Source organism: Exiguobacterium sp. s149, from assembly GCF_018618395.1.
GTDB classification, from domain to species: Bacteria; Bacillota; Bacilli; order Exiguobacteriales; family Exiguobacteriaceae; genus Exiguobacterium; species Exiguobacterium chiriqhucha.
Genome location: NZ_JACSLZ010000003.1, coordinates 1 through 111,279, shown reverse-complemented (window position 1 = coordinate 111,279; position 111,279 = coordinate 1). Strand labels below are relative to the sequence as shown.

At 52.2% G+C, this 111,279-nt stretch carries 131 protein-coding genes, 8 tRNA genes, 2 rRNA genes, 2 pseudogenes and 2 riboswitches (1 of these 145 only partly in view); of the genes and pseudogenes, 41 read left to right on the top strand and 102 right to left on the bottom strand.

Features of this window, described 5'->3' with window-relative positions; translation table 11 throughout:
• The 4 genes from KNP81_RS05600 to KNP81_RS05585 all read left to right on the top strand — a co-directional run.
• Positions 1–223, top strand: partial view of a serine hydrolase domain-containing protein gene (locus KNP81_RS05600; RefSeq protein ID WP_214719088.1) — the final stretch only. Its footprint begins 794 nt before the window's first position; 223 of the gene's 1,017 nt are visible here — the last part of the coding sequence; its start codon lies beyond the left edge, outside the window; the stop codon is at positions 221–223.
• Positions 220–507, top strand: a complete 288-nt coding sequence (locus KNP81_RS05595; protein ID WP_353048077.1) for a GNAT family N-acetyltransferase — start codon at positions 220–222, stop codon at positions 505–507. The genes KNP81_RS05600 and KNP81_RS05595 overlap by 4 nt, the downstream gene beginning before the upstream one ends.
• Positions 508–617: 110 nt before the next feature.
• Positions 618–1,322 carry an SDR family NAD(P)-dependent oxidoreductase gene (locus KNP81_RS05590; protein ID WP_214711251.1) on the top strand — a complete coding sequence of 235 codons (705 nt, stop codon included), beginning with the start codon at positions 618–620 and terminating at the stop codon, positions 1,320–1,322.
• A gap of 88 nt (positions 1,323–1,410) precedes the next feature.
• On the top strand, positions 1,411–1,617 hold the full coding sequence (locus KNP81_RS05585; protein ID WP_034779520.1) for a hypothetical protein: 207 nt from the start codon (positions 1,411–1,413) through the stop codon (positions 1,615–1,617).
• 19 nt (positions 1,618–1,636) lie between these two features.
• Here the strand turns inward: KNP81_RS05585 and KNP81_RS05580 are convergent, their stop codons facing one another.
• Positions 1,637–2,068 (bottom strand): hypothetical protein, encoded by a 432-nt coding sequence (locus KNP81_RS05580; RefSeq protein WP_034779522.1) that lies wholly within the window; start codon positions 2,066–2,068, stop codon positions 1,637–1,639.
• Positions 2,069–2,214: 146 nt separating this feature from the next.
• On the opposite strand from KNP81_RS05580, the gene KNP81_RS05575 reads away from it, so the two are divergent.
• The gene (locus KNP81_RS05575; RefSeq protein ID WP_214719087.1) at positions 2,215–3,210 is read left to right on the top strand and encodes an MDR family oxidoreductase; all 996 of its coding nucleotides are present in this window, start codon (positions 2,215–2,217) and stop codon (positions 3,208–3,210) included.
• A 58-nt stretch (positions 3,211–3,268) separates the two neighbouring features.
• Here KNP81_RS05575 and KNP81_RS05570 read toward each other — a convergent pair whose 3' ends face one another.
• The 4 genes from KNP81_RS05570 to KNP81_RS05555 form a co-directional block, all read right to left on the bottom strand.
• The gene (locus KNP81_RS05570; RefSeq protein ID WP_034779525.1) at positions 3,269–3,613 is read right to left on the bottom strand and encodes a YflT domain-containing protein; all 345 of its coding nucleotides are present in this window, start codon (positions 3,611–3,613) and stop codon (positions 3,269–3,271) included.
• Positions 3,614–3,709: 96 nt separating this feature from the next.
• Positions 3,710–5,170 carry a UDP-N-acetylmuramoyl-L-alanyl-D-glutamate--2,6-diaminopimelate ligase gene (locus KNP81_RS05565; protein WP_214719085.1) on the bottom strand — a complete coding sequence of 487 codons (1,461 nt, stop codon included), beginning with the start codon at positions 5,168–5,170 and terminating at the stop codon, positions 3,710–3,712.
• 155 nt (positions 5,171–5,325) lie between these two features.
• A complete protein-coding gene (locus KNP81_RS05560; RefSeq protein ID WP_214719083.1) occupies positions 5,326–5,526 on the bottom strand; it encodes a helix-hairpin-helix domain-containing protein in 201 nt (66 codons plus the stop codon).
• Complete coding sequence (locus KNP81_RS05555) at positions 5,523–5,756, bottom strand: hypothetical protein (protein WP_029594535.1); 234 nt, start codon at positions 5,754–5,756, stop codon at positions 5,523–5,525. Before KNP81_RS05555 ends, KNP81_RS05560 begins: the two co-directional genes overlap by 4 nt.
• Before the next feature lie 130 nt (positions 5,757–5,886).
• On the opposite strand from KNP81_RS05555, the gene KNP81_RS05550 reads away from it, so the two are divergent.
• Positions 5,887–6,102 (top strand): hypothetical protein, encoded by a 216-nt coding sequence (locus tag KNP81_RS05550; RefSeq protein WP_235420224.1) that lies wholly within the window; start codon positions 5,887–5,889, stop codon positions 6,100–6,102.
• A 164-nt stretch (positions 6,103–6,266) separates the two neighbouring features.
• Positions 6,267–6,539, top strand: coding sequence for a hypothetical protein (locus KNP81_RS05545; RefSeq protein WP_214711247.1), 273 nt, complete (start codon positions 6,267–6,269; stop codon positions 6,537–6,539).
• Between the two features lie 6 nt (positions 6,540–6,545).
• Here the strand turns inward: KNP81_RS05545 and KNP81_RS05540 are convergent, their stop codons facing one another.
• Entirely contained in the window at positions 6,546–7,334 is a 789-nt protein-coding gene (locus tag KNP81_RS05540; protein ID WP_214711246.1) for an HAD family hydrolase, read from the bottom strand.
• Positions 7,335–7,396: 62 nt separating this feature from the next.
• Between KNP81_RS05540 and KNP81_RS05535 the strand changes: the two genes are divergently transcribed.
• The 5 genes from KNP81_RS05535 (at position 7,397) to KNP81_RS05515 (ending at position 10,237) form a co-directional block, all read left to right on the top strand.
• A complete protein-coding gene (locus KNP81_RS05535; protein ID WP_214711245.1) occupies positions 7,397–7,648 on the top strand; it encodes a hypothetical protein in 252 nt (83 codons plus the stop codon).
• A 115-nt stretch (positions 7,649–7,763) separates the two neighbouring features.
• Positions 7,764–8,324, top strand: coding sequence for an RNA polymerase sigma factor (locus KNP81_RS05530; RefSeq protein ID WP_214719082.1), 561 nt, complete (start codon positions 7,764–7,766; stop codon positions 8,322–8,324).
• Positions 8,321–9,040, top strand: coding sequence for an anti-sigma factor (locus KNP81_RS05525; protein WP_214719081.1), 720 nt, complete (start codon positions 8,321–8,323; stop codon positions 9,038–9,040). The genes KNP81_RS05530 and KNP81_RS05525 overlap by 4 nt, the downstream gene beginning before the upstream one ends.
• Positions 9,041–9,124: 84 nt before the next feature.
• On the top strand, positions 9,125–10,036 hold the full coding sequence (locus tag KNP81_RS05520; RefSeq protein ID WP_214719075.1) for a Gfo/Idh/MocA family protein: 912 nt from the start codon (positions 9,125–9,127) through the stop codon (positions 10,034–10,036).
• A gap of 15 nt (positions 10,037–10,051) precedes the next feature.
• Positions 10,052–10,237 carry a hypothetical protein gene (locus KNP81_RS05515; protein ID WP_214711241.1) on the top strand — a complete coding sequence of 62 codons (186 nt, stop codon included), beginning with the start codon at positions 10,052–10,054 and terminating at the stop codon, positions 10,235–10,237.
• 37 nt (positions 10,238–10,274) lie between these two features.
• Here KNP81_RS05515 and KNP81_RS05510 read toward each other — a convergent pair whose 3' ends face one another.
• The gene (locus KNP81_RS05510; RefSeq protein WP_214719073.1) at positions 10,275–11,192 is read right to left on the bottom strand and encodes a DMT family transporter; all 918 of its coding nucleotides are present in this window, start codon (positions 11,190–11,192) and stop codon (positions 10,275–10,277) included.
• 324 nt (positions 11,193–11,516) lie between these two features.
• On the opposite strand from KNP81_RS05510, the gene abc-f reads away from it, so the two are divergent.
• On the top strand, positions 11,517–13,367 hold the full coding sequence (gene abc-f, locus KNP81_RS05505; protein WP_214719071.1) for a ribosomal protection-like ABC-F family protein: 1,851 nt from the start codon (positions 11,517–11,519) through the stop codon (positions 13,365–13,367).
• 17 nt (positions 13,368–13,384) lie between these two features.
• Here the strand turns inward: abc-f and KNP81_RS05500 are convergent, their stop codons facing one another.
• Entirely contained in the window at positions 13,385–13,546 is a 162-nt protein-coding gene (locus KNP81_RS05500) for a hypothetical protein (RefSeq protein ID WP_214719069.1), read from the bottom strand.
• Between the two features lie 709 nt (positions 13,547–14,255).
• Positions 14,256–15,110, bottom strand: coding sequence for an HAD family hydrolase (locus tag KNP81_RS05495; RefSeq protein WP_214719067.1), 855 nt, complete (start codon positions 15,108–15,110; stop codon positions 14,256–14,258).
• A gap of 192 nt (positions 15,111–15,302) precedes the next feature.
• Between KNP81_RS05495 and kynU the strand changes: the two genes are divergently transcribed.
• The 6 genes from kynU to KNP81_RS05465 all read left to right on the top strand — a co-directional run bounded on the left by kynU (position 15,303) and on the right by KNP81_RS05465 (position 22,046).
• Positions 15,303–16,580 (top strand): kynureninase, encoded by a 1,278-nt coding sequence (gene kynU, locus KNP81_RS05490; protein WP_214719065.1) that lies wholly within the window; start codon positions 15,303–15,305, stop codon positions 16,578–16,580.
• 11 nt (positions 16,581–16,591) lie between these two features.
• The gene (gene kynA / locus KNP81_RS05485) at positions 16,592–17,431 is read left to right on the top strand and encodes a tryptophan 2,3-dioxygenase (RefSeq protein ID WP_214719063.1); all 840 of its coding nucleotides are present in this window, start codon (positions 16,592–16,594) and stop codon (positions 17,429–17,431) included.
• Positions 17,432–17,445: 14 nt separating this feature from the next.
• Positions 17,446–18,069, top strand: coding sequence for an arylformamidase (kynB, locus tag KNP81_RS05480; RefSeq protein WP_214719050.1), 624 nt, complete (start codon positions 17,446–17,448; stop codon positions 18,067–18,069).
• A gap of 125 nt (positions 18,070–18,194) precedes the next feature.
• Positions 18,195–19,181, top strand: coding sequence for a glycosyltransferase family 2 protein (locus KNP81_RS05475; protein WP_214719047.1), 987 nt, complete (start codon positions 18,195–18,197; stop codon positions 19,179–19,181).
• Positions 19,129–19,518: a GtrA family protein gene (locus tag KNP81_RS05470; RefSeq protein ID WP_214719046.1), complete on the top strand. Its 390-nt coding sequence runs from the start codon at positions 19,129–19,131 to the stop codon at positions 19,516–19,518. Before KNP81_RS05475 ends, KNP81_RS05470 begins: the two co-directional genes overlap by 53 nt.
• Positions 19,515–22,046, top strand: a complete 2,532-nt coding sequence (locus tag KNP81_RS05465) for a YfhO family protein (protein ID WP_214719044.1) — start codon at positions 19,515–19,517, stop codon at positions 22,044–22,046. The genes KNP81_RS05470 and KNP81_RS05465 overlap by 4 nt, the downstream gene beginning before the upstream one ends.
• Here KNP81_RS05465 and KNP81_RS05460 read toward each other — a convergent pair.
• The gene (locus KNP81_RS05460) at positions 22,039–22,923 is read right to left on the bottom strand and encodes a MurR/RpiR family transcriptional regulator (RefSeq protein ID WP_214719042.1); all 885 of its coding nucleotides are present in this window, start codon (positions 22,921–22,923) and stop codon (positions 22,039–22,041) included. The genes KNP81_RS05465 and KNP81_RS05460 overlap by 8 nt on opposite strands.
• A gap of 204 nt (positions 22,924–23,127) precedes the next feature.
• On the opposite strand from KNP81_RS05460, the gene KNP81_RS05455 reads away from it, so the two are divergent.
• Positions 23,128–24,525 carry a 6-phospho-beta-glucosidase gene (locus tag KNP81_RS05455; protein WP_214719040.1) on the top strand — a complete coding sequence of 466 codons (1,398 nt, stop codon included), beginning with the start codon at positions 23,128–23,130 and terminating at the stop codon, positions 24,523–24,525.
• 38 nt (positions 24,526–24,563) lie between these two features.
• Here the strand turns inward: KNP81_RS05455 and rbsB are convergent, their stop codons facing one another.
• The 7 genes from rbsB to KNP81_RS05420 all read right to left on the bottom strand — a co-directional run bounded on the left by rbsB (position 24,564) and on the right by KNP81_RS05420 (position 30,860).
• Positions 24,564–25,475 (bottom strand): ribose ABC transporter substrate-binding protein RbsB, encoded by a 912-nt coding sequence (gene rbsB, locus KNP81_RS05450; protein ID WP_214719038.1) that lies wholly within the window; start codon positions 25,473–25,475, stop codon positions 24,564–24,566.
• Between the two features lie 22 nt (positions 25,476–25,497).
• Positions 25,498–26,463, bottom strand: a complete 966-nt coding sequence (locus KNP81_RS05445) for an ABC transporter permease subunit (protein WP_021065942.1) — start codon at positions 26,461–26,463, stop codon at positions 25,498–25,500.
• Between the two features lies 1 nt (position 26,464).
• The gene (locus KNP81_RS05440; RefSeq protein WP_214719036.1) at positions 26,465–27,943 is read right to left on the bottom strand and encodes a sugar ABC transporter ATP-binding protein; all 1,479 of its coding nucleotides are present in this window, start codon (positions 27,941–27,943) and stop codon (positions 26,465–26,467) included.
• An 11-nt stretch (positions 27,944–27,954) separates the two neighbouring features.
• On the bottom strand, positions 27,955–28,344 hold the full coding sequence (rbsD, locus tag KNP81_RS05435) for a D-ribose pyranase (protein ID WP_214719034.1): 390 nt from the start codon (positions 28,342–28,344) through the stop codon (positions 27,955–27,957).
• Positions 28,344–29,228: a ribokinase gene (gene rbsK / locus KNP81_RS05430; RefSeq protein ID WP_214719032.1), complete on the bottom strand. Its 885-nt coding sequence runs from the start codon at positions 29,226–29,228 to the stop codon at positions 28,344–28,346. Before rbsK ends, rbsD begins: the two co-directional genes overlap by 1 nt.
• Positions 29,225–30,208, bottom strand: coding sequence for a LacI family DNA-binding transcriptional regulator (locus tag KNP81_RS05425; RefSeq protein ID WP_214719030.1), 984 nt, complete (start codon positions 30,206–30,208; stop codon positions 29,225–29,227). Before KNP81_RS05425 ends, rbsK begins: the two co-directional genes overlap by 4 nt.
• A 100-nt stretch (positions 30,209–30,308) precedes the next feature.
• Positions 30,309–30,860 carry a GNAT family N-acetyltransferase gene (locus KNP81_RS05420; protein WP_214719029.1) on the bottom strand — a complete coding sequence of 184 codons (552 nt, stop codon included), beginning with the start codon at positions 30,858–30,860 and terminating at the stop codon, positions 30,309–30,311.
• Between the two features lie 67 nt (positions 30,861–30,927).
• On the opposite strand from KNP81_RS05420, the gene KNP81_RS05415 reads away from it, so the two are divergent.
• Positions 30,928–31,374: a DUF4385 domain-containing protein gene (locus tag KNP81_RS05415; RefSeq protein ID WP_214719028.1), complete on the top strand. Its 447-nt coding sequence runs from the start codon at positions 30,928–30,930 to the stop codon at positions 31,372–31,374.
• Here the strand turns inward: KNP81_RS05415 and KNP81_RS05410 are convergent, their stop codons facing one another.
• From KNP81_RS05410 to KNP81_RS05400, 3 genes are all read right to left on the bottom strand, one after another.
• Entirely contained in the window at positions 31,375–31,812 is a 438-nt protein-coding gene (locus tag KNP81_RS05410) for a GNAT family N-acetyltransferase (protein ID WP_214719027.1), read from the bottom strand. It lies immediately after the preceding gene.
• 87 nt (positions 31,813–31,899) lie between these two features.
• Positions 31,900–32,349 carry an OsmC family protein gene (locus KNP81_RS05405; protein ID WP_214719026.1) on the bottom strand — a complete coding sequence of 150 codons (450 nt, stop codon included), beginning with the start codon at positions 32,347–32,349 and terminating at the stop codon, positions 31,900–31,902.
• 44 nt (positions 32,350–32,393) lie between these two features.
• Entirely contained in the window at positions 32,394–33,959 is a 1,566-nt protein-coding gene (locus KNP81_RS05400) for a GGDEF domain-containing protein (RefSeq protein WP_214719024.1), read from the bottom strand.
• A 61-nt stretch (positions 33,960–34,020) separates the two neighbouring features.
• Here KNP81_RS05400 and KNP81_RS05395 point away from each other — a divergent pair.
• Positions 34,021–34,470: pseudogene (locus KNP81_RS05395) on the top strand (RNA-guided endonuclease TnpB family protein); the annotation flags it as partial.
• A gap of 71 nt (positions 34,471–34,541) precedes the next feature.
• Here the strand turns inward: KNP81_RS05395 and KNP81_RS05390 are convergent.
• From KNP81_RS05390 to KNP81_RS05325, 14 genes are all read right to left on the bottom strand, one after another.
• Positions 34,542–35,177, bottom strand: coding sequence for an SDR family oxidoreductase (locus KNP81_RS05390; protein ID WP_214719016.1), 636 nt, complete (start codon positions 35,175–35,177; stop codon positions 34,542–34,544).
• Between the two features lie 23 nt (positions 35,178–35,200).
• On the bottom strand, positions 35,201–35,839 hold the full coding sequence (gene thiE, locus KNP81_RS05385; protein WP_214719014.1) for a thiamine phosphate synthase: 639 nt from the start codon (positions 35,837–35,839) through the stop codon (positions 35,201–35,203).
• Entirely contained in the window at positions 35,811–36,650 is an 840-nt protein-coding gene (thiD, locus tag KNP81_RS05380) for a bifunctional hydroxymethylpyrimidine kinase/phosphomethylpyrimidine kinase (RefSeq protein ID WP_251128984.1), read from the bottom strand. Before thiD ends, thiE begins: the two co-directional genes overlap by 29 nt.
• Positions 36,647–37,435, bottom strand: coding sequence for a hydroxyethylthiazole kinase (gene thiM / locus KNP81_RS05375; protein ID WP_214719006.1), 789 nt, complete (start codon positions 37,433–37,435; stop codon positions 36,647–36,649). The genes thiD and thiM overlap by 4 nt, the downstream gene beginning before the upstream one ends.
• Complete coding sequence (tenA, locus tag KNP81_RS05370) at positions 37,432–38,106, bottom strand: thiaminase II (protein ID WP_214719004.1); 675 nt, start codon at positions 38,104–38,106, stop codon at positions 37,432–37,434. The genes thiM and tenA overlap by 4 nt, the downstream gene beginning before the upstream one ends.
• Positions 38,107–38,187: 81 nt before the next feature.
• A riboswitch (TPP riboswitch) is annotated at positions 38,188–38,292 on the bottom strand.
• A 61-nt stretch (positions 38,293–38,353) separates the two neighbouring features.
• Complete coding sequence (gene pelG / locus KNP81_RS05365; RefSeq protein ID WP_214718997.1) at positions 38,354–39,802, bottom strand: exopolysaccharide Pel transporter PelG; 1,449 nt, start codon at positions 39,800–39,802, stop codon at positions 38,354–38,356.
• Complete coding sequence (gene pelF, locus KNP81_RS05360) at positions 39,783–41,201, bottom strand: GT4 family glycosyltransferase PelF (RefSeq protein WP_214718995.1); 1,419 nt, start codon at positions 41,199–41,201, stop codon at positions 39,783–39,785. The genes pelG and pelF overlap by 20 nt, the downstream gene beginning before the upstream one ends.
• The gene (locus KNP81_RS05355; protein ID WP_214718990.1) at positions 41,198–43,045 is read right to left on the bottom strand and encodes a DUF2194 domain-containing protein; all 1,848 of its coding nucleotides are present in this window, start codon (positions 43,043–43,045) and stop codon (positions 41,198–41,200) included. Before KNP81_RS05355 ends, pelF begins: the two co-directional genes overlap by 4 nt.
• Entirely contained in the window at positions 43,027–43,965 is a 939-nt protein-coding gene (locus tag KNP81_RS05350) for a tetratricopeptide repeat protein (protein ID WP_214718986.1), read from the bottom strand. Before KNP81_RS05350 ends, KNP81_RS05355 begins: the two co-directional genes overlap by 19 nt.
• A 4-nt stretch (positions 43,966–43,969) precedes the next feature.
• Positions 43,970–45,139 carry a GAF domain-containing protein gene (locus KNP81_RS05345; RefSeq protein WP_214718984.1) on the bottom strand — a complete coding sequence of 390 codons (1,170 nt, stop codon included), beginning with the start codon at positions 45,137–45,139 and terminating at the stop codon, positions 43,970–43,972.
• 160 nt (positions 45,140–45,299) lie between these two features.
• Positions 45,300–46,127: a glycoside hydrolase family 191 protein gene (locus KNP81_RS05340; protein ID WP_353047973.1), complete on the bottom strand. Its 828-nt coding sequence runs from the start codon at positions 46,125–46,127 to the stop codon at positions 45,300–45,302.
• 218 nt (positions 46,128–46,345) lie between these two features.
• Positions 46,346–46,498: a hypothetical protein gene (locus KNP81_RS05335; RefSeq protein ID WP_021065921.1), complete on the bottom strand. Its 153-nt coding sequence runs from the start codon at positions 46,496–46,498 to the stop codon at positions 46,346–46,348.
• A 48-nt stretch (positions 46,499–46,546) separates the two neighbouring features.
• Positions 46,547–47,386, bottom strand: coding sequence for an aminoglycoside 6-adenylyltransferase (locus KNP81_RS05330; protein ID WP_214718983.1), 840 nt, complete (start codon positions 47,384–47,386; stop codon positions 46,547–46,549).
• Complete coding sequence (locus KNP81_RS05325; RefSeq protein ID WP_214718982.1) at positions 47,383–47,985, bottom strand: pentapeptide repeat-containing protein; 603 nt, start codon at positions 47,983–47,985, stop codon at positions 47,383–47,385. Before KNP81_RS05325 ends, KNP81_RS05330 begins: the two co-directional genes overlap by 4 nt.
• A 53-nt stretch (positions 47,986–48,038) precedes the next feature.
• Here KNP81_RS05325 and KNP81_RS05320 point away from each other — a divergent pair, with 53 nt between their 5' ends.
• Positions 48,039–48,485, top strand: coding sequence for an NUDIX hydrolase (locus KNP81_RS05320; RefSeq protein WP_021065918.1), 447 nt, complete (start codon positions 48,039–48,041; stop codon positions 48,483–48,485).
• Here KNP81_RS05320 and KNP81_RS05315 read toward each other — a convergent pair.
• Complete coding sequence (locus KNP81_RS05315) at positions 48,459–49,166, bottom strand: YjjG family noncanonical pyrimidine nucleotidase (protein ID WP_214718978.1); 708 nt, start codon at positions 49,164–49,166, stop codon at positions 48,459–48,461. The genes KNP81_RS05320 and KNP81_RS05315 overlap by 27 nt on opposite strands.
• A gap of 72 nt (positions 49,167–49,238) precedes the next feature.
• On the opposite strand from KNP81_RS05315, the gene KNP81_RS05310 reads away from it, so the two are divergent.
• Positions 49,239–50,081 carry a GNAT family N-acetyltransferase gene (locus tag KNP81_RS05310; RefSeq protein WP_214718976.1) on the top strand — a complete coding sequence of 281 codons (843 nt, stop codon included), beginning with the start codon at positions 49,239–49,241 and terminating at the stop codon, positions 50,079–50,081.
• A gap of 12 nt (positions 50,082–50,093) precedes the next feature.
• Here the strand turns inward: KNP81_RS05310 and KNP81_RS05305 are convergent, their stop codons facing one another.
• From KNP81_RS05305 to KNP81_RS05295, 3 genes are all read right to left on the bottom strand, one after another.
• Entirely contained in the window at positions 50,094–51,041 is a 948-nt protein-coding gene (locus KNP81_RS05305; RefSeq protein WP_214718974.1) for an alpha/beta hydrolase, read from the bottom strand.
• A gap of 172 nt (positions 51,042–51,213) precedes the next feature.
• The gene (locus tag KNP81_RS05300) at positions 51,214–51,969 is read right to left on the bottom strand and encodes an HAAS domain-containing protein (protein ID WP_214718972.1); all 756 of its coding nucleotides are present in this window, start codon (positions 51,967–51,969) and stop codon (positions 51,214–51,216) included.
• On the bottom strand, positions 51,944–52,297 hold the full coding sequence (locus tag KNP81_RS05295; protein ID WP_029594492.1) for a PadR family transcriptional regulator: 354 nt from the start codon (positions 52,295–52,297) through the stop codon (positions 51,944–51,946). Before KNP81_RS05295 ends, KNP81_RS05300 begins: the two co-directional genes overlap by 26 nt.
• A gap of 171 nt (positions 52,298–52,468) precedes the next feature.
• On the opposite strand from KNP81_RS05295, the gene KNP81_RS05290 reads away from it, so the two are divergent.
• Complete coding sequence (locus KNP81_RS05290; protein WP_021065911.1) at positions 52,469–53,926, top strand: aldehyde dehydrogenase family protein; 1,458 nt, start codon at positions 52,469–52,471, stop codon at positions 53,924–53,926.
• A gap of 45 nt (positions 53,927–53,971) precedes the next feature.
• On the opposite strand, the gene KNP81_RS05285 is transcribed toward KNP81_RS05290, so the two are convergent.
• The 4 genes from KNP81_RS05285 to KNP81_RS05270 all read right to left on the bottom strand — a co-directional run bounded on the left by KNP81_RS05285 (position 53,972) and on the right by KNP81_RS05270 (position 56,027).
• Positions 53,972–54,310 carry a zinc ribbon domain-containing protein YjdM gene (locus tag KNP81_RS05285; protein ID WP_214718970.1) on the bottom strand — a complete coding sequence of 113 codons (339 nt, stop codon included), beginning with the start codon at positions 54,308–54,310 and terminating at the stop codon, positions 53,972–53,974.
• Between the two features lie 66 nt (positions 54,311–54,376).
• Complete coding sequence (locus KNP81_RS05280; protein ID WP_034779652.1) at positions 54,377–54,889, bottom strand: GNAT family N-acetyltransferase; 513 nt, start codon at positions 54,887–54,889, stop codon at positions 54,377–54,379.
• A 113-nt stretch (positions 54,890–55,002) separates the two neighbouring features.
• Positions 55,003–55,332 (bottom strand): four-helix bundle copper-binding protein, encoded by a 330-nt coding sequence (locus KNP81_RS05275; RefSeq protein WP_034779654.1) that lies wholly within the window; start codon positions 55,330–55,332, stop codon positions 55,003–55,005.
• An 83-nt stretch (positions 55,333–55,415) separates the two neighbouring features.
• A complete protein-coding gene (locus KNP81_RS05270; RefSeq protein WP_214718969.1) occupies positions 55,416–56,027 on the bottom strand; it encodes a protein kinase family protein in 612 nt (203 codons plus the stop codon).
• 153 nt (positions 56,028–56,180) lie between these two features.
• Here KNP81_RS05270 and KNP81_RS05265 point away from each other — a divergent pair, with 153 nt between their 5' ends.
• The 3 genes from KNP81_RS05265 to KNP81_RS05255 all read left to right on the top strand — a co-directional run bounded on the left by KNP81_RS05265 (position 56,181) and on the right by KNP81_RS05255 (position 59,618).
• Positions 56,181–57,077 (top strand): aldo/keto reductase, encoded by an 897-nt coding sequence (locus tag KNP81_RS05265; protein ID WP_214718967.1) that lies wholly within the window; start codon positions 56,181–56,183, stop codon positions 57,075–57,077.
• Positions 57,078–57,363: 286 nt separating this feature from the next.
• Entirely contained in the window at positions 57,364–58,638 is a 1,275-nt protein-coding gene (locus tag KNP81_RS05260; protein WP_286038450.1) for a hypothetical protein, read from the top strand.
• A 122-nt stretch (positions 58,639–58,760) separates the two neighbouring features.
• Positions 58,761–59,618, top strand: a complete 858-nt coding sequence (locus tag KNP81_RS05255; RefSeq protein ID WP_214718965.1) for a pirin family protein — start codon at positions 58,761–58,763, stop codon at positions 59,616–59,618.
• Between the two features lie 25 nt (positions 59,619–59,643).
• Here KNP81_RS05255 and KNP81_RS05250 read toward each other — a convergent pair whose 3' ends face one another.
• The 4 genes from KNP81_RS05250 to KNP81_RS05235 are packed head-to-tail and all read right to left on the bottom strand — an operon-like array spanning position 59,644 to position 61,369.
• Complete coding sequence (locus KNP81_RS05250; RefSeq protein ID WP_214718961.1) at positions 59,644–59,946, bottom strand: hypothetical protein; 303 nt, start codon at positions 59,944–59,946, stop codon at positions 59,644–59,646.
• Between the two features lie 60 nt (positions 59,947–60,006).
• On the bottom strand, positions 60,007–60,471 hold the full coding sequence (locus KNP81_RS05245) for a GNAT family N-acetyltransferase (RefSeq protein WP_214718959.1): 465 nt from the start codon (positions 60,469–60,471) through the stop codon (positions 60,007–60,009).
• Positions 60,471–60,788 carry a hypothetical protein gene (locus KNP81_RS05240; RefSeq protein ID WP_214718957.1) on the bottom strand — a complete coding sequence of 106 codons (318 nt, stop codon included), beginning with the start codon at positions 60,786–60,788 and terminating at the stop codon, positions 60,471–60,473. Before KNP81_RS05240 ends, KNP81_RS05245 begins: the two co-directional genes overlap by 1 nt.
• A 56-nt stretch (positions 60,789–60,844) precedes the next feature.
• The gene (locus tag KNP81_RS05235) at positions 60,845–61,369 is read right to left on the bottom strand and encodes a GrpB family protein (RefSeq protein WP_214718955.1); all 525 of its coding nucleotides are present in this window, start codon (positions 61,367–61,369) and stop codon (positions 60,845–60,847) included.
• 154 nt (positions 61,370–61,523) lie between these two features.
• Here KNP81_RS05235 and KNP81_RS05230 point away from each other — a divergent pair, with 154 nt between their 5' ends.
• Positions 61,524–62,066, top strand: a complete 543-nt coding sequence (locus KNP81_RS05230) for a TraR/DksA C4-type zinc finger protein (protein WP_214718953.1) — start codon at positions 61,524–61,526, stop codon at positions 62,064–62,066.
• Positions 62,067–62,204: 138 nt separating this feature from the next.
• Positions 62,205–62,684: a helix-turn-helix transcriptional regulator gene (locus KNP81_RS05225; protein WP_214718950.1), complete on the top strand. Its 480-nt coding sequence runs from the start codon at positions 62,205–62,207 to the stop codon at positions 62,682–62,684.
• A gap of 17 nt (positions 62,685–62,701) precedes the next feature.
• Here the strand turns inward: KNP81_RS05225 and KNP81_RS05220 are convergent, their stop codons facing one another.
• The 3 genes from KNP81_RS05220 to KNP81_RS05210 form a co-directional block, all read right to left on the bottom strand.
• Positions 62,702–63,694 (bottom strand): M23 family metallopeptidase, encoded by a 993-nt coding sequence (locus KNP81_RS05220; RefSeq protein ID WP_214718947.1) that lies wholly within the window; start codon positions 63,692–63,694, stop codon positions 62,702–62,704.
• 152 nt (positions 63,695–63,846) lie between these two features.
• A complete protein-coding gene (locus KNP81_RS05215; protein WP_214718945.1) occupies positions 63,847–64,056 on the bottom strand; it encodes a hypothetical protein in 210 nt (69 codons plus the stop codon).
• On the bottom strand, positions 64,056–64,874 hold the full coding sequence (locus KNP81_RS05210; protein ID WP_214718943.1) for a GNAT family N-acetyltransferase: 819 nt from the start codon (positions 64,872–64,874) through the stop codon (positions 64,056–64,058). The genes KNP81_RS05215 and KNP81_RS05210 overlap by 1 nt, the downstream gene beginning before the upstream one ends.
• A 71-nt stretch (positions 64,875–64,945) precedes the next feature.
• Between KNP81_RS05210 and KNP81_RS05205 the strand changes: the two genes are divergently transcribed.
• On the top strand, positions 64,946–65,410 hold the full coding sequence (locus KNP81_RS05205) for a GNAT family N-acetyltransferase (RefSeq protein ID WP_214718939.1): 465 nt from the start codon (positions 64,946–64,948) through the stop codon (positions 65,408–65,410).
• On the opposite strand, the gene KNP81_RS05200 is transcribed toward KNP81_RS05205, so the two are convergent.
• The 4 genes from KNP81_RS05200 to KNP81_RS05185 form a co-directional block, all read right to left on the bottom strand.
• Positions 65,391–65,978, bottom strand: a complete 588-nt coding sequence (locus KNP81_RS05200; protein ID WP_214718935.1) for a GNAT family N-acetyltransferase — start codon at positions 65,976–65,978, stop codon at positions 65,391–65,393. The genes KNP81_RS05205 and KNP81_RS05200 overlap by 20 nt on opposite strands.
• 91 nt (positions 65,979–66,069) lie before the next feature.
• The gene (locus tag KNP81_RS05195) at positions 66,070–66,663 is read right to left on the bottom strand and encodes an NUDIX hydrolase (RefSeq protein ID WP_214718933.1); all 594 of its coding nucleotides are present in this window, start codon (positions 66,661–66,663) and stop codon (positions 66,070–66,072) included.
• Complete coding sequence (locus KNP81_RS05190) at positions 66,660–66,836, bottom strand: hypothetical protein (protein ID WP_214719393.1); 177 nt, start codon at positions 66,834–66,836, stop codon at positions 66,660–66,662. Before KNP81_RS05190 ends, KNP81_RS05195 begins: the two co-directional genes overlap by 4 nt.
• 66 nt (positions 66,837–66,902) lie before the next feature.
• Positions 66,903–67,208: a hypothetical protein gene (locus KNP81_RS05185; protein WP_214718928.1), complete on the bottom strand. Its 306-nt coding sequence runs from the start codon at positions 67,206–67,208 to the stop codon at positions 66,903–66,905.
• Positions 67,209–67,355: 147 nt separating this feature from the next.
• On the opposite strand from KNP81_RS05185, the gene KNP81_RS05180 reads away from it, so the two are divergent.
• The gene (locus KNP81_RS05180) at positions 67,356–67,670 is read left to right on the top strand and encodes a hypothetical protein (RefSeq protein ID WP_214718927.1); all 315 of its coding nucleotides are present in this window, start codon (positions 67,356–67,358) and stop codon (positions 67,668–67,670) included.
• An 85-nt stretch (positions 67,671–67,755) separates the two neighbouring features.
• Entirely contained in the window at positions 67,756–68,541 is a 786-nt protein-coding gene (locus tag KNP81_RS05175; RefSeq protein ID WP_214718926.1) for an SDR family oxidoreductase, read from the top strand.
• Between the two features lie 32 nt (positions 68,542–68,573).
• Here KNP81_RS05175 and KNP81_RS05170 read toward each other — a convergent pair whose 3' ends face one another.
• From KNP81_RS05170 to KNP81_RS05120, 11 genes are all read right to left on the bottom strand, one after another.
• Entirely contained in the window at positions 68,574–69,368 is a 795-nt protein-coding gene (locus KNP81_RS05170) for a GNAT family N-acetyltransferase (RefSeq protein ID WP_214718925.1), read from the bottom strand.
• A gap of 67 nt (positions 69,369–69,435) precedes the next feature.
• Positions 69,436–69,936 (bottom strand): NUDIX hydrolase, encoded by a 501-nt coding sequence (locus KNP81_RS05165; protein ID WP_214718924.1) that lies wholly within the window; start codon positions 69,934–69,936, stop codon positions 69,436–69,438.
• Positions 69,933–71,000 (bottom strand): saccharopine dehydrogenase family protein, encoded by a 1,068-nt coding sequence (locus KNP81_RS05160; RefSeq protein ID WP_214718923.1) that lies wholly within the window; start codon positions 70,998–71,000, stop codon positions 69,933–69,935. The genes KNP81_RS05165 and KNP81_RS05160 overlap by 4 nt, the downstream gene beginning before the upstream one ends.
• 128 nt (positions 71,001–71,128) lie before the next feature.
• Positions 71,129–71,758, bottom strand: a complete 630-nt coding sequence (locus KNP81_RS05155; RefSeq protein WP_214718922.1) for an NADPH-dependent FMN reductase — start codon at positions 71,756–71,758, stop codon at positions 71,129–71,131.
• Positions 71,755–72,747, bottom strand: a complete 993-nt coding sequence (locus KNP81_RS05150) for a ring-cleaving dioxygenase (RefSeq protein ID WP_214718919.1) — start codon at positions 72,745–72,747, stop codon at positions 71,755–71,757. Before KNP81_RS05150 ends, KNP81_RS05155 begins: the two co-directional genes overlap by 4 nt.
• 36 nt (positions 72,748–72,783) lie before the next feature.
• Positions 72,784–73,218: a MarR family winged helix-turn-helix transcriptional regulator gene (locus tag KNP81_RS05145; RefSeq protein WP_251128983.1), complete on the bottom strand. Its 435-nt coding sequence runs from the start codon at positions 73,216–73,218 to the stop codon at positions 72,784–72,786.
• A gap of 130 nt (positions 73,219–73,348) precedes the next feature.
• Complete coding sequence (locus KNP81_RS05140) at positions 73,349–73,783, bottom strand: GNAT family N-acetyltransferase (RefSeq protein WP_214718915.1); 435 nt, start codon at positions 73,781–73,783, stop codon at positions 73,349–73,351.
• A 10-nt stretch (positions 73,784–73,793) separates the two neighbouring features.
• Positions 73,794–74,921, bottom strand: a complete 1,128-nt coding sequence (locus KNP81_RS05135) for a tetratricopeptide repeat protein (protein ID WP_214718913.1) — start codon at positions 74,919–74,921, stop codon at positions 73,794–73,796.
• Positions 74,922–74,970: 49 nt separating this feature from the next.
• A complete protein-coding gene (locus KNP81_RS05130; protein WP_214718912.1) occupies positions 74,971–75,510 on the bottom strand; it encodes a ribonuclease FAU-1 family protein in 540 nt (179 codons plus the stop codon).
• A 64-nt stretch (positions 75,511–75,574) separates the two neighbouring features.
• Positions 75,575–76,627 carry a DUF58 domain-containing protein gene (locus KNP81_RS05125; RefSeq protein ID WP_214718911.1) on the bottom strand — a complete coding sequence of 351 codons (1,053 nt, stop codon included), beginning with the start codon at positions 76,625–76,627 and terminating at the stop codon, positions 75,575–75,577.
• A gap of 3 nt (positions 76,628–76,630) precedes the next feature.
• A complete protein-coding gene (locus KNP81_RS05120) occupies positions 76,631–77,551 on the bottom strand; it encodes an AAA family ATPase (protein ID WP_214718910.1) in 921 nt (306 codons plus the stop codon).
• Positions 77,552–77,649: 98 nt separating this feature from the next.
• Here KNP81_RS05120 and KNP81_RS05115 point away from each other — a divergent pair, with 98 nt between their 5' ends.
• A complete protein-coding gene (locus tag KNP81_RS05115) occupies positions 77,650–78,345 on the top strand; it encodes a hypothetical protein (protein WP_214718909.1) in 696 nt (231 codons plus the stop codon).
• Positions 78,346–78,437: 92 nt separating this feature from the next.
• Positions 78,438–79,184 (top strand): hypothetical protein, encoded by a 747-nt coding sequence (locus tag KNP81_RS05110; protein WP_214718908.1) that lies wholly within the window; start codon positions 78,438–78,440, stop codon positions 79,182–79,184.
• Position 79,185: 1 nt separating this feature from the next.
• Here KNP81_RS05110 and KNP81_RS05105 read toward each other — a convergent pair whose 3' ends face one another.
• On the bottom strand, positions 79,186–80,154 hold the full coding sequence (locus KNP81_RS05105) for an aminoglycoside phosphotransferase family protein (RefSeq protein WP_214718906.1): 969 nt from the start codon (positions 80,152–80,154) through the stop codon (positions 79,186–79,188).
• A 42-nt stretch (positions 80,155–80,196) separates the two neighbouring features.
• Between KNP81_RS05105 and KNP81_RS05100 the strand changes: the two genes are divergently transcribed.
• The 3 genes from KNP81_RS05100 to KNP81_RS05090 all read left to right on the top strand — a co-directional run bounded on the left by KNP81_RS05100 (position 80,197) and on the right by KNP81_RS05090 (position 81,524).
• On the top strand, positions 80,197–80,517 hold the full coding sequence (locus KNP81_RS05100; protein ID WP_214718904.1) for a hypothetical protein: 321 nt from the start codon (positions 80,197–80,199) through the stop codon (positions 80,515–80,517).
• Between the two features lie 24 nt (positions 80,518–80,541).
• Positions 80,542–80,640, top strand: a riboswitch (TPP riboswitch).
• 65 nt (positions 80,641–80,705) lie between these two features.
• Positions 80,706–81,194 carry an energy coupling factor transporter S component ThiW gene (thiW, locus tag KNP81_RS05095; protein WP_214718902.1) on the top strand — a complete coding sequence of 163 codons (489 nt, stop codon included), beginning with the start codon at positions 80,706–80,708 and terminating at the stop codon, positions 81,192–81,194.
• A 63-nt stretch (positions 81,195–81,257) separates the two neighbouring features.
• The gene (locus KNP81_RS05090) at positions 81,258–81,524 is read left to right on the top strand and encodes a hypothetical protein (RefSeq protein WP_214718900.1); all 267 of its coding nucleotides are present in this window, start codon (positions 81,258–81,260) and stop codon (positions 81,522–81,524) included.
• Here the strand turns inward: KNP81_RS05090 and KNP81_RS05085 are convergent.
• Positions 81,519–81,998, bottom strand: a complete 480-nt coding sequence (locus KNP81_RS05085; RefSeq protein ID WP_214718898.1) for a GNAT family N-acetyltransferase — start codon at positions 81,996–81,998, stop codon at positions 81,519–81,521. The genes KNP81_RS05090 and KNP81_RS05085 overlap by 6 nt on opposite strands.
• Positions 81,980–82,480: a YcxB family protein gene (locus tag KNP81_RS05080; RefSeq protein WP_214718896.1), complete on the bottom strand. Its 501-nt coding sequence runs from the start codon at positions 82,478–82,480 to the stop codon at positions 81,980–81,982. Before KNP81_RS05080 ends, KNP81_RS05085 begins: the two co-directional genes overlap by 19 nt.
• A gap of 92 nt (positions 82,481–82,572) precedes the next feature.
• Here KNP81_RS05080 and KNP81_RS05075 point away from each other — a divergent pair, with 92 nt between their 5' ends.
• Positions 82,573–82,971: a VOC family protein gene (locus tag KNP81_RS05075; protein ID WP_214718894.1), complete on the top strand. Its 399-nt coding sequence runs from the start codon at positions 82,573–82,575 to the stop codon at positions 82,969–82,971.
• Positions 82,972–83,084: 113 nt separating this feature from the next.
• Positions 83,085–84,914, top strand: coding sequence for an LTA synthase family protein (locus KNP81_RS05070; RefSeq protein ID WP_214718892.1), 1,830 nt, complete (start codon positions 83,085–83,087; stop codon positions 84,912–84,914).
• A 19-nt stretch (positions 84,915–84,933) separates the two neighbouring features.
• On the opposite strand, the gene KNP81_RS05065 is transcribed toward KNP81_RS05070, so the two are convergent.
• From KNP81_RS05065 to KNP81_RS04985, 18 genes are all read right to left on the bottom strand, one after another.
• Positions 84,934–85,818 (bottom strand): VOC family protein, encoded by an 885-nt coding sequence (locus KNP81_RS05065; protein WP_214718885.1) that lies wholly within the window; start codon positions 85,816–85,818, stop codon positions 84,934–84,936.
• 14 nt (positions 85,819–85,832) lie between these two features.
• Positions 85,833–86,117 carry a putative quinol monooxygenase gene (locus KNP81_RS05060; protein WP_029594448.1) on the bottom strand — a complete coding sequence of 95 codons (285 nt, stop codon included), beginning with the start codon at positions 86,115–86,117 and terminating at the stop codon, positions 85,833–85,835.
• Positions 86,118–86,219: 102 nt separating this feature from the next.
• Positions 86,220–87,677, bottom strand: coding sequence for a methyl-accepting chemotaxis protein (locus tag KNP81_RS05055; RefSeq protein ID WP_034779733.1), 1,458 nt, complete (start codon positions 87,675–87,677; stop codon positions 86,220–86,222).
• 147 nt (positions 87,678–87,824) lie between these two features.
• Positions 87,825–90,485, bottom strand: a complete 2,661-nt coding sequence (locus tag KNP81_RS05050) for an MMPL family transporter (protein WP_214718883.1) — start codon at positions 90,483–90,485, stop codon at positions 87,825–87,827.
• A 3-nt stretch (positions 90,486–90,488) separates the two neighbouring features.
• On the bottom strand, positions 90,489–90,932 hold the full coding sequence (locus KNP81_RS05045) for a MarR family winged helix-turn-helix transcriptional regulator (protein WP_021065862.1): 444 nt from the start codon (positions 90,930–90,932) through the stop codon (positions 90,489–90,491).
• Between the two features lie 85 nt (positions 90,933–91,017).
• Positions 91,018–91,521: a GNAT family N-acetyltransferase gene (locus KNP81_RS05040; RefSeq protein WP_214718882.1), complete on the bottom strand. Its 504-nt coding sequence runs from the start codon at positions 91,519–91,521 to the stop codon at positions 91,018–91,020.
• Entirely contained in the window at positions 91,509–91,982 is a 474-nt protein-coding gene (locus KNP81_RS05035; protein ID WP_214718881.1) for a YfbM family protein, read from the bottom strand. The genes KNP81_RS05040 and KNP81_RS05035 overlap by 13 nt, the downstream gene beginning before the upstream one ends.
• Before the next feature lie 71 nt (positions 91,983–92,053).
• Positions 92,054–92,764 carry an FAD-dependent oxidoreductase gene (locus KNP81_RS05030; protein ID WP_353048076.1) on the bottom strand — a complete coding sequence of 237 codons (711 nt, stop codon included), beginning with the start codon at positions 92,762–92,764 and terminating at the stop codon, positions 92,054–92,056.
• Complete coding sequence (locus KNP81_RS15235) at positions 92,707–92,985, bottom strand: NAD(P)-binding protein (RefSeq protein WP_251130281.1); 279 nt, start codon at positions 92,983–92,985, stop codon at positions 92,707–92,709. Before KNP81_RS15235 ends, KNP81_RS05030 begins: the two co-directional genes overlap by 58 nt.
• 68 nt (positions 92,986–93,053) lie before the next feature.
• Positions 93,054–93,740, bottom strand: coding sequence for a DUF975 family protein (locus KNP81_RS05025; RefSeq protein ID WP_214718880.1), 687 nt, complete (start codon positions 93,738–93,740; stop codon positions 93,054–93,056).
• A 95-nt stretch (positions 93,741–93,835) separates the two neighbouring features.
• Positions 93,836–94,042 (bottom strand): helix-turn-helix domain-containing protein, encoded by a 207-nt coding sequence (locus KNP81_RS05020; protein ID WP_021065857.1) that lies wholly within the window; start codon positions 94,040–94,042, stop codon positions 93,836–93,838.
• 10 nt (positions 94,043–94,052) lie between these two features.
• Positions 94,053–94,532: a DUF2975 domain-containing protein gene (locus tag KNP81_RS05015; protein WP_214711172.1), complete on the bottom strand. Its 480-nt coding sequence runs from the start codon at positions 94,530–94,532 to the stop codon at positions 94,053–94,055.
• A gap of 113 nt (positions 94,533–94,645) precedes the next feature.
• Positions 94,646–95,206, bottom strand: a complete 561-nt coding sequence (locus KNP81_RS05010) for a YdhK family protein (RefSeq protein WP_214718878.1) — start codon at positions 95,204–95,206, stop codon at positions 94,646–94,648.
• A gap of 132 nt (positions 95,207–95,338) precedes the next feature.
• Positions 95,339–95,899: a hypothetical protein gene (locus tag KNP81_RS05005; RefSeq protein ID WP_214718876.1), complete on the bottom strand. Its 561-nt coding sequence runs from the start codon at positions 95,897–95,899 to the stop codon at positions 95,339–95,341.
• Between the two features lie 534 nt (positions 95,900–96,433).
• The gene (locus KNP81_RS05000) at positions 96,434–97,174 is read right to left on the bottom strand and encodes a TatD family hydrolase (protein ID WP_214718874.1); all 741 of its coding nucleotides are present in this window, start codon (positions 97,172–97,174) and stop codon (positions 96,434–96,436) included.
• Positions 97,167–98,597: a Qat anti-phage system QueC-like protein QatC gene (qatC, locus tag KNP81_RS04995; protein WP_214718872.1), complete on the bottom strand. Its 1,431-nt coding sequence runs from the start codon at positions 98,595–98,597 to the stop codon at positions 97,167–97,169. Before qatC ends, KNP81_RS05000 begins: the two co-directional genes overlap by 8 nt.
• Positions 98,590–99,309 carry a hypothetical protein gene (locus tag KNP81_RS04990; RefSeq protein ID WP_214718870.1) on the bottom strand — a complete coding sequence of 240 codons (720 nt, stop codon included), beginning with the start codon at positions 99,307–99,309 and terminating at the stop codon, positions 98,590–98,592. Before KNP81_RS04990 ends, qatC begins: the two co-directional genes overlap by 8 nt.
• 4 nt (positions 99,310–99,313) lie before the next feature.
• Positions 99,314–101,182 (bottom strand): KAP family P-loop NTPase fold protein, encoded by a 1,869-nt coding sequence (locus KNP81_RS04985; RefSeq protein ID WP_214718868.1) that lies wholly within the window; start codon positions 101,180–101,182, stop codon positions 99,314–99,316.
• Between the two features lie 273 nt (positions 101,183–101,455).
• Here KNP81_RS04985 and KNP81_RS15520 point away from each other — a divergent pair.
• Positions 101,456–101,824 (top strand): annotated as a pseudogene (locus KNP81_RS15520) (IS30 family transposase); the annotation flags it as partial.
• 199 nt (positions 101,825–102,023) lie between these two features.
• Here the strand turns inward: KNP81_RS15520 and glmS are convergent.
• The 17 genes from glmS to KNP81_RS04900 all read right to left on the bottom strand — a co-directional run.
• A complete protein-coding gene (glmS, locus tag KNP81_RS04980) occupies positions 102,024–103,820 on the bottom strand; it encodes a glutamine--fructose-6-phosphate transaminase (isomerizing) (protein ID WP_034779756.1) in 1,797 nt (598 codons plus the stop codon).
• A 358-nt stretch (positions 103,821–104,178) separates the two neighbouring features.
• On the bottom strand, positions 104,179–105,537 hold the full coding sequence (gene glmM / locus KNP81_RS04975) for a phosphoglucosamine mutase (protein ID WP_214718866.1): 1,359 nt from the start codon (positions 105,535–105,537) through the stop codon (positions 104,179–104,181).
• Positions 105,538–105,572: 35 nt separating this feature from the next.
• Positions 105,573–106,853 (bottom strand): CdaR family protein, encoded by a 1,281-nt coding sequence (locus KNP81_RS04970; RefSeq protein WP_214718864.1) that lies wholly within the window; start codon positions 106,851–106,853, stop codon positions 105,573–105,575.
• The gene (cdaA, locus tag KNP81_RS04965; protein ID WP_214718855.1) at positions 106,854–107,714 is read right to left on the bottom strand and encodes a diadenylate cyclase CdaA; all 861 of its coding nucleotides are present in this window, start codon (positions 107,712–107,714) and stop codon (positions 106,854–106,856) included.
• 135 nt (positions 107,715–107,849) lie between these two features.
• Positions 107,850–108,485 (bottom strand): bactofilin family protein, encoded by a 636-nt coding sequence (locus KNP81_RS04960; protein ID WP_214718853.1) that lies wholly within the window; start codon positions 108,483–108,485, stop codon positions 107,850–107,852.
• The gene (gene sigW / locus KNP81_RS04955; RefSeq protein WP_114166576.1) at positions 108,482–109,057 is read right to left on the bottom strand and encodes an RNA polymerase sigma factor SigW; all 576 of its coding nucleotides are present in this window, start codon (positions 109,055–109,057) and stop codon (positions 108,482–108,484) included. Before sigW ends, KNP81_RS04960 begins: the two co-directional genes overlap by 4 nt.
• 141 nt (positions 109,058–109,198) lie before the next feature.
• Entirely contained in the window at positions 109,199–110,101 is a 903-nt protein-coding gene (gene rocF, locus KNP81_RS04950) for an arginase (protein ID WP_214718852.1), read from the bottom strand.
• A gap of 199 nt (positions 110,102–110,300) precedes the next feature.
• A tRNA-Ala gene (locus KNP81_RS04945) sits at positions 110,301–110,376 on the bottom strand.
• 15 nt (positions 110,377–110,391) lie between these two features.
• Positions 110,392–110,466: transfer RNA gene (locus KNP81_RS04940), tRNA-Gly, on the bottom strand.
• A gap of 7 nt (positions 110,467–110,473) precedes the next feature.
• A tRNA-Lys gene (locus KNP81_RS04935) sits at positions 110,474–110,546 on the bottom strand.
• Between the two features lie 5 nt (positions 110,547–110,551).
• Positions 110,552–110,635 (bottom strand) — tRNA-Tyr (locus tag KNP81_RS04930).
• A 6-nt stretch (positions 110,636–110,641) separates the two neighbouring features.
• Positions 110,642–110,714: transfer RNA gene (locus tag KNP81_RS04925), tRNA-Thr, on the bottom strand.
• Between the two features lie 29 nt (positions 110,715–110,743).
• Positions 110,744–110,819: transfer RNA gene (locus KNP81_RS04920), tRNA-Val, on the bottom strand.
• A 3-nt stretch (positions 110,820–110,822) separates the two neighbouring features.
• Positions 110,823–110,897: transfer RNA gene (locus KNP81_RS04915), tRNA-Glu, on the bottom strand.
• A 5-nt stretch (positions 110,898–110,902) separates the two neighbouring features.
• Positions 110,903–110,977: transfer RNA gene (locus KNP81_RS04910), tRNA-Asn, on the bottom strand.
• 8 nt (positions 110,978–110,985) lie between these two features.
• Positions 110,986–111,101 (bottom strand): 5S ribosomal RNA (gene rrf / locus KNP81_RS04905).
• A gap of 95 nt (positions 111,102–111,196) precedes the next feature.
• A 23S ribosomal RNA gene (locus tag KNP81_RS04900) occupies positions 111,197–111,279 on the bottom strand; the annotation flags it as partial.

The window sequence follows — 111,279 nt, the reverse complement described above, 5'->3', positions numbered from 1 at the left end:
GGTAAACGACAAAGGCGTACATTATGGCTACGGTCTGTGGATTCAATTGGACGCGAATCGACACGTCTTCAAATATCATGTCATGGGCTATGACCCCGGCGTCAGTTTTCATTCTGCTTACTATCCGGCCACAGACATCGTCTCGGTCGTCTGTTCGAACGAGTCAGACGGGGCGTTCGACCTCATGAAAGTCATCGAACAGAAAGCAGGTGTGTCTTCTTGAACATCCACCCATACGAAGAACGTGACTTCGAACAGATTCAAGCGTTGAATGAAACGGAAGGTTGGAGTCAACTCGTCCGACAACACGAGTTGACGAAACAGGCGTGGCGGCAATCGAACGTCGCCTATGTCGTCGAGTCAGAAGGACAGGTGATCGCCTACTTGCGTGGATTGACCGACACGACCGTGAGCCTGTACGTGTGCGAACTGCTCATCGCGGCCTCGCACCGTCGCCTCGGGATTGGCGAGCGACTGCTGTCACACGTGCATGCGCTCTACCCCTAAACGCGCCTCGAGATGCTCGCGAGCGCTTCATCCCACACGTACTACGAGAAATTGAATTTCCGCCCGTTTTACGGGTATCGAAAGACGATTCACGAATAGGAGGAACTGTCATGAAACTAGCCATCGTGACCGGTGCGTCGCGCGGTCTCGGCCGTGCCATCGCCGAGGAATTATTGAAGCGGGATTACGAGGTCGTCAATTTTTCACGGACGCAGGCGACCGATGCCTCGTTCCGTCACGTCAAGGTCGACTTAGCTGATCCGACAAGCACACTGGCCGCAATTGGACAGATGAAGCCGCTCATCGAGACGGCAACGTCTTTGCTCGTCGTCCAAAATGCGGCGTTGATTGAACCGATTCATCGGGCCGGTCAATTGGACGCTGCGCAGCTCATCGCCCACGTCCAAGCCAACCTGCTCGCCCCGATGCTCTTGACAAACGCGGTGCTCGCATACGACCTGCCCGTCTCGCTCATCCATGTGACCTCTGGGGCCGCCAAGCGCCCCATCTCGGGCTGGAGTGCCTATTGTGCAACGAAAGCCGGGCTCGATCATTTCACCGAGACGGTCGCCCTTGAATTGACCGATACGGACGACAAGGTCGCCTTGTTCAATCCAGGCGTCATGGACACCGCGATGCAGGAAAGCATTCGGGCCTCGTCAGAAGACGCGTTCCGTGACGTTGAACAGTTCCGCTCCTATGTGACGGAAGGACGATTGCGCACCCCTGAAACGGTCGCCCGCATCTTGGCGAAACACTTGCTAGACGAGCCGTTCGAGAATGGCAAGACGTATTCGGTGTATGACCTAGACTGATTTTTCACCTGGTATAAAATTCAGCCACCCTTTTTAGGTTCAACCGCCTACACTAGAGACAGATGAAATGAGAAAGGGTGGCTAAGTCATGAAGACGATTGCAGGAGGATTATTATTTTTCGGCTTGTTCAGTCTCGGATTGTCGTTCACGATGATTGGGGACACGGCGATTGTCGGAGCGATGGTGAGCGGTGTCGCCATCTTATGTAGCGTCGGACTTTGGTTCGGAGCGACAGAAGTAACGCGCATCCGTGTTGCTCTCCTCGACAGCAAAAAAACGTCTTTCCCTGAATGAGGGAAAGACGTTTTTGGATTCATTGATTGTCTTCTTCTTCGTAATCATCATCAGCATATTCCTCGAAATCGTACTCTTCGAAGTCCGCTTCATCGATAAAGATGTCGCGGTCATTGACGACGTGAATCGGACCGTTGGCCACATCGATTCGAATCGTCCATGCCCATGGAATGCGCAATCGGCTATAAACACCTGTCCAGAATTCCATCGATTCTTGCTCGTATCGTTCGAACTCTGCCAGCAACTCTTTAAAGGTTACCCCTGACAACTGAAAGTTTGAGTCTTGGATTCGCTCGAGCGCATTATGTGTCGCCTCGAGTTCCGCCGCACGTACCATCTCTTCGGCCGTTGCCATCTCAAGAATGGTACCATCCGGTGGCAGAATGTCGTATACGTTGAACAATTCGCCTTCTTCTACTTCTTCATCAAACTCATAGTCGTCGTGCCGCATGCTTCATTCCTCCTCACTCTAGTTGAATCTCTTTCATTGTACCATTCCACTCCCTGTTAGAACGAAACATTCGTGTATATATTTTGGCAGGTAGGGAATCATAACAAAGGAATAGAATACGGATCAGCGAAAGGGGCCAATTGACCATGAACGAATCATTTCAAGCACTCGTCCTCGACAAGACGGATGACCATCTTCACGCCAAGGTGACGGACGTCAAACTCGACGCGCTTCCAAAAGAAGAAGACGGTAACGTCCTCGTCGAGGTCCATTATTCCGCACTCAATTATAAGGACGCCCTCGGTCTTACCGAACCCGGAAAAATCATTAATCAATACCCGTTCATCCCTGGATGTGAATTTGTCGGCAAGGTCGTCGAGTCCGATCATCTCGACTTCAAAGCCGGCGATGAAGTCATCGCCACCGGTTTCGGGATCGGCGAACGACATTTCGGCGGATTCAGTCAATTTGCACAAGTTCCCGGAAACTGGCTTGTAAAACTGCCTAAAGGTATGGACATGCGTGATGCCATCACAATCGGGACACCTGGATTGACAGCCATGCTTTCAATCGATGCGCTTGAGTCCGCTGGCGTTCGACCAGGGGAAGAAGTGCTAGTAACAGGTGCAACTGGAGGCGTAGGCAGTTTTTCAATTATCTTACTTCATAAACTTGGCTATCACGTCATCGCATCCACAGGAAAGACAGACTCCCCTTATTTGCAAGCACTTGGCGTTGACACCGTCATCGATCGACACGAGCTTGAGGGAGCGGTTCGTCCGTTAGCTCGACAGCGGTTTGACGCGGCAATCGATTCGATTGGCGGGGCCACTCTTGCGAATATTTTGAGTCAAACGCGTTATGAAGGTGCCGTTGCAGCTTGCGGACTTGTCGGCGGTTCCGACCTTCCAACAACTGTTTATCCGTTTATTTTGCGCGGAGTCAAATTAATCGGCATCGACTCGGTCATGCAACCCATCGTACGTCGTCTGAAGGCGTGGGAACGACTGGATGAGCTGCTTGATTCTAACGTGCTCAACCATATGATTCATGAGATTCCGTTGCATGACATCCCTCGCCACGCTGAGGCGATGATGCGCGGCGAACTGAGCGGTCGGACCGTCGTTCGGATCCATGACTAACAAACAGGGCTGAATCCATCGATTCAGCCCTGTCTCTGTATTCTCCATGGTGGTGGAATTATAACGTGAATCCGGCTGGTGCGTCTTTGACGACGACGATCACCTTGCCTTGGTCTAATTTTTTCTCGAGTTGATCCGCTTCGGTCGATGAGAAGCCGAGCTGTTCGAATTGGGCTCGAAGCTCGTCCCCTTTTTTACGGAACACATTTTTCGCGGCCGTCCCCAGGCCGACGTCTGATGCCGTCACCGTATTCGCGTCGGCATTATCGGCCACACGGTCGGTCCGGTCATCGTCATGGGTGATGACATAAATGTGCTTGTCCTCAATCCCTTTCGCTTTCATCGATTGAATGGCGGTCACGACTTCTTCATCATTTGTGAACTCTTTGTACAAAACTGACATGTGTAGTTCCCTCCTTCGATAGCGTTACAGTAAGAGTAATTACCTTCTTTTCCTAAAATGACACATTAAAAAACGATGACAGCTGTCATCGTTTCGTTAAACGGCCGGTTCTTGGCCTTTTAATTTTTTTAATTCATCGAGCAAAATGTCCGATTCGTTGAACGGAATCGACTCTTGTCCGACTCGTTCGACATGGTCATGACCTTTTCCGACGACGACGATCCGTTTCCCGACGAGCGCTTGTTGCGCTGCATGGCGCAAGGCATCTCGCCGTTCCTCGAACGTCACGTAATGCGTGTTCGAATCAACACCTTCGAGCAATCCATCGATGATGTGCCTCGGGTCTTCCGTCCGCACGTCATGTACTGTCACGATTAAATCGTCTGAATAGCGGCTCGCGATTCGACCCATCTCTGCCCGCTTCGTCGGATCTCGGTCTCCGGCCGCACTCAAGACGACAACGAGTTCACGTTCCCCTTGCTGAAGCGTCGATAGACACTTCTCGAGACCATCAGGCGTATGGGCATAATCGAGATAAATCTCGGCGTCTTCCGTATCGAGTCGTTCGAGCCGACCTTTCGGAAGCGTGAGTCCCGGCACGTTGGCGATGATTGCACGCAACATCAGTTCCGACGTCGAGACGAGACCGATGGCTGCGGCCAAGTTGGCGGCATTGAATGCGCCCATGAAGCGGACCGGCGCCTCAATCGTCAGTGCGTTCATTTTGACGACTACCGTTTGGTCATGCCAAATGACTTGGATATCGGCCGGTACGTCCGCATGCGTGCTATACATGATACGTCGACGGGTCGGGGCAAAGGCGGCCATCGTTTTACTGGCCGGGTCTTCGGCGTTCAAAATAATGGCGTCCCCGTCTGTCGTTTCGACTTGTTCGAATAATCGGGCTTTGGCCCGGGCGTACTCGTCCATTGAGCGATGGTAATCCAAGTGGTCATGCGTCAAGTTCGTGAACGCCGCCGCGTGAAATCGGACGCCTTCGACACGTCCTTCCATCATTGCATGCGAGGAGACTTCGACGACACAGTCGGTCACGCCGGCATCCGCCATCTCGGCCAAAATACGATGTAAGACGACGGCTTCCGGCGTCGTATTTGGTGTTTTTAATGTTTGATCTTTATAACGTGCTCCAATCGTACTGACAATCCCGACCGGTCGTCCGGACAGACGAAATAGATCATATGTCAATGTCGCGGTCGTCGTTTTGCCATTCGTACCGGTGACACCGTAAATACGCATCCGATGTGAGGGGTGGTCATAAAAGGCACTGGCCACCACACCGGCTGTCCGCTTCGTGTCCGCGACGACAAGGTTCGGCACCTCAAGATCAAGCGGGTATTCCGAGATGACAGCAACCGCTCCTTTGGAGACGGCATCCTCAGCGAATTCATGTCCGTCCACCGTATAACCGCGGATACAGATAAATAAATTCCCTGGACTGACCTTTCTGGAATCTGTCTCAATTCCGGTCACCCATGGATCGCGTTCGATGTCATCCATCTCATTTTCTAGAATGGCGGATAAACGTTTCGTCCTCATGCTGTGTACTTCCTTTCTCATGGGTGTCGCTAGGTTCGCAAACCTTATCGTCATGGTACTAGATATTAGGCTGTAATGGAGATGACAAATATATTACTTCCCTTTTTACGTGCAATGCAATCGCCCAACCAAAAAATTCCTAGTCCAGGACGGGACTAGGAATGTATTTCGTTGTCGGTGAACCGAAGTCCTTGCTCATGAAGCGCGGTTTCCAAGATCCGCAGCACACTTGGCCCGACCCCATGTAAGGCCGCAATCTCTTGCTTCGTATACGTGGCCAACTGTTCGAGCGTATCGATATAGGCGGCCTTGAGCGCCCGTTCGGCCGGCGCCGAACATTTCGGAAGTGGTGTCATCCAATTCCCTCCTCTCGTCCTGAATCTCGTTCGATCGTCGGGAGACAGGCGAGGACACGTTCCATACAAAATGTCCGACGGGCCTTCTTGCGTATATCCCACGCGACAAGTCGATCGCCTTGCAGCTTCATCAGTTTGACGCGTCGCTTTGAAATGACCCCGTTCCGATCGATATACACCATTTCTACGACTTGTCCGTTCCGCATCCAACGCATGACTTCTTGCCTCATCTGATCTCCCTCCTTTTGTTACCTTTATTATATCGAACATTTGTTCTCAATTCCAGTCTAGAGGTGTGCGTTTGAGCGATTTGCCGTATGCTAGAAGAAATGAATCTTTTGCGAAAGGAGTACGCCCGTTATGACATATGTCATGTTGGCCGTTTTGGCCATCGTCCTATTCATCTCCATGATTTATGCCGCCAAAGCCTTGCCAAATTTACGAAATGTCTTATTCAACCGCGGCAGCCTGTTCGGCCAAGACACCGAGACCGTCACGTGTCCGAACTGTAAGAAAACGTTCAAACGGTCCGGTGGGAACACCCAGACATGCCCTCACTGTTATACGTCGTTTTAACCCAAAAACACCCGCCTGGCCGCTAGACGCGGACCTCGGGTGTTTTTTGAATGTGCTCGAATCAGCAAGTAACCGTTTACGCTCACCTTATAAGTGAAATAAGAAGGTTCCGTCATTTTCCCGCAACTTAACCCGAGATAGTCTCATTCTTAAAGGAGTTCACCATGTCATTCATATCCGATCACGATTTATACGCACGATTGTTAAACCGCGACACTTCCGCGCTCGAACTGCTGTACGACCGCTATGAGCGCATCTTATATTCGCTCACCCTCCGCTTGACGACGCGAGCCGACTGGGCCGAGGCCGTCCTATTCGAGGTGTTCACCGAGCTTTGGAAGCATCGTCTGCCGCTCGATTTGACGACCCATCGGCTGAGAACGCATTTGTTCGAGCGGGTGGAGACCGCAGCGCTACGTCTAGTCGCCAGCGCTTGAGTTCGTCTATCGCATCGCTCGATGCAACACTTCTAGAATCCCATCCGCATACATGCCCTCGGTGACACGACCATGTTCTCGTTTGGCTTCTTCCGTCCCGTTGCCAAGCACATAGCCGTTACCGACATACCCCAACATTCCTAAATCGTTCCCACTGTCCCCGAACGCGTAGGCGTGCTCGGTTTGAAACGTATATCGGTCGCACACGTAGTCGACTGCAGCGACTTTCCCCGCCCCTCGTGGGATGAAATCAATATCGTAGGCGTCTGCCGGATCCCCGGCGAGCGGGTTGCAACGACTAACGTTGACCGCGATTCCGAAGTCACCGGCACTCGAACGAATATGCTCGAGCTCCTGTGCGCTCTTGCCGAAGTAATAATAATTGTGCATCCAGCCGCTTGTGCCAAGATTCGTCTGTGGTTCAATCGTGAGTGTTCGCCCTAGCCTGTCGACGACTTGGGTGACGCGGTCTGAAAAATCATCGGGAAACCGTGACGAATAACCGGGATCAAGCTCCAGTTGTCCGGACGCCGTCACTTGATACAGCTCTGTCCCGAGACTCGCCGCGATTCGATGTGGGAAGTAACGCATCTCGGCCCGCTTCACTTTCTCCATAATCGTCTCGAGCGAACTCCCCGTCACCCACATCGTTGATAAGCGATGTGAATGATGATCGAGAAAATCTTCGAGTTGCCGCAAGCGCTCCAACTGCTTTGCGGAACAAGCATGCGGGAAGTACGTCTCGTCGAAATCAAAACAGATGAGCGTCCGTCCTTCCTTTGTAAATCGTTTCATCGTCATCCTCCTTGTATCGCCATACCCCTTCTCGTATAGTAAAAGGAGAAAGGACGTGCAACATGAAAAATCGTTTAAGCCGCTACTACTGTCAGTATAGCGGAATCGTGATCGGGTTCGGACTTGTCTTCGCCTTTTTGTTCGGCATACGGACATATTCATTTTGGCAACAATGGCTCTCGAACGGACCCGCACTTCTCGTCACGCTCCTCACGGCGACGTTCATTAGTTTTATGACGTATCGACTGCTCAGCGCCTTGAATTTGAAACTCTTCCGCCGCCTCGGCGACGCGACGTCGACATGCTCCCGTTAAACACGGGACTACATAACGACCGTTCACAAAATAGTCACCTCAAATAGGCATCCATTTCACGGTTTCATCCGTTAGATCAATACAAGGGATTCCCTTATGGATAAAGGAGACAGCCATGACTGATATTGAACTGTACGAGCGCGTCAGGCAAAAAGACAAACAAGCGCTCGAGGCACTTTATGATCGCTACGAACGAATCCTGTATGCCTTTGTCATGCAGTTGACGAAAGACCGCGACCTCGCCGAAGAAGCGATGCAGGAAGTATTCATCAAGCTGTGGCGCGGCGGCGGCGTATATGATGACTCAAAAGGAAAATTCAAATCGTGGCTGTTCACGATGAGCCGTCATGTCACGATCGACTTGATTCGCAAACGAAAACCCGACCTGCAACTAGACGAGTCTTACGCTGAAGCCATCCCGTCCCCGGCCCCGTCCGTCGAGACCGAGGTCGAATGGCAAGAAGAGCGAACGCAAATCGAGACGGCGATGGCCGAACTGCCGACCGAGCAACAACAAGTCATCCGCCTCATGTATTTCCAAGGGCTCAGCCAACAAAAGATCGCCGATGCGTGCGATATTCCGCTCGGTACCGTAAAAGGAAGGATTCGATTAGCGTTGAAACAGTTACGAAGGCATCTATCCCATGATTTGATCGATAAGGAGGTGGAACGATGAACGCTTGTGACCAATTGATCGATTATTTCAACCAGCATTTGACGGAAGACGAACGCATCCGGTTTGAAGCGCATCTCGCGACATGTCAAACGTGTCAAGAAGAGCTCGAACAACTCGAGGCCCTCGTCGGCGGCGTCGCGTTCCTCTCTGAACCGGCTGAACCGCCGAGCGGGATGAAGGCACGCATCCTCGACAACGTGTTCGCTGAAGACGATACGAATACGGAGGCAGAGTCGAAACCAGACGAACCGACCCCGGTCACCCCATTCACGGCATCGAAGAAAAAACAGAAGACGCCATGGGGAGCGCTCGCTCTCGCAGCCGCACTCGTGCTCTCTTTGATCGGGAACGGCTATCTGCTATTGAACCAAGATGATCCGAGCGGAATCGCCTTGACCGAGACCGTCCCGCTCGAAGGTGAATCGGAAGGCGTGGCTTACCTCGCCGAACAGGACGGCCAGCGCCAGCTCATCGTCCAGACGAACGGACTCGATGCGCTCGAAGCGAACGAAGTGTATCAAGTTTGGTTGTTAAAAGACGGCTCTCCGATTCCGACCGGGGCGTTCGTCACGGACGACAAAGGCAACGGGACCGTCATCTATACGCTCGATTCGACCGAATCAGAGATAGACTGGGATACCGTTGCTGTCACGAAAGAACCCGAACGCGGCAACACGGCACCCGAGGGCGACATCGTACTCAGTGCCAGCCTATAAGTAAGGACCGAATGACCTGACGCACCACGCGTACGTGTCATTCGGTTCTTTTTTCGTTATGATGATAGAAAAGGAGTGGTACATATGCGTCAGCCTAAAATTGGTGTCGTCGGTCTCGGCGGCATCGCTCAAAAAGCGTACTTACCTATTTTGACGAACAGCACGTCGTTCGAACTCGTCGGTGCCTATTCCCCGACCGTCGCCAAACGTGAGGCAATCTGTCAGGCCCACCGGATGGAATCATTCACGGGACTTCCCGAGCTCGCGGCGTCCGTCGACGCGGCGTTCGTCCACAGTTCGACCGAGACACATTTCGACGCCGTCTCTTATCTGCTCGCAAATGGCGTCGATGTGTATGTCGATAAACCACTCGCTGCGACAATCGAACAAGCGGAACGTCTCGTCGAGCTGGCCGAGCAGACGAACCGTAAGCTCATGGTCGGCTTCAATCGCCGGTTCGCCCCGATGTATCAGCACGTGAAAGCAGCAGCCCCATTCCACACGATCGACTTCGTCAAGCATCGTGGCGACGGATTGCGTGGCCACGACTATCAGTTCACACTGCTCGATGACTATTTGCATGTCGTCGACACGCTCCGGTACTTCGCCGGAAGCGAGTTACGCTTAGTGACGGGCCAAATCGCGACGACCGAGGCGAACGGTCTCCATTTCGCACGTCACGTCTGGCAAGACGAGCACGGACTGCACACGACGTCGATGCACCGTAAAGCCGGGACGAATCATGAAGGACTCAGCGCCATCCGCGACGGACTTCGCGTGACGGTCGATGAGATGGTGACGCTTCAACGGTTCGAGCACGGCGCCCATTCGACGAAGACGTTCGGGTCATGGGACACGCTCCTGACCCAACGCGGGTTCCAAGGGGCGATCGACCACTTTATCTCGGCAGTGACCGAGGATACGGCCATCATGACGGACGGTCGTGAGGCGCTCCTCACACAACAGCTGGTGACGGAGCTGTTCGGCTCACACTAAAGGGAGGCGTATCAAATGGATTTCTTTTTCTACATTATGGTCATCGTCGTCGTGTCCATCGCCGCAGACACGTTCAACAAGACACGGAAGGCGCGTTTAGAAGAGCTTCGACTCAAAATCGAGCAAGAGAAACTCGCGATTCAGCGGCTCGAACTCGCGATGAAGCGCGACGAAGACAAACTCGACCATCACGGTTTTTAAAAAGACGATCGGCCCAGAGCGGGCCGGTCGTCTTTGGTTATAAAATATGGCGCTTCTCAGTTTGACGTGTCTCGCGGGTCCGCTTTTGCCGTCGCTCGGCGAGTGTCGACCACGTGACGGCCGTGACGATACAGGCGGCGCCGATAAAGAAGTTACGGTCGAGTCGTTCGTCGAGGACGAGCCAGCCGAGGTAACCCCCGACGAGCGGTTGGAAAAAGAAGAATAATGACCCGACGCTCGCATCCATGAGCTCGAGCCCTTTGTTCCAAAAGAAGAACGCCCCAGCTGTCGAGATGACGCCGACATACAATACGCTCATCCACAGCACCATGGTCATATTCGGTAAGCCGGATGCGGCCACTTCCACTCCCATGAGCGGCGTCATCAACACGAAGGCGATACCGATGGCGAACGTCGTGATCGTCAACGACGACATCGTCTCGGATGCGATTTTCACATAGATGGACATGAGCGCCCACGTGATGGCCGCACCGACCAAGACGAGGCTCCCCATGAAGTATGTGCCTTCGACGTGCCAGCCGACGACGATGATGACCCCGAGCGTCGCCAGCAAGAGTGACCCGATTTTGACAGGCGTGAGCCGTTCTTTCAAAATGACTCGGGCGAAAATGACCATAAACGCCGGGGTCGCCGCCGTGACGAGCGATCCCGTATGGGCGTCGGATAGTTTCGTACCGATGAACTGAAACGAAATCGAGGCGATGTACCCGATGACTCCGACGAGCACGATCCATTTCCAGTCGCGCCGATTGATTCGCTCGCGTCCGAACACTCCCCACATCGCCAATAGGACGATAAAGGCGACGGCATAGCGCATCCAGATGAGCGTGAACGGCTCGATATAACCAAGCGCATATTTACTGACGACGTACATCCCGCCCCAAATACTCGCGGCGAGCGTTAAACTGATAGCACCTATCCATTCCTTGCGCATGACGTCTCTCCTCTCTGATTCCTTAACAATACGACATCAGCTCCTAATATTCCTGTCTCCTTAGTTGTCGAACTGACCGAAATCGCTTACACTTATTGTAATGATGATTGAAAGGAGGGAGAAAGGTGAACTTTGTCGGACGTACGCATTGGTCAACAGAACATTTGTACATTTTGCGTGCGATTTTTCACGATGTCGCATAATCACAGGACCCGTCTGTCCTTTTTTAGACATTGCTGAAATACGACAAAGCGCCTCTCTCTTGCCGAGCGCTTCTTTGCGCTCGGCTTTTTTGATAGGCCTCTACTCTAGGAGGAATCACTCATGTTAATCGAGTTACAACACATCCAAAAACAATTTGGCGGCCATGCCGTCTTGAGCGATGCCAATCTTCATGTGAACGCCGGCGAACGAATCGGGCTCGTCGGACGGAACGGGAGCGGCAAAACGACGCTTCTGCGTCTCATCGTCGGCGCCGATTCGCCAGACGAAGGGACCATCTATCGCAAGCAACGGTTGCACATCGGCTATTTGGCCCAAATTCCGGCCCATCCCGGTAAGTCAGGTCGAGACGTGCTCTATACCGCATTCGCCGAGTTGACGCGACTCGGTGACGAGATGAGACAGCTCGAGGCCATGATGGCCACAAGCGATGACATTGAATCGCTTCTCGAGACGTACGGTGCCTTGCAGACCCGCTATGAGAACGGCGGCGGGTACGTCATCGATTCGAAAGTGAACGCGATGATCGACGGGCTGCGCCTGACCCGCTTCGTCGACAGACCGTTCGATACGCTGAGCGGCGGCGAACGGACAAAAGTCGGGCTTGCCTTGGCACTGCTCCAAGAACCGGAACTGCTCATCCTGGACGAACCGACGAACCACCTCGATTTAGAGGCGATGGCGTGGCTCGAGGCGTTCCTGCGTGACAGTCCATCCACCCTACTCCTCGTCTCGCACGACCGGGTATTCCTCGATGCGGTCGCCACGCGCATCGTCGAGTGTGAGGACGGGGAACTGACGAGCTTCGACGGCAATTATAGTGCCTTTATCGCGCAAAAAGAAAAACGGTTGCTCGATCAATTCCACGCCTACACGGAGCAGCAAAAGAAAATCAAGAAGATGAAAGAGACGATTCGCCAGCTTCGGCAATGGGCGAACGAGGGCAATCCGCCAAACGAGAAGTTTTACCGCCGCGCCAAATCGATGGAGAAGGCGCTCGCCCGCATCGAGACGATTAAACGGCCTTGTCTCGAAGCCGTACAACCAGACATCCAGTTCACAGCGAACGGACGGACCGGGCGCGATGTGTTCGAGGCGACCGATGTGACGGTCAGATACGACCGCACCGTCTTCGAACATGTGTCGTTCTACACCGGTCACGGGGAGCGTGTCGCCATCGTAGGTCCGAACGGGAGCGGAAAATCGACACTGTTGAAAGTGTTGCTCGGCCAACTCGAACCGACCTCGGGTACGGTAAGACGAGCGGAACGCGCCCGCATCGGCTACTTGTCCCAACATATCGACTTCGAGGACTCCCACCGGCTCATCGAGGCGTTCCGCGACCGGATTGCCGTCGACGAGGGCAAGGCCCGTCAACTGTTGGCCCAGTTCCTCTTCTATGGCGCGAGCGTCTTCAAACCGGTCAAAGACTTGAGCGGTGGCGAGAAGATGCGGCTCATGCTCGCCATCCTCATGCATGAGGACATCAACGTGCTCGTCTTGGACGAACCGACGAACCACCTCGACATCGAAGCCCGCGAAGCGCTTGAAGACGCACTGGACCGTTTCACCGGTACGCTCGTCGCCGTCTCGCACGACCGCTACTTCTTGAACAAACTGTTCCCCGTCACCTATTGGCTCGACGGGACAGCGACACGTTTCCCGGGAAATGTCACGTATGCGCTTGAAAAACGTCAACTCGAACCGGGAGCCATCGTGGCGGTACCGAAGAAGAAAACGAAATCAACAGAAGCGACCGTGACGGCGGTCAAGGCTCAAGACATCTCGGTGGATGAGGCTCGCTTGTCTGCGCTCGAAGAAGCGCATCAGGAACTTCTTCATCAGATGAGTAAGACGAACGACCTCACCGAGCTGATGACGTTGCAACAACAAGCTGATGTCCTCCAAACTGACATCGACACGTTGCTCAACCATTTACTTGAATCCATGTAATGAAAAACGACGCCGGCTTAACGGCGTCGTTTTTGTTCGAACCAAGATTGAACGAGAAACCCGGTCACGCCGAGCGCCATCAAAAAATAGGGCACGATTCGCGGGACTCCTCCCGCTTCCCCCATCGTCGTCAGGATCACTCCGCTCACGAACGTCCCGAGCCAATACAGTTTCGGCATATGATCACTCCTCTACCACGTTCCTTTACATCCGCCGCTCGACCGAAATCAAGGAAAGCGAACGCGCCTTGCAGCCACAGCTTGCGACTCATTATACCACTTCACCCGACACTTATTTGATTGACGGCCCGCACCACAACATTCGCCCATAAGAAAAGCGCCACGAACGTGGCGCTTACCGGTGAGCGTTTCTAGCAAAGCGGACTTTCAACCGACCGGAACCTTCCCGGCCGACCGTCCCATGCGGTACATGAATCAACACTAGAAAACGGACGTGGTTCAGCACGTGATTTCGCGGCGTACGTTCGTCTGAACAGCAATCAAGTCTTGCCTAGAGATCTCGTCTCCACAATGACCATGACTGCGTTTTGACGGATATGGTTGAAATCAATCATGAACCTCATCGGCCCACCTTTTTTGAAACACCGAGTTGCCTAAACGTCTAGTCTCCCACTGATTCTCCTTTGTCTGCCCCCTCACCCCTTACGCGAGGTCAGGTGGACGACAGCTTGAACGAGGAGAACCGCCTAGTCAGCCGATGTTTCATCCAATACGTCTCTCATTTCACCGAGCCGGCCTCAGTCAAACAACGATGGAATCTTTGTTTCATCCGTTGCCCCCTTTCAGCTCAACACGTTGAATGAGGACTACACAGATACATTAACCGTTTTATCGATTGACGAATCCTTGTTCACCATTTCTCCAAAAATTAGTTATCGATATAGTGGTCGAGCGCATAGGCGACGCCGTCCGCTTCGACGTCTTTCGTGATATGGGTACTGATGTCTTTCAACGGATCGACGGCGTTCCCCATCGCAATCCGTTTTTCCGCCACTTCAAACATTGAGATATCATTCAAATTGTCACCGATGGCCACGATGTCTGATGGCGGGATGTCATGATGCTCCGCCAACTGCGTCAACGCCATCCCTTTACTCGCCTTCGGATGTCCGATTTCAATCTTCGTCCAGCCTGCCGTCGTGATTAAAATATCCGTCCGTGGTTCATATAATTTCCGGAGCTCATGCAGCTTTCGCCGGTCGAACGAATAGACGAACACTTTATACACTTCGTCGGCCTCGAAGTCGATGTCCTCGATTGCATCGACATAAGTCAGTCCGAATTGCTCGTTTTGAATCTCAATCTCTCGCTCGCCCCACTCTCGTGTGAACGATTGGTCATGCGGCAACACCTCATCGAGCTCACCTTTCAGCAAATCGGTGCCCGAACGAAGTACTTTTACGCCGGCATTCGTATAAAATTCAACGTACGCCCCGTGCTCATGGGCCACGTTCCACAACTCTTGTACGACATCTTTCGGGAGCGCATGGTAATAAATCCGCTCATTCTCATAGAAAGCAATCGCGCCGTTCCCCGACAAAATCGGGCACGACAAATCACTCCGCTTCAACAGCTCCTCGATGTCATGAATCGAACGTCCAGAAGAAATCGACACCAAATCTCCTTTGGCCTGGCGCCGGCGAATCGCCTCCTGGTTCGCTTCCGTGATGACACCTGTCCGCGATAACAACGTCCCGTCTAAATCGATGGCAATTAGTTTCATCTCCTCTTCTCCTCTCACGCGGGTCGGATCACCCAATTCTTTCAGATTGACTCTCTCCATTTCATCATCACATATCCAGCCGTGAGAAGCACGTGCGAACCATGCCCGAACTGCGGTCATTCGTGTTGACACGCCCTGCCCTGATTGCTACGCTTTTGTCAGCATTGCATGACGAATTTTAGGGGGATGAGAATGTTACAAGATTTCACACGGGCGTACGCGGAAACACGCGACGCCAGCGACTCGCTCGCATCATACCGGGGAGAATTTTATTTGCCGCAAGACGGGATTTACATGGATGGGAACTCGCTCGGCCTGTTATCGAAACGGGCCGAGCAGACGCTCCTCGAATCGCTTCAGGATTGGAAGGAGCTCGGGATTGACGGGTGGATGTCGGGACGACACCCATGGTTCAACTTATCAGAACAGTTGGCCGCCCTCAACGCACCGCTCGTCGGAGCGAGAGCCGAAGAAGTGATGGTGACAGGTTCGACGACGGTCAACTTGCATCAGCTCGCCGCCTCATTCTTTAAGCCGAAAGGCAAGCGAACGAAAATTTTGGCCGACGCGCTCACGTTCCCATCTGACATCTACGCACTGAAAAGCCAACTCGAGCTCCGGGGACTCGACCCGGCCGAACATTTGGTCCAAGTCTCGAGCCCAGATGGCCGCTATTTAAAAGAAGAAGACATCATCGCAGCGATGACAGACGATATCGCCTTGATCGTCTTGCCGACCGTCCTCTATCGCAGCGGACAGATTCTTGATATGGCCCGTCTCGCCAAGGTGGCGCACGAACGGGACATCTTGATCGGCTTTGACGCCTGCCACTCGGTCGGCGCCATCCCGCACGCGTTCCACGATTGGGGTGTCGACTTTGCCTACTGGTGCAACTATAAGCATCTGAACGGCGGACCGGGCAGCGTCGGCGGCCTGTTCGTCCATGAACGCCATTTCGGGACGACGCCGGGCCTTGCCGGTTGGTTCGGTTCACGCAAAGACAAACAGTTCGATATGGATCACACTATGACGCCGGCTGATGACGCCGGCGCGTTCCAAATTGGGACGCCGCACGTCTTAAGCCTCGCCCCGCAACTTGGCGCCCTCGAAATGTTCAACGAGGTCGGGATGGACGCCATCCGTGAGAAATCACTCGCGTTGACGTCGTATATGAACGAACTGATTGACGAAGTGCTCGCGCCATACGGTTTCGTCATCGGTAGCCCGCGCAACGAGACGCAACGCGGTGCCCATTTGAGCCTCGAGCATCCAGAGGCGGCCCGCATATGTAAAGCGCTCAAACAACATCGCGTCATCCCGGACTTCCGGGCCCCGAACATCATCCGTTTGGCTCCGGTCGCCTTGTATAACACGTTCACCGACGTTTATGACGTCGTGATGACGCTACAGACGATCATGGAAAACAAAGAATACGAGGCGTTCAAGAACGTCCGCGAAGTCGTGGCCTAAGGAGAATTCATATGAGTGAACGGATTGAACATAACGTCGAGCAATCAATTCAGACCGATTTTTCAAAAGACATGTCATACGGTGACTATTTGCAACTCGACCCGGTTTTATCGAGCCAGCATCGTCTGTCGGACCATCACGATGAGATGCTGTTCATCATCATCCATCAGACGAGCGAGCTGTGGATGAAACTGATTTTACATGAACTGACGGCGGCGACGACCGCCATCGAGACCGGAGAGCTTGAGCGCTCGTTCAAGATGCTCGCCCGCGTCTCGAAGATTCAACAACAGCTCATCCAGTCGTGGAGCGTCCTGGCGACGTTGACCCCGGCTGAATATTTGGAGTTCCGGGACAAGCTCGGTTCGTCGTCTGGGTTCCAATCGTATCAGAACCGCCAAATCGAGTTCGCGCTCGGCTTCAAGAACGCGCGCACGCTCAACGTGTACGCCCATGACGAGAAGCTGTTCCCGCTCCTCGAGTCGTCCCTGCAGGCACCGAGCATCTATGATATGACGGTCCGCGAGATGCACCGCCGCGGTCTCGCCATCGATGACGCCGTGCTCAACCGCGACGTCACGAAAGATTGGGAATGGAACGAAAGCGTCGAAGCGGCTTGGGTCGAAGTGTACCGAGACGTCACCAAATATTGGGACTTGTATGAGCTCGGCGAGAAACTGCTCGATATCGGCAGCCAGCAACAGATGTGGCGCTTCAACCATATGAGCACGGTCGAACGGATTATCGGACAAAAGATGGGGACCGGCGGCTCGTCCGGCGTCAATTACTTGCGCCGCGTCCTCGACCACCGCTTCTTCCCGGAACTTTGGACCGTCCGGACAAAACTGTGAGGAGGATGAACACGATGACATGGATTGATGTTTCGCAACCGCTCGACGATTCAATCACGACATGGCCGGGCGACACCGCCTTCCGTTACGAGATTGCCTGGCCGATGGCCGACAGCGGATCGGTCAACGTCGGCAAAGTGACGATGAGCCTCCATTCCGGCACGCACATCGACGCCCCGTTCCATTTCGACGACGCCGGACAGCGCGTCATCGACCTCGACCCGGGACTTTATATCGGGCCGGCCCGGGTCATCCATCTCCCGGGTCGAGAACGCATCGAGGCAAGGGACTTGGACGGCTTTGACTTGACCGGCGTCGAACGGTTGATTTTAAAGACGGACGGCTGGCCGAATAAGCAGGAGTTCCCGAGCCATATCCCTGAACTCACGCCTTCACTCGCCGACCGGCTCGGCGAACTTGGGATTTATTTGATCGGTCTCGATTTGCCGTCGGTCGATGCAATCGACAGTAAAGAGATGGCGGCGCATCATGCGCTTGCCCGCAACGGGGTCCATATTCTTGAAGGACTCGTCCTCGACCATATCGCCCCTGGTGATTATGAATTGAACGCCGTGCCGCTCCCCATCGTCAAAGGAGATGGCAGTCCGGTGCGCGCACTGTTGCGTTCATTGGACTGAACGAAGAAACATCTACTCTTCCCGGGTAGATGTTTTGTTTTTACAGTCATTCTGTAAATCAGGCATGAGTTCCGGCTCGTTCGGGAACAAGAGACGTATGTGTCACGCCCGAAAGGAGTCAATCTATGCAACTCATTTCCTTTGTTCTCCCAGCTTATAATGAAGAGACAAACATCCCGCTCATCTTCCAAGCCATCCATGAACAATTTCTTGATAGCGACTATCATTATGAAATCTTGTTTATTGACGATGCAAGTACCGATCGCACTCTCGAGACGATCAAATCGCTAGCAGTTCGTCGTCCTGAAATCCGGTATATCTCGTTCTCTCGGAACTTCGGGAAAGAGGCGGCCATTTTAGCAGGTCTGCAACACGTGAACGGAGACGCGATGATTTTAATGGATACCGATTTACAACATCCGACGACACTCATCCCGAAACTGATTACGGGCTTTGAGGAAGGTTACGACCAAGTCATCGCTAAACGGGACCGGACCGGCGAGAGCGGCATCCGAAAATTGGCGTCCCAAACGTACTACTCGTTAATTAATAAAATTGTCGATATCGAACTCGAAGACGGGGTCGGCGATTTTCGATTGCTCAGTCGTGATGCCGTCGATGCGATTCTTCGGATGAACGAGAATCAGCGCTTCTCAAAAGGATTGTTCTCTTGGATTGGGATGGAACAAAAAATCATCACCTATCAAAACGTCCTTCGCCAAAATGGAGAGACGAAATGGTCGTTTCGTCAATTGTTCAATTACGGCGTCGACGGCTTGATTTCGTTCAACTCCAAACCGCTCCGCTTCTGCTTCTTTACCGGGGTCTCGATTCTCGTCCTGTCGATGTTGTACATTTTATTCACGCTGTTCGGGATTATTCAAGACGGCGTCGAAACGCCAGGCTATTTCACGCTCATTTCGGCCATCCTTTTGCTCGGAGGGATTCAACTCGTCAGTCTCGGGATTATCGGTGAATATGTCGGACGTATCTACTTCGAGACAAAACAACGTCCCGCTTATTTGATTCAAGAGACTAATATGCAAAGGAAGAGTGTGAATGAACAATCGGAAGGCAGAGTTTATAAGATTCATCGTCATCGGGGGAATTAACACCCTCAATTACTACGTCGTTTATATGCTGTTTCATTACGTATGGAACATCAGCTATGGGGTCTCTCATGTGGTGGCGTTCGCGCTCAGCATGGTCGCCTCTTTCTTTTTAAACAGCTATTTCACGTTCAACGTTAAACCGACGCTACGCAAATTTCTACAGTTCCCGCTGACACAAGTCGTCAACTTCACGGTCACGACCGTCTGTATTTATGTGCTCGTCGAACAGCTCCGGGTGTCGACTGCCATCGCCCCCCTGTTCGCCATTTTCATCGCCGTACCGGCGACGTTCATCGTCACGAGTAAGATTTTGAAGCAGGGGCACTCCGCCATATGAAGAAAAAATTGCTCATCGCCGCCGCTTTACTCGTGTCCATCGTCGCCCATTCCTTTTTCATCTATTATCAGTCACAAGGCGGTTACATCGCTGGCACGAATGACGGATTATCGCAGATGGTCCCGTTCAAACATTTCCTGTACGAGACGTTCCATAAAGGAAACCTCGTCTATGCGGAAGACTTCGGCTTTGGCGGTGGAATCATCACGCAGCTCGCCTACTACTATGCGACTTCGGTCGTGTTTTGGCTCACGGTCTCCGTTGTCTCCCTGTTCGACGCACTCGGACTCGTCACGCCAAATCTCGAACTATGGTTACAGCTCACCCTCGTCGTCAGCATCATCCGTCTCGCCGTCGTCCTATTGTTAGCGACACACGCGTATCGGCTGTTCCACGTCAAACTGCCACACGCCTTCGTGGGCGCTGTCCTATACGGAGTATCCGTCATGTATATTCGCCATGTGACGTTTTGGGAATTTTTCGCAGACGCCTTTCTCTGGGTCCCGCTCCTCGTCATCGGTCTCGAGCGCATCATCCGGCTTGGGCGCGCCGACTTCTTCATCGTCATCAGTGCGCTTATGCTCGTCAATAACTTCTACTTCGCCTACATCAACTTGGTGTTCGTCTTTGTCTACGTCGTGTTCCGCCAGTTCATCCGCTTCCCGGAAGATCGTCTCAGACGCCGACAACAGTGGCTACTGTATAGTGGATCAGGTGTGCTCGCGTTGCTCCTCAGCGCGTTCGCATTCATTCCGGCGACGTATGGATTTCTGCAAAACGAGCGACCGTCTCTCGAGCACGAGATTGACCTGGTGCGCTTCGATAATATTTTGTATGATAGCCGCCTGTTCATCATTCCGGCCGTCTTCATCCTGTTCGCCCTCTATCGTCCACTCTATCGCCAAACAGCGTTTCGTCTTTTTGCGGCGATGAGTCTTTTATTCACGGTACTTCACTTCAGCCCACACGTCGGAAGTTTCTTCAACGGTTTCTCGGCTCCGCAATATCGCTGGGAATATCTCGCGAGCTTTACGATTGGTGGTGCGGTCGCGGTCGGATTGTCACATTGGCGATTTGAAAAAAAATCGTTCTATATCGCCGCAACGAGTACGGTCTCGCTTTATCTCCTACTCGGTTTGTTCGGGGAGGTCGCGTCGTGGTCAGTCAGTCTTGTCATCTTTGGATTGATGCTCGCCACCGTGGCGTCGCTTTGGTGGAAACCAATGATTACGCCGTACCTGCTCATCGTCTCATGTCTCGTCGTCTTTAACGGCTATACGAAACTCGTGCTTCACGATCAAGCCATCGTTAAGACGAACGAGTCATTCGTGAACAGTTCCAACTATGACAGCGCCGAACAACGGGAACTGATTGCACTCGTACAAGAAGAGGCCGCCCCGCTCGAACGTCTCGATTGGATGGTTCCTTTGCGCAACAACACACCCATCGTCCAATCGTTCCTCGGGACCAGCCTGTACTCGAGCATATTGAACGGGAACCTGTTGACGCTCTATTGGAACGACCTCGAAATCGATACGGGACGGGAAAGTGTGAGTCGGTACGGAACGCTCGGCAATCGCGCCAACCTGCATCACTTACTATCAAGCCCTTACTGGATGCGTAACCAAAACGTGGCGAGCGAAGCGCCTTACGGGTTCAACTTGCTCGCCGAGACGGAACGTTACGCCGTCTATGAAAGCGGGACGCGCCTCCCGTTCGTTCGCACGACGACGTCTACCTATCGCCAAGCTGATCTTGACGATGTCTCGATGTTGACGCGCGAGCAGACGATGCTCTCAGGTGTCATCTTAGAAGCTGGACGCGACACACCGACTCCGGCTCGGACCATCGACGTTATGACCGAAGAAGTCGAGGCTGCATTAGATGGCGATACACTTCGTGTCACCTCTGATGAAGGCGGCATCGACTTGATTCCGGACGTCCCGTCGACGGCGAGGGGAGACTTGTATGTCTCCTTCGACATTCGAAAGCTGGAGGGCGACGGGTTCTTCATCAAACTGGGTGGATACCGGACGACACGTAAACCAGAGGAGTCGATTTACCGGACCGACCTCACATCGATGACGCTACGCACGCCGATGTCCGAGCGCGTCCCGTTACGTCTTCCCGAAGGCACGTATGCACTCGAAAATGTGACCGTCGAGTGGGAAGATTATGCGACGCTCGACTCGGTAGTCGAGGAGACGAAGACACGTCCTGACATCCCGGTCACTTGGGATGGTCCCGACTTTGACTTCACCGTCGAGGAAGCCGAGCCAGGAACGTATGCTGTTCTCCCTGTGCCGTTTGAACGCGGATGGCGCGCTTCCGTCAACGGAGAAACCCGTGACGTCTTACAGGCCAACTATGCGTTCAGTGCGATTCAGCTCGATCAAGGGCGAAACGAGGTCGAATTGACATATCGACCGCCATTCTTTAATATCACAACGGTGATGACGTTGCTTGGTCTCGTGTTGTTAATCAGCTATCGCGTATATGTACGCCGCAAAGAGCATCCGTTCACGTGAACGGATGCTCTTCTTCTTGCATGACCTCACTTGAAATTTTTCGATGGTCGAACCGTTTCGAAATTTGCACTTTGTAAGCCATGTTCGCCTCATAGTCTTTCGAGAACACACCCGCGTACAACAGGTCGAGCAGACAATGAATCGAATCGTTCGTCGTGAAGCTCCCAATTTTCGAGTAGAGGCGCTCACGAGTCGTCAAACGGAGCGTGCAGTCGGCCTGGCTCGAGATCGCGTTCTCTCCGAGACTCGTCAAGGAGAGCACCGGCACACGTTGTTTCTTTAAGTAAGGGATGAGCCCGAGCGTGTAATCGCTCTCCCCCGTATACGAGATGAGGAGCGCGCACGTCGTTTCATCCGAGTTGGCCGCTTCGAACTCGGCATCGAATTCACAGAGGCTGACTTGTTTGCCAATTCGGTTCATCTTTGACTTGAAGTCGTGACAGAGCAACAAATTATGGATAACAGAAAAGACTTTGATGTGCCGTGCCTCACACAACATCGTTACGGCCTGCTCGTACGCCTCATGATCGAGCAACGACAACGTATCCTCAATCGTCATCTGTTTGAGCGCCGCTAACTTGTTCGCTACGACCATCAACTGGTCGCCGGCCGCAAACGGCTCGTTCGCATCGATGTCTGAGAAATGACGGTTCAAATACTCGATTTCCTCCAAAAACTGCTCCTTCAACTCGACCCAACCTGTGAACTCCAATTTCGCAGCGATTCGGCTAAGGATGGACGGGTGCGTATACGTCGCCGCAGCGATTTGCTTCATCGTCTGATCGTGAATCCGCTCCCGCTCGGCAAATAAATAGTCGATCACGTCTCGTTCCGACGGCGAGAATCCATCCTGCTTCATTTTTTCAGTTAACAGCATAAGCCAGCTCCTCACGTGAATGACGTTCACAAAAAACGACTTGATTTTGTTTTATTTTGTAAACGATTTCTGAGTTCTTTTGAAATCTATTGTGTTCATTTTTCTCTATTCTATACTGAAATGGACAAACGGATACAGTTCGAGTATCACATTTCGTTTACACACGATTGATTTTTTTTGTGAACAAACAAGGAGGAGATTCGTATGACAACCGGAATTAAACTCGTCACCATTGGGGGCGGTAGCAGCTATACACCAGAATTGATGGAAGGGTTCATTAAGCGGTATGAAGAGTTACCGATTCGCGAAATTTGGCTCGTCGACATCGAGGCCGGTCAAGACAAACTCGACATCGTCGGACAAATGGCGCAGCGAATGTGGGACGCTTCTCCGTATGACGTTAAAGTGCATCTGACGCTCGACCGTCGAGAAGCGTTACAAGACGCCGACTTTGTTACGACCCAGTTCCGTGTCGGTTTGCTCGACGCCCGCATCAAAGATGAACGGATTCCGCTCTCGTACGGCATGGTCGGCCAAGAGACGAACGGGGCCGGCGGTATCTTGAAGGCGTTCCGTACCATTCCGGTCATCCTTGATATCGTCGAAGACATGAAACAGCTCTGTCCGGACGCCTGGCTCGTCAACTTCACGAACCCGAGCGGAATGGTGACCGATGCGGTCATCCGTTACGGCAAATGGGACAAAGTCATCGGCCTGTGCAACGTGCCGGTCAATGCGATGATGGCAGAACCGGAACTGATTGGTAAGAAACCGGAAGAGTTGATTTACTCGTTCGCCGGATTGAACCACTTCCATTGGCACCGGGTTCATGACGTGCATGGTCAAGACGTCACGCGCGACATCATCGACAAGATGTATGACGGCGATTCGGGCATCCCCGCCAATATTCATGACATGCCGTTCTTCAAAGAACAACTGCAACAGATGAACATGATTCCTTGCGGCTATCACCGATACTATTACCGTGCCGAAGAGATGCTCGCCCACATGCTCGAGGAATATCGGGACCCGGCCGTCGGCACACGTGCCGAGCAAGTGAAGCAAACCGAAGCCGAGCTGTTCGAGCTGTACAAAGACCCGAACCTCGACCATAAACCGGAGCAACTGTCTAAACGCGGCGGTGCCCACTACTCGGACGCGGCGTGTGAGACGATCGCCTCGATTTACGCCAATAAGAACACACATATCGTCGTCTCGACGAAGAACAACGGGGCCGTCCCGGACCTCGCCCCGGACGACGTCGTCGAAGTATCGGCCTATATCGGGGCGACCGGTGCGAAACCAATCGCGTTCGGCGCACTCGCCCCCGCTGAAAAAGGATGGCTCCAAGTGATGAAGAACATGGAGCGGTGCGTCGAAGAAGCGGCCGTGACCGGTGACTACGGACTCGCCCTTCAAGCGTTCATCATCAATCCGCTCATCCCGAGCGGCGAGACCGCGAAACGGGTGCTCGATGAACTGCTCATCGCCCATAAAGCGTACTTGCCACAGTTCGCCGATAAAATCGCTGAACTCGAAGCGAGCGGCGTCACGATCAAAGACGAAGTCGTTCAAGCACTCCAACCTATTCATCAAGCATAAAAACAGCCGACGCACCTCGAATGCGTCGGCTGTTCATATTATTTAATCAATTCAAGGTCGACCGGGATGTTCTCTTCCACTGTCTCCCCTTTTAAGTGGTTCACAGCAGCCTCGACACCGAGTTTTCCAATCTCTGTCGGTTTCTGTGCGACCGTCGCAGCCATCGTTCCGTCCTCGACCGCCTTGACGGCATCATCCGTCGCATCAAAGCCGATGACTTTGACATCGTTCAAGCCGGCACTGTTCAACGCTTGAACGGCACCGAGTGCCATCTCATCATTATGAGCGAATACGGCGACGATGTCTTTATTGTCTTGCAAGATGTTCTCCATGACCGTCAACCCTTGGGCCCGGTCAAAGTTAGCCGACTGTTTGGCAACGACGTCAAGTTTTCCATCGATTGCTTCGTTGAATCCTTGACCACGGTCACGTGTCGCTGACGCTCCTGGAATCCCTTCGAGTTCGACGACTTTCCCGCCTTCGCCGACGAGTTCAACCATATAGTCACCTGCGAGCTTCCCACCAGCGACGTTATTTGACGCCACGTGCGCGACCACGTCGCCTGACTCGGCGTTACGGTCGACCGTGATGACCGGGATGCCCGCATCGTTCGCACTTTGAACGGCTGCACCGACTGCTTCCGAATCGGTCGGGTTGATAAGAATCAAGTCCATCCCTTTTTGAATCATGTCTTCGACGTCGCTCACTTGTTTGGCCGCATCGTTTTGCGCATCGGCGACCGTGAGTGTCGCATCGAGTTCAGTTGCTTGCTCTTCCGCACCGTCTTTCAACGCGACGAAGAACGGGTTGTTTAGTGTCGAAATCGAGAGCCCTATTTTGAAGTCCCCGTCTTTCGTCTCTTGCTCCGAACTTGTCCCCGGTTGTTCCGTCGAACAAGCTGCCATGACGACCATTGTCAATACGAGTAGCCAAGCTGTCCATTTTTTCATCTTCCGTTTCCCCTTTCGATGATTACGCGTTTTGTTTTCGATCGAGCAATACTGCGAATAAAATGACGGCCCCTTTGACGACGAGTTGGAAAAACGATGAGACGCCAAGAAGGTTCAAACCGTTGTTCAACGTGCCGATAATGAGCGCCCCAATCAGCGTCCCGACAATCCAGCCTCGTCCACCCGCAAGACTCGTTCCCCCGAGAACGACCGCTGCGATGGCGTCAAGTTCATAAGACGTCCCAGCCGTCGGTTGGGCCGAGTTGAGACGCGATGTCAAAATGATGCCGGCGAGTGCCGCCAACGTACCCGACAACGAGTAAATCAAGACTTTGACTTTGTTGACCCCGATGCCCATCAGTTTGGCAGCTTCCTCGTTACCGCCAATCGCGTACGTATGACGACCGAACGTCGTCTTTTTCAAAATGAAGTACAACACACCGAAAGCGATCAACATCGTCACAGCTGGCACCGGGATAATCCAGAAGTAACCGCGTCCGAGGAGTTCGAACCACGTCGAGTCGCCTAACCCGGTAATCGGACGGCCGTCCGTATAGACGAGCGTCAAACCCCGATAAATCGTCATCGTCGCGAGCGTCGCGATGAACGGTGCGACTTTCCCGTATGTGATGACGGCGCCGTTGAACGCACCGAGCACAGCACCGGCAATCAATCCGAGCGCGATCGCCATGACCGCGTGTTGCCCATCGACCATCATGCCGGCGACGAACGCCGAAGACAAGGCGAGAATCGAACCGACCGATAAGTCGATGCCGCCTGTCAAAATGACGAACGTCATCCCGAACGCAATCAAGGCGTTGATAGACACTTGGCGAAGGACGTTAAAGATGTTGTTCAACGAGAGAAAACCTGGTTCGAGCGCCGTCACCACAACGATGATGGCGAGCAATCCGAATAACGGTCCGAGCTTTTGTCCCCAACCAAGCTTTTGCGGCCGACCTAATGCAGTCGCAGCTTTCAATTCCATATCATTGTCCTCCTGTCGCATATGTCATGACTTTTTCTTGCGTCGCCTCGTCTTTGGCCAACGTTCCGGTGACGACACCTTCTCGCATGACGACAATCCGATCGCTCATCCCGAGTACCTCGGGTAAATCCGACGACACCATGATAATGGCGACGCCCGACTCGGCAAGCTCACTCATGATCGTGTAAATCTCTTTTTTCGCCCCGACATCGACACCACGCGTCGGTTCGTCGAGAATCAAGACGTCCGGCTCGGCGCCGAGCCATTTGCCGAGGACGATTTTTTGTTGGTTCCCACCCGAGAGTGACTTCACTTTCTGCTCCATCGAATGATGTTTGACGCGCAGCTTTTTCAAATAACCGTCCGCGAACTGTTCTTCCGCTTGCCGTGAGATGATGGTTCCCTTCGCTCGTTTATCGAGCGTCGGCAGCGATAAGTTCTCACGTAACGTGAAGTCGAGCAACAACCCTTCGCCTTTTCGGTCTTCCGTCAAGAAGGCGATGCCGTGTCGGATCGCGTCGGCCGGTTGCTTGATTCGGATTTCGGTTCCGTTCAGTTTGACGACGCCTGCTTTGGCCCGGTCAGCTCCGAATAAGGCACGCATCACTTCGGTGCGTCCAGCTCCCATGAGTCCCGAGAAACCGACGATTTCACCGGCTCGAACATCAAACGAGACATTGTGGAACCGGTTACCTATCAATCCATCGACTTCAAGTACGACGTCGCCAATCGTGGCGTTCCGATCCGGATAGCGTTCCCCAATCTCGCGCCCGACCATCTCTTTGACGATTTCTTCGAACGATGTCTCAGCGATACGGTGTGTCCCAATCGACACGCCGTCGCGGAGGACAGTGATGCGGTCGCACAGTTCAAAAATCTCTTCCATCCGGTGCGAGATATAGATAATCGACACGCCTTGGTCACGCAACGCCCGCGATACCGAGAACAGCGCTCGAATCTCGCGGTCGGTGAGTGCGGCGGTCGGTTCGTCCATGACGATGACTTTCGCATCCGTCATGAGCGCTTTGGCGATCTCGATCATCTGCTGTTGTCCGACAGATAATTGTTTGGCGAGCTGATCGACTTCCATGAACACGTTCAACTCGGCCAAATACTCCCGCGCCCGACGCTTCATCTCTTGCTGCTTGATGACACCGAACGGACCGGTCAATTCCCGTCCAAGGAACAAGTTTTCCATCACCGTCAGCTCCGGCAGTATGTTCAACTCTTGGTGAATAAACGCGATGCCCGCCCGTTCGGCTTCTTTCGGATGTTTGAACTGCCGGACGGCCCCATCGATGACGACTTCTCCTTCATCAAGCGGATGCAGCCCGGTCATCACTTTCATGAGCGTCGATTTGCCGGCCCCGTTTTCGCCCATCAACGCATGAATTTCGCCGGGTAACAATTCGAAGTCGACGCCTTTCAATACACTGACCGGACCGAACGATTTATGGATGCGCTTCAACTGGATGTGCATCGAACCCCTCCTTAAAAGATGACGCCGGCATGTAAAATGACGTTCGCATACGGAGTCGCTTCTCCTGTCCGGATGACGACTTTCGCTTGTTCGACCTCGCGTTTGAACGCTTCATGCGAACAAGTTTTCACCGTGTCAAATCGATCGGTCAACGCTTTGGCGATTGGCTCGTTCGCCGTGAACACCTCATCGGCTACGGTGATCTGTTCGATGACCATATCCGACTCGACCGCATCTAATACATCGAGGAACGACGGTTCACCGAGACGAAGCGCCAAATCGACTCGCGCCACGCCATTTGGAATCGGTAGTCCACAGTCCGCGATGACAACCGTGTCCGTATGACCCAAGTCCGCAAAGATTTTGGTCAAATGGCTATTCAAAATCCCATGTTTCTTCATCACACTCGCTCCAATCGTCTCATGACGTCGTTCCGGTTCGGCATGCCGCCTTGGGCTCCGAACCCTTCCACACTCAATCCTGAAGCGACGACGGCGAAGCGTACCGCTTCACGTAACTCGCTTCCTTCCATCAAGGCGGCCGCGAGGGCCCCGTTGAACGTGTCCCCCGCTCCCGTCGTATCGACGACATCGGCTCGGATGGCTGGAACGTGCTGAATCATCTCGCCATCAAAGAAGCGGACACCGTTGACCCCTTCGGTCACAATCAGTTTGTTCGGATAGCGGCGCAGCACCTCATCGAGCGGGATGTCTCCGAACAAGTCACGGCACTCGTGCTCGTTTGGCGTCACGTAGGTTACATGCTCGAGCAGTTCATCCGTGAGCGGTTGCGACGGAGCCGGATTTAACAACACCGGGATTTGACGGGCGCGACAGTACGCACTCACTTGTTCGACCGTTGCAATTGGAATCTCGAGTTGGAGCAAGACGAGTGTCTCGTCATCAATCAACTGTTCGAGCTCGGCTTCCGTGAAGACGACTTGTTTATTCGCCGATTGGACGACGACAATCGAGTTGTCACCTTCGGCGAGCACGATATGCGCCGTCCCGGTCACTTCGCCGTCAATCGTCCGCAGGTGTTGGGTCCCCACTTTATTCTGTTCAAAGTTTTGGCGGATACGCTGTCCGAATTCATCGGAACCGACACATCCGACCATCTCGACTCGTCCTCCGAGTCGAGCGGCGGCGACCGCTTGGTTGGCACCCTTTCCTCCGGGCACCGTCTGAAACGCCTGCCCGATGACGGTCTCTCCTGCCTGCGGACGTTTGTCTGTTGTGACCACTAAATCCATCGATACACTACCGATGACCACAATTCGCTTCATGTGTCATGCCCCTTTCGGATCGTCGTCTGTCGCTCCGTCAACGTGACGGGCAACAAGATTTCTTTCGTAACGGTATCTTTCTTCTCAATCAAGTCGAGGAGTCGCTCGGTCGCTCGGCGTCCCATCTCATAGATGGGTTGCGAGATTGTCGTGAGCGGCGGCGACGTCATCTCCCCGAGCTCTATGCCGTCGTAACCGATGACTTGTAAGTCTTCTGGCACACGCACATTCCGACGCACCGCTTCCTGCAACACCGCGGCCGCGATGACGTCATTGGCGGCGAACAATCCATCGAACGGCCAATGCTCATCAAACAGCGTTTGCGCCGCCGTGAGCGCTTCTTTGAACGTGAAACTCGAATGCGTCATGCCGACGAGACGATCTCCCGCGACGTCAAGGAACCCATCCGTCCGTCGCTTCACCGTCTGCAGCTGTTCCGGTCCGCCAATGTGAGCGAGCCTTGTCGCGCCACAATTCAACAGCGTCTCTGCCGCCAGCCGACCGCCTTCATATCCGTCTGAAATGACGGCATCAATGCCGGACTTGACGATTCGGTCGAGCGCGACCATCGGCACCTCTAACTTTTCATAGTTCGGATTGTCCGAGTGGTTCGTCGTGATGATTAGGCCGTCAACATGCATCGTCTGAAGCGCGACCAAGTACGACTGTTCTTTCGCCAGTTGCTCGTCCGTGTTGCACAAGACGACTTGATAGCCGTGCTGATTGGCCACGTCTTCGATCGCGCGGGCCAACTGCGGGAAGAACGGGTTCGTGATATCTGGCATAATCAATCCGATCAGCCCGGATGTTTTGGTGAATAACGAACGCGCGACCCGGTTCGGGGCGTAGTCGAGCTCGGCGATGGCCCGCTCGACGGCCTCCCTCGCCTCGGTGCTCACATAGCCGTTATTGTTCATGACACGGGACACGGTCGCGACAGAAACGTTCGCCCGTTTGGCCACTTGTTTGATTGTTGCCATCTCGACCCCCCCTTTTTGGTAACGCTTACAAACACATCATAATGTGTAACCGGTTACATATCAAGTGTTAATTTTTCCGCACCAAAAAACGCCAAGCTCATCATTGAGCCCGGCGTTCCTCATACTCGTCTTTCGTCACAACGTAAATGAGGCTCTGCACCGTGCGCCCATCCAAGCGCGTCAACTGTTGGGATGTCGTGAAGACGTACGTGAAGCCCGTCTTTTCGACGACACGGCGCGACTGGTCGTTGAAGTCGAAATGTCCGCACCAGATGCGTTCGAGCTCGAGATCATCAAATCCGTGGCGCATCACTTCATGAACGGCCTCCGGGATGTACCCTTTCCCCCAGTGCTCCGGGCTGAGGACATACCCAATCTCGCGTTGGCGGTCATGCTGAATCTCAGGGTCCGGCCGGCGGTCGTGCAACCCGAGGCTGCCGATGACCTCACCTGTCTCTTTTAACGTGATGGCCCAGACGTCTTCGTCTTGTTGGAACAGCCGGATGACGTCACGCGTCTCCTCGACCGATTGGTGCGGTGCCCATCCTGCTTTTGGTCCGACCCGCTCGTCTTGCGCGTATCGAAACATCTGTTCAGCGTCCTCGAGTTGAAACGCCCGCAGCCGGAGCCGGTCTGTATCAAGTTGAATCATCATGTTCTTCCTTTCTGTCGTTTCCCTCGGATTCGTTACGGGAATGAATCCATGAGGAGGGATGACGATGCCGTTTGATTATGATTTAGATTTTGAAACGATTGATTTCCGCAAACAACCGGAGCTGTATCGGGTCGGACGAGGCGAACAAGGGGTCCTGCTCGTCGAACCGTATAAAAGTGAGATTCTCCCCCATTGGCGTTTCAAGACGCCTGACATCGCCAAACAGTCCGCCGATGAGATTATGGAGCTGTTCGAGGCGTATCGGGCCGCCGATGACTTCGTCGGGATGGATATGGCCCGCAAATTCATCCAGATGGGCTATACCCGGGCGAGACGTTACGCCAACTATAAAGGCGGACGAAAATATAAGGACGACGGCGACATCCACGACCGACAAATCGATGAAGAGAAGGCGGAATCGGCTCGCATCTTCAAGGAACGATGGGACCAGCTTCGGGCTGATGAGGACTATTTGAAACGAAAGAAAGCCCATCAGAAACAGTACGGATGATTATCGGGTCATGACGAGAAAACGGGTCGCTCCTTTTTCAAACGACGTGACCTGTTGAAACCCTAGCTGCTCATAGAGATGGATGGCCCGCTTGTTGAATGCGGCCACCGTCAATCGGAGCGGTTTGCCTTCGCGTGCTGCTTCTTGCATCACCAACCGGACGAACGGACGGCCATGTCCCCGACCTGTTCGCTCTGGGTGCATGCCGAGCCCGAGGTCGACGTATGTGTCATCGTAAACATATGTATCGTTCGGTACTTGTGCGTATCGGCCGAGACAGTAATAACCGATTAGCGTACCATCATGGACGGCTTGATACGCCATCAGTTCATCCATCCCTTCCGCTGAAGCTTCTTGGTTATAAAAATCATACGGCGACTCGTACGTCCACGCTTGAATCGCGCGGGCGTCTTGTCGTGTCATCGGGCGAATGTCCATGACAACCTCCTTTCTCACGTCTCCTCTTGTTCGTGCTCGCCGGCAAACATTCCTGTCTGTATAAAAAAAGGATGGGTCGCCCCGTCCTCACTTCCGTGTCCACGTCGCCGTGATGTCGACGTCGGCCGCATGCATTAAATTGTGAATCGGGCAACGAGCCTCGACGCCTTTTTGTAACGCCGCAATCCGTTCATCCGATTCGGTCGTGTCGAGGATGATATTGACGTGTACTTTCTCAAAATACGTCCGCACTCCTTCAACGCCTTGGAAGCCGCGCGGGTCGAGCGTTCCTTCGGTCACGAACGTCACCCCATCGTAATTGAAATCTTGATCTTGTGCGACGTAAGCGATCATGATTGTCGTGCACGACGATAGCGCTCCGAGTAAATATTCAAGCGGGTTCGGCCCGGCATCCGTCCCCCCTAGTCGTTCCGGCTCATCGACGATGAACGGTTCTAAATCACGTACGTGCACCGTCGTCTTCACACTTGTCGCTTCTCCTTCGGCGCGCATCGTCACCAATGGTTTTTCAGTCATCGCTTCTCCTCCTCCAAATGATGTCATTCTACTACTCGTTCCCGTTATTTCGGACCGTGTAACACCTCATCGTAGATGGCATAATCGTTTTTTCCTTGTTGCTTGATTTGATACATCGCTTGGTCCGCCTTATGGATCAGCGTGTCCAAATCGTTGCCTTGGGTTGGAGAGACGCTCACGCCGATGCTCGCTCGAATCGGGATTTTCTCACGGCCGAGACGGAACGGTCGCTCTTCCAGCAGCGATTGTAATCGTTCGACGAACGCGACGATGTCATCCGCCTCGACGTCTGTCACATACATATAAAACTCATCGCCGCCGACACGCGAGGCGAGACCCGTCTCCGGTGTCGCCAGCTCGAGCAAGACGCCGAGGTGGACGAGAAAATCATCGCCAACCTGGTGGCCGTACGTATCATTGATGCCTTTGAAGCCGTCGAGGTCGAGAATGACGAGCGCGAGCGTATCCGCTTGCAGCAACGCCTGATCGGCTTGTTCATAAAACGCGCGGCGGTTCGCGAGCTTCGTGAGCGGGTCGTGATAGGCGAAGAAGCGAATCGACTGCTCGGCCTCTTTGAACGTATGGACATCACGAATCAAAATCATCCCGTGAATCTTTTGGTCGATATAGACGAAATCGCCGTCGATGACGACGTACCGTTCTTGTCCCGATTTCGTCTGAATCTTCGTCTCGAACTCGAGGAACTTCTTTTGGGCTTTGAAGTGCTTGGTGTAGTGCTCGCACCACTCGTCTCGCTTCTTTTCCGGCAACAAGTCGACGAAGCGTTCATTGACGACACGAACGGTATGGAACAGTGTCCGCGCGGCCGGGTTCGCACTCTCGATGCGACCGGTGTCGTCGACGAGCAGGATGGCAGACGGATTCAAGTTATAGAGCGTGCCGTATCGTTTCGCGTAAGACGCGAGGAAGTCGAGCCGGTTCATCGCCACGACGAGCGCGACCGTCCAGACCAAGCCTCCGTACATATAGGCATACGGTGGCATGATTCCACGAAACTGGAAATAACCGAAGACGATGTCCCAGACGAGGACGACGACCGCCGTCCAAATGAGCATCCGGAGCACCAGTTGATGTTCGTGGCGATCTGCACGCTTCAAGGCATACATCAGCAACACGATAATCAAGAAATGAAACACGTTCCCGACCGTCATCGTCGTCAAATAGGACACGTTGAACTCCGGATATATCCAAGGACCGACTTGATCGAAGCGCTGACTGTTCAAGATGTTCTCTTGACGGATGAACGTCAACGCGACCGGGATGAGCGGCAAATAGATGACATACGGATATATCCATTTCGGCAGTTTCGCCCCGACTCCCGTCACTTTGACGATAAAGTGGACGGAACAGACGAAAATCAAAATGCCGGCATTGCCGAACCAGTACGTGACGAAGGCCGGGCTCGCGTCAATCGGCGACAGGTGCCGACCGAACTCGGCCAAGAACAGCATCGCGTAGCCGAATACGAATAGGCTGAGCAGTCGATGTTCGACTTGGCGCGGATTGCGGAGCAAGACATCTAGGGCCAGGTGGCTCAATAAGAATGCCGGCAATAAATACACGGCCATATAGAGAAATAATGTGGTCACGGATAGACCCCTTTCTTCAAACAAATCCATCTCTTACTTTCTCTATCGGTCGAAACGAATCCTTTCTCGAGTGTACGGACACATCCATACAAAAAGCGAGCGGAACCAAAGTCCACTCGCTGTCTTCATCTCGTTTATCAAAAATAGGATCGTCAAAAACCACGACGTCATCGGCATCGAGACCCTGCAGGTGAAACACATGCAGCAGGACCGCAAGCTCAGCAAAGCGATCTCCGATGTCAGTTGGTCGGAGTTCTTCCGCATGCTCGCATACAAGGCGGACTGGTACGGCAAAACCGTCGTCAAGGTCGGCAAGACGTTCGCCTCGAGCCAGCTCTGTTCGAGTTGCGGCCACCGACACAGAGACGTGAAGCATCTCGGTCTGCGTAAGTGGACATGCCCGGGTTGCGGGACGCACCACGACCGCGATGTGAACGCAGGACTGAACCTCAAACGAGAGGCCGAGCGCATCCTGGCCTCCACAACCGTCGGGACGACGGGGATAGCCTGATCAGGTTCCGGTCGTTCGACTGGATCACCCAGGAATCCTCCACCTCCAAGTGAAGCGTAGGTGGGGGTAGTTCAAAATGTGTCTTCGATTGCCGTATCGCCTGTGACGAGATCAATCGTTTGATTGTGGGCCGCGTCATGTCCGATGACGTGTGCCAAGAAGGCCGCAACGTCTGCGCGTGGGATTTCCCCCGTCTTGACGTCGCTCGTCTTCACTTTGCCCGTTCCGGCATCATCTGTCAGCGCACCCGGGCGAACGATCGTGTACGTGAGCCCGCTCGCTTCAAGCAGACGGTCTGCATGGTGTTTCGCGACATAGTATGGTTTCATCTCTTCCGGCCATGCCGAACGATCTTCCGCCTTCAAGGCGCTGACCATGACGAACTGTTTTACATTCCCGTTCGCCTGAGCCGCCTCGACACTTTTCGCCGCGCCGTCAAGGTCGATTAACAGCGTCTTGTCGGCTCCGGTACTACCGCCTGAACCAGCCGCAAAGACGACCACGTCCATCCCAGACATCGCCTGTTCAAGTGACGACACGTCACCTTCGAGGTCGCCTAAAACGGCTTGATAGCCTTTCGATGTAAAGTCGTCGAGTTGCTCTTGTTTCCGCACCATCGCCGTGACTTGATGCTTCCCTTCCTCGTGCAATCGTTCGACGAGCTGTTTTCCAATCTGTCCATTCGCGCCTATTACAAATACGTTCATCTGTCTTCCTCCTCAAATTGAATTCAGAGACAAGCGAAACGCCGTGTGGCCATGGCCACATCCGGTGCAGAAGCGATAGCCGAGATGACGGCGACGCCGTCCGCCCCGTCGTTCCGAATCATCGAAACGTGTTCCGGTAAAATGCCGCCAATCCCCACGATTGGCAGCTCTCGATACAAGGCTCGAACTTGGCGGATGAGCACCGTCCCGTTCACTGCCCTGGCGTCTTCTTTCGAATTCGTCGGGTGGACCGGACCGATGCCCACATAATCCGCATGCTCGATGGCCGCCGCTACTTCTTCGAGCGTGTGCACCGAGACACCAAGCCATTTGTCCGGGCCGATTCGCTCACGAACGCGTGCGGCTTCGGCATCATCCTGTCCGATATGCACGCCGTCGGCATCGATGCGCTCTGCTAGGTCGACGTCATCATTGATGATGAACGGAACATCGTATGAGCGGCAGAGTGTTTGCAACGCTCTCGCCATCGCTTCTTTTTTATCCCCATACAGTGCATGTTTACCTTTTTCGCGAAATTGAAAACATGTCACGCCACATTGAAGTGCCGTTTCCACCGTCTGGAGCATGTCTTCCGCGTTTGCGGTTCCGCAAATAAAATAAAGCCGCAACTGCTCAGCGATGGTTCGTTGTGATGGATTCAAGCGTCACACCTGCCTCTCCATGTGTCGCATACGCCCAGTGATTCGTCGGTCCATGTCCGGCACCGATATCGAGTCCATGCGTGATCGCGCATTGGATGAACCGCTTGGCTGTAACCGTCGCCTCGAGGATGGAATGCCCTTTGGCCAGTTCCGCCGTGAGTGCTGCCGAAAACGTACAACCGGTTCCATGTGTGTCACTCGTCTGGATGCGCGGGGCCGACAAGAGGAACGTCTCTGACGCCGTCATGACCAAATCGTCCGCAGTTGCGCCATCGAGATGTCCGCCTTTTAAGATGACAGCACGGACACCATACGCTAACATCTGCTCTGCTGCTTTAATCCGGTCTTCAAACGTCCGAATCGTCATGCCCGTCAACACTTCCGCTTCCGGCACGTTCGGCGTGACGACGGTCGCGAGCGGCAAGAGGGATGTCTTGAGCGCCTGGACCGCCGAATCCTGAAGTAGCGAGGCCCCGCCTTTCGCAATCATGACCGGGTCAACGACGAGCCGATTGAATGTGTGACGCCGCACCCCATCAGCGACCACCTCGATGCGCGCCGCATCGAACAACATCCCGGTCTTGCACGCCGCAATCGTAAAGTCTGAACCGATTGCATCGAGTTGTTGCGTCACGAGTTCCGGTGACACCGCCTCGACCCCATGCACCCCACGTGTGTTTTGGGCCGTGACGGCCGTCAAAACACTCGTCCCGAACACACCGAGCTCTTGGAACGTCTTCAAATCAGCTTGAATGCCAGCGCCACCGCCCGAATCTGAACCGGCAATCGTCAATACTTGGGGCCGTATCATGACACCACCTCGATACGGTCACTCGGCAACTCGACCGCCGTCATCTTGCCAAGCTCATTCAAGAAGTGAACGGGGAAGTCACCCGGTCCGTCAGCCAAAGCGGTAGCGAGTTCGCCGCACCGGGCATAGCCGGCGAGCGCCGTCGCCGTGGCCGTAACAGCATCCCGTTCGACCGCAAGGAACGCACCGACGACCGCACTGAGTAAACAACCGGTCCCTGTCGTCCGGGCCATCGCGCCAGTACCGCCTTTAATTTCAATCGTCACGTCCCCGTCGCTGACGACATCCGTTTCTCCGGTCACGGCAACGACACAGGTATAGCGTCGTGCCGCCTCACGCGCGATTTGATTCAAATCGTCTCGCGTTTCACCGGCGTCCACACCGCGCGCCGCCGCGTCGAGACCAATCAATGTCGCGATTTCTCCGGCATTCCCACGAATGACCGTCACGCGGACATGTTGCAGAATCGCTTTGGCGACGTCGCGCCGGAATGAGGTCGCCCCGACCCCGACCGGATCGAAGACGACTGGACGACCCGCTTGATTCGCCGCCTGCCCGGCTCGAATCATCGTACGTTCCGTCATTGCATCGAGCGTGCCGATATTAAGCACGAGCGCATCGCTCACGGATGCCATCTCGGCCACTTCTTCGACCGCAGATGCCATGACCGGGGCCGCCCCGATGGCGAGCAACCCGTTCGCTGAAAAGTTGGCGACGACGATATTCGTGATGTTGTGGATGAGTGGCCGTTCGGCTCTGACTTTGTCCCATAAGTCGCGCTTCATCGTGTTACCCCCGCCGGTAAATCCCACGACTCGAGCGTCCACGCCATCTCCCAAAACGCGTGTTCATAATAACAACTCTTCAAGAACAGCTGCTGATACCGGAATCGCTCTTCCGCGGTCGCCTGTCCGGCGAGCACGTCGAGCCGTTCAATCTGTTCCTCGACGAGGTCGCGGAACCATTCCGACCCGTACGTCGCAATCCACGTCGTATAAATCGGATGATCGGGTGTCGCGTCTTTCAATCGCTCCCCGATCTCATAATAGACCCAGTAGCAAGGCAAGATTGACGCGAGCACGTCGCCGAGCGTCGGCCCAGCCTGTTGCATATGCATCGCATAGGCGTAAGCCGTCGGGGCCGGTTCGAACGTCGCCCACTCCGCCTCCGTCACGTCGAGCAACGTAAAAAACTCACGATGCAGCGCATGCTCCGCTTCAATCGTGTGAAGGGCGTGCGTCAAAAAACGGCTCGCCACTTCCATATTCGGGGCGAGCGTCGCGCCTTTCGCCTGTACTTTCGAAAACTGATTCAAATAATACGAGTCTTGCATGACGTAATGCCGAAATTTCGCCTCGTCGAGTTCACCCGTTCCGAGTTCGCGGACGAACGGGTGATCAAAACTGGCTTGAAACAAAGCATCTGCCTCTTGTCGTAGATGTGCGGTGAATGTCATGTGTTCTCCTCCTTTGTGATTAAAAAAGACGCCGCCTCCCATAACGGAAGCGGCGTCGGATTTACACAAAGTGTACGAGAACAATCGGTTCGCCCACTTCCCTACGCTAGCGTGAACTAGATCAGGTTCAAAGGGTCTGGACCTCGTCCATCTCAGCCGCGTCACGCGACTCCCCTAGTGGTAAACATTATGAAATTCGGTCGTCTACGACCACATCATATCAGTCTTTCCCTGTACTGAAAACCCTTTATCGCGAAAAGCGCCGGTTCAACAACGTTCCCATTTGCGAGAACCGCTCGGTGCCGAGCTTGCGCCGGTTCGACGCGGCGAACACGTAATAATCGACTTTGCCCATGTAATAAATCAAACGCAGGCCGGCCAAGAAGAACGTGATCGTCGTGCTGACGGCAAAGCCGACACCGTACCAATCGATGCCTCGCGGCAAGAGCAGTAACGTGAACAACGCGTTCAATGTGAAGAACGAGATGTTGACGAACAACGCCCCGCGCCGGTCCTCGAAATAGAGCAATAACAGCGTCAAGATGAGAATCATCGCATTCGCGAACGCCGCGAGCGTCGTCATCCGAAAGATTTGACCAATCTCATCCGGGACGCCGATCCAACTGACGAACGCGCCCGCCATCAGGATGGCGAACAGCGTCACGACGCCTTGGCTCCGCGCGAGTCGAATCAACTCATTTTTCAATACGGACGTCATCGTCTGTTTCGCCTTCTCGATTTGATGGAGTGCCCCGCCGTAGTTGATCAATCCATAAAACGTACGGTAGCGCTCATAAAATCGGGTCTCGACGGCGACGACGAACAACAGTTGCGTCGGGATAATCGTCAAGTACGACCAAAAGATGGCCGTATCATAATACGGGTTGAACAGGAACGAGTCCGCGATGATGACACGTCCTTCACCGAACCAGATGATGAAATTCGTGACCCAAATCCCGAGCACGTACAACACGCCGATGGCGAACAAGTCCGGATAGTGGTCGAAGTACTTGAAGTACGAGAACTCTTTCACCGCGTAACGGAGCGGGAACGTCCGGAGCATCGCGAAGAATAACCCGAACAACGTCACAATCATCCCGACCGTGAAACCGAGCAACAGCTCGAGACTCGACGGGTCGACCATGAGACGGCTGATCGCGTAGACGCTCCCGACCGAGATGAGTCCACCGAGCAAGAAGCTATAGGCCACCGCTTGATAATACTTGGCGGCACTCAAGAACAAGAACATGACCCAGATGACGTTAATCGTCATAAATAAAACGAACAACGTCAGTTTGTACAGAAAATCGAGCGGCGACAATAGCCAAAAGATACTATACAGCAAGCCTGCGGCGAGAATCGTCACTTTGAGCATCCCGGTGAACACCGGAAAAATCTCATGCGCCTTTTTCTCATAAAACAAGTCCGCCACGTATCGTGTGACGACGAGCTGTTGAAAACTGAACAAGATTTGCGAGAAGATGAACGCGTACGAGACCGAGATCATGAAGAGCGTCCGTTCGGCGAGCGACAACGTCGGCATTTGGAATGCCAACCATTGAATCGTACCGACGACCAAGATGACGATCAACCACGGTCCGGACGTGACGAGGCCGGAGAACGTGTACGCCTTCAGCCGGGACGAATAGTAGTCTTCTTGAAACAACTTCTGCAACTTAAACCCGATGCCCGCCATACTGTTCCCTCCTCGCTTCATAGATAGCCTTATAGCGGTCCACGACTTGTTGGAGACGATAATATTGGCGGACCCGCTCCCGTCCGTTCTTGCCGAACCGCATTCGTTCCTGCGGGTAATCCATCATCCATTCGACTTTGTCGGCGACCGCTTCCGGATGAACCGGCGGCACGATGAAACCGGCCGGACCGAACGGGTCATCCGCTCGTCCGTATAAAAGCTCGGAACAGGCGCCGACATCGGTGGCGACCCACGGAATCCCGGCGGCCATGCCTTCGAGAATCGCGAGCGGCTGCCCTTCCGAGATGCTCGTCAGGAGCAGTAAATCAAAGGTCGGCAAATACGTTTGGACGTCCACTTTCCCGGCCAGTTCGACATAATCGCTCAATCCGCTCTGTTCGATGAGCAGACGGCACTCTTCCGCATATTCTTCATCCTCATCGAGTGGACCCATGATCGTCAGTTTGAACAGACGATGCCGCTCCTGCAAAATCTTGGCGGCATAAATCATCGTCTTCAAGTCTTTGATTGGGACGAGGCGGACGATGGCACCGATTTGAAACAGGTCGTGCTCCGGACGATCGATCGTCGCCTGGATTTGTCGATCGGCAATCCCGTTGGCGATAATTTTCGTCTTCTCGCTCGGGGCGCCGATCCATTCCTGATATTCGCGATTCCGCTCGAACAAGGTGATAATCTCATCGGCCGCGTTATACGCCTCCCGGGACAAATGGTGGAAGAAACGGACCCATCTCGGTTTATACGGCGCCGGAATCCAATACGACTGTAAAATCTCTTCCTCGCGTTCACGGGAATAGATGCCATGCTCGGTCAAGATGAACGGGATCCCTTGCGTCTCTTTCATGTAGGAAGCGACTACCCCGGCATAACCCGTCGATACGGAATGGACGAGATCGACTTTCGGGAGCGGCTGATGGAGCACCCGCAAAATCGGGGTGTACATGCTTTGCCACATCCAGAAATAGTCGATGAACGAGCCGCCGTTCATCTCTTCGGCGTAGGCGGCCTTGACGTTGCGCCAAAAGAACTCGCTCGCGAAAAATGACTCGCTCGAAGGCACTTCTTTCCCGAGTAGTCGCAGCGCTTGTCGATTCGGGCTTCTCAACATGAGCCAATCCGACACGTTCTGTTCGTCGTCGGCACCCCACTTCAATCGTCCCCTCGCTCGTTCACCTACGTCGTTCAAATACAGATGGGTGATGCCGGAGACGTTTGGAGGGAGCGCGTATTTCATGTCTTCCGGCCGTTTCTCGGTCGGTTGAATCGAGATGATTTCAAACGACACCTCGGGCATCGCCTCGATTAACGTCTGCGTCCAGCTCGAGACGCCTCCGCTCACGTACGGATAACTGCCCTCTAAGACGAGTCCGATTTTCATTGCGCTTCCCCCTTGATGGCGATTTCAGCGTTCGCCGCTGACAGTTTGACGAGATAGAGAGGTCGGTCGGCCTCCCACTGTTCGACCGTCCCGAAGTCAAATTTCCCTGTCTCGAGTGATTGGCCCGGTTTCAGGCGAATCGTGAAATGAGACGGATTGATGAGTCCTTCCCCGGCCAAATAGACCGTCGACTCATCGAACGTGACGTTCAAATCAGCTTGTTGGTAGGTGATCATCTTCTCGGTCGCATAATGTTGCGTATACGCCTCGAGATGCGGATATTGGTCTCTCACGTCATGGACGATTTTACGCAGGCTTGTGAACATCGTATCCCAGTCCCGCCCGAAGGCCCGGTCTGGATCGATGACATCATCCGGGTGAATGAAGTGTGAAAATACGCCGAAGTTGGCGATTGCATCGACCATCTGGAAAATCGAGCCGCGCTCTTCCCCGTAATCGCTCGTCACGCGCGGGAAATGATAGAGGTTCGGGTGTGTCGCATCAAACTCGAACTCTTGCACGAAGTCTCCATTCTCGGGTTCCCCGGTGTAAAGGGAGGCAATCGTGCGAAGGTTAGGTAACGCCTCTGCGATTGCATCGACACCAGTCCGGTTGAGCGCATTCGATGGCGGGACGTATGACTTAAGCGTCTCGGCCGGGAAATAGTTCGCGAACACCGATTCAGCCTGCAATAACGACCGCTTCATCTCTTCTTTATCTTTCCACGGGATATAGCCATACGTCGGATCAATCGGTTCATCGGCCGTGACGAGCGATTGGTGATTATAACCATGTAACCCGATTTCTCCGCCGTGGGCAATCAGTTTACGTCCAAAATACAGCATCGGAAACTCACCGCGCTTAATCAACTGTTCGTCAACCAGTTCCATTTCTTCCTCATACGTTCCAATCATCGCACCTGTATAAATCACATCGTCGTCTTTCGCTAAATCGACCATGTCTTCCCACCAATTCTCGGCGAAGAAGTCTTTGACCGATTTATCGAGTGGTGTGGCGGAGACATCTTTCATCTTCCCGTCCATGACCGGCGCCGGGAAATCATCGATATACATGAGTTTGATGGCCGCTTGTGCCGTGACGAACGCCGGGGGCATCGTGCCAAGTGTCTGCACGAACAAGCCGCGAATCATCTTTTGGTTCGTGATTGTCGTATTCCAATACAGGACGTTCCCTTCACCAACACGGTATTCCCAAAGGATTGGGAAACCTTCGGCTGACAACATGACGTTGGCGTCATCTGCGACCGCAAAGTCGACGACGCTATGAACGAACAGGTCGTCCGGCGGATTCAAGTCGACATAGCCCGGGAAAATCGTCTCCTCGAAATTCAAGCCATATACGTCCGGCACATACTCACCAATTTCTTCAATCCCGGTCAACGCGTTCCACGCGGGGTCTTTGAACCGGTTCGCGAAGACAAGGTTGCCGCCCTGTTCGACGTAACGCTTCATCGCGACGAACGGCCATCTCGATGAATCTTCTCCGGTAAAAATGATAATCGTATACGGAGAAGGCGCAATCGATCCGACGGCACCAGGGCTGACATCGCGTACGTCGAGCTTCGCGTACTGTAAGCCGTGACGCAGATTGTCCGCCGTCTCGACCGCCAAATCCCCTTCATCCCGGACGAGATAAATTTGAAGTTGATGTTCGCCTGCTTTCGCTGACGCATCACTCTTCAATTGATCGATATTCATCTGCTGCTCGGCAACGTTCGGCAGTAGTGTGTGCAGCGAATGAATCCGTAAGTATTGAATCGCACCGACGATGACTAGAAATAAGACGATGAAGAGCGAGAATGAGATTACAGTTCGTTTTTCCATGATGTCGTGTCACTCCATTCTTCAAACAACAGTCGGTACTCATACGGCACATCGTCGAGCGTGAACTGGGTCTGCATCATAAACATGACCGCCTTCACTTCGTTCCAACGCTCCCGCTCATAATAGAAGTTGATGAGCATAAGATGGGCCTCGATTCGTTCCGGGAAATGGTGGACGTACTCCTTCAGGATGTTCAATTGCTCTTTTGGATGCTGTAACGTGAGATAAATCTCGTTCAAGTCTTCATAAATCCATGGCGTCGGGGGATAGAGCGTCTTCGCTTTTAACAATTCTTCGAGCCATGCGGTCTGCTTGTCCTTCAACATGACCTCGGTGATGAGCTCGCTATGAATCATCCGTTTATAGATTGTCGCGAGCCGTTGAATCGTGTCGGGATTCCCCAAATCATATTCGCGTTTCGCCAATTTCAGTTCTTGTTCATACTGGTCGATTAAGATATTCATCGTCGCCGCCGCATAATGGACGGTCTCGCTGTCCGTACTCTCGAGACCCATCTGCAAATACTTCCCTTGCTGGTCGATCGACTGATTGACGTGCGTCAAAATCGAATGTTTCCGGATGGCCGGATCTTTGGAATTGATGGCATCGTTGAGCGGCAACAAGTGCGTGCTGCTGTTCGCTTCATGACGAATCTGTTCATAGTTGACGACTTTGAAATCGATATAGTCGTCATAGTCTTCAATCAGACCGCTCCGGCCAAAGCGCTCGGCCAAACGATACACCGCATAGACGGCAAGTTCAGCCACAAACGGCAGGAACAGTCCGAAACTGAGTGCCGCCACCGCGACCCCATAGTCCGGTGCTTTCATCTTTCGTTTCAATGTGATTAACAAGACGAAGGCTAGCATAGCGTGAACGACATAAATCCCAATCAATCCGAGACGAACCGTCAGCTCCATACCGTCACACTCCCTTCTGGATCAAAATCCCTTCGATCCGATCATAAATCTGTTGACGGTGTTCTTCGCTCGTCCCAGGAAGTAAGAGCAACAGTTTGTTGTCTTCGGGATCGTAGCCGACGACGTCGATTTCCCGTAAATACGAGTGGACGATGGCCTCGATACTCTCGAGCGAGACCGGTTCATAGCCGAGCGCATAATCGAGCACGATATACGGCTGTCCGTGGTGAAGTTTCTTTTGTTCTTGAATGGCGACAAGTTCCGTGAACGCCTCTTTTTTATAGAACGAGGTGCCTTTATGCATTTTCTCGTGCTGCTCTTTGCGAATCAGATTTTCGGCGTTTTGGACGCGCGTCCCGATCCACGAGAACAAGATATTCAAGACGTGCAAGTCATCGGTCGTCAATTTGCGGAGCGGCAAGCGTTTGATGACGACAACTTCACGTGTCTGTCCGTCCACGACGATCGGCGCGAGCAACATCGGGTCTGTGTCTTCATCATCGAGTTGACGGAGTGTCGTCTCTTGGACTTGGAAGAACCGTTTGAACATGCTTGACGCCTCGTCGAGGAAAATTGTTTGCGGGAACTCTTTCTTTTCGGTTTGCCGAATCAAGAGACGCATCGATTTTTGTGAGCGATCGACGTGGTAAATGGCGACATCGCTAGCTAAAAACGTCTTTTTCAACAGGCGAATCGTTTCGCTTCGAATCAGTTCCGGGTGCGGCAAGTCGAGCGATACGGCAAGTTCATACAATTGGTTCAAGCTGTATTCGGATTGAAGTAGTTTTTGACGAAGTGTCGTTTGCGAAGTGTTGAGTAAATCGACGGTTTCTTTCAAATACGTGTTCTCATCTTTCAGTTCCTCATTGCGGAACTGACTGATTTCATAACGCTCTCGAAATGAGGTGCTGAACAACCCGACGATGACGGTGATGGCGAAGTAGTAAAACAGTGTAAGAAGTGAGTTTGTATCGTAGAACAAGAGGAAGACGTCCCCTCCCATTAAGCCGGTATATAACACCTTATAGAGGAGCAAGATGCCAAAACTGATTAAGCCGAAAATGGTGCCGTATCGTAAGGCGAATAAGATGGCGGCCGCATAAAACATGTTCAACTCATTTTGAATCGTGCCCAGATTAAAGAATAGATCGATTCCAATCAACAGCGCGAACACGACAAGAATTTCAACCCACTTTAGCCACGGACGGTCTTGAGCGTATAAAATGATAATCCCCTCCTCGCGATTGGTTCATCTGTACCAGTTTAGCAGCTAGCCAGTCGAACTTAAGTAACGGATCACGGCATCTTTTATTTCCTCATACCCTAATCAACACCTAAAAATCCCACGTATTGTAATACGTTGGTTCATGATAATGTATAAAGCCGTTCGCTTCGGCCAAATCACGACTCGTCGCCTCTTCTTGATCGGACACGGTGAGGACGGCAATTCCATACTCATCTTGAATCACGTTCATCCGGTCGAGCATCTCCATCGACCACGAATCAGACGTGATTTTGGTGTAGTTGAAGCCTTCCCACATGAAGCCTTCCACATATGGGGCACTCGTCCGTTCGAGCGTCTCGATGCCCCAATTTTGAACGACCGGGACGCCGGGATACGTACGCTCAATCGCCTGTAAGAATTTCTCGAGCCCAGCCAACTGTTCTGCTAAGTCTTCTGGATAATCCAAATGGACGTCATCGATGTCCCCGACCGTATCAAGGAAAATACCATCCAAATGTTTGTTGATGACTTGTTTTTGAATCTCGCGGATTAAAATTTTACGGAAGTCGGCCGAACTGATATCGGTCAAATACGAGTCCCATTTCGGAAAGTAAATCCGTTCCCCGTCCCGATAAAAGTAGTCATCCTTGTCCATTTGGCCGATCAGCGCTCGATTCCACGAATCTGCCTCCATTACATTGATATACCCGAACACTTTCGTCCCGTTCGATCGGATTGTCTCAATCTGTTCCGGTGTATACCAAATCGGTTCGATGATGACGAGGTCGTAGCGGGCCATATCCTCGATAATCGCCTCGGTCGGCATATTGTAGAAAATCTTGTAAGAGTGAATCTCATCAAAATCAAACGGCTCCCTTGTCGTACATCCTCCTAAACAGAAGATGAGCAATAAGCCGGTAAGCCACAATCGTCGCACGAGGACACCTCCTTGATGAGCAAATCTGTCTTGGTGTGAATCGGTCCGTTTGACGTTGAACGACGAGTAGATACACTCATCGTTTTTAGAAGGGAAAAATTGGATTTAGGTCATTGTATTCAGAGTTGCCCGGTTCTGGTCCAATCTAAACGTATCGCGTTCGATTCCGTTCAATACAAAAATCGCTATAAAAAAAGAAGACTGATGAAAACAGTCTTCTAACGTCCAGTAATGAGCAAATATAAGTTGAAGGCCACGAGTCCAAGCGGAAATAAGGCCACGACAACAATCGGCCATTTCTTCGTCCGGATGCCGACAAATAGTAGTAAACTCCCTACTAGGAGCGCGATGAACGTCGTATACGGATTCAAGCGTCATTCCCCCTTCTATAGAGGGGCTTTTCCCGACTCGACCTAAACTTAACCGTGTGAACCCCAAAGCGTCGAAAAAGCGTCACGAATTCGATGCGCTTCCTCTGCACGAAAAGGATACCCCGCCCGCTCGGCGACCCGTCTGCTCGTGCATTCAAACTGCTCGACCAACACTTTATGGGCCGCCTCGAGGGAAGTCGTCTCGATTGCCGGAAATGTATGAAGATAGCTGTCCCACCTTGCCGCATCCACGTACGGGGTCAGACCGTCACCGGCCTTCCCCGCGTTCACGGTGAAGTCCATCGTAAAACCGACTTCCCACGACAGCATCTGACGGAGCATCGCCCTCATGATTGTGACATGGTCGTACGCGTATAATAACTGCCCCCGCTTGATTCCTTTGACGACGTAAAGCGACACCCACCAAAACTCGTTCCAGCACTGCTCATAGTCGAATCGGCTCGGTCGTTTGATACGGTACGTGTCATCAGATGGAATCGGTTGACCGGCAATTCCATCTTTATCGACGAGGACGAGACTGAGTGAGTCAGCGTGAATCGCTTCCTGCACGTCACGCAGCGGGCGAACGGTCAAATCGACGCGATGACCGGCTGCAAACTGGACGAGAAACGCAAAACGCTCATATTCGTCGCCTCCCGGCACCTCATCCGGCGTCTGCATAATCAAGACGTCCCCGAGCGGCAGCATCCAAGAACGGTCCTCGATGAACGTGGTCACGTCTTCGACGAAACAAGTGACATCGACGTCTTGAAAACGGTCTAGTTTTACGTGCGGATTGACGAGCGACCCGTTCAAGACGAGGACGCGGACGTCTTCCCGCTCCGCGGCCATGGCCGTCAAGTGCTCGAGCACTTGCTCATTGGTCATATGACGTTCGCCCCGAGCGAGCGGGCGATTTGGACGGCCTGTATCACGTCAATCGTCGCTTGTTTCAGGATGACGTCCGAGAAATCGACCCCATCCATCTCGGCCCCGACAAAATCAGCCTTGGTGCAATCGGCATGCTGCAAGACGGCGCGAGACAAGACGGCGTTCGTCCAGCGTGACTCTGTCAAATCGGCACCGTATAAATCGGCCTCGGTCAACCGGACCCCGGACCAATCCATCTTCCGGAGCGGGGCGTGACGCAGATTGACGAACGACCAATCGCCCTCGCGTACGACGACGCCTTCAAACGTGCATGACTCAAACGAAGAACCCGTCATCTTGCACTGATCGAACTCGCTCAAAAACAGATTCGCCCCGTTAAACTGACAGTTTAAGAACGAGCTGCCACTGTGGCGCGAGGCGTTCCACTTCGAATCGGTGAAGTCACAGTTGATGAAACGACACTGTTCAGTCTCGAACTCGGTCGCATCGATATAGGTGAAGCGGCAGTTCTCGAACGTCGTCTGCGTGAGTTGGATGTCACGGAGCGTCTCGTCGCGGAAGTCCTCGCCTTTATAACTCTCATTTGATTGAAACATGACCTGCCTCCTTGGCATATACTTGATGTAGCTTATGGAATGGAGTGATACACATGGATATCGTATTTCCGACCGAACACGGCACGTTCAATTATCGCGTCGCCGGCATCTGGGTCCAAGACGGTCATTTGCTCGTTCATCGGAACGTGAACGATGACTTTTGGGCGTTGCCGGGCGGCCGGGTCGGCATCGGCGAAGAGGCCGAGCTCGCCTTGACGCGTGAGCTGCAAGAAGAACTCGAAGCGACACTGACAGGAACGACGTTCGCTTTCGTCTCCGAAAATTTCTTCACATATTTGGAGCGCACCGTCCATGAGATCGGCATGTACTTTTATGTGTCGGGTGACCTCCCGCTCCGGCATGGAGACTTCCATGGACCGGAAGGAGATCACCTCATCTATCGTTGGCAGCCGCTCGACGCGCTCCGGGACTTGAAACTCTTCCCGGAGACACTCTATGCGTTGCCGCAATCACTACCGCCCCACTTTATCGATCGCTGAGCTTGATAGAATCGACTTCAATTCGTGCAAGTCTTGAATTTCATACGTCGTCTCGACCGACGCCGCAATCTCGTGCGGGTTGTACCAGCACGTGTCGAGCCCATACATGCGTCCGCCGGCGATATCTGCCGTCAGCGAGTCACCGACGATGAGTCCACGTTCCGGTGCCACGTTCGGCACGCGGTCGAACACGTAATCGAAGAACGGTGTCATCGGCTTTTGCGATCCGGTCGCATCCGAGACGAACACGTCCTTGAAATAAGGAAGCAGTCCCGACGCTTCGAGCCGCTTGAACTGCGTCTCCGTCACACCGTTCGTGACGATATAGAGCGGATACTGTTCACTGAGCGTTTGGACGAGCTCGAGTGCCCCATCGATGATGTGTACCCCGTTGTGCAAATGGTCGCGATAGCGCTGTTCGACTTCATGTGCATCGATCGTGATGCCGAGCGTATCGAACAGTTGCGTGTGTCGGCCCATTAAGACGTCTTCCCGTCCGACCTCGCCGCGCTCGAACGCGCGCCATAATCCGTTATTGATCGTCACGTACTGTTGTTTCAATTCATCTGTCATCCGAACGTTGTGTGCCGCGAGCAACTGCTCCAAGGCGACGTGCTCGCTCTGTTTAAAGTCGAGCAACGTATCGTCGACATCGAATAAAATCGCTTCATACCGTTTCATAATCTGTATTACCCCTCTCTGCCTCTAATGTACAGGAACGGACCGAGAAGTTCAAAACAAGGAGTGAGTCATATGGCTAAACGACCTACCAGCAATCTCGAGTATTCAGGGGAAGAATTCGCGTCATTTTTCTATTTGGCCGATGAGATGTTCGGCATCGATTTTGGTGAATGGTACATGGCCGGCGAATGGACCGACCGCTATCGTTGTTACTCATTGACGTTTTATCGGAATGTCATCTCGAACGTCGGGATGAGCCGGATGACGATCGTGGCTGACGGAGCCGCTCGCGAGACGTATCAGATCGGGACGGTCATGACCGACGAGGATCGACAAGGACAAGGACTCGCCACCCGCATCTTCAAGCATGTGTTCAAGCAACATGACGCCGATGCCTTGCCTTATTTTTTGGCTTGTGACGAAGGGGTTGAACCGTTTTACGAGCAACAGGGGTTCTCCGTCCAACTTGAAACGGAGCTATTCGTTTCAGTATCGGGATCCGCTTCCCCACTCGAACGTGTCGATGTCGATGCCGAGCAGTGGCGTCGTTTCAAGCTGGAGTCACTCCCGTTTTCACCGCGTCTGTATACCACAGACGACATGCACATTTGGATGTTCCATTACTATCAAGGGATGGACGAGGACGTGTATCGTTTCGATGACGTCCATGTCATTTATATGATTGAGCGCTCGCGCTTAAACTTGTATGCCGTGCTGTCGCCGCGACCTGTCGATATGCGTGACGTCGTGGCTCGCCTCTCCTTTGAAGGCATCACCGAAATCGTCTTTAAATTCACGCCCAATCTGGACGGTGTGGAACAACGTCCGTCCCACGACGGCCAATGGATGATTCGCATGAACGAAGGACAACTCTTCCCGGAAGGTTGTCGCTTCCCTTATTTATCGAAAGCATGAAAAAAACTCGCCTCAGGGGCGAGTTTTTTGCGTATGGAAGGCATGTCCGAGCGCCTGCGCCGCTTCTTTGACGGCTCGTCGCGCTTCCGGAACGTATGCGTAGTAGTTGACGAATCCGTGGATGAGTCCTCCGTAATTGTGATACGTCACCGGGACACCGAGGCTAATCAATTTGTTGGCGTATGCGCGTCCGAGGTCGCGGAGCGGGTCGTATTCGGCCGTCAACAACGTCGTCGGGGGAAAGTCCCCTAAGTGGTCCGAAAAAATCGGCGAGGCGTACGGATGCATCAATTCCGACTCATCATGGAAGTATTGTTGCTGGAACCACCGGATGAGCCCTTCATCGAGCAGATAACCGCTCGCGTAATCAATCAATGACAGCGGCAAGTTCTCCTCGGTCCCGGTAACCGGGTAAAACAGCAACTGATGCATGACGAGGGGGCGACCTCGTTCAATCGCCATCAAGGCGCTGACCGTAGCGAGCGTCCCGCCGGCACTGTCACCGCCGACGGCGATGCGCTCGGCATCGATTTCAAGTTCCGAGGCGTGATCCGCAATCCAAACGAGCGCCTCATAGCTATCGTAGACGGCTGTCGGAAATTTATGCTCCGGAGCGAGTCGGTAGCCGACCGAGATGACCGTGCAGTCGGCCTCGTTCGCGATCGTCCGACATATCGCATCATGGGTGTCGAGACTGCCCGTGACATATCCGCCACCATGAAAATAGACGAGTGCTGGCGCGATCGTTCGACCCGACCGATAGATGCGGATTGGGAGCGAACGGCCTGGGAGTGCGATCAGACGCTCTTCGACGTCATGCACGTGCTCTTTATGTTGAAACCGGGTCATCATTGCGTCTTCTTGTCGTCTTAATTCGAGCGGATCCAATTGGTCATATGTGGTCGAGATTTGATTTTGAAACTGGTTCAAATAAAATTGAATCGTCGGATTGACTGGCAACGGGAATCCCTTCTTTCTCTTTTAGGCATACAGTTGCCTATTCCCAGCCGCGTTACACTCTAAGCAGACGTGAGTGCTTTTTCGGACAACCTGTCTCATTGATCGTCGGCTGCGGCCATGAGATAGCCCAAAGGTAGGCTCAAGAAGAGAAATAATCCGAAGCGTCCCCGCATCAAACTTGCCCCTTTTGGTTCTTTTTCCACCACACGAACAAGAAAATCCCCATCCCAACGAACAAAATCAGCATCGAGTAAATCAATTGTTGTTCGAGCGGCAAGCTTGTTTGGGCGAACGCATATTGCGGTCCAAACAAGAGAATCGGGATGATCAGATTGATCCATGTTTTCGTCCAAACCGAGACGATGAGCAACGTGACGACGGCAAGGCCGAGCAACACGAGTTGACCGGTTGGGCCGAACACGATCGTTGGGGTCTCGACGAAGATGTCGAGCACCATCAGCCCGAGGAATAACGTCATCGGCATCGCGGCGAGCGCAATGTATATCATCCCGTTTTTGAATTTACTTTCTTTCGAGCGGACCGACATGTTGCGGAACGCTTGTGAAGCGGCGAGTAAGAACAGGACAGCGACGAGCGGGAACCCAATCAACTGGACCGTCGAGAATGTCATCTCGCCTTGAATGAAGTTGGCGATGATGATGTAGGCGAACACGTTCGGAATGATCATCGCGATGATTTTGAAAAACCCTTTTCCATCGAACGCCATCTCACGCCCAAGATGCTGCATGTAGGCTTTCGGGCTCTGGCCGACGACATCGTCCACGCTTTTGCCTGCGCGTTCCGCCTCCTCGAGGTGGTCTTTCAGCTCGGCGACAACGTCTTGCACTTCCCCTTCCGATTTCCCGCTCGACATGAGATATACCGCTAAATCATCCAAAAAATCACGACTCTTTTTTGAAAGTCCCATCTTCATTCCCCTCTCCGAGTACGCGGTCGACGCCGCTTGACACTTCCGCCCAACGTTGTTTGAAGGCCAGCAATTCTTGCTGCCCCGCCTCCGTCAAGATGTAATACTTTCGCTTCGGTCCTCCGGACGGCAGTGTTTTTTGAATCGTCTCGACCCAGCCGTCTTTCTTCATCCGCAACAACACCGGATAAATACTGCCCTCGCTCACCATCGTGAATCCGTACGCCTGCAACTTCTCCGACATCTCATAGCCGTACGTCTCTCCTTTATCGATGATGGCCAACAGGCACCCTTCGAGCAAGCCTTTCAACATTTGACTCATCGCCATGGCGTGACCTCACTTTCATTAAACTAACTTGTTATACATAATAGTAATGGAAGGTACTACCAATTGCAACTACTTTGTAAAACAAGCTAGTTGCGCATCGATAGGTTTAATTTTTCAAATCAGGTGAATACTTCTTAAGGTGAAGCAAAAACATAAAGGAGTGTTTTGAACATGCATACTGATTTTACGAAGATGTACATTGATGGCCAGTGGGTCGAGGGATCGAGCGACAAATCGATTGATAACACCAATCCGTTCACGGACGAAACGTTATTCTCCATCCGGTCGGCCGACGAATCTGATCTCGATAAAGCGTACGATGTCGCCAAAGGAGCACAAGCCGAATGGGCGACGATGCTCCCGCAAAACCGACGCGCCTTGATTGAGAAGTTCGCCGAAGTGACGTTACAACATAAAGAAGACATCATCGAGTGGCTCGTCAAAGAGTCGGGAAGCACGCGCATTAAAGCAGAAGGTGAATTTTTAGCATCGATGGCGATCATCAAGGAAGCGGCGACGTTCCCGTTCCGCATGGACGGCCTCATCAAGCCGTCAATCGTCCCGAACAAAGAGAACCGGGTGTATCGGAAACCGCTTGGCGTCATCGGCGTCATCAGCCCATGGAACTTCCCGTTCCACCTCGCGGTCCGCTCCATCGTCTCCGCGCTCGCGACGGGCAATACCGTCGTCGTCAAACCGGCGACGGCGACACCGGTCACAGGCGGTCTCCTGTTCGCTTCGTTATTTGAAGAAGCGGGCCTTCCGAAAGGCGTCTTGAACGTCGTCGTCGGTCGCGGTTCGGAGATTGGGGACGCGATCGTCGAGCACCCGGTGCCAAAACTTATTTCGTTCACTGGTTCGACCGAGGTCGGCAAAGGTATCGCCGAAAAGGCCGGACGCCTGTTGAAGAAAACAGCGCTCGAACTCGGCGGGAATAACGTCTTCGTCGTGTTAGACGACGCCGACATCGACCGTGCCGTCGAATCGGCCGTCTACTCGAAGTTCTATCATCAAGGGCAAATTTGTATGTCGACGAACCGAATTCTCGTCGCCGAGTCGATTCACGATGCGTTCCTTGAAAAATTTGTGGAGCGGGTTCGCGCCTTGAAGTTCGGCAATCCGAACGAATCGGATACACAAGTCGGGCCGCTCATCGATCACGATCAAGTCGACCGTATCCTCGATCAAATCAAGCAGACGGTCGACGCCGGTGCGACGCTCCAAGTCGGCGGTAACGCTGACGGGAACGTGCTCGAGCCGACCGTCGTGAGCGGTGTCACAAATGACATGCCACTCGCGAAAAATGAGATTTTCGGACCGGTCGCCGTCATTCTGTCGTTCAAAGATGACGCCGAGGCGCTGAAACTCTCGAACGAGCTCCCGTACGGACTGAGCGGTGCCGTCCACGGTTCAATCTATCGTGCGACCGAGTTCGCCCGCCAAGTCGAGACGGGGATGATTCACGTCAACGACCAGTCGGTGAATGATGAGCCGCACTTGCCGTTCGGTGGTGAGAAAGATTCTGGTCTTGGCCGTTTCAACGGCGAATGGGTGCTCGAGGAGTTCACGACGCTCCAATGGGTATCCGTCATGCACGAACGCCGGGAATACAAACCATTCTTTTCATAAACAGCAAAAAGCGTGTTGATCCGCGAACGGATCAACACGCTTTTTTTAGATTTTTTTTACGAACTCCGATTTGAGCTTCATCGCACCGAAGCCGTCAATCTTGCAGTCGATGTCATGGTCCCCGTCGACGAGACGGATCCCTTTCACTTTCGTGCCTTGTTTGACGACGAGCGACGTCCCTTTCACCTTCAAATCTTTGATGACCGTGACTGTGTCTCCGTCTTGGAGCACATTTCCGTTCGCGTCTTTGATTTGCGCGTCTGCTTCCGCTTCGGCTACCTCGCTCGGCGACCACTCGTAGGCGCATTCCGGACAGACGAGCAAGCTCCCGTCCTCATACACATAAGTCGACTGACATTTTGGGCAATTCGGTAGTTCTGTCATACTGATTCCTCCATTCGATACACTGTTCCCAGTATACCGCAATTTTAGAAGTTCGACAGCTAGCGGTCAGCCTTCTTGCGGAGTCTCGGGGCCTTTCAAATCAAGCTGATAAAACGATAAGTCCAGCCATTTGCCAAACTTGTATCCGGCTTTTTTAATCGTGCCTGAATGGACGAACCCTAATTTTTCATGGGCTTTGACGCTCGCGATATTGGCGGCATCGATACCACCAATCATCGTCTTCACTTCCCGTTCTTCACCGATGCGGATGATTTCACGGAGCAATTTATTCCCAATCCCTTTCCCCCGATAGCCGGGATGCACGTACACCGAGTGCTCGACCGTATACTGATAGGCCGGCCATGGACGGAACGGGCCGAACGTGGCAAATCCCATGACGACATCGCCTTCCTCCCACACGATGATCGGGAGCCCGGACGCTTTTTTGTCTTCGTACCAAGCGACACGATTTTGAAGCGTCACCGGCTCGTAATGGTAAACAGCTGTACTGTTGACGATTGCGTCATTGTAAATATGTAAAACGGCTTGAAGGTCGTCTCGACGGCAGTTGCGAATCATGAGGACACCATACTTTCTATAAGTTTTCTTTATTATACTTATCTCGATTTCAAAATACACGTAACGATTTGCTGCCACAAAAAAAGTCAGCCGTTTCGACTGACTTTTTTACCTTAGGCTGCCAAACGGTCACACATCGATGCGCACTCGAAACAGACGCGCGCACATTCCTGACAATGTTCGTGCTTATGTTTCTCACACTCTTGGGCACACGCCTTACAGACGACCGCACAAGCCCGGGCCAGTTCCGGTACGAACGCCGAATCCCGTGTCATCGCCTCGGCGAGGAATGAACAGATTGCAGCGCACTCACGATCGAGTCGGATACAGTCGACCATCATCTTCACGTCATGTTCCTCGAGACAAGATTCAAGACAGTAATTGCATGTCTCCACGCAATCGTGCAACGTTTCCAGTTCGTTCGCATAAATTCGATGAGCCATGTATTCGTCCTCCTTTTGAATGACTACACAACGACAATACGTTACTGTTGTTCCCTAATCTTCAAAAGAAAAACGACCGTCGACTAACGTCTCGGGTCGTTCACGAATGTACGATATAGGTAGGCGACACCGTTCAACCAGCGCTCCGAATACCGCTTCGGCATGAAACGGAGGCGATAGAGCCGATACATCCGCTTCAAATCTTCCCATTGGTGATCGACTTGTTGCCCTTGTCGGAATCGCGCCAAGTCAATCAAATAGAGTCGGCCGTCCGGCGTGAGGATGAGGTTGCGCAAATGGACATCGGACGGGGTCAACCCGAGTCGCCGGGCCGCTATGAGCGCCTCATCGACTTGCTTGATGTACGCGGGGTCGATCCAAATGCCTTCAATCAAACATTCAAACAGTGTCTTCCCTTCGATATAGTCGATGACGATATAGTTCGGACCCGCTTCGTACAGACCCGGGAATTGTGGCAACCCTTCGAGCGTCCGATAGATCACGGCTTCCTCGGCCGCGATGTGCGTATAGCCAGGGAAAAACACTTTAATGACGAGTCGGGTAGCTTTGATGCGGAACACGGCAGCACTTCGCCCGATGCCGTGCAGTTCGAGGTCGGGATGATAGGCGGTCACACGCGTGTCTTGCCCATGTCGCTCAAACGTGACGCCCGCATATTGTTCATAATGATTCATAGAGCACTCCTCTTTTTCGGTTCATCTCTTTCCTATCATAACTGAAATCACTTTCATTTGACTCGGTCCGCGTCCGTCCGACACGCCCAATAAGTGACGCATCCCCCGACTATCTCTATAATGAAAGCGACAGAAAATGAGGAGGAATCAATCATGCAACGTATCGAACTGACAGAAGACTTATCATTCTCACGGATCATCCACGGCATGTGGCGTCTCGCTGAATGGGATATGAGCCCGCAGGAACGTCTCACGTTCATCGAGCAATGTATCGAACTTGGAATCACGACGTTCGACCACGCCGATATATACGGTGGCTATACATGTGAAGGACTATTCGGAGAAGCACTTCGCCTCAATCCTTCACTTCGCGATCAAATCGAGATCGTGACGAAGACTGGCATTAAACTGACAGGTTCTTTCAACCCAGGCCAAACAATCAACCATTATGATACGACGAAAGAGCATATCATCCGTCAAGCCGAGCGTTCACTCAAAGAGCTCGCCATTGACCAGATTGACACGCTGTTGATCCATCGTCCCGATCCGCTCATGGACCCGGACGAAGTCGCTGAGGCATTCATTACGTTACAACGCAGTGGAAAAGTCCGGACGTTCGGTGTCTCGAACCACGTACCGGCAACCCAACAGTTGCTCCAGTCACGCTTACCGTTCCAACTCGTGACGAATCAGCTCGAACTTTCACCGATGCAACTGAAACACTTCGAAGATGGTTCTGTCGACCTATGCCACGAGAAGCGGATGCCGCTCATGGCGTGGAGCCCTCTCGCCGGCGGACAACTGTTCACCGAGGCCGCTTACGCACCGCTTCGTGAAAAATTGGAGGAAATCAGCGATCGGCATCAAGCTGGCGGCATCGACGCCGTCGTCTACGCGTGGCTCTTAAAGCACCCGGCCAAGATCATGCCGATCGTCGGATCTGGGAAAATTGAACGAGTTCGGACCGCCGTCGATGCGCTTCAGATTGACCTGACGCGAGCAGAATGGTTCGAAATTTTGAAGGCGGCCCGTGGCCGTGACGTGGATTGAAGTTAAAAATAAACAAATAAAAGCCTTTTAATACCATTTAATTATTTCTGACGATTTTCGTCATTTTTAAGAACATCGTCATTACAATGTTCATTCGTCAAAAATCGACACGTGTCAAATGGAGAAATTCCATTTCATATCCATAAGTGTAAAACAAGCCCGTTCAGTTCAAGTTGAGCGGGTTTTTTGATTTTTTTAAAAAAAATCGCATTAATTTTCCTAAGACTAAAGTCACAAAAAAATGGTGCTAAAATGATGAAAGTTAATCATTAAAGGAGTGCACCCTGTGAAAAAGTACCTGATTCTTTGTACGCTCGCCATGTTGTTCGTCCTGTTCGGATGCGAAGAAGAACATGCATTTCGTTTACATACGGCTCCAGAGTACTATCAAGGTCGCGCCTCTCTGCCTTCTGGTCAACAAATCGAGATGACCGAGTCCGACCGGACGAACGTCCTTGATGCCTGTTATCCGGAGGACGCCATCACCCGCGTGCCTGACGGAGAGCGTCTCTTGATTAGCACGGTCAAATTGAGCCAACCGCTTACGACGACGGCCTCGACCGAAGTCTTTCCGACCGCCACATTTTTTGAAGTGGAAAATCAAACCTACGTCCAATGCCAAGCTGACACCTTCACCTATATGAAACAAATCGATGCGTTGCCGGATAGTCTCACTCCGTACCGCGAACAAGCCGTCTCATCTTCTGCGATGTCCAACCTTCGCGTTGCGCAACCGCACGAGCAAGTCCATTTCACCGAAGAGATGAAAAAACCGGTCGGCAATGAACCTTATCCAAAACGTCACGGTTTCGAACAAACGCTCGTCCACGTGACGATGCCGTTCAACGGTTCGTTCGAATTCACGTTCGAATCACCCGAATCGCGTGAGACCATCACGTTGCCCATCAACGAATCGTCACGTCAACCGTTCCTGTCCCTTGGCTTAGGGACCGAAGTGTCTCAAGACACGCAACAGTACGGGCTCCATCTGTCATCCGATCAGACGTTATATGAGGACGTCCTGCGACCACAGGATGCCACCTACGATCGAATGCTTGGGACGCGGCAGGCGAGCACGCTTCCGAACAAGCTCGTGCCGAACGAGCGCTATCCATTGTTCAGCTTCTCCTTCATCCGTGATGGCAAGCCTTATAAACAAGTCGTTTCTATCACCTATAAAGAAGAGACGTTGTTGCACGGCGATCGTTTGAAAACAAAAATGCGGCAACAATTCGCGCATCGACGTCACGTCGTCGCCCATGAACTGGCTCTAATCGGCACAGAATCAAAAGATGCACCGTTCTTGCATCATGCCAACGCCGAGACCGTCCAGTTCGTGTTTCAAGCCATCGATCGCTCAAAAGCCGTGGCGACGGCCGGAACCCCGGCGCCGACCCCTTATTTGACGGTGTTCGAGGGCATTTGTGCCCAAACATTCGATGTCAGTTACACGGAAGACGATGTGATTTTGACAAATACGAAGACAGGCTCACATTTCAAATTGCTCCGCGCCGATGCCGAACGGTGGCGCGACCTTTCCATCGGACAAGCAAACAACTGACGACACTTTTCAAGCCAGACCGGCTCACTGGTCTGGCTTTGCACGTTGTATAGGCAAAATCGGAAAGCCTCCTTGCCTCGCTATGCGACAATGACAGCAAACGGTGCAAAGGAGAGAGTGTGATGACGAAACGATTCGAGCGCGACGTCGCCAGCCATTGGCCAGTCGCCTATAAACAAAACGGATATCCGCACGTGCAGCAGGGTTGGGTCTTGCCTCCGGAACGAAAAGACGAGTTCGACCCGTTCATCTTGATGGCCGAGGACTGGTTCAAACGGGGAACGTTCTCTGACCATCCTCACCGCGGCTTCCAGACCATCACCTACGTGATTGATGGACGACTGGAACATATCGACAACCATGGCGGACATTCAATTTTAGATGCGGGTGACGTTCAATATATGAATGCGGGCTGGGCGGCACGTCATGCCGAGGAGGCCGTCGATGACGACTTGATTCATACGCTTCAACTATGGCTCAACTTGCCGAAAGCACTTAAAACGACGACGACATCTTACCAAAACGTATATGTCGAAGCGGCACCGCTCGTGCCGATTGACGGAGGACACGTGCGTGTCTATTCGGGCGACATCGCCGGAGTGACCGGACCGATGGACAGTCTCGTCCCCATCACGATGAGCGAAGTGAGCTTACAGAGTGGAGCCGCCTATGAGCACATCATCCCGACGAATCATAACGCTTTCGTCTACGTACTCGCGGGTTCCCTCGAACTCGGAACGTCAGCGACACCGCTTTCGAAGACGCACGCGGCGACGCTCACGTACGATGAGACGAGCGACGGTGAGAGCGTAGTCCGCCTCAACGCGACGTCACGTGCGAAACTGCTCATCTATTCAGGCAAGCCGATTCGTGAAGACTATATCGCCCACGGTCCGTTCGTGATGAATACGGAAGAGGAGATTCGGCAAGCGTTCCGCGATTATCATGCCGGTGGCTTCGGTCCCCCGGCTGTCAAATAAAATAAGCCGCGCCTGAAGGCGTGGCTTATTTTTTGTCTGGCATGAGCACGGTCTGCTGGGTCGGGACGCGACCGATTGGGACGGTGCGTTCGAAGAGGACGTACGGTTTCCCGTCCACCTCGAACTTCCGATCGCCAAGATAATGGGCCGACTTCCCGTCTTCATACAGCTTTGTCAAAATCGCCGGCACATATTCGTTCAAATTTGTGTAGTGCTCATCAAGCGTCATGACGATATTACCTTTGCCATACCCCATCCATTGATTCGACATGAACAGCATGAGCGAAATCGTCCCAACGATCCCGATAATCAAAATGATTGTCTCCATCAAATCCTCCTCTATTACATATGTGGCGCCATTATGTTACGCCAAGACTATTCTTTTACTTTAGAGATGCTTGATGACGAACTGTCGCTTCGGTTGAAAGCCAATTTGGCTATAAAACGCTGCCGCCGCTTCGTTCACTGACCAATAATCCAGTTCGATCGATGGAAATCCGTGCGCGATGGCGTAGCGTTCTACCTCTTCCATGACCCAGCGTCCATACCCTTGTCGTTTCGCCTCAGGGTTCACGCTGATTTGATGCACGTAGAGTGTCCGCACGGCTTGCCGAAATGCGTTCGCCTCACTTACCCGCTCCTGAAAACAGACGTAGCCGATGACGTCCCCGCCGACCTCTGCCGTGAAAAAGTGATAATCGTCTCGCGCCATCATCTCCAAAAACGCCGCTTCCATCGAGGCGTGATTGTACGCCGCAAAGAAAGCCGGCGCCAACTGAAGATGATGTTCATGGATAGGCTGATTCAATGCCGCGATTAACGCCGCATTCTCGGTCCGCTGCAGGCGGACCATCAGCTGCCTCCGCCAAACGGATGATTTCGATCTTCCGTGACCCCGTGCGGTTTTTCATTTCCGCGAAGCGTATGGCCTGCATAAGTGGAATCTTTCCCGTTCAAACGGTGCTGAATCGGACGGGCCAAAAAATAGCCTCCAAACAGCGACGCCGGGAAGACGAGAAAGGCGGTGCCGAGGAAAACTAATCCGTAGTAACGGAGTTCATCAGCGCTCCCCACGTACTGCGAGACCCCGTAGCGCAATCCTAAAAACAAGCCGACAAACACGAGTGCGACAAACGCATACTCAATACATTTCCCGAGAAATCGTTTCATCTCGTGACCCCCCTCAACTGATTAGTTTTCTGTACGAGATGAAACGGTAAAACGTTTCAAATTTGTTGGCGAGACATATACCACAACGTCGCCTCCTGCTCGGTCGCGGATACCCAGTCTTGTTTTCCTTGGATATAGCTCTCGATATCTTCCGGATGCTGGCTCGCCAATTGTTGTTTAAGCGACGCATACTCGTCCCGTACGTCCGGGAACGTCATCAAATAATCGCGGAACGCGAGATGGCGGGTCACGCCTTCATCCCCTTCCTCGAACATATGGACATGAATCGTCCGCACGTCTTCTCCTTTAGCGAAGAAGCGCCGTCTCGGAATCCCATGCTCGCCGAAACTCCGGTACCCTAGCGCCTCCATATGGCTGATCCAATCGTCAATCCGCTCGATGTCCTGCACGACCGGCATGATGTCGATAATCGGTTTCGCATCGAGTCCCGGCACCGACGTGCTCCCGATGTGATGAATGGCGACGACTTCCCCTTCAAACAAGCGCTCGAGCTTGGCCGCCTCTTCCTTGAATTTCGTCTCCCATATCGGATCATACGGGACGACCTCTACTTTTCTCATGGTCCATTCCCTCCTTCACAATCATCGTTCCGTCTCTTTCATCATACCCGTTTTCCGAAGCGTTTAGAATTCGCCTTCGCCAATCGAAAGGTTTGTCCCGACGCAAAATGGGAAATGCTAATATTAATGAAATCAGAACTGGAGAGTGGACCGCATGTTGACACAACAGCAGATTGATACGTTCAAGGAACGTCTATTAAAAGAGAAAGCGAAGACCGAAGGATATATGGAAAACCGGGAAGAAGTGTATGACGAAGGAGAACTGTCACACTACGATAACCATCCGGCAGACTCAGGAGAAGAACTCTTCTTACGCGAACGCGATCAAGCGCTCACCGAACTCGATGAAGAATTTTTAACTGACGTCGATAAGGCGTTGCTCGCCATCGAGAATGGGACGTATGGCAAATGTGAGGTGTGCGGCGAAGACATCGAGTTGGACCGTCTTGAAATCATCCCTGAGGCGACGCTCTGCATCCAGCACGCGCGCGAGCAAGAAGAGAACGAGCACTTGACCGACCGCGAACGTCCTGTCGAAGAGGACGTGCTCAATCCATCTGAGACGGCTGCCCGGAAGCAACTCGACGGGACGGACGAACCGGGGCAAAGCACGGATGCGTTCAGCCAAGTCGAAGATTTCGGGAGTTCGGATACGATTGCTGATAGCGAGGGCAATCATGACCCGACACGTGAATAACATCAGTCAGTGACCGAGCGAAAGGAGTCCCTCTCCTTTCGCTTTTTGCTTGCCACGGGAGCCTGCTTCTTCATCCGATATCTTCCATCTTTCTATACCGCATGATACACTGTGTAAAAATACACTTTAGGAGCAGGTATGCATACAAAAGAGACGTTTTCCGAACTGATTTCAAGCAAACTCAAATTGATTCGTACCGAGCAAGGATTATCCCAAGAAGAACTATGTACGCTCGTCGGCATCTCGAAAAAAACATTGATTCAAATCGAGAAGCGACGTCTGAACGCGAACTGGACGACGACGGTCGCCATCTGCGCCCTCTTCAATCAAAGCCCGTATCTCTATTCGTTGATTGGGGATCAACCCATCGAATTCATTCGTCTTGTCGCCCATACTGACCCGAGCCTGGCAACGAAAACGTTGGGCGGACACGTCTGGTGGACGACGATCGAGCATCAAGGGAAATACCGGATTCAACAGAATATGGTCAGTCAACATTACCGGATTCTCGACCACGACGACTTCCGCTGGTTCAGCACGTTCGACCGCGATGAGGCGTTCCGGAAATTGATCGAACTGCGCTCGACCCAGGACGAGCAGGGAGACACAAAAAAATGACGCAACGAATCGTTGCGTCAATACGTCGCTTTGATGGGCGACACGCCACCGAGCACTTCGGCGACATCCATCGGGTTGACCGTGTTGCCGGCCGAACTTGATGAATAAGCGTATTCTCCTTGATGCACTTCGAAATGGAGGTGCGGACCTGACGAGTTGCCCGTATTGCCGATTTGGCCAATGCCTTCGCCTTGGAGCAACGTCTGGCCTGTCTTCACTTCGATTTTATGCATATGGGCGTAAACCGTCGTCCACTTTTGACCATCGATTTCATGCTCAATGAAGACGTGCTTCCCATAAGGGCCGCCCGATTTGACGTCCGTGACCGTTCCAGCCGCCGCTGCGTAAATCGGTGTGCCCACGTTCGCCGCGATATCGATTCCGTTATGGAACGTATATCCGAACTGGCCACTCGCCGGTCCGTAGCCTTGTGACAGACGTCCAGTCGCTGGCATCATAAACTTGTCAGGCGCAAGCGCGGCCGTTTGTTGCTTCAAGTCTTTCAATTGGGCCGCTTGTCCTTTCAACTGTTTATAGGCAGCCACATGAGCCGAGCGGGCTTGTTGTCGTTCTGCTTCCACGTCCGCCTGTTTGCTCTCAAGCGCCTTTAACGATTGCGTTGTCTCGGCTTGTTTGGCTTGCAAATCACGCTTCGTCTCTTCAGACTCCGCCGCCTCTGCCTTAGCGCTCGGTAGCACAGTCGACAACACTTGTTTGAATAGAGACTTGTCAGCTGTCTCAGGATTCAATGCTGTCTCATATGACGCGAGTTTTGATTTGGTCTGTTCAATCTTTTGATTGATTGCTTTCGCGCTCTGATCGATCGTTTCGACGTGACGTTTGGCTTTGGCAACCGATTGTTTCGAAGTTTGAATCCGTTGTTCGGTCTGTTGAAGCGATTTCGTCGTCTTGACGAGGTCTTGCGGGGTAATTTGATCCGCGGATACGGCTGAAGTCCCTGACAGAATCAGGACGCCTGTACCGACGGTAACGAGTAGTTGTTTCCACATATATCGATAAAACCTCCAGATTGGATGATTCGCTAGCTTGATTAAAAAGCTACAAGTGCGAATATAGCATCCATGTCTGAAAAGTTCAATATATGAAGCATTTCATTTGTATGTCGAACATATCAAAATCGTGAACTCTCCATACATAAACTTCACTCAAATTTCATAAGGTTCATCCGTCGTGATCGTCTTCGTTGTAGGACGATCACGACTATACTGACAGCGGCCAGGATGGTCAGCGCCGGTCCGCCGAACAAAAAGAGTCGATTCAGGTCCGATGGCAGATTCGTTGTCAGGCCAAGAATCGTGAACAAATTCCCGACAATCAGACCAATCATGAGGACAGGCAATAGGACTCGCATTACGTCTCCGTCCCGGGCTTGATCATCTCGAATTGAGCAATCTCGTCCTGGACGAACCCGAGCTGTCGGGCTGCTGAGAGCAACGTCGGGCGATCCGACGTCAACGTCGGGCGATCCGACGTCAACGTCAGTCGAATCGGTCCTTCGGCTGCGGCCGCACGCAATAACCACTCGGCGTCCTCTTCGCGACCGAACACATCTAGCAACAGATTGTCCCGGAAGAGCAGTGCCCCGGTTTTCTCACCTTCTGCCACTCGAACGAGTTCAGTCTGTTGTTGTGTCGTGCGGACATCAACTTGCCAAGTCGGCTTGTGCGCCGCTGCCGGATAATACGTATCGAACAGTTCGAGAATCGACGACCGTTCCCGTGTCGCACTCGTCTCAGTCAATACGGATTGAAAGTACATAATCTCTCGGACGACACGGTACCCGAGTCGGTCATAGAGGGCGAGCGCGGGATTGTTCCCTTGGATGACCTCGAGCAGACGCGTTCCCGTCGCCTGTTCATCGAACTGTCGCATCAATTCGTGCGCGATGCCGAGATGTCGGTAATCAGGGGCGACGGCCAAGCCGCCACAACGAGTGACCCATCCTGTATCGAGGTGTGCAACGCCGCTCAACATGACAGCAACGGGCCGACCGTCCGCATAGGCGACGACGGAACGCGTCGGCTGGTTTTGATCGCGGACGAGGAAGACGGCCTCGAACTGGGCCTCATCCATGTCAAAGCGAATCATGTAATCGGAAAAACCGTCCATGAAGGCTCGATACAAATCTTGGAGCGGTGGATGTTGGACATAAGTAATCACTGGATGCATCACGTGTTCGTTCCCTTCACTTATAATTCGGTATACTGATGGAGACAGCTAATCATGGAGGAGGATTCATCATGACGACGAGACTCGAACCACTTCGAGAGGCCCATTGGTCCGTCTTGAACACATTCACGTTACCGCTCGATCAAGAAAAATATACGACACTCCCAATCGACCTCGATTCCCCCCTCTTAGACGGGATTCACCCTATCGTCATCGTGGCCGAGGAGCCCGTCGGTTTCTTTTTGCTCCACGATACGGAACGGGTCGCCTCGTATACGGAGGCAGACGACGCATTGTTGCTCTCGATGTTCTCAATCACCCATTCGGCGCAAGGGAACGGTCATGCTAAAGCGGCACTCCGCCAACTGCCGAACTATGTACGAGCGCATTTTCCTCATAAACACGAGGTCGTGCTATCGGTCAATCTGAAGAACGAGGCCGCCTTTTCCCTTTATCAAACGGTCGGCTTCATCGACACGAAGCGCCGAATCGACGGCCCCATCGGTCCGCAGCGCATCATGTCGCTAGCGGTCTAAGCTCGCCTGGCAACAGGCCATACACGGCCGTGTCCGTCAGCCGCATCCCGTCAGCGGACAAATCTTCGTTCCGGAGCATGCCTTCTAGCTGAAAGCCGAGCCGTTCGGGAATCAAGCGACTGCCTTCGTTCGTCGACTCGCAGCGAATCTCGATCCGTTTGAAATCGAACTGGGCGAAACTGAAACGGACGACCGCCTCGACCGCTTCCGTCATATAGCCACGACCGGTATGTCTCGAATCGAGCCAATACCCGATTTCTGCTTTCGGGACGTCCCAATCAATCCCGAACAGGCTGACCGTCCCCACGAACGTCCCCGTCTCCCGTAAAAAGATGAGATACCGAAAACTTTCGCCTGTCCCGTACAAGTCTTGCGCCCGTTGTAAATTCACTTCCGTCTCAGACAACGTCGGTACGTCTTGCGCGAACGGGAGCCATCGCTTCAACTCTTCATGCGAGCCCCGAATCGATTCGTTGACGACACGTGCATCTATATCGGCGAGCGGTGCCCGTAAATACAGACGCGCCGTCTCCAAGCCGAGTGGGATTGTGTCTGGTCCTGTTTTCATCTTTCTTCCCCCTCTTTACTTACGAAAACACCAAATGAGCAAGCCGCCCAGCCCACCCACAAGCACGACGTGAAGCAGTTGCCATAGGACTTCAATCATGGCGTTCCTCTTGAGCGGCTTTTACACCTGCCAGCACTTGCTCCCAGTAGTTGGTCGGGTGTGGTACGAGATCGCGTTTCGTCACGACCCGGGTATTTCCTGAGATGGCCGAGGTCGTCTCCACCTCGGATTGCGTCCCGCCAATCAGTTCGTGCAGCGCCGTAATTTCGACCGAGACGACATCGGCCACTTCCGCTTCGTCCAACGTGAACGCTTCGCCATCATACGCATAGACATACGTATGGGCGAACTCGCGGTCTAAAAACGTATCCGTCTCGATGACGTCTTCGAAGACGCCGAGCGGGGTCAGTTGATCGAACGTCAATTCGAGTCCTAACTCTTCTTGAATCTCGCGCACCCCGTCACGAACGGTCTCTCCGGCGGTCAAGTGCCCGGCGGCCGTGATATCGAACAACGCGGGAAAGTCCGCCTTCGTATCGCTGCGAAGCTGTAACAGGAGGCGGTCGTGATCCATCATCCAGCAGTGGAACGTCTCATGCCAATCCCCGTCCCGATGGACGTCTGCTCGTGATTTCAATCCGATTTTCTTCCGGCGGTGGTCGACGATTGTAATGAACTCGATCATGACGTCACCCCGTTCTCTAAAAATGTGATGGTTCCCGCCGTCGCGTCAAGTTCGACCTCGATCCCAATCGGAAACACATGGGCCGGGAACCGTGCCGGTGCCGGGAACGACGGCGTGATGATTCCAATCGTGTCTCCCGATCGTAACGCCGGGGGGTGCTTCCTCGTTAACACAGTCATCCCTCCATCAAGTGCGATGCCTTCACTGTACGGGTTTCAGAAGTCGGATGACAACCCGGTTCAAAACAGATCAGGGTCTTCCGAAAGGGTCCGTACTTTACGGATTTTCTGCGGCCGTCCAGTCCAACCAAGTGTGAGAAAGAAGAAACCGCCTCCGATGACACAGGACAACCCGACCAGTCCCGCGACGATGCCATCAAATCCGAAGCGTTCCCCGCTCACGACGAGCAACAGTGGCGAAAAGACAAAGGCAATGCCGAGCAATAACGCGCCACCCCACATCCGTCGCCGTGGAAACCCGATTGTCCACCAGCCGAATGCCACCAATCCTAAAACGATTAATCCAATCATTCCGATTAGAACCATCCTCAGCGCCTCCACTCTTCAAATTGTCTTGTCTTATTCCGCACGAACAATTCAAAATCCTGTCAAAAAGACCCTATAGAATTCCTGCAAACCGGGTAAATAACTATTGGAAACCATCGTACCGGAATCGCACAGAGGAGGAACACCATGAGAACCCGACTCATCTTTGCTCTGGCATTTATCGGTCTTTTTTTAGTTGCTGTTTATTGGATCAGCACACGGGACGACCATCAAATCGAAGGACGAATCGAACAGATTGACATCCCACAGCTGATGATTGGACCACATGACTTGTCAGACGACGAGTTAACGTTGCAGACGATATTAATCAACGAACGAACGAAAGTGACAGGAGAAGCGAACGATGTGCAACAACTCCGGGTCGGACAAGTCGTCACGGTCGAACTCGATCGCGACGCCAAGTTGAAAATCGCGGTATCGATTCACGTTCAACCCGATTGAGTCGTTTCACCTTTTTTCAGAAAACGGGCTTAGGTTTCATAGAACGGTGGAATATGAGAACAGGAAGCTGAAAGGAGCGAATTGAATGATTTCAAATACATTGTTATCGGGGAAGGTCGCATTCATCACAGGCGCGGCATCTGGAATCGGACGTGCCACCGTCATCCGGTTCGTCCAAGCCGGGGCGAAAGTCGCTATCGTCGATTTGAACTTAGAAGACGCGGAACAACTTGCGACTCTGATTGGAGAAGAGCGTGCCATCGGCATCAGTGCCGATGTGGGGAACGAAGACGAGATGAAACGAGCGTACGAGCAGACGGTTGAACGCTTCGGCCGTGTCGATATCGTCTTTGCGAACGCAGGACGGAACGGTACCATCACACCAATCGAGCACTTGTCGCTCGAAGATTGGAACGGTGTCGTCGAGACGAACTTGACGGGTACATTCTTGACGGTGAAACATGCCATCCCTCATTTAAAAGAACGAGGCGGCAGTGTCATCATCACGTCATCCATCAACGGAAACCGTTACTTCAAAAACTTTGGGTTCAGCGGCTATGCGACGACGAAAGCCGGCCAGACCGGATTCGCCAAAATGGCAGCGGCCGAGCTCGCCCAATTCGGCATTCGCGTCAACTCGATTTGCCCGGGGGCCATCGACACGAACATCAATGACTCGACGAATCGCGATGACGCCTTGCTCGAAGAAATCGTCATCCCGATCGAGTATCCGGAAGGAAATCAACCGTTGGCCGGGAAATCCGGCACGGCCAAACAAGTCGCGGACGTCGTATTGTTCTTCGCGAGCAACATGTCGAGTCACGTCACCGGCTCTGAGGTGTACGTCGACGGCGCCGAATCATTACTTTAACAGACAAAAGGTCGCCCCGCGGGGCGACCTGTTTATTTGAGAATTGGGCTTTTCATGACGGCTTTCTGGTAAAACGGAATGAATCCTAAGCGCTCCATGTTCCGTCCCGAGGCCGTATCGACTTTCGTCGTCACGGTCACGTACTGGCAACCGGCTGCTTTTGCGGCCGCAATCCGTTCCAAGATGAGCTGCGTCTGATAGCCTCTGCCTCGATAAGCCGGAATCGTGCTCGTCAAAAACAGTTCGCCCATCCCGTCCTGGATGGCAAGAATCCCGCCGGCGACGGCCGTCTCACCTTCGCGGACGAGATACGCCTGGTTTTCGGGTAACGCGTAGAAGCCTTTCGCGGTATCAATCGTCTCTTGCATGACCGTCCCGGTTTCGGCGAAGCCGGCCGCGATGGCCCGGGCCCATTCGTTCACGTTATCGGCGTGCACGCGTTCGACCGTATGCTCCATATCTGGGAATACGAACGTGTTCACGTCGAGCAACCACACGTCCAGGAAGTGGTCGAGCGTATAGTTTCGCTCTTGGAGCAACCGAATGAGTGACATGTCCGCGAGCGGACAAACCTCGATATGTAGGCGGGACACGTTCTTGCCGCGTACCCATTTCTCCATCTGGTGCAAATCGTAAAAACTGGTCGGTCGATTCAAACCGAATCCGACCGCAAAACTCGTATTGCCCATCCGAAAGACGTGGCCTTTGTTTTCGACAATCAATTCCGAACCTTCATAGGGAGGGGACTGTTTCCGATGCCGAATATAGGCAGACGTTCCTTCCGCTTTGATGCGTTCGATCCGCCTGGCTAGTTCTAAGCGTCTCATCTCGTTCCCTCCCCACTAATCTCCCCTGAGTTTACCATACTTCGATTACGAACAGATTGTGATTCCGTTACAAGGCGAGACGCGAGTCTGACTCAAATCGAAGTAACCGTTCCCGGACAGATGGGACGAGATCATCCAGGGCCATCAATTCTGACCAATCGACGAGACGAACCGCTACGACTTCGTCTTCCTGAAGCACCAAGTCATCAAGTTGCAGCGGAGTATCGGTTTGATAGCGATACAGGTCTAGAAAATATGTCTCGCGGCGTAACGTCGCCACCCACTCCAACTGGTCAGGTTCGACTGAGAGACCGATTTCTTCCCCCAGCTCCCGAACAGCGCCTTGTCGACTCGTCTCACCAGCCAGAATGGAGCCTCCCGTCCCTTCCCAAAGGAGCGGGTACGTCTTATCAGGGTGGCGTTGCGAGAGCAACACGTTTCCGTTCACATCAAACGTGAACACCTCGATGACGGTATGATACGTGTCCACTGCCAATTGTTCGCCGCGCACGTGCGTCTTGCCGAGCGGACGCCGCTCTCCGTCGACTAAATCCCATTGCTCACTCAAAGCCGGACCTCGTCAACGACAAACGAGGATGACCCTTCAATCTCTTCGATGAAGTGTGATCCGAACAGCATCGCCGGTGTGAAGCTGCCAGGGATGACGCGGCCTGAACTGACAAGTCGTGACACGACCTCAAGCGCCCCGTACACGGTAAAGGCATATGTGCTCGCCGTCTTGATGCGGACGATCACTTTACGTCCTGAGGCGTTCGTCGCCTCGCCCCAGACATACGTCGAGGAGCGTTCCCGTTCTGACTTGTCCGGTCCGCTCACATGTTCATCAACATAACGGAGCAGTTTCCCTTGCACCGCGTCGCTGCCGAGAATCGGACCGAACCAAGACAAAAGACGCGCCCCGTAAGCGTAAGCCGTAGGGACCGGGACCCACGTCGTGATGTTCGGAATGCCCGTCGTATAATAGGCGGTCGAGACGTCTCCCCATGGAATGGCGATGGCCGTTTTCTTGCCGCGTCCGAAATCGATGTGACGACGTTTCTCGCCCAGCGGGAACGGTGTCAATTCGCCATCTTTTCGTTCGGCACTGCTCGACCCTAGCCCACGGATTGCTGTTTTCAGCGTCCCGCGTGAGATACCGGCGGCGGCCGAGAAACCGAGTGCGAGATTCATCGCGTCCGGCATCAGCTCTTTCAGCTTCCGGGCCACACAGTCGGTCGGAATGACGTCGAAGCCGACACCCGAACAGAGCAACACGCCCGCTTCTTGCGCGAGCTTGGCCCGTTTCTTCGAGTGGATGTATTCGAACACCTCGATTTCCCCGGTAATATCCAAGTAATGTGTCTTCGTGGCGAGACACGCCTCGACCATCGGCCGACTCGTATCGGCGAACGGTCCGGCACAGTGTAACACGAGGTCGATGTCTTCCAATTGGCGTGTCGCCTTATCAAGCGACAAGTTGAAGACGCGCGTCTCGCACCCGAGCTCCTCACCGAGCTTGGCGATCGCGTCCGCACGCCGACCCGCGAGCACCGGTGTCATCCCTTGTTTCACCGCTTGACGGGCAATCAGTTCGCCTGTATATCCGTTCGCCCCATAAATCATCCATTTCATCACGATTCCTCCTTCAATCATATGTATTTTTTCCTCTTCCCTTCTTTTACCCACGATACACGACGTCCCCTTCATTGAAAAGAAACGCCAAAAAAACGATCGCCCTCGTTTAGGCGATCGTTTGTCGATTAGTTGTTTGCAGCTTCTGCAGCTTTCGTACGGACCGTCTGCATCGCTTCTGTCCATGGGACGAGCTGATCGAGCATGTCGTTGACCGATTGGACTTGAACGTCTTTCGGTGCGAAATGTGTCCCGTTCTCGAAGTCTGTGAAGAGCGAGAGCGCTGGGTGGACACGGACGTGAGCGACCAAGAGTTCGCTCAAGACACCACGCAAGTGTTCTGTCGCACGTGCGCCGCCGACCGAACCATATGAGACGATTCCGGCTGCTTTGTTATGCCATTCGTTGCGTAAGTAGTCGAGAGCGTTTTTGAGCGCACCAGTGATCGAGTGGTTGTATTCTTGGACGATGAAGACGAAGCCGTCCATTTCCGCGATTTTCTCAGACCATGCTGCCGCACCTGATGCGTCGCCGCCTGGCTCGCCGAGAAGCGGGAGGCTGTAGTCTGCGATATCGATGATTTCATAGTTTGCGTCACCGCGTTTGTTCGCGATTTCTTTCACCCATTCTCCGACTTGCGGGCTGACGCGTCCTTCACGAGTAGATCCGAGTACGATTCCAATTTTCAACATGTTAGTTCCTCCTTGTGAGTTGGCTGGTTCTTCTTGTTTACCAAATAAACGATTTAAAAAGCTCATTTCATTCCCTCATATTCTTTCTCAAACGTTTTTGTACTTCTGACCGTATCAATCGGTCGAACCATCGCTTCAATCTGGTCCCGTTTCGCCTCTAAGAACGGCGGGAGTGACAATTTCTCACCGACCGTCTCATACGGCTCATCGCCCATGAATCCTGGTCCGTCCGTTGCCCATTCGAACAGGATTTGCGGCGCGACCCGTGCATAAGACGATTCAAAGAAGAAGCGGTCGACATAGCCTGATGTCGGTAACCCGAACTGTTGCAATCGTGCCGTCCATTCGTCGAGGACACTGCGGTCATCGACACGGAACGCGACGTGATGCACGGTTCCGAACCCTTGGCGCGCGACTGGTGACGTCTCGTCATGGATGACGACGACTTGCGCCCCGTTTCCACCCTCACCTCCTTCAAAGAGATGCGCGTCGCCTTCTTGTCCGATTTCTTCGAACAACATGACTTGCTCCATCACTTGTTTGAAATACGTAAAGTCCGCGATGCGGATAAAGATCGGACCGAGACCCGTGATGGCGTACTCGAGCGGCACCGGGCCGTTTTGCCACGGTTCGCCTGACGCGACACCGACGTTGAACTCATCCGAGATGAGCTGGTACGCCTGCTCGTCGAAGTCGACGAACGAAAGCGTCTTCTTGCCGAACTGCTCGGCGATGCCTTCATGCTTCACGCTGAGGCGGTCGAAGCGACGTTCCCAATACGTGAGCGCCTCGTCGGTCGGGACGCGGAACGACGTCTTGGCGATTTCGTTCGTCCCGTGCACGCCTTTCGGGATGCCTGGGAAATCGAAGAACGTCATATCCGTTCCGGCGCTGCCTTTGTCATCGGCGAAAAACAAGTGGTACGTCTGAATGTCGTCTTGGTTGACCGTCTTTTTGACGAGACGCATCCCAAGGACGTTCGTAAAGAAGTCATAGTTCTTCTCGGCGCTGCTCGTAATCGCCGTCACGTGGTGAATTCCTTTTACATGGTTCATTCGAATCGCTCCTTCGAAATCTTGATTTCGAGATAATTAATTAAATTTTTTTGACGCTTCGGCGCGTTTGCCGACCGTCTTCAATTGAGTAATCGTGTCTGTTAAATCGAGTCCGTCGAACAGCTCGTCCATCCGTTGTTCATGGGCTGGAAAGATGCGCGCCATAAGTGTCTGACCGTCTTCCGTCAACGCCGCATACGTGACGCGCCGGTCGCTCGGACAGGCTTTGCGAATCAAGTAGCCTTTCGTTTCGAGCCGGTCGACGATGTACGTCATGCTCCCACTCGTCAGCAATACTTTTTTGCCGATCGTCTGAATCGGTTGATCGCCTTTATGATACAACAGTTCGAGCACCGAGAACTCGGTCGGGTTCAGCCCGTACTCGGCGACTTCGTGCTTGACCACGTCTTGAATCGATTGCGAGGCCCGAAGCAACACCGTGATCGCTTTTAACGTTTGCCGTTCTTCCATGTGTTCCCCTCCTCTGCTGAGAGAAAACAATACTTTAAATTTCATTATCTTTAATTCGAGATAAATATAACACGGTAAATTTGATGGGTCAATTATTTTGTTTTAAAAAAAGACGAGTTGCCTCGTCTTGTCACGTACGGCGAATGACCGCCATCTCCCGCCCGAAGCGATTGCCTTCATCGACAAAGCCCAAGCCTTCATATAATCGATGCGCGCCCATATTGTCAGGATGGTAGCCGACGACAATCGGTTCGGTGCCGAGTTGACCCATCTCTTCGAGCATGAGTTCGGTCGCCTTGCGTCCAATTCCTTTTCCTTGATGCGCGTGGTCGACCATGATGCGGTACACCCAGCGCGCGTCCAACTCTTCGAGTACCGTATTGTACATAAGAAACCCGATCATCGTCTCGTCCTCATAAATCGCGTGCGCCCGCAGCGTCGGTTCATACGTCGCTTGCAGCAGCGATACCGCATTCGGTTCCATATATGCTTGTTGCGCGTCAGTCAATGTGAGCTGACAGCACGTATACCAGTTTTGTTCTGTAATCGGTTGAAGTGTGATCATTCGGTTCTCCTTAATCGTACGTCTCGTCCAAGTTACGCGCATAAAACGCGATGGCGCGACGATACCGTTTAATGCTGTCATCCGGTTCCGGGCTTGCGAGCAGTTCGAGCAACGTGCCGGTCGCTTCACTATGGCGCCCGAGATTGTAGCGGGTCATCGCCTGGAACACTTTGAGCGCCCCGATGTCCGGGAACTGTTCAATCGCCTTGGCGAACAACGCCTCAGCGTCCTCGTAGCGGCCGAGCGCCCGGTACGTGCTGCCGAGTCCGATATACGTCTCCCGGAGCTCATCTCCGGCGAGCCCGAGCCGGATCGCCCGTTCATAATGCGGGACGGCTTGACGCTCTTCTCCGAGCGAGTCATAACACGAGGCGCAATGGGCATGAAGGCGCGGATTCTTCTCGTCTTGCCGAAGCAACATGAGGAGCAGTTGCTTCGCCCGTTCAAGCTCTCCGTTCTCGCGGAGACGAATCGCCTCGTCAATCCCTTTCTCTTCCGGGGTTTGAACTTCCAAGTCGCTCAAGTCATCGAGCCATGCCTGCAACAATTCGTAATAGCGCCCGACATGGACGCCATCGACGAGTGCATGGTGGGCTTGGACCGAGAGGGGCATCGTCACCCGGTCGCCGGTTGCGGTGAATTTCCCCCAGGCGATGCGCGGCACGGTATCGTGTTGCTGGTCGTTCGTCGGATGACTGATGCTCGTGAACGTGACCCAAGGCACGCTCGTGATATAAAGCAGGCTGTCCGGCTCATCGTCGCCGACGACGACTTCCCGTTTCGTCCCGCTCATCCGGGCCGTCACTTCTTCCATGAAGTCCGGGAACGCGTCTTTATAGGTCGCCGTGCAAAAGTTGAAGACGTCATCGTCCATCATGACGGTGAACGATGGATGTACGACGTCGTGCTCGATGACCTCGTCGCCGCGGATCCGATAGCGAAGCTCAGCCACGGCATTCGCCGTCTTGACGGCACCGTACAAGAACAGTTTGAAGAACGACTGGCCGGTCCGTTTGGCGTGTGTATGTAACTTCGTCACATCGACGCTCGCCGTCACGTTGAAATGCGGAGCGTCGAACGCCTTGAAGAATTCGTAGTGCTTCTTGCGCGACCACGTCTCAGTATTGATGATTTTCATAATGCGTCCCCCTGTTTTTTCTTTCACTGTACCAAAGGGAACAGGCCGTTCAAAGTTTTTGCTTCAACTCGGTGTAATGTCCGTTCGCCAAGTCGAAATAGACGAAGTCCCCACGTTCAATCCGGTCGAGCGTCGCATGGAAGTCACGCCAGCCCTGCTCGACGAGCTCCGGCGTCAGTTCTCCGGCCTCCGTCGCTTCCTCGAACTCGTCCTCGTCTTTGCGGACGACGTCCCCGTTCGGGAAGATGAGGATGTCGAGCAACAAGTCGTCCATATACGGGATTCCGTCCTCATATCCAATCGCTTCGACAATATCGATGTACCATTGAACGATGTGCCCTTCATCATTAAACATGACGGTCACACCGAACGGCTCGTCGTCCGGGAAATATTGGAGCCAGCTGTAACCGGCATCGGCGACGATGAACTCTTCTCCCTTGTGCATCTTATATTGAGGTGCGCGGACCGCATCGATTTGAAACAAGGCGACGGTCCCGGAGAAACGGTCATCATGTACCTCCATTTGCGCGTAGCGATGTTGCAAAATCCGTTCCCAGTCTCGACGATTGGCAAATTTCCGTTTTGGCATATGTCTCTCTCCTTTTGACCCAATTCATACGTAAAGAGTTCGCCAAAATCCGACATTTCCCTGTTCAATCGTACAGATTGTGTTGATTGAACGAGACGAGGTGGCTTTGCTTCAATCTTTTTCGCTCGACCATCCGGGTAAAAGCATCGGTCGAGATGAACCGGTTGCCTGGGTGGATGGTCGCCAACTGCAGCAAGATGAATCGTATGCCGCGCTCACCTTCCTGAAGCGGGACATGGAGCATCGTCCCATCCTCATTGAATCGATTCAAGAACAACTCGATTTTGCAGTCCTCTTTTAACAGGCGCGATGTGACGAAGGCGGTTTGGCTGATGAGCGATTCGAAGTCGTGATGGAGCGTATAACCGGACGGACCATTCAAATCCAAGGCGAACGTGAACGTATCGAGCGTCGTCTGTTGAAATACTTTTGACTGCAGTCGTCCGAGTTTGGCGGTCGCGTACCAATCGATCTCCTTCACCGGTTCCCCTTCATACGGTTTCGACCCGATTAGTTGCAACGGATTTCGAAGCGGTGACGCCAAGAGCGGCCGGTCCCCGAGCGCTAACCGTTTCGTCCCGACCGGTGGATGCAACAGGAGCGATGGAAGGACGGTCCACTCTATATCGACCGGTCGTTCATATAAATACGTCCCGAGTCGGAACGGGAGCGTGACGGCGATGACGCATTCCTCGAACGTGGCTGGTCCGCGATACTCAGCGCGCACGACCAATTCGTGGCGGGCGCGACTGACATCGACCTCATAGTCGAGCACGTTCGGAAGGCGCTCATGCGCCGGAAAGCTTATTCCCGAGCTCGACTTCAGGCGAATCCGTAGCGGTAGTCCGAGCCGATCCAACTCGTCCACCCCATCGACCACTAACACGATCCGGCTCTCATCTCCGACAAACAGCAATTCTTCGTATTGCGTGAACCGGAGATCGATGTGCCGCTCGAGTTGTTGCCGCGTCCGCTCGAGCATCCAAATCGCACTCGCTACAATGAAACATAGATAGCCCAACCCATAGACGTACGGGAAGAACACGAGCATGGCTCCGCTCACGAGATATATAGGGAGGAGCCGGCGCTGCAACCAAGCGTGCGTGGACAGGATCATCCGTCAGCCCTCGACCGGCACGGGCACGGTGTCTAAAATGTGTGCGATGACGTTCGCTTTCGTCGACTTGATGCCGCCTTCGAGCGTCAAGCTGATCCGATGGGCGAGGACGTACGGCGCCACGGCTTTGACGTCTTCCGGGATGACGTACAGTCGGCCGGCCAAATAGGCATAGCTTTGACAAGCGCGGAGCAGCGCGATCGCGCCGCGTGGGCTGACTCCGACCTCGACGGACGCGTGTGCCCGGGTCGCATGGACGAGACCGAGCATATAGTCGAGGACATCGTCCTGAATCGCGACTTGTCTCGTCTCGGCCTGCGCTTCTTGCAGCGAGGCGAGTGACGTCACGGCCTCGATGTGTTTGCGGGTCTCGGTCAACACTTGCAACAACAGTTCTCGCTCTTCGGCGGCTTCCGGATAGCCGACCGGAATCGAGATGAGGAATCGGTCGAGCTGCGCGTCTGGGAGCGGGAACGTCCCGGCCGATTCAATCGGGTTCTGCGTCGCGATGACGAAGAACGGTTTCGGCATCGGATAAGTCTTCCCGCCGATTGAGACTTGTCGTTCTTCCATCGCTTCAAGCAGCGCGGACTGGGTGCGCGGGACGGCCCGGTTGATTTCATCAATCAGGACGATGTTCGCGAAAATCGGACCTTGCCGATGGTCAAAGCCTTGCGTCTGCATGTTGAAGTAGTCGGTCCCGATGACGTCGGACGGGAGCAAGTCGGCTGTGAATTGGATGCGCGAGAATGATCCATCAAAACTGCCGGCAATCGCTTTGGCGAGCAACGTCTTCCCCGTGCCCGGAACGTCCTCAAGCAAGATGTGCCCTTCGGCGAGAAGGGCCGTGCAGCAGAGCCGGACGACCTCATCTTTTCCTAAATACACTTCATTCAACTGTTTAATGACTGCTTCGATTCCCATGTCGTTCCCCTCCGTTAGTATATGTCTTATTCGAAGTTTACCTGTTTATGGTAATATAGACAATAAATAGTCTGAACATTCTGGTAAGGAGGTAGAACATGAAGTGGTCGTCTCGATTTATCGGGTTCTTGATTGTGACAGCTTGTCTCGTTGTGATGTTTGTCTTTGTCAGCAAGGAGACGTTCAGTTGGTTTCAAACGATTAACACCTCATCTCCAGTTAGCGTGACCGAGATGGGCAGAGAAGAAGATGAGAATCCTCCACCAAAAGATGGTATTGATTTAGGTTCGACCGATGAGCCTGGAAAAGCTGGAGAACGGCAAGAGAAGCAAGACATGCTCAAATTCAAATTTGGTAGCGGGAATGGTGATGCCCCCGGCGGACTCGGCACATTGTTCGCCTTCCTCGCCGCCATCGGGTTGACCGTCTATGGCGTGCATCGATGGCTGCGTCGTCGACGGTGGGAAAGATTCACGTTCTCGTCTAGGCCGGATGCTCCGGTGCCACTGTCCCTCAACGCGGACGCCTCGATCGAGGCACAGACGTTCCCGCTGCTCACGAATATCGAACTGAGAGATTGGCTCATCACGTTCAACGCCTCACTCGCCCCTGAGCTAAAGCTTCAGACGAATGAGACGCTCATCGACTGGTTCGAGCGCATCGAACTGACGGACATCGACGCCTCGCTCTATCATCTGATTCGCTATGGGGCCGCATCCGAGCATGACATCCCGGTCGAGCAGCAACAAAGGTTTCACGAGGCACTCGACCGCTACTTACAGCGACACCCCTGAACGAGAAAGTACCCAGGTTCTCACAAAGACGTAAACGTGCTACGCTCATTGATAATAGGGAAAAAATGTAACTTTCTTAGGAGGTTTGATTAATGAAACGCCTAGGCTTGCTCGGATTCAGTGTGTTCTTGCTTACCGGATGCACGGATCCAGTCGAGAAACCAATCGTCCCGGCTGATACAAACGAGCCATCGTCCGAAGAAATCACCACATGGACGCGCGAAGACTTCAAGGACGTGTTCGACCAATACGAAAAAGTCCCGCCGCTCTTGAAGGCCCTCGAGAACGATGGAATCACCCCTTTCCGCGAGACGTTCGAGCACGTCGTCATCGCCGGCGACGGCATCCATCATACATACGCCGATATCCATCCGTTCAAACTCGACGACGGCACTTATGCCACCATCTATGAGAGTGAAAATGGAGACATCGCCAACGGTCCCGAGTCGGTCGCGCCGCTGTTTTGGCAAGAAGCGTCGTTCCTTCAATTCGTCGAAGAGATTGAGAAACGAAAATACGGAACGAGTGCCCCGCCGACGGACGTCGTCTTGACACAAGACGAGTTCCAGGCGCTCTATAACCACCACGCCTATACGTCCGCGCTCATCGTCGAGCTCGACGAATGGGGCGTACAAGTGGCGCGCGACCCGCTCGAAGATGTCATCATCGCTGGGAACGGGGTCAAGGAAGTGAAGGCCGATTTAATCGTCTTTGAAGTCGAGGGCGGTTACGCCATCGTCTACGACCAAGACGGTGAGATCTTCAAAGGGCCGGAGTCGATTGCCCCGCTGTTTTGGAACGAGACGGATTACGAAACCTTACTTCAGAAGCATGAATGACTTATCGGACGCGTCGTTTCAAGTCCCGGTACTCGAGTAACAAGTTGAGCCATTGCGCCGGCTTATCGCTCGACGCTGCCGCATTGTGCCGATATTTTGTCACGTACAGGTACCACGACAAGGCCCGGTAGACGCAACCGAGCTCCTCGGCAATCAACAGATGGCGCCAAAGCACGTCGTCGGATGCGACGCCGCTCCACGCTTCTAAGTAAACCGCGCGCATCGTTTGAATCTGTTCATACCAGGCGACCTCGTCCTCTTCCGGCAATACGTCGTACAGCGCGTTCCAATACACACGCACGCTGAAAAACGGATGCGTGACGGTCGCGTCGCCCCAGTCGAGGATACACAAATCGTTCGTCCGTTCCCGCCAGAAGATATTACCGCCGTGCAAATCACCGTGCTCGAGGCTCATCGGCATCCCGGTCGCGAGCTCGTCACACATGGCAATCAGTTCGTCTTCAAGCACAAGTATGGCCTCGGCTTGGTATGGCTCGAGCCCGGCACAGAGCTCAGGCAGATACGTTTGAATTTCATCCTTCAACTTGGCCGGTCGCCGGTCCGGGAGGCCGTAAGACAAATAGGTCTCGATTTGGTCGATTTCCTGGCGCTGCAGTTGTGCGTATTGGCGCAACGCGGTTTCATATCGACTCACGTCCGGCCGTTCACGTAACGCCGCTCCGCCGATATCTCGCATGAGCAACCAGTTTCGGGCTGAATCGATGGCGATGACGTCAGGGACGACACCCGGATGCCGCTCGGCTAGAAACGCCGACAGATTGGCTTCACCGCGGCTGATGTCGGTCACCGCTTTGGCGAAGTAACGTTCCGCGTCGACCTGGCCAACAACCAAATACGTCAAATCGATGTCTTTGACGACGTGCCATGTCGCACTCGGCACGTTTGCGTCAATCCATCGTTCGAACCGTTCACGAAACGCTCGGTCACGCCATGGAATTGCCTGACTCATCCTGTTCACCCTTTCTTTCATCATCTCCTAGGAGGAAACGATATGGACGTTGTGTATTACTCATACCCGGTCGATGCCATCTTGTATATGTATTTAGGGGCGACGGCCGTCGTCAGTGTCCTCATCGGGCTACTCGTCTGGCGTCTGTTCAAGCGCCGGGACATCGGCTTTTGGACAACGCTTGTCATCAGCTTCATCGGGCTGTCGTTCGCGCTCGTCTGGTTTCAAAACGCTTCCGTCGCCGTGTTCATGGGGACACTCCCATGGTTAATCAATCTCGTCTTCTCCCTTTTGTTATACGGCCTGTTCGTCGGCACGATCTATGTCACGTTCCGACCAAGAAAGCTCGACCGCATCAAATGACGGTATGCTATACTTAACGTAATAAACGACCACTAGGGGAGCCTTCGGGCTGAGACGGCATGCGCCGGACCCTTCGAACCTGATCTGGCTCATACCAGCGTAGGGAAGTGGTGTGGGATTCGTCTGTCTTTCCACGCCACTTTTCCACTTGGAGAAGTGGCGTTTTCATTTCGAAAGGAGACTTATTCATGCGAATTCAACAACTCACTTGGATGGCGATGCTCGTCGCCATCGCCGTCATCGGTTCCCTGTTCATCTCGATTCCGACCGGTGTCGCCCGTGCTTATCCGATTCAACATATGGTGAACGTTATCGCCGCCGTCACCGTCGGACCGATCGGGGCCGTGCTCGTCGCGTTCGTGACCGGACTCGTCCGTGTCATGACCGGTACTGGATCGCTCCTCGCGTTCCCTGGTGGTATGATTGGCGCACTGCTCGCCGGTATCTTTTATATGAGGACGAACCGCGTAGCCTTCGCCGCATGTGGTGAAGTCATCGGGACTGGCCTCATCGCTTCGCTCGTCGCCGTCCCGTATGCCAAGTTATTGATGGGGAGCGAGTTCGGGGCGCTGTTCTTCTTCCCAGCTTTCCTTGCCTCGAGTGTGACTGGGGCCGTGCTCGGCTGGATCGTCTTGGCTCGGGTCAAGCAATTGCGACCGCTCACGGCGAAGCGATAAATACTTCCCTCCCACCGATAGTAAATGGTAAAATCAGGATATCAGATATTAGGAGGTCATTTCTTGAATCGATTGACGCTATTATTGGCGGCCACCGCTTGCCTGTTCATGTCCGGTCTCTTGTACACGCTCGAACGCATCGCCACGTTCACCCGCTGGAATGCTCAGATTGCGACGGGCACGTTTTCCAGCGAGCCGATGTTCGTCGATGTGTTGCTTCAAAACGTGTTCATCTCGATTTTCGGAGTGGCCGCGATCGTTCTCTTTTTCAAAGCGGGCAGTGCTGTCCAAAATACATCGTCCACAAAAGCAGGGACGGCCGACTTATGACGGCTGTCCCTGTTTGACGTGATACACCCAAATCTCTTCCCCGTTTGCCTCATCAATCAAGCCGCTGTCGACAAATCCACCCTTCGCATAAAATCGTTTCGCCGGTTCGTTCGTCGGATGGAGACTGAGGATGAGGTCATCCACATCGAATCGCTCTTGAATCCACACGAGTGCCAACTGTAAAAAGCGTGACCCGATTCCTTTCCCTTGCTCTGTCACATCGATCATAAATCGATCGAGCCAGATGTAACGCTCCATCTTGTTCTCGGCCCCAATCATCATGAAGCCGACGGGATGCTCATCGCGACAAAGCGCATAGCACTGCCACGCATATTTGACATCGGTTTCCATCTCGCGAAGCGATTCGGCGTTTGTTTCGATAAAGCGAGCTTGGTCAGAAGCGACGGTCAAGGCGACAACAGCCTCCCGGTTCGTGTCATCGACAAGTTGAATCGTCAGCGTATCGGCAGCCATCGGCGCACCTCTTCCATGTCCAGTCCGCGCTTCGGCAAAATATAGGCGCTGACCGAGGAGTTGTATAGATACACATAATCGTCCTCCTCGACGACTTCCTTGATTCCTGCCCATGACACACGCGTCTCGCCGAACTCATTTAAATCGCGCAGACCAGTCTCCTCCAAATCCATCGTGTGGGGGCCAATCATGCCTTCGTTGCTGCGTTCGTCGATGAGACGCCGCGTCTGCTTCCGGACGTGCCGTTCAAAGTATTTCGGATAATACAGGAACCAAAGAATGCTCGCGATTCCGTATATGCCATATAGCCACCAGTCCGTCTCTTGGAGCCACGTCGCCAGCACGAAAGCAGCGCCTAAAAAGATAAGTGGTCCGATGATTCGCTGTAAGAGGATCATCCGCTTTCCTGTTTTCGAACGTTTAATATGGCTCAAGTTGAACCGGATATAGTCGTCTTCTGTCAATTCGTATTGGATTTTCATCATCATTCCTCCTCGGTGTCCTATACGTCTCACGTGAAGAAAAGTTCCGTTCAGAACGTTGATTGGATAAACTAAAAGAAAGGAGTGACATCATGAAACGAATCCACCATCTCTGCATCCAAACGCCCGACTATGAGGCATCCAAACGATTTTATGAGGCGCTCGGCTTCGAGCTCGTCCAAGAGTCACCCGACTTCCACAGCCGAGCGTTCAACAGCTGGCTCAAACTTGGCGATTTCTATATCGAGCTTCAAACGGCAAAAGTCGACGAGACGTTGTCTCCTTATTCAAAGCACGTGGCCGGCCCGGTCCACTTCGCGCTTTATGTCGATGACCTCGAAGCGGAAGTGACACGGCTAGAATCACTTGGCGTGACGTTCCTACCAAAGCACGGCGGGAACATCTACTTCGTCGTTGACGGTCATTTGAGTAAATTAAAAGCCCCGGAAGGCACGATTATCGAGCTCCGGGACACGTTTGTCATCAAGTGAGGCGCTGCCTCGCTTTTTTTATTGCCAAAATCGCACACCCTCATGTTTTTCGCCGTCTTCGAACAGGTACAAGACAGAGAACACACTTTGTCCGTAACGTTTGGAGGCCTTTCATGAAATATCTCGATTATTGGAGTTACTTATCGCTCTCCCTCGCCAAGCTGTTCCTATTCAGTCTATTGACGGCGAGCGCGTTCGACCTGCGCTTTTTGTTCATCAATCTAGCGACCATCTTGATGATGACGAGTTGGGCGCTACTCATAAAACAACAGACGCGCCGCTGGATTTTGTTCGCGTCGCTGTTTCTGCACAGCACGCTCCTCATCTCGGACGTCTGGTACTACCGCTATTTCGGTAACTTGCTGTCGGCCGCCCTACTGTCTGATATCGGCCAGATGGGAGACGTCGGGGGCGGCTTTCTGACACTGATTCAAGCGCCCGACTTCATCTTGTTCACGGACTTGCTCGTCTACGCGGCTGTCCTCCTCTATATGAAGCGACACCCCATCACGGAACCGAAACGTCTCGGTCGCCGTTTGGCGGTCGCCGGTTTTCTTGTCGGCTTCATCGTCTTTACCGTCCCGACCGTCGTTCATTACGCCGAAACAGATCACCGGAAAAGCTCGATTTCGAACATGCGCGAGTATTATCAGCTCGGCTTTTGGGGCTATCACGGCCTCGATGCATTCCGCGGCATTCAGGACGCCCTTCATCTCGGTGACGACCTGACAGAACGGGAGCGCAGCCAAATCGAAGCGTTGGCGACCGAACCAGTTGACGCCACAGTCGATACGAACGTCATCGTCGTCCAACTCGAGTCGTTCCAAGCGTCCGTAATCGGCCAGACGGTCAACGGGCAAGAACTGACGCCGAATCTGAATGCGCTCCGCGATGAAATGCTGTATTTCCCGAATTTTTATCATCAGACGCACGAGGGACGGACGTCTGATGCGGAATTCACCGTCAACGCTTCGCTCTATCCTGTCAAATCAGGTTCGGTGTACACGCAGTATGCGACGAACACGTTTGACGCCTTGCCTGAGCAGTTAAGACGAGCCGGCTATGATACGGCCGCGATGCATGCGTTCGACAAGGAGTTTTGGAATCGTGCCAACTTCTATGAGCAAATTGGCTACAACCACTTCTTCCACCAAGACGATTATCCGGCCAATCCGGTCATCGGTATGGCCGTCGGCGACAAGGAGTTCCTGACGACGTCAGTCGACCATTTGGACACGTTGGACGAGCCGTTCTATTCCTTCATGGTCGCGTTGACGAGCCATACGCCATATGAGATTCCGGACGAGGAGAAACGATTGGATTTGTCGGGGTACGACGACTCGCTCCTCGAGGACTATTACCACACAGTCCACTACAGCGATGCCGCCGTCGGTCTTATGGTCGAACAATTGAAAGCAGACGAGAAGTGGGACAACACCCTCGTCGTCTTTTATGGTGACCACGACAGCGGATTGACCGCTGCCGGTGACGAGATGGCCGTAAAAGCAGATGCCGACTCCACGGTCGAGTTGTTCCAGCTTGACCGCTCCGTCCCGTTATTCATCAAACCGGCCGGGCTCGAACGAGGTCAGACGGTGCAGGCGAGCGGCGGGCAAGTCGACCTGGCCCCGACCATCCTCGATTTGCTCGGGATGACACCGACGTACATGCTTGGAAATTCGCTCCTCGATGATGAGCCCAATTTGACCGTGTTCCGGAACGGCTCGTTCCGCTACGACGACCTCTATTTTGTCCCGGATTTGACAGAGCCGGTCGGTGGCGGCATGTGTTATTCGGTCGAGACCGGTGATGACTTACCGCTTCAAGCATGTGAACCATACATTGACGAGGCCGCCGAACAGCTTCGTTTATCCGATACAATGATTGAGAAGGACGCCCTGTCCGACTTCACAGCAAACGACAAACAAGCCGCCCCGAAGTAATTGGGACGGCTTGTTTTGGTCAGTAGACGTTTCGTAAAGCGGCGACATCGATTTTCTTCATCGGCAAGAACGCTTGCGTCACGCGCGCCAATTGTTCCTTTGTTCCGGTCGTCAGCATCTCTTCCATCTCCCACGGCACGATTTGCCAGAAGACACCATACCGGTCTTGGAGCCAGCCGCACTGTTCCGCTTCCGGGACGGCCGACAGCTTGGCCCAGTACTCGTCAATCTCGGCTTGCGACTCACAAAATGCGATCAGCGACTGCATCTCATTGAAGGCGAATTGATGATTCTCCGCGCTGTCCATGGCGACGAACTCGCGTCCGGACAAGACGAAGCGGGCGTAATTGAGCTTCCCTTCCAACTCTGGACCGTCTGTCGCTTCGTAACGAATCATATGGTCTTCGAGCACGTAAGAATCCGGGAAGATAGAAATCCAGTCATTCATCGCCGCCTCAGCGCGGCCGAAGACGTCCCCAACGAATAAAAAGCATGGGGTCACCGTCTGGATGTCCATCCCGCCGCTATGCATGATTTGCCAGGAGACACCGTACTTGTCTTTCAACCAGCCGTAGCGCTCACTAAAATCATACGTGTCGAGCGGCATGAGCACCTCTGCCCCCTCCACAAGCTCGTTCCACAGCGTCTCCACTTCTTCCAACGTCGGAAACGTGACCATGTACGAGATGGACGGGTTGCGTTCCTTCAGCGGACCAGCACCGAGCAGTTGAAAGAACTGTCCCGCCAGCGAGACGGTCGCAATCGTCGTCTCACCTGATGGCGTATCCGTCAGTTTCGTCGTATAGTCGATGAATGAATCGGGGAACTTCGACACATACCACTCCGCAATCGCCTCGACGTCGCCTTCGAACCAAATGCACGGGATAATCGGTTGAGTAATCATAATCCTTTCTCCTTTCAGACTTCACGCAGACGGTACACGTCACGGACGGCGAGTAGCGTCTCAGCTGCCTTTCGGTATGCTTGGTAATGTGGTGAGTTGATGTGATGGTCAAGCGCCATCTCGTCTTCGTACTTTTCATAGAACACGAACGTGCCCGGGGCATCGATTGACTCATGGAGCACATACGTCAGGCACCCCTTCTCTTGTCGCGACGGAGGAATGACCTCATCGAGCGCTTGCCGCAACTCGTCCTCTTTCCCCGGATGTGCCTTCAAAATAGCGGTGATTGTAATTGCCATATGCGATTCCTCCTCATTTTAGGACTGACGCAAAACTGTTCCCGTTTTGGAAGAGATGTATACGCAAATGGACACGCCTATTTGTAAAGGCGTGTCCATCGTTTAGACGAGTTCGTTCGCAATCTCGTTCAGTTCTTCAATTTGATCTTTCAACGAAGCTAACGCTTCTTGCTGTGACATCGTCAGCACATGAACGTCTTGACTGTTCACTTCGAGCGCTGTCATTAGTGCCGACATTTGGGAAGTCACTTGGTGAACTTTGTTCAGTTCTGATGCGACGACTTGGAGCTGTGTCGACGTCTCATCCACGGTGCTTGCGACCGTTCCTGTCGTTTGGATCATGGAGAGAATCGATGTCCCGCTCTTACGGACTTGTTCTTCCTGCGTCGATAAACGTTCTGTACTACCGTCGATTGCACGTTCCGTCACTTGCACCTCCTGCATGACGAGTTGGATAATATCATTGATTTGAGATGAGGCTTGGGCCGTTTGAGCCGATAGATTCCGAATTTCGGACGCGACGACTGCAAATCCTTTTCCGTGTTCCCCCGCTCGCGCTGCTTCAATTGAAGCGTTGAGCGACAGCAGGTTTGTCTGAGACGAAATCTGCTGGATCGTACCCGTGATGGTCCGCACTTCTTGGAAACGCTCCGCCAATCCTTTAAACGCATGATTGACTTCACTGATACTTAAGTTCAGTTCAGCGAGCGACCGTTCTGTCGAGTCCATATTTTCATGCGATACATGAGCGTCCTGCAAGACCCCACTCACTTGAGACGTCGTCTCCTGGAGCTGTTGTTGCATCCGCTCAAACGCCTGTACAGTTGAACGAATTTGCGAAGCGACGTTTTGAATCAGACCTGCTTGTTCCGACGTCCGTTTCGTCATCAAACCGATTTGTTCTGTCACTTGCTCCGAAGCATTTGTGACAGAGTCGACTGAATCATTCATCGTGAAGACGGCCCCATGAAGTGTGGTCGCACTCGCTGTCGTCTTCGCCATCGTTAGCTCGATTTCGCTAGCGTGTTGTTCTGACTTTTCTTGTTGCGTGAACGTCTCATGTAACAACTTCGCACCAAAGAATGACACAAAGTATGCGCCAGACAAAGCCATTGTGAGCACAGTGAACCAAATGACGAGATCGAGCGGCGTTTCAAATGAAAAGCGCCCAATCAATACAGCTCCGACCGATACGATAAGCGCGAGAATGCTGCCGTACAGCACAAGATGCCGATTCAAGTACATCAACATCAATACGATATACAGAAAGACGATATTTTGAATCGCAGTACCTGGCAGCGTCAAGATAATTGCTGAAGCTGCAATGTACATCAACGTGACGAGCCCATACTTCAACCAAGTATGTTCCACATAGAAGCGATGGCCCAGCCACGATGCGGCTTGAATGACACCACCTATCAGAATAAAATTGACTGCGCCTTGCCCCGCGAGCTCCCCCATCCAATACAAAACACCCATGATCGGATAAGAGAGGAAAAATAAAATAATCACCATGCGCGATACAAACAACGAACTCATTTTTTCAAAATGATTCACCATAATTGTTGCCTACTTTCAATAGAATAAAGATCTATATTATATTTCGGCGTATTTTTATTAATCTCAAGTCCGTCTTTCTCCATTTCGCTGACATTGACTTAACAAATAAAAACAGCACAACAATTGTTGTGCTGTCCATCGCAAAATTTAGTCTCTATCTTTACTTTTTTGTTTAAATGGCCACCATACCCCGTCCCCGAACGATACGGTGATCGCTGGGATGAGCAGTGGCAACACAATCAATCCGTATAACAACAGCCCGGTGATGACGATCGTCGCAATCTGGACGAGACTGAGCACGCCAGACGGGATCATCGCCCCGAACGTCCCAGCGAGGATGACGGCCGCGGTCATGATGACCGTCCCCATCTTCGTCATCGAATGGACGAGCGCATCGCGAACCGTCATCCCGTTGATCGACTCCTCGCGGAACCGGTCGAGCAGGAAAATCGAATAGTCGATGCCGAGGGCGATCAACATGACGAACCCGAAGAACGGAACAGCCCAACTGATGCCGTCATAACCGAGTCCTTCGACGAAGATGAGCTCCGTGATGGCCGCCGACGTGTAATACGTCAGTAAGAGCGAGCCGATCATATAGAGCGGCATGACCATCGAACGGAATAACACCGTCAAGACGAGGAACAACGTAACGAGCATGATGGCGACCGTCCGATTGAAGTCGTTCGTCGACGTCTCATTCAAGTCGCTGTTAATGCTCGAGATACCGGCATATCCGATTGTCGCATCCTCGAACGGCGTATCGGTGACGACCCGGTCCATCGTCGCTTTCACGGTCTCGACCGTGTCAATCGCTTCCGGCGAATATGGGTCCATCTCGAGGATGACCTCGAGCTGTGTCGCCGTCCCGTCGTCAAACACGTAGCGCTCGACCGCCGGGGCGAACTCCTCTGACGTGAGCGTCCCTTCCGGTAGATAGACGCCCGTATCGCGCAGGCTGTCCGAGCTACTCAGGTCTGATAAGAATGCTGCCGCTTCATTGATGCCGGTCTCGATTTGAGCGAGCCCTGCGTTCGCTTCACCGACACCTGCAGCGAGTTGTCCGAGACCCGTTCCGAGTTCTCCGGCTTGGGCACCTTGTGCCGTCAACGTAGATGCTGCCTCGTTAATGCCTGCCGCGATTTGACCGAGACCGGCCGACACTTGCCCGAGCTGCGTTACGGTCGCAGGAATGTTTTGCGTCGCCGTGAGTCCTTGGCCAATCAGATCGAGCTGAGCGTTCAATTGACCAAGTCCCGCTGCCGCTTCCGCGAGCGGGGCGCCGGCATTCGTTGAACCGGCCGGTAATTGGCCAACGACGGCGTTAAGCCCAGATTCGACTTGCGCGAGTCCGTCCTGGACGTCACCGAGACCAGTCTCGGCTTCCGTCAGTCCTGCGCTCACTTGTTCGAGCTGGGTGTCGACGTAAAAGTCATCGATGACGTCACCGGTCGGACGCGTCACGGAACGGACGCCGCTCACCCCGTCGACGTTTTCAAGTTCACTCGAGAACTTCTCGATGTACGGGATGTCCGTTTCGGACAGCGTGCCATCTTGTTTCAAAATGACTTGGACCGGCAGCGACTCCCCTTGTCCGAATCCTTCTGAAATCAAGTTGAGGCCGCGCACGGAATCATAATCGTCACCGATCTCGTCGACCGTATTGAACGATCGGGCATCGTCGTACGTGAACAACACCGGTACGGTGATCAACGCGACGACGAGAATCGAAACGAACGGTCGATTGACCGACAGACGGCTGAATCCGGCCCAGAGACGGCTGTCGTGATGTTCGCCCGCCTTCTTCGATGGCCAGAACAAACGATGCTTGAGCGTCGCCATAAAGAACGGCACGACCGTGAAGAGAATGAGCAAGAGCACGGCAATCCCGACCGCGACGGCGACGGCTGATTTGAAGATTGGAAAATCGGCGAAACCGATGGCCGCAAAGCCGACGAACACGGCAAGACCGCTGATGAGGACTGTCCGCCCTGCTGTCTTGTACGTGTTGACGATGGCATCTTCAATCGCGTGGCCCGCGCCGAGCTCTTCTTTATACCGGCTGAGCAGCAAAATACAATAGTCGGTTCCAATCCCGAACAAGATGGCCACGAGGAAAATCTGCGTGTAGTTCGAGACCGGGAAGCCAAACCAATCGACGAAGAATGCGACGAACGATTGGCTCAATAAATACGTGAATCCGACCGCGATGAGCGGGATGAACGGCGTCACGATTGAACGGAACACGAGCAGGAGAAGTCCGAAAATGAGGACGACCGTGATGATTTCCGTCTTCTTCAAGCCTTCCTGCGCACTCAAGTTCACATCGTTGTTGATGATTTCTTCACCTGTGATGTAGACCGTCTCGTCTTCCGGGAGAATGTTTGCCCGCACGTCGTCCGCGAAGGCGTTGATGTCTTCCATCGACCCTTCGACCGTGATTGGGACGAGCACGATGCGGCCGTCCTCCGAGACGAGCTGTGCTTCCGTCTCTTCATTTTCAAACGGGTCGAGTACGTCTTTGACGACCGTGTCGTTTTGTTTCATCTCGCCGATGACCCGGGAAATATCGGCCCGTTCGGCATCACCGAGCGTTTCGAACTCATAGACGAGCGAGATCGTCTTATCGCTCTTTCCGGCGGCGTTCAAGATGTCCTGCGCCCGCTGCGAGTCCATGTCCTCGGATAATTGGAAGCTGCCGGCTTGTTCGGCTTGCTTCGTCAAGTTCGGCGCCACCACAAACAAGGCGGCCGTCAAGACGATGAGACCGATCAAGATGCCCCAGCGCCATTGGATGATTTTATGCACGTGTTATTCCTCCCCAATTCGAAGCAGCTGTTTAATTTTCCGGAACGTCCGGACGAACTGTTCGATTTCTGTCTCTTCGATGTTTCCGTCGAGCAACGATTCAACGTAACGGTAGACGGCCGCATCCGCTTCTTCGACGATGCGATGTCCGGCTTCCGTCAACTCGATCAACCGCTCGCGCTGGTCATGCCCGCGTCGACTGACGACGAGCTCTTTGTCGACGAGCTTTTTTAACCGGTTGGAGACGGCGCTCTTATGAACTCCTTGTTTTTGGGCCAACTGGCCGGCTTGAATCGGACCGAACTGTTCGAGCAGCTTGAGCAACTGCAGTTGTTCCCGCGAATAGTCATGCCAGACGTCACCGTCCATCGCCTCGATGACATGCTCCGCACCTTGGAACATGACCTCTTCGAACAACTGGACGGCTTCCCGCATCAATTCTTTCATTTTGGTTTACCCCCTAAACTAGATAAAGATAGTTTATGCCCTAAACTATCAACCGTCAACTAAAACGACCGACGAAGTCGGTCCTTCATCGGTCAAATTGATATACATATTCATAAAACGTCAGCGTTTGTCCTGCCCATTCCAGCTGTCGCGCCTCGCCGTCACGTCTAAAGCCGGCACGCACTAATACGCGCTGGGACGCCACGTTGTCGCTCGTCGTCTCGGCTCTCAATCGTTTGAATCCAGGCAACTCGAACGTCAGCAATTGGCGCAGGGCCGCCGTCGCGTACCCGCGTCCCTCATGCTCCGCTCCGACCCGGTACCCGACCTCGCCGGTGTCGGCATCGGTGTGATGGACGTTCAGACGCCCGACGATTGTGCCATCACACCACATCAAATAATAGCATCCGTCCCCATTCGTCTGCTCGCTCAACAGGTGCTGCAACGCCTGATGGAACGATTCCGGCTCGTAGTAGGCGTTGCCACGGCTCGGGACCGTGCGTTCGAAATGTGTGCGATTCGCGCACTCGAACGCATACAGCAACGTCTCATCTTGAAGACGTAACGCCTTTACGCTTACCCGATCCATGTGACGAGCGCCTCCCGTTCTCGCGACGCCTGGGCGAAGACACGTTTCAACTCATCGAACTGGTCCAATAAGTACTGTTTTTCCTCGAGTCCCCACTCACGTTCAAACGGATACAGTTCCTGCTCGTTCATCGTCGTGACATCATAGCGCGCTTCTAGCGCCTCCAGCTCGATGTATTGAAGCCGGGTCGACAAGTCCTCCACTTCTCCCGGCGTCAAATAAGCGATGCCCGTCTCCTCGTCGATAACGTCGCCGCCGAAGACTGCCTTCCCGAGCGAATGACGGTCAATCTCGTCCAAATCGGTCTCCCCGGTCAATAAAAAATAAAGGCCGTGCCACGCCTTATCGATATCGGTCTGCCGTTCCTCATCTTCTAACAGTCGCTCGAAACGCTCCGGCTCTTGAAGCAGTGCTGTCAACTCTTCAACCGATACCCGCATGTATGCGCCAACCATCCCCATGTCTGATTCCCCTCTCCAATTCATATGTCTGACTATTCGGCACGGTCATGAAAAAACCTTCCGAAGAAGGTTTAACGCATCGCTTCCGCGACACGGAGTCCTGAGACGTACGCGCTCTCGAACCGAGTCCGGCCTGAAGTGTCATCCGGCTCGAGGAAGACGTCACCGGCCAAGAAAATCGGCTCGTCACGCAATCGATGGTAAGGCTCGTTCCAGACGTCGGTCGCCTGCGCATAGCGCCACCGTTTCAACTGCCTCGATTGAATCACCGCCGACCCTGTCACCGTTTGCAACAGACGCTCAATCTCACGAAGCGTGTCTTCGTCCGCTCGTTCATACCACTCCTCGCTCCACGACTCGTCCATGTAGACGCTGACGAGTTCGGTCGCCGAGATGCCTTTTTGGCGGTTGTTGATGATTTTCAACAGACCCGGTGCCAAGTCCGTATCGAGAATCCCGTCCGGACCGATGGCAATCTCACTACTGAACTCGAACAAGCCGACAAACGTCGGGGCGTAAGTCAATTCACGCAACGCCGCATCGACTGAAAAGTCTGTGAGCAAGTCGAGCGTCTGCGGAAGCGGCGACGTGATGAGGAGACGATCATACTGTCGCGTCGTCACATCCGTCTGGACGCTGACCTGACCATCTCGTGTCGTGACCGTCTCGGCCCATTCGTTCAAATGGACGGTCAATCCGTCAGACAACCGTTTGGCCAAGGTGTTCATCCCGTCGACGGCGACGTAACGAGGATACGGGTCGGCGTCCAGACTTTCACCCACCCTTTTGTCTTCCAGTCGGCGACATCTTGTTTGAGTTCTTCCCCTCGTACGGTGAAATAGACTGCTCCGTGATCGGCTTTGCCGTCTCCGAGCCGTCTCGTCGCCAAGCGTCCCCCGACGCTCCGACTCTTTTCAATCAATTCAACTGTATGACCGTGACGGGCGAGCTCGCGTGCTGCGACAATCCCGCTCAATCCCGCTCCGATAATGCCGATGTTCATGTCCATTCCCCCTTCTGTCAGGAAGATTGTATCATGACCGAGGACTTATACGCCGGAACCGATGCGCTTCAGGCCGAACGATTCCACTGCGCATCATACTCGATTCGTGCGTGTTCATACATGACAGCGAAACGACTGACGATGAACGGGCGAATCAGTGTCAAGGCAACGAGGTAAATCCACGATCCGAGAAACATCATGTCGAGTTGTATGAAAAAAATCCAACCAACTAGATACATCGGGATGAATGGCAAAATCAACTTGAATGCCTCCCACTTTCGTCCGCGCATCAACGTCCGTGATTTCGTGATCGCCTCCGTGATGGACAGCTCGGGTTCGTCACGCAAAATAAAGAAAGTGAAGGCGTACGAGAAGTACTTCACGATGCCCGGTACAAGCAGTAAAAATGACCATAGCACTTGGAACAACATGACGAGCAGTGGGGCGAGCAAATGTTTCACGTAGCGATGTCGGAACGGCGTAAGGACATCGCGTAACGACATCGACTTCCCACGGATTGTTTCTAACATCACCCAGTTATAACCGACGAGGACCGGGAGCAACCCGGCGTATAAGATGAGACCCGCTAGGCTAATAAATGTGAGTGCCAATGTATCATACTCGAATCCGTAATAATACGGGTCCATCATCAATCCAACTTCTAATACAATCGAGCATACAAATGACCAGAGGATCAATGTACCAGTCTTCCCTTTTATTGCGGTGCGCGCCCGATCATTCCATACCTGGACCATCTTGTTTCCCCTTTTCGTTCTTCTTTCCTGTCTTATACGCAACGTGATGGAAAACGTTTCAAACTCCACAAAAAACAGGGCAATCGCCCTGTCCATCACTCTTCCCGATATTCTAAAATGTCGCCCGGCTGACAGTCGAGCGCCTGACAGATTGCTTCGAGCGTCGAGAAACGAATCGCTTTCGCTTTGCCGGTCTTTAAAATCGACAAGTTCGCCATCGTGATACCCACTTTTTCAGACAGCTCGGTCACACTCATCTTTCGTTTCGCCAACATTACGTCAAGATTTACGATAATCGCCATATATCTCACCTCAGACCGTCAAATCATTTTCTTGCTTCATGTCGATGGCACGCTTCAATAGTTTCTGTAACAGTTCCGCAAATACGGCGACGACGAACGCGGCAAACACAAAGACGAGCCCGATGAGAAGAAACCCAGGCGCATCATCTCGCTCGGCGAACCAGTAGAAGAAAGGGAGCGTCCCGATATAGACGGCCGTGATCGCCAGCGCACAATACTTGATCGTGCGGAGTGATTGGACAGCTCGATACGAGAACCCTTCGTCGCGGTCAATCAACCGTAGCAGCATGAACGCTTGAAACAACGCAATGAAGAACGGGATGGCCGATACGTACATGCCAATCACAATCGGACGAATCGAGTCCTCAATCCAACTCCCACTCTCGACCGCCTCGCGCCAAATGTACGGAAGCAACAACAAGCAGGCCGCCACAATCGGGACAGCCAGAACGAATACGGCCAACCGTAAAAAAACCGTCTCTCGTTTCATGATTCAGACACCTCACCTCGTTTGATACCTTCATCATAATCTTATTTTTATCGTTTATCAATAAATAATCACCGTTAATAAATAAAAACCTCAGGATATCCTGAGGTTGATTTTTATTTTACGGCTTCGAGTTCATCTTCTGTGACCCATTTGTGGTTCGTGACGTCTTCCCCGTCGTTTGTCGTGAAGTCGACCATATACACCGTCGTCTGTTCGGCCGAATCAATCGTCGCCTCGGCGCCGTCCATCCCGTCCATATGGTCCGTGGCCAGAGTGGCTTCGGCGCCTTCTTCTAACGGTGCCTCGCCTGGATTATCGAGTTCTTCGTGAATGACCCACTTGTGATCCTCGACCGGATTGCCCTCATCCGTCGGGGTATAAGAGACCGAATAGACGGTCGTGTCATATGCACCGACGATTGTCGCCTCGGTGCCATCCATGCCCGGCATATGGTCGGCCGTCATCATAGCGGTCGACCCGACCGGGAACGTCGGATCTGTCGCTTCACTTAATCCGCTCGGCACCTCTCCTGATCCCGAATGGTCCATCATCGAATGGTCCGAATGTTCTTCTGTCAAATCGCTCGTCTGCGCCTCCTCGGCATCCCCACAAGCTGCCAAAGTCGTCGCGAGCAACATCGCGCTCAAACCTGTCATCCATTTTTTCTGTCTCATCAAATCTCTCCCTTACGTCTTTATGTGTATACGTTACCCTGCTATCGAGGTGGTGAGACGTTTTTAAGACCAATGCGATGATTTGTTATCGCTTTGATACATTAAAAAGACCGCCTCGCGGCGATCTTCAAGTTAATGCGCGTGCTTCACATCCTCGAACAAGCCGAGCGCGAACCCGGCCACCGCTCCGATCGTCGTCACGATGAGCACGTAATTCAAATCAACCCCTTGCCAGAACTGGCCTTTCATCACGTTCGTGACTTCAATCAAGACGGTCAACACGAGTGCCGTGACGAAGCTGGCCAATAGGAAGAAGCCGAGTGCTTTCTTTCCGTACACGATGACGCCGAGCATCGTACCGAAGGCCGTCGTCACCATAATCAGGAATGCCGTGTTTCCGTACGTGTCACCGAGCGTCGGGAAGATGGCCGCGAACGTTTCGCCAACCGCAAACCCGAGCAAGATAGAGGCGACCATGCCAATCGTGCTCAAGCCGACATTTCGAATCAAGTGTTCTCGGTGACCGAGCAAGAAGAACAACAGGATGCTGCCGACGACACCGGTGAGGAACGTGACGAGCACACCGGCTTCAATGAAGAGACTGAAGAGGAAACTGCTGAGTAAGAACGACACTAAACCGATCAACAACCCGATTGCCCAATGCGTCCGGTGACTTCCATAGACAATGTTCATGGTACTCATCTCCTTTTATCCTTCTAGTATCCTCTTGAACCGTTTTATGAAAACTAAACCGATTCGTTGCATCTTTTGAAAGAGTTCTTCACTTCGTCAAAAAAGCCGTCTATAGACGGCCTTCTCTTCATACAATTTGTTACTTTCCCCACAAAAAAGCCAAGATTCCGTGTACCCGTAAAATAAAGTCGTTCCCTGAGTATTTTCTAAAACCCTTGGTACGACTGACTTCCCATAAATTGTAGTCAAATTAGTTGTTCCCTGAAGTGCTAAATTTGTTCTGCTTTTCTCTAAGCTTTTCTTCTCGTTTTTTTCTACGTTCTTTCTCTACAGGCTTTTCCATCGCTCTTTTTATCAAACAAAAAAACACGAGCGGAAATCAGATGGTGATTCCGATTTCCGCTCGTGTTAGAGAACGTTGTATTTGACCAAGAATACCGTTTGTTTTGCTAAAGAACAACTTAATTTTACGAGTACATAGAAACAGGTCTACAGGTAAAAGGGAGAATAACATTCTGAGGACTCCCCTTTTCACTATTTTAATGATTCTTTTTGCTTTGTTAATAGAGTTTTTAGATTTTGATAAATAATTTGTTCGAACTTCTCTACACTTAATTTTTCGGAAAATTTATTATATATCTCAGGTAAGTTATAAGATATACCGTTTAAGTTTGATTTACCAAAAGGAGCATCTGTCTCAAGGAGCAATCTATCAAGAGGTACAGACTTAATAAAATCAAAACCTTTTTGAGAGTTCAGCATAGAATGGTTTACGGAAAAGTAATAACCTTGATTTACAATTTTTCGTGCAAATTCTATATCACCTGAATACCAATGAAAGATAGCATGCTCTACCTCGTGCCTTATGAGCATTTCTAAAACATCATTTTCTGCTTTTCGAGAATGAATCGACATTATCTTATTCAACCTCGCTGACTGATTGCAGATATAGTCGAACGCATCATTTTGTACTTTCTTCGTATGAACAAACTCTTTAGAATAGTCTAATCCTACTTCTCCAACATATTTAGTGGTTAGTAGCATCGAATCGAATAAGTTTTTGTTAAACGGATATTTCGCACTAAGTTGCGGATTGTAACCAAGACCTAACTTCACATATTTACCTTCAGAAAATTCATTTAGACAACTCTGATATATTTCAGGCAAATTAGTTACAAAAAGAGCATACGTGTGACTTTCTTCAAACGTATTGTACATTTGTTTATAATTCGTAAAATAATCTATATGAATGTGCATATCAGACAAATTATTCATGTTCTACCGCTTCCTGAACACCTGCATAATTAATTAGTCCGTTGTCATGGCTCTTTACCATCTCCAACAATTCATCCATAGATTTACGATAAACTCTTTCATAACCTTTTAACTCTTCATCAGTTAATGTGCCCTGCTGAAGCAACAATCCTTTGACGTAATCATCGTCTTCCTTGTGTTCAAGATAACGATTGAGACTAAATAAAACAGCCTTTAAGTCACTTGCTCTCCCTTGAATATTGTTATAGTTCATGATGAAATCTGTGCCTAACTCATATAGGGGATTGTATAACGTATTGTCATTATCGATATTAGAAAAGGAAGCCCTTCTAATTAAGCAGGGATAACAATAACCGCAATTACAAGGGGTGGTTACCTTATCACTCTTTTTTTTATCATAACGAGATAGGCAAGGATGAGAACAAGAAAGAGTTTCATGCGAATGAGCTTTAAATACTTCATTATCCCTATGCTCTTCTAAAAGTTCTCCTTTAGTCTTATCCCAATAAAAGTTTGAAATCTCATTTTTAATGCCTATCTTCTCAAGGATAGAATTCAATGATTTTATAAAAATCGGATGCGTAGTCCTCGTACTACAACTACCTGTTCTACTATTCGTGAGAGGGACATTTACTCCGATAAACCCATTCTCGGGTATGTATACTGGAGTATCTTCTCCTATTAATGAAGCGACAGAAACAGCTCCTGCAATGAACAATAATGACCTACTACGACTCGTACTCTCTACTGAAAGTTTTTCTAACTGATCACCTCTTTGAACTGGCATTAATGGATTTACATTGAACAGTAATAGCTCACTTTCCAAGATCGTATAATGATTATTTATAGACCTGAATAATTCGTTTTGACGATTAGTCAAAAGACTGTATTCCTTAAATCCAAGAAAAAGAACATTCTTTTGTTCCTCTGAGAGTGATAATGCCCCACAGAATGAATCTAATCCTCCAGAAAACAAGCTAACAGAATCATATTTTTCTTTATTTATGATATTGTTAGAATTTTTTTTATCACCTCTGAATCTTAATTCTGTGAGTCTGAATTCAAACTCCCACTTATCACCGCTTAAAAAACCAATCGTGTATTCAAGTTCTGCTTTTACTGAATTCCACTTCTCTAATTCCAATACAGGAATATAGAGTTTTAAACTTCTAGTCCAATTATCTGAGAAGTTCTTTCTTGGAATTCTCTTGTCGGCACAGAATACACTTGAGGCAATTACGAGGAAGTCCTCGTTAACCTCATTTAAATATTCAATACCGAATCTCCTCCACAGCTGTTCCATATCCGTTTTTACATTCGACTTATTCTTTTTATCAAATAAATTAAATACAAGAAAATGTTTATCTGATGAGTCTACAATATCCAAATCATCAACATTCTTATTAATCCAAATTTCACTCATTTATCTCACCCCAAGCAGAAAGAATTTCAAGAGTATTCTCATATGTAGTATTCAAAACTCTATTGCCTTCATCTCCATTCCAATCAATCTCTTGGATTTTTTTCATAGAGAACTTTTTTTCAATAGAGGTTCTAATGTATCTTTTAACGTGTTTCTCAGCCACTTTATACTTGTCAATATTGTCAAACATACTCAGTAACTTCTCAGTGAAATTTGCAAAAAAGCAATTTTGTATAAATTTGATAATAAATTCTCTCATGAAGTCACCTGTGTCCAAAGAAGTAAAGGCTTCTTCAAAATCATCTACAGCATTAATACCTTTAAGAAGCTCCCTCATAAGTTCATTCATGCTTTGGTTAGAAATGCTTTCGTAAAACTCATTACCCCCTTCACTAAAATATTTAATTAATCCGCTTCGTACATTTTCAGGAGTTTCATTTTTCAAATGAGAAAGCCCATATCGGTCCAACGTTTCAGAAAAACCGTATTTTCTAACAGAATCAACAAAACTTAGTGCTCTCCCGCTTGATTGAATAGCTCTACTAGAATTTGATCCCGAACCTCGAGAGCTATTCAACGCTTTTGCAAAATTGGAAATCGCTTTACCTGTTGATGATGGGCTAAAGTTGTCTTTCACCATCTTTGTTACATCTCTCTTTGTATCTGGCCAAAGAAAGCCTGTAGGTGGTAAATAGCCTTTTGACGTCCCCATTCTATTACATCTCCCCTAGTTCCCAAAGTTCTCGCTTTGATTTTTTAAATTCAATATAATACTCTTTTAACTCCGAAAATGAGCCATCATCTAATTGCTTAAAAAGTAGAATTTCATCAAAGCTAATACGTTCTCCATCTATTTTTTTCAACTCATCAAAGATTTTAGACTTATATTGAGGAAGCAATTCATAACATTCGATCAATGTTTCTAATTGCGTCTTGTCTTGGTGATACCGTTCCAAGATACCTTTAAAGATTTCATTTCTCGTGACTTCATCCATTGTGAGCATTTGTTTTATTCTTTTTCTACGAATTGCAACGTTTACATCAATATCGCATATTTGATTAATGTATTTTCTTTCTTCTTGATTTAGATTTACTGAAAAGAGTCTTCTATCAGATACAGAATCTTTCGCCAAATAAAAATATGGAGAAAGGTCTACATCTGTAAGTCTCGGATGGACACCCAACCAACGCTTCATCTTTTCACTTGTCCAGTTAACATTTTTGCTTAAAGACTCAATATTAAATTCTTCTCCATCTTTCAATTCGCCCAAAACACTATCTTCGAGAGTCTTTAATTGGATTGGTTTACCATCGTGTTCAAACTGCCATTGGAACAACTCTTTAAATAACTCACTATCAAAATATTCTAACACCATTAATTTAGCTAAAATTGATGAATTCAATTCAATTCGTTGAATTTCTGCGAGCCTTTTGCGTATATAAAACGTATTTAAGAATCGCTTGGTTTGACGTGGGTTTCCCTTTAAAGAAGAAGCTACAATACTTCCTATGCCATTAAAAATTCGAATTTGCTGTTCAAAATCATTCTCAGTCACTCCATTTTTATACTTCGATCCATTGTCCTCAGTTTCTTTTTGAACAATTTCTAGTATTTCTGTTCCAGAGATGATTTCACCCTTTATAAAAATCCCTTTATCTTTTAAGCGTTCAAGAAGTTGGTTTAGTACGGTGTCATTCAAGTGTATTTCCGCAATAAGTAACAACATGTAGTTCTTAACATCACTTTCTGCTAACTCTGCAATTTTAATCGGCAGTTGTACGATTTTTTCTATATAATCTGTAGAAACGTTAATCCCTTCATCACTTAATTGAGGATATTTTCTTTTAATAGAGTAGGTGATTATGTTTTCATCCATTGCAATTATAAAAGTTGTTTTCTGAACTGAAAGGAATAGTTTAATCGCTTCAAGAGTATCCATGATACGGTCAGGATTACATCTATCTAAATCGTCAATAAGAATGATGAGATTATCCACCGAAGACTCTTCTATTAGAGCACTAAAGTCGTTTCTAAAACTCCTTATATTCTCTATTAAGTTCCCCTCTGAGGGTGTTTTCATATAACCGTCTTTAAATTGTGTGGCTTGGTCAATATGTTTCTGAACATCCTCTGGAGAATCTAAATTTGTTGGCGTAGATATCATTATTGGTGGAATTCCTGTAAACCCTGCCATAGCTAATGGTATTCCGTGTTTTAATGCAGTCTTACCTACTGCCATCCAATTGACTCTATCTCTCAGACTTTTAATTTTATCCTTAGATGCATCTATAAAGGATTGATTCTCTTTCATCCCTTGCAATATAGATTCCATCAGAGCTGTTTTTGCATCTTCATATCCTTCAAACATCCATGCATTTACTTTAATCACAGCGATTTTTTTATCTGTCTGTATTTGAGTTTGCTCTTCAATCAAATTTAGCAATGTTGATTTACCGCTCCCCCAATTACCAAATAATCCAATAGTTAAAGGATTCATCCTTTCACTTATAGCAATTTCAGCAATCAAATCAGCATAAGGTCTATAAGCCAACATATCTATCTTTGAAGCGTCATCAGCCCACATATTTATACCACCTCATTATTTATATTATTCAACTAACCCCCCTAAAAACATTGTCCTTCTTTTACCATTTAATTTCAAATTTTATTTAAAAAAATTACAAAAAGACATCTATTAAAAGATGTCTTTAATGAATTGTAAAATTAAGTGTAATACCTGAACGCGCAAAGGAACGCTATTTGAAGATAAAGACCAACTACGGCGCCAAGACGAAGACACGTCTGACAATCATTGAGAAGCTGCGGGCGACCTGGTCACCGAAACAGATTGCGAGGAGAGGTACGCACACGCGGGACTTTCGGTCACTGGGAGCGCGACACCGTCGTTTCGAGTCTTAGGAAGTCGAAGGCATGCGTCGCGATCTTCATAGAGCGCAAGAGCCGATTCTACATCGTCCTGCCAATCAGGGATCGAAGCGCGGCCTCGATGGGCGATCCGTGCGGTGAACGGCTCATTTCCGGATGGCACCGACGACGGACCGGGGCAAAGAGTTCAGCTGTCAAGAGCGCATCTGGGCGCCCCTCGGCGTGTCGTTCTATTTCGCCGAACCCTACTCGTCCTGGTAGAGAGGAAGCAACGAGAACGCCAACGGGCTCCTCCGCGCTCGCCAAGATCAACGGATTGCCGAGGAAATGCCTTAGCTAGAAAACAGCACACGAGGTCTTCACCGAGGAAGTATTGCGCTTAATTTGACAAACCGTCAAACAAAAAACACGAGGGAAATCGGATAGTGATTCCGATTTCCCTCGTGTTAGGGAACGTTATATTTAACCAAGAATACAGTTTGTTTTGCTAAAAAACAACTTAATTTTACGGGCACACCTGAAAGATCTTGGCCTACCGTTTATTCGACTGTGACTGATTTCGCCAAGTTACGTGGCTTGTCGACATCGCAATCACGCGCAAGAGCCGCGTAATACGAGATGAGTTGAAGCGGTAATACCGTCACGAGCGGCGTGAGCAGTGGCTCGACACGCGGCAAGACGAATGAATCACTCTCGTGTTCCATGCCTTCCATCGAGATCGTGCAGGCAACGGCGCCACGGGCGACAACTTCCTTGATGTTTCCACGGATGTTGAGGTGCGTGTTTGGTTGCGAGACGAGCGTGATGACCGGTGTGCCATCTTCAATCAAGGCGATCGGTCCGTGCTTGAGCTCACCACCTGGGTAGCCTTCTGCTTGGATATACGAGATCTCTTTGAGCTTGAGGGCACCTTCGAGACCGACGTATGAGTCCATGCCGCGACCGAGGAAGAACGCGTTGCGTGACTCTTTCAAGAACTTGTCTGCCAATTGCTCAAAGATTTCTTTTTGAGCCATGACCGAGTCCATGATCGTCGCGACACGCGCGAGCTCTGTCATGAGGTCAAACGGAAGCTTCTTGCCGTTCGCACGAGCGATGTCGTAGGCGAGGATGGCGAGCACGGCGATTTGGGCCGTGTATGCTTTCGTCGATGCGACCGCGATCTCCGGGCCGGCGTGGAGGAGCATCGTTTCGTTCGCTTCACGTGAGAGCGTCGAACCGGCAACGTTCGTGAGTGTGAGCGCCTTGTAGCCGCGCTTCTTCACTTCGACGAGGACGGCCCGACTGTCCGCTGTCTCACCTGATTGTGAGATGAAGAGGAACAACGGCTTCTCCGTGAGGAGCGGCATGTTGTAACCGAATTCTGAAGCGACGTGCACTTCTGTCGGCACACCTGCGACGCGCTCGATCAATTGCTTGCCGACGAGACCAGCGTGGTAGCTCGTACCACAGGCGACGATATAGATGCGGTCCGCTTCTGAGACGAGCGAGCGCACGCCTTCTGTGAGCTCGATGTCACCGGCGTCGTTCTGGTAGTGCTGGATGATGTTGCGGATGACGGCCGGCTGCTCGTCCATCTCCTTCAACATGTAGTGCGCGTACGTGCCTTTCTCGATGTCTGACGCATCGATCTCGGCCGTATACGGGGCACGTTCGAGGACTTCGCCGTCGAGTGTCTTGATCGTCGCCGATTCGCGCGTCAAGATGACGATCTCGCCGTCGTGGAGCTCGAGGTACTGGTCCGTCACTTGGAGCATCGCCATCGCGTCAGACGCCACGACGTTGAACGTGCCGTCGCCGAGTCCGACGAGGAGCGGTGACTTGTTCTTGCCGATATAGAGGCGTTCTTTATCTTCCGAGTCGATCATCGCGATCGCGTACGAGCCGTGGAGCTCAGACAACGTCTTGCGGAACGCCGCCTCGACGTCGCCGAGTTCGACGAAGTTCTTCTCCATCAACTGGACGATGACTTCCGTGTCCGTCTCCGAGAGGAACGGCACGTCGAGTGTCGCCTTGATCTGTTCGTCGTTCTCGATGACACCGTTGTGGACGAGCGTGAAGCGGCCCGTCGTGCTCTGGTGCGGGTGGGCGTTCGGCACGCTCGGCACCCCGTGTGTTGCCCATCGTGTGTGGCCGATTCCAATCGTGCCATCTACTTCTGCTGGGACGACTTCGCGTAGCGCAGCAATCCGGCCGACTTCTTTATGCACGTTCACATTATCATGCATCAAAGCAAGACCTGCCGAGTCGTAACCGCGGTACTCGAGTTTTTCAAGACCTTTGAGAAGGATTTCCTTCGCTCCGGTATTCCCAATCATTCCTACAATTCCACACATACAAAAATCTCCTCTATATTCGATTTCTCGAAAAAGGAAACGGGCTTTTTCTAAGAGCTGTCAACGCGCTCCCCTTTGGCCGTCCGGTCGCCCGGGCGTTTTGAGGGTTTGCTTGTAGTCGTGACAGGCGACTAGGAGGCATCCGCCGAAAACTCGATAACCTCCAACCTCGTCAACTCCGAAGAGTTCTGGCGCTTGTTTCGTACTGGGTGTCCTTCCGTTTCTAAGGTCACGCTTTTAATAGTACAAATCACACCTCCATTCGTCAAGAAAATCACATAATTTCACAGTGACAAAACGGAAACAAAAAGGGAACCCGAGGACGGATTCCCTTGTTTTATTCCCTATTTCGACAGAATTATCCTTCTACACCGTAATCTTCGCGGACAACTTGTGCGATTCGTTCGACATAACGGTCACATTCTTCCGAAGTCGGTGCTTCCGCCATGACGCGTACGAGCGGCTCCGTACCAGAGGCGCGGACGAGGATACGGCCGTTGCCGTTCATTTCTGCTTCCGCTTCTTGAATCGTCGCGAGCACACGGTCGCCGTTCATCGCTTCATTCTTATCCGTGACACGGATGTTGACGAGTTTTTGTGGGTAGACCGGCATCTCAGCCGCGAGTTCTGACAGCTTGCGGCCTGTCGTCTTCACGATTTGGGCGAGTTGAACGCCAGAGAGCATACCGTCTCCCGTCGTCGAGTGGTCGAGGAAGATGAGGTGACCCGACTGCTCGCCACCGAGTGTGTAGTTGTGTTTTTTCATCTCTTCGACGACGTAACGGTCACCGACTGCCGTCTGAAGCGCCGTCATACCAGCCTCTTCAACGGCTTTATGGAATCCGAGGTTACTCATGACCGTCGCAACGATTGTGTTGTCTTTGAGACGACCTTTCTCGCTCAAGTACTTCCCGCAAATGTACATGATTTTATCGCCGTCGACGATATCGCCGTTCTCATCAATCGCAATCAAGCGGTCGCCATCGCCATCAAAAGCAAGACCCATATCCGCTCCTTTATCACGAACGAATTGCGCCAAGTGCTCTGGGTGAGTCGAACCGACACCTTCGTTAATGTTCAAGCCGTTCGGCGAGTTCCCGATCGTCGAGACGTTCGCTTCGAGGTCAGCAAATAAACGGGCTGCCAATCCGCTCGTTGCACCGTGGGCGCAGTCGAGGGCGATATGGAGACCGTCGAAATCTTCGTCGACCGTCTGTTTCAACATTTGAAGGTACTTCTGTGCACCCTCGTAGTAGTCTGAGACAAAGCCGAGGTCTTTCCCGACCGGGCGTGGCAACGTGTCTTCCGACGCATCCAAAATCGCTTCGATTTCCGCTTCTGTCGCGTCATCGAGCTTGAAGCCGTCGCTACCAAAGAACTTGATACCGTTATCCGCGACCGGGTTGTGCGATGCCGAGATCATGACACCGGCTGTTGCATCAAGCGACTTCGTCAAATAAGCGACACCTGGCGTCGAGATGACGCCGAGACGCATCACTTCGGCTCCGATTGATAGGAGACCCGCGATGAGTGCACCTTCAAGCATGTGGCCTGAAATGCGTGTGTCACGGCCAATCAAAACTTTTGGCTGTTCGCCGACTGGCAAGTGTTTCGATAACACGTAGCCGCCCGCACGACCTAAACGATATGCTAATTCTGCTGTCAATTCTGAGTTCGCGACACCGCGGACTCCATCAGTTCCAAAATATTTACCCATGAATTCAATTCCTCACTTTTGTATGATTGAACGCCTCATTGAATCGAGGACGTTTCGGTTTGTTCATCGACACTCGTCAACTCAATGTCGATCGTTTTCGGTGAGACGACGGTCACACCTTTTGGTACTTCATAATCGACGTCGACCCCATGCAGTCCGCTCGGGAGACCTGTCAAATCCAAGGTCACACTCACACTGTTCGACGTGATGTTTTCCAACAGGGATCGCTTCCCGGACAACGTCACTCCAATCACTTCAGGAGCTTGGAGCGTAAAGTTGGTCCGGTCATACCCCCGCACGGTCACAGGGACCGTCAAGCGAACCCGTTCCGTCAATTCGCCTGTGTCGTCTCGCGTCTCATCTGCAGCCCGGACGAGCAATTGGACTTCCGCTTGCTTTGTCGCAAGGGATGAAGCGCCTTCTGGCAAAGCGAGATTGGCGGTCACTTTCCCGGTCTTGTCGATGCCGTCTAAATCAATCGGCTCCGTCTCCACGGTGTCGATCGCATCGAGCACGTCTTGTGGCGCAAAGACACGGACTTCCGTCTCTTCAAGCAACGTATCGACAAGTCTGTAATCGTTGGCCACTTCACCAGTCGTGACTGCTTCGATCGGGAAGACGGCACTTTGTTCGTAGACCGGGACCGACACACTGATGATGTTCGGTTCAACAGTCACGTTGAGCGGATTGCCGTTCGCATCTAAAATCGTCGGCGTCAATTCTCGCGTGAACGTTTGACTTTGGTTGGCGACATCGACGTTCAACGTGATCTCTTTGACGTTTTGAATCCGACTGGCACCGCCCGACACTTTCACCGTTGCCGGTTCAATATCGGCGTCACCAACCACTTTCCCTTCTGGCAATTGATCTTTATTCAATAGGTTGACCGACACTGGGACTTCGACCGTCTGTTTGCGGTCAATATAGATTTCGACCGTATCCCGCTCGAGTTCGACGTTGACGTCTCCGCCAAAACCTCGTGCCTCGACCGGAACGCGATGGAAGCCTGTCCCAAGGTTCGTTAAATCGACGAAGACTTGATAATCTTTCACCAATTTGGTCATCGTCAAACTGCTGGACGGACCTTGCAGTTCAACGCTCATTTCTTCTGGGACGTTATACGCCACGTACTGCACCTCATCGAAAAACACTTCGACGGGAACGTCGAGCGTCATCGAACTTTGTCCGACGATCGGGAGGGCATTCGTGGAGTTGGTCGACGAACTCGTCTCGGCGACCATGAAATAAAGTAGGATGGCTAAAGCAAGTGCGATGACGCGGAGAAACCATTTATGTTGTAACCACTGATCAATCACTTACTTGTCCCCCCCTTTTTTATTAAAGAACGAGAGCGTCGTCTCTTTTTCTTCATTAACGAGTTCTTGGATCAACTTATTGCGAAGTGCCTCCTCATCCAACTCTCGATACAGACGACCGGCAATCGCGAGTGACACGGCGCCTGTTTCTTCAGAGACGGTGAGGGTCACGCTATCAGTCACTTCACTGACCCCGATGGCGGCCCGGTGTCGTGTCCCTAACGCTTTATCGATGTGCGGGCTCTCGGACAACGGCAAATAACAAGCCGCGGCCGCAATTTTCCCGTCCTGGATAATCATCGCCCCGTCATGCAGCGGGGTGTTCGGAATGAAAATGTTGATGATCAGTTGTGATGTGATGTGCGAATCCATGCGAATCCCGGTCTCGACGTACTCATTCAAGCCCGTATCGCGTTCAATCGCAATCAATGCACCGATGCGACGTTTTGACATGTATTGCGCCGAACTGACGATCGCTTCGATCATTTGGCGTTGCTTATCCTCATCGCTCGTGCTCGTTCGGCCGAACAAATTACTTGTTCGTCCTAAATGCTCGAGTCCTCTTCGGAGTTCTGGTTGGAAGATGATAATGATCCCAAGTAGTCCATATGTGATGATTTGATTCAATAAGAACTGTAACGTCTTCAACCCAAAGAACCCACTGAGGAACCAGCTGACAAGGATGATGGAAATCCCTTTAATCAATTGGACCGCTTTTGTCCCACGTACAATCATCATCAACTTATAGATGACATACGTGACGACGACAATATCTAAAACGTCATTCAAATAATCGTACCAATGTACGTTCTCTGAAAGACTAAAAAATGATAAGAATGATACCTGTTCAAGTAGCGGCAAATGCTCCCCTCCTCAACTACCTAGCCAATTCGTGCAAATTACATTATATCACATTTCCGAAACCGCGCATCGCTAGACAATAAAACGAAACCAGATTGAAACGAACACAAAAAGACGCCGTCTCCGGCGTCTCCGTTAGAAGATTTGTTTGAACGAATACCACATCCACTCAAACATCCGATCGATCTGCTCAAGTTCTCCCGTGACTTCTCCAGCGCTAGCCAGATAAGCCCGACCATTTACAGCCGTCGCGTTCCCATTGACGGTCCCTTCAATTCGAAGGTCCCCGCCTTGGACCGTGATATCCCGCTCGACGGTAACGCCTTCCGGGATGACGACCTCGTTCGACGTGACAACGATGCCCGGCACTTTCGTGTACGTCATCGTCTCTGTCGATTCGTTCCATAGGCCGAGTGTCGCGCTCGACATCAAACTGAAGAATAAGGCGGCTGCCATCAGTCCTGGATGCTTACGGAACCACGTCATCCATTTGGATGGTGGTTTGCGTTTCGTCTGGACTTTTTCATCAAATCGAGTCACCGGTGTGACCTCGACCCGTGCTTTCGCGTCCGGTAGAGATGCCATCACACGGGCTGTAAAATCATCGGATAGTTTCGGCCGTGGTAAGGCCTTCAGTTCGGCATCTATTCGTTCGTATTGGAGGTACGCTTCATATAAGTCGTCGTCCTCCAACAAGTGACGTAGTTCGTCAGATTCTTCGGGCAGGATGCCATCTTCCAAATATTGTTGTACTTTTTCTTCAGGAGTCAATTGAACCCCTCCCTGTTTTGAAAGATTGTCTTTAACATTTCTCTTCCCCGGAAAATCCTTGTTTTAACCGTAGCGACCGGCATATCGATCATGACGCTAATCTCTTTGAGCGATAAATCATCCACGTACTTCAGCAGGAGCGGAATCCGATACTTATCGGGCAACTGCTTAATCGCGTCATGCATCTCGCCTCGAATTTCGCGATGAACGACTTGGGCATCGGGTTGGGGTGCTTCATCAGCCAAATGGTCCTGATAGGTCAAGCCGTCGGTGCCCGCAATCTCGGCATCCATCGAATACTCCGGCTTTCGTTTTCTGAGACGATCGATTGCGACGTTCGTTGCAATGCGATAGAGCCACGTCTTGAACTTGTACTGAGGATCGTACGTATCAATCCGGGTATACGCCCGAATGAACGTCTCCTGGGCTGCGTCTTCCGCTTCGCCACGATCATATAATATCTTATAAGCGACAGCAAAGACACCATCCTTGTACAGTTCTACCAGCTCAGCAAACGAATCATGATTCCCCGACCTTAATTCGTCGACTAAACGGGTGGTCAGCCGTTCCATCAGTCCACTTCCCCTCTCCGCAACCTATGCGGTCATCCTTCTATACGGATTTGTCTCTATGTAGGTTTCATTAAAATCGCATGACAATAAAAAAAGTTTCCAAGTCCATTGTAGCAAACAGACTCGGAAACTGTAAGGTCGTCAGACAGTTTCACTTTCCAATAACAGGTTTTCTCTGGATTTCAAAATCGTTTTACATAACTCGAACGCCAACTGGGCCGTTGTGTCATCATGGTCGAGCGATGGATTTAATTCTACGAGTTCGACCGCAATCAAATCGTCAGCCTTCATCACTTCGGCCAAGATGGCTTTGCCTTCTTCGGCGGTCAGTCCTTGATCGACTGGCGTGCCGGTGCCTGGAACAAGTTTCGCATCCAAGCTATCCATATCGAAGCTGAGATAGAAGCGATCCACACGTGCGCGCAAATAAGCGAGTGCCTCGTCCATCATGACATCGACACCCCGTGTCCGAATCTCTTCGACCGTGATTACTTTAATACCGAGTCGATTGATTTCTCGAATTTCACCTTCGTCGATGTCCCGAAGCGCCATATACACCAAATGTTCGGGCGCGAGTTTCGGTTCACGTCCGCCGACCTCAGTCAAGCGGATATCTCCCATCCCCATCGCCGCAGCAAGTGGCATCCCATGAATATTGCCTGATGGTGAGGTCTCACCCGTGTTCAAGTCAGCGTGCGCATCGACCCAGATGACACCATATGGCCCCGTTTTGGCAAGACCCGCCAGCGTTCCGATTGCCATGCTGTGATCGCCCCCAACAATCAACGGGAATCGCTTCGCTTGAATGTCTGCATCGACAACCTCCGCGAGTTCTTGCACCGTGTATAAGACTCCATCTACCCGCTTCAAATGCTCTTCACTGTTAATCATTTCAGATTCAGGTAAGACACGGATTATCTGTTGCTTCGCTTCTGCTGGCAATAGTGTTTCCAATCCGAGTGCCCGTAATTTTGATGGACCTTGCTCTACGCCATGTTTCCCCTGTCCATAACGTAACGGTACTTCAATATATGACCAATTCATCCCCATTCCCCCTTGAACGTTTATAGCTTCATTGTAAACGCTACCAAACTCGTGGTTCAACTTCACACAATGATGAATAAACATACAAAAAGGCAGCCTGAATGGTGGCAGGCTGCCTTTCTCTGTACTCTCAAGTGAATGGTTCATGGATTTAGGCAAAAAAAAACTTAAGTCATAAGTAACTTAAGAAAAAAACAAATGGTGGAGCCTAGCGGGATCGAACCGCTGACCTCCTGCGTGCAAGGCAGGCGCTCTCCCAGCTGAGCTAAGGCCCCGTCAAGGGAATAATATGGAGCGGAAGACGGGATTCGAACCCGCGACCCCGACCTTGGCAAGGTCGTATTCTACCACTGAACTACTTCCGCATAAAAATGAGCCATGCAGGGCTCGAACCTGCGACCCTCTGATTAAAAGTCAGATGCTCTACCAACTGAGCTAATGGCTCAAACCTGGTGGGGGGGGGCGGATTCGAACCGCCGAACCCGAGGGAGCGGATTTACAGTCCGCCGCGTTTAGCCACTTCGCTACCCCCCCAAGGAGTGCCGGCGAAAGGATTCGAACCCTCGACCCTCTGATTACAAGTCAGATGCTCTACCAACTGAGCTACACCGGCATATATGGTTTGATTATTTATTAAAAAGATGGTGGAGGATGACGGGATCGAACCGCCGACCCCCTGCTTGTAAGGCAGGTGCTCTCCCAGCTGAGCTAATCCTCCAAATGGTGACCCGTACGGGATTCGAACCCGTGTTACCGCCGTGAAAGGGCGGTGTCTTAACCGCTTGACCAACGGGCCTTAATTGGCTCCGCAAGTAGGATTTGAACCTACGACCTACCGGTTAACAGCCGGTTGCTCTACCACTGAGCTATTGCGGAACGATCTTGCCTGGCAGCGTCCTATCCTCACAGGGGGAGACCCCCAACTACTTTCGGCGCTGAAGCGCTTAACTTCCGTGTTCGGCATGGGAACGGGTGTGGCCGCTTCGCTATCGCCACCAGACAAAAGAATATTAACATCGCCCCAAGGGCGTGTCAATCCATTTCAGGGTTGTTCCCTGAAAACTGAAGACTCATCAATTCACACAAACCTTAGACTAGATCAAAGCCTCGACCGATTAGTATCATTCAGCTCCACACGTCGCCGTGCTTCCACCCATGACCTATCTACCTCATCGTCT

Coding starts and splice junctions, on each gene's coding strand:
- KNP81_RS05010 (WP_214718878.1), bottom strand. CDS start 95,206: ATGAGACAGAAAAAATGGATGACAGGTTTGAGCGCGATGTTGCTCGCG.
- KNP81_RS05055 (WP_034779733.1), bottom strand. CDS start 87,677: ATGGTGAATCATTTTGAAAAAATGAGTTCGTTGTTTGTATCGCGCATG.
- KNP81_RS05440 (WP_214719036.1), bottom strand. CDS start 27,943: ATGCACATCCAGTTGAAGCGCATCCATAAATCGTTCGGTCCGGTCAGT.
- KNP81_RS05465 (WP_214719044.1), top strand. CDS start 19,515: ATGAAGAAAAAATTGCTCATCGCCGCCGCTTTACTCGTGTCCATCGTC.
- KNP81_RS05460 (WP_214719042.1), bottom strand. CDS start 22,923: ATGCTGTTAACTGAAAAAATGAAGCAGGATGGATTCTCGCCGTCGGAA.
- KNP81_RS05230 (WP_214718953.1), top strand. CDS start 61,524: ATGTTGACACAACAGCAGATTGATACGTTCAAGGAACGTCTATTAAAA.
- KNP81_RS05110 (WP_214718908.1), top strand. CDS start 78,438: ATGAAACGCCTAGGCTTGCTCGGATTCAGTGTGTTCTTGCTTACCGGA.
- kynA (WP_214719063.1), top strand. CDS start 16,592: ATGAGTGAACGGATTGAACATAACGTCGAGCAATCAATTCAGACCGAT.
- KNP81_RS05555 (WP_029594535.1), bottom strand. CDS start 5,756: ATGAGGCAAGAAGTCATGCGTTGGATGCGGAACGGACAAGTCGTAGAA.
- KNP81_RS05560 (WP_214719083.1), bottom strand. CDS start 5,526: ATGACACCACTTCCGAAATGTTCGGCGCCGGCCGAACGGGCGCTCAAG.
- rocF (WP_214718852.1), bottom strand. CDS start 110,101: ATGAATTGGTCATATATTGAAGTACCGTTACGTTATGGACAGGGGAAA.
- KNP81_RS05275 (WP_034779654.1), bottom strand. CDS start 55,332: ATGGCTCATCGAATTTATGCGAACGAACTGGAAACGTTGCACGATTGC.
- KNP81_RS05215 (WP_214718945.1), bottom strand. CDS start 64,056: ATGCGAGTCCTATTGCCTGTCCTCATGATTGGTCTGATTGTCGGGAAT.
- KNP81_RS05070 (WP_214718892.1), top strand. CDS start 83,085: ATGAAATATCTCGATTATTGGAGTTACTTATCGCTCTCCCTCGCCAAG.
- KNP81_RS05290 (WP_021065911.1), top strand. CDS start 52,469: ATGCATACTGATTTTACGAAGATGTACATTGATGGCCAGTGGGTCGAG.
- KNP81_RS05155 (WP_214718922.1), bottom strand. CDS start 71,758: ATGAGCTTTTTAAATCGTTTATTTGGTAAACAAGAAGAACCAGCCAAC.
- KNP81_RS05000 (WP_214718874.1), bottom strand. CDS start 97,174: ATGAATAATTTGTCTGATATGCACATTCATATAGATTATTTTACGAAT.
- KNP81_RS05040 (WP_214718882.1), bottom strand. CDS start 91,521: ATGGATCGGGTAAGCGTAAAGGCGTTACGTCTTCAAGATGAGACGTTG.
- thiW (WP_214718902.1), top strand. CDS start 80,706: ATGCGAATTCAACAACTCACTTGGATGGCGATGCTCGTCGCCATCGCC.
- KNP81_RS05285 (WP_214718970.1), bottom strand. CDS start 54,310: ATGACAGAACTACCGAATTGCCCAAAATGTCAGTCGACTTATGTGTAT.
- KNP81_RS05580 (WP_034779522.1), bottom strand. CDS start 2,068: ATGCGGCACGACGACTATGAGTTTGATGAAGAAGTAGAAGAAGGCGAA.
- KNP81_RS05140 (WP_214718915.1), bottom strand. CDS start 73,783: ATGATCACACTTCAACCGATTACAGAACAAAACTGGTATACGTGCTGT.
- KNP81_RS15235 (WP_251130281.1), bottom strand. CDS start 92,985: ATGAACATCGGCATTATCGGAGCGGGATTGAGCGGGATTGTCGCAGCA.
- rbsK (WP_214719032.1), bottom strand. CDS start 29,228: ATGAAGCGAATTGTGGTCATCGGTAGTGTATCGATGGATTTAGTGGTC.
- KNP81_RS05470 (WP_214719046.1), top strand. CDS start 19,129: ATGAACAATCGGAAGGCAGAGTTTATAAGATTCATCGTCATCGGGGGA.
- KNP81_RS05175 (WP_214718926.1), top strand. CDS start 67,756: ATGATTTCAAATACATTGTTATCGGGGAAGGTCGCATTCATCACAGGC.
- KNP81_RS05500 (WP_214719069.1), bottom strand. CDS start 13,546: ATGCCGAAACTGTATTGGCTCGGGACGTTCGTGAGCGGAGTGATCCTG.
- KNP81_RS05120 (WP_214718910.1), bottom strand. CDS start 77,551: ATGGGAATCGAAGCAGTCATTAAACAGTTGAATGAAGTGTATTTAGGA.
- rbsB (WP_214719038.1), bottom strand. CDS start 25,475: ATGAAAAAATGGACAGCTTGGCTACTCGTATTGACAATGGTCGTCATG.
- tenA (WP_214719004.1), bottom strand. CDS start 38,106: ATGACATTCACCGCACATCTACGACAAGAGGCAGATGCTTTGTTTCAA.
- KNP81_RS05265 (WP_214718967.1), top strand. CDS start 56,181: ATGCAACGTATCGAACTGACAGAAGACTTATCATTCTCACGGATCATC.
- KNP81_RS05080 (WP_214718896.1), bottom strand. CDS start 82,480: ATGAAAATCCAATACGAATTGACAGAAGACGACTATATCCGGTTCAAC.
- KNP81_RS05200 (WP_214718935.1), bottom strand. CDS start 65,978: ATGAAAACAGGACCAGACACAATCCCACTCGGCTTGGAGACGGCGCGT.
- KNP81_RS05300 (WP_214718972.1), bottom strand. CDS start 51,969: ATGGGACTTTCAAAAAAGAGTCGTGATTTTTTGGATGATTTAGCGGTA.
- KNP81_RS05150 (WP_214718919.1), bottom strand. CDS start 72,747: ATGAACCATGTAAAAGGAATTCACCACGTGACGGCGATTACGAGCAGC.
- KNP81_RS04990 (WP_214718870.1), bottom strand. CDS start 99,309: ATGGGGACGTCAAAAGGCTATTTACCACCTACAGGCTTTCTTTGGCCA.
- KNP81_RS05425 (WP_214719030.1), bottom strand. CDS start 30,208: ATGGCAACAATCAAACAAGTGGCCAAACGGGCGAACGTTTCTGTCGCG.
- KNP81_RS05455 (WP_214719040.1), top strand. CDS start 23,128: ATGACAACCGGAATTAAACTCGTCACCATTGGGGGCGGTAGCAGCTAT.
- KNP81_RS05320 (WP_021065918.1), top strand. CDS start 48,039: ATGGATATCGTATTTCCGACCGAACACGGCACGTTCAATTATCGCGTC.
- KNP81_RS05045 (WP_021065862.1), bottom strand. CDS start 90,932: ATGAAAGAATTGATGCGGGAAGCCGTCCAGTTGTTCGAAGAGGTCATG.
- KNP81_RS05475 (WP_214719047.1), top strand. CDS start 18,195: ATGCAACTCATTTCCTTTGTTCTCCCAGCTTATAATGAAGAGACAAAC.
- KNP81_RS05135 (WP_214718913.1), bottom strand. CDS start 74,921: ATGAAAATCATCAATACTGAGACGTGGTCGCGCAAGAAGCACTACGAA.
- KNP81_RS05565 (WP_214719085.1), bottom strand. CDS start 5,170: ATGAGGACGAAACGTTTATCCGCCATTCTAGAAAATGAGATGGATGAC.
- KNP81_RS05405 (WP_214719026.1), bottom strand. CDS start 32,349: ATGACTGAAAAACCATTGGTGACGATGCGCGCCGAAGGAGAAGCGACA.
- KNP81_RS05220 (WP_214718947.1), bottom strand. CDS start 63,694: ATGTGGAAACAACTACTCGTTACCGTCGGTACAGGCGTCCTGATTCTG.
- rbsD (WP_214719034.1), bottom strand. CDS start 28,344: ATGAAGAAACATGGGATTTTGAATAGCCATTTGACCAAAATCTTTGCG.
- thiD (WP_251128984.1), bottom strand. CDS start 36,650: ATGATACGGCCCCAAGTATTGACGATTGCCGGTTCAGATTCGGGCGGT.
- KNP81_RS05105 (WP_214718906.1), bottom strand. CDS start 80,154: ATGAGTCAGGCAATTCCATGGCGTGACCGAGCGTTTCGTGAACGGTTC.
- KNP81_RS05250 (WP_214718961.1), bottom strand. CDS start 59,946: ATGGAGACAATCATTTTGATTATCGGGATCGTTGGGACGATTTCGCTC.
- KNP81_RS05085 (WP_214718898.1), bottom strand. CDS start 81,998: ATGGCTGCCGATACGCTGACGATTCAACTTGTCGATGACACGAACCGG.
- pelG (WP_214718997.1), bottom strand. CDS start 39,802: ATGGCGGGCATCGGGTTTAAGTTGCAGAAGTTGTTTCAAGAAGACTAC.
- KNP81_RS05495 (WP_214719067.1), bottom strand. CDS start 15,110: ATGAAACTAATTGCCATCGATTTAGACGGGACGTTGTTATCGCGGACA.
- KNP81_RS05100 (WP_214718904.1), top strand. CDS start 80,197: ATGGACGTTGTGTATTACTCATACCCGGTCGATGCCATCTTGTATATG.
- kynB (WP_214719050.1), top strand. CDS start 17,446: ATGACATGGATTGATGTTTCGCAACCGCTCGACGATTCAATCACGACA.
- KNP81_RS05525 (WP_214719081.1), top strand. CDS start 8,321: ATGAACGCTTGTGACCAATTGATCGATTATTTCAACCAGCATTTGACG.
- glmM (WP_214718866.1), bottom strand. CDS start 105,537: ATGGGTAAATATTTTGGAACTGATGGAGTCCGCGGTGTCGCGAACTCA.
- KNP81_RS05235 (WP_214718955.1), bottom strand. CDS start 61,369: ATGAGAAAAGTAGAGGTCGTCCCGTATGATCCGATATGGGAGACGAAA.
- KNP81_RS05075 (WP_214718894.1), top strand. CDS start 82,573: ATGAAACGAATCCACCATCTCTGCATCCAAACGCCCGACTATGAGGCA.
- KNP81_RS05330 (WP_214718983.1), bottom strand. CDS start 47,386: ATGACCAATGAGCAAGTGCTCGAGCACTTGACGGCCATGGCCGCGGAG.
- KNP81_RS05295 (WP_029594492.1), bottom strand. CDS start 52,297: ATGGCGATGAGTCAAATGTTGAAAGGCTTGCTCGAAGGGTGCCTGTTG.
- KNP81_RS05225 (WP_214718950.1), top strand. CDS start 62,205: ATGCATACAAAAGAGACGTTTTCCGAACTGATTTCAAGCAAACTCAAA.
- abc-f (WP_214719071.1), top strand. CDS start 11,517: ATGTTAATCGAGTTACAACACATCCAAAAACAATTTGGCGGCCATGCC.
- KNP81_RS05270 (WP_214718969.1), bottom strand. CDS start 56,027: ATGAATCATTATGAACAATATGCGGGCGTCACGTTTGAGCGACATGGG.
- sigW (WP_114166576.1), bottom strand. CDS start 109,057: ATGGAACGGCTGACCACCCGTTTAGTCGACGAATTAAGGTCGGGGAAT.
- KNP81_RS05530 (WP_214719082.1), top strand. CDS start 7,764: ATGACTGATATTGAACTGTACGAGCGCGTCAGGCAAAAAGACAAACAA.
- KNP81_RS05390 (WP_214719016.1), bottom strand. CDS start 35,177: ATGAACGTATTTGTAATAGGCGCGAATGGACAGATTGGAAAACAGCTC.
- KNP81_RS05535 (WP_214711245.1), top strand. CDS start 7,397: ATGAAAAATCGTTTAAGCCGCTACTACTGTCAGTATAGCGGAATCGTG.
- KNP81_RS05310 (WP_214718976.1), top strand. CDS start 49,239: ATGGCTAAACGACCTACCAGCAATCTCGAGTATTCAGGGGAAGAATTC.
- KNP81_RS05125 (WP_214718911.1), bottom strand. CDS start 76,627: ATGATCCTGTCCACGCACGCTTGGTTGCAGCGCCGGCTCCTCCCTATA.
- KNP81_RS05160 (WP_214718923.1), bottom strand. CDS start 71,000: ATGAAATGGATGATTTATGGGGCGAACGGATATACAGGCGAACTGATT.
- KNP81_RS05550 (WP_235420224.1), top strand. CDS start 5,887: ATGACATATGTCATGTTGGCCGTTTTGGCCATCGTCCTATTCATCTCC.
- KNP81_RS05195 (WP_214718933.1), bottom strand. CDS start 66,663: ATGATCGAGTTCATTACAATCGTCGACCACCGCCGGAAGAAAATCGGA.
- KNP81_RS05245 (WP_214718959.1), bottom strand. CDS start 60,471: ATGGTCCGCCTGCAGCGGACCGAGAATGCGGCGTTAATCGCGGCATTG.
- KNP81_RS05545 (WP_214711247.1), top strand. CDS start 6,267: ATGTCATTCATATCCGATCACGATTTATACGCACGATTGTTAAACCGC.
- KNP81_RS05115 (WP_214718909.1), top strand. CDS start 77,650: ATGAAGTGGTCGTCTCGATTTATCGGGTTCTTGATTGTGACAGCTTGT.
- KNP81_RS05205 (WP_214718939.1), top strand. CDS start 64,946: ATGACGACGAGACTCGAACCACTTCGAGAGGCCCATTGGTCCGTCTTG.
- glmS (WP_034779756.1), bottom strand. CDS start 103,820: ATGTGTGGAATTGTAGGAATGATTGGGAATACCGGAGCGAAGGAAATC.
- KNP81_RS05015 (WP_214711172.1), bottom strand. CDS start 94,532: ATGAAACGAGAGACGGTTTTTTTACGGTTGGCCGTATTCGTTCTGGCT.
- KNP81_RS05180 (WP_214718927.1), top strand. CDS start 67,356: ATGAGAACCCGACTCATCTTTGCTCTGGCATTTATCGGTCTTTTTTTA.
- KNP81_RS05025 (WP_214718880.1), bottom strand. CDS start 93,740: ATGGTCCAGGTATGGAATGATCGGGCGCGCACCGCAATAAAAGGGAAG.
- KNP81_RS05280 (WP_034779652.1), bottom strand. CDS start 54,889: ATGATTCGCAACTGCCGTCGAGACGACCTTCAAGCCGTTTTACATATT.
- KNP81_RS05005 (WP_214718876.1), bottom strand. CDS start 95,899: ATGAACATTGTCTATGGAAGTCACCGGACGCATTGGGCAATCGGGTTG.
- KNP81_RS05210 (WP_214718943.1), bottom strand. CDS start 64,874: ATGCATCCAGTGATTACTTATGTCCAACATCCACCGCTCCAAGATTTG.
- KNP81_RS04985 (WP_214718868.1), bottom strand. CDS start 101,182: ATGTGGGCTGATGACGCTTCAAAGATAGATATGTTGGCTTATAGACCT.
- KNP81_RS05355 (WP_214718990.1), bottom strand. CDS start 43,045: ATGGAAAAACGAACTGTAATCTCATTCTCGCTCTTCATCGTCTTATTT.
- KNP81_RS05035 (WP_214718881.1), bottom strand. CDS start 91,982: ATGGGGATGGTTGGCGCATACATGCGGGTATCGGTTGAAGAGTTGACA.
- KNP81_RS05520 (WP_214719075.1), top strand. CDS start 9,125: ATGCGTCAGCCTAAAATTGGTGTCGTCGGTCTCGGCGGCATCGCTCAA.
- kynU (WP_214719065.1), top strand. CDS start 15,303: ATGTTACAAGATTTCACACGGGCGTACGCGGAAACACGCGACGCCAGC.
- pelF (WP_214718995.1), bottom strand. CDS start 41,201: ATGAAAATCGGACTCGTCTTAGAGGGCAGTTATCCGTACGTGAGCGGA.
- KNP81_RS05585 (WP_034779520.1), top strand. CDS start 1,411: ATGAAGACGATTGCAGGAGGATTATTATTTTTCGGCTTGTTCAGTCTC.
- thiM (WP_214719006.1), bottom strand. CDS start 37,435: ATGAAGCGCGACTTATGGGACAAAGTCAGAGCCGAACGGCCACTCATC.
- KNP81_RS05145 (WP_251128983.1), bottom strand. CDS start 73,218: ATGGAAGAACGGCAAACGTTAAAAGCGATCACGGTGTTGCTTCGGGCC.
- KNP81_RS05510 (WP_214719073.1), bottom strand. CDS start 11,192: ATGCGCAAGGAATGGATAGGTGCTATCAGTTTAACGCTCGCCGCGAGT.
- KNP81_RS05515 (WP_214711241.1), top strand. CDS start 10,052: ATGGATTTCTTTTTCTACATTATGGTCATCGTCGTCGTGTCCATCGCC.
- KNP81_RS05575 (WP_214719087.1), top strand. CDS start 2,215: ATGAACGAATCATTTCAAGCACTCGTCCTCGACAAGACGGATGACCAT.
- KNP81_RS05315 (WP_214718978.1), bottom strand. CDS start 49,166: ATGAAACGGTATGAAGCGATTTTATTCGATGTCGACGATACGTTGCTC.
- KNP81_RS05130 (WP_214718912.1), bottom strand. CDS start 75,510: ATGCCAAAACGGAAATTTGCCAATCGTCGAGACTGGGAACGGATTTTG.
- KNP81_RS05420 (WP_214719029.1), bottom strand. CDS start 30,860: ATGATTCAACTTGATACAGACCGGCTCCGGCTGCGGGCGTTTCAACTC.
- KNP81_RS05185 (WP_214718928.1), bottom strand. CDS start 67,208: ATGGTTCTAATCGGAATGATTGGATTAATCGTTTTAGGATTGGTGGCA.
- KNP81_RS05060 (WP_029594448.1), bottom strand. CDS start 86,117: ATGGCAATTACAATCACCGCTATTTTGAAGGCACATCCGGGGAAAGAG.
- KNP81_RS05255 (WP_214718965.1), top strand. CDS start 58,761: ATGACGAAACGATTCGAGCGCGACGTCGCCAGCCATTGGCCAGTCGCC.
- KNP81_RS05020 (WP_021065857.1), bottom strand. CDS start 94,042: ATGGCGATTATCGTAAATCTTGACGTAATGTTGGCGAAACGAAAGATG.
- qatC (WP_214718872.1), bottom strand. CDS start 98,597: ATGAGTGAAATTTGGATTAATAAGAATGTTGATGATTTGGATATTGTA.
- KNP81_RS05590 (WP_214711251.1), top strand. CDS start 618: ATGAAACTAGCCATCGTGACCGGTGCGTCGCGCGGTCTCGGCCGTGCC.
- KNP81_RS05170 (WP_214718925.1), bottom strand. CDS start 69,368: ATGAGACGCTTAGAACTAGCCAGGCGGATCGAACGCATCAAAGCGGAA.
- KNP81_RS05410 (WP_214719027.1), bottom strand. CDS start 31,812: ATGGACATTCGCCCGATGACACGACAAGACGCCCGCGCGATTCAAGCG.
- KNP81_RS05240 (WP_214718957.1), bottom strand. CDS start 60,788: ATGAAACGATTTCTCGGGAAATGTATTGAGTATGCGTTTGTCGCACTC.
- KNP81_RS05065 (WP_214718885.1), bottom strand. CDS start 85,818: ATGATTACTCAACCGATTATCCCGTGCATTTGGTTCGAAGGCGACGTC.
- KNP81_RS05350 (WP_214718986.1), bottom strand. CDS start 43,965: ATGGAGCTGACGGTTCGTCTCGGATTGATTGGGATTTATGTCGTTCAC.
- KNP81_RS05415 (WP_214719028.1), top strand. CDS start 30,928: ATGCCGTTTGATTATGATTTAGATTTTGAAACGATTGATTTCCGCAAA.
- KNP81_RS05445 (WP_021065942.1), bottom strand. CDS start 26,463: ATGGAATTGAAAGCTGCGACTGCATTAGGTCGGCCGCAAAAGCTTGGT.
- KNP81_RS05570 (WP_034779525.1), bottom strand. CDS start 3,613: ATGTCAGTTTTGTACAAAGAGTTCACAAATGATGAAGAAGTCGTGACC.
- KNP81_RS05540 (WP_214711246.1), bottom strand. CDS start 7,334: ATGAAACGATTTACAAAGGAAGGACGGACGCTCATCTGTTTTGATTTC.
- KNP81_RS05325 (WP_214718982.1), bottom strand. CDS start 47,985: ATGTTTCAATCAAATGAGAGTTATAAAGGCGAGGACTTCCGCGACGAG.